Origin of the sequence: Actinoplanes hulinensis, from assembly GCF_019429605.1 — a bacterium.
Lineage (GTDB): Bacteria > Actinomycetota > Actinomycetes > Mycobacteriales > Micromonosporaceae > Actinoplanes > Actinoplanes campanulatus.
On record NZ_JAHXZI010000002.1, the window covers coordinates 111,718 to 222,624 of the forward strand.

The following is a 110,907-nucleotide window of genomic DNA, read 5'->3' on the forward strand; positions in this document are numbered from 1 at the left end:
AAACCCCCCGCAGTGTGAGCTTAGGGTGAGCGTCGTGACTGACACTTCCCTGGCGGCGTACACGACGCTACGCCTCGGCGGGCACGCCGGCACAGTGACCAACGCGGTCCATACGGACGAGGCGGTCGCCGCGGTCCGTAAGGCCACCGCGGAGGGGCGGCCGTTGCTGGTGCTGGCCGGCGGCAGCAACGTCGTGATCGGCGACTCCGGCTTCGACGGCGAGGTGCTGCTGCTGCGCGACCGAGGCGTCGAGGTGGTCGGTGAGGACGCCTCCGGTGTGCTGGTGCGGGTGTCGGCCGGCGAGCCCTGGGACGACTTCGTGGCGTACGCCGTGGCGAACGGATGGTCCGGCGTCGAGTGCCTGTCCGGGATCCCGGGCGCGGCCGGGTCGACCCCGATCCAGAACGTCGGGGCGTACGGCCAGGAGGTCGCGCACACCATCGAGGCGGTGCACGCGTACGACCGGATCGCCGACGAGACCCGCGTCATGTCCCCGGCCGACTGCGGTTTCGGCTACCGGTCCAGCGTGTTCAAGCACGACGACCGGCATCTGGTCACCGCCGTCGACTTCCGGCTCGCCCGCTCGGCGGAGTCGGCCCCGATCCGGTACGCGGAACTCGCCCGTACCCTCGGCGCCTCGGCAGGCGATCGGGTGCCGATGCGGCAGGCCCGCGACACGGTGCTCAAGCTGCGGGCCGGCAAGGGCATGGTGCTCGACCCGGAGGACCGGGACACCTGGTCGGTCGGGTCGTTCTTCACCAATCCGGTGGTGCCCGCGGATTTCTTCGCGACGCTGGGCGAGATGCCGCACTGGCCGGGCGCGGACGGGACCGTGAAGATCCCGGCGGCGTGGCTGATCGAGCAGTCCGGTTTTCCGAAGGGGTACGCCGGGGACGGCGTGGCGATCTCCGGCAAGCACACGCTGGCGCTGACCAACCGCGGTGACGGCAGCACGGCGGCCCTGCTCGACCTGGCTAGGACGATCCGCGACGGGGTCCGTGCCCGGTTCGGTGTCGAACTGCACCCGGAGCCGGTTCTGATCAACTGCGCCCTCTGACCGTCTAACGCCAGCCGAACACCTGCGTGTAGTACGGAGTGCCGTCGGCCGCGTAGGCCACGCCGGCCCCGACCGAGCGCGCCTTGCAGTTGAGGATGTTGCGCCGGTGGCCCGGGCTGGACATCCACGCGGCCATCACCTCGGGCACGGTGCGGTAGCCCCAGGCGATGTTCTCCCCGGCGGGCTGCTGGTATCCGGCTTCCGCGGTGCGGTCCACGAAGGTCGAGCCGTCCCGCCAGACGTGACTGAAGAGCCGGGTCCGGGCCATGTAGTTGCTCTGCCGCAGGGACGCGGCGACCAGGTGGTCGTCGACCGTGAGGCCGGGACAGCCGGCGTTGCGGCGGGTCTCGTTGGTGAGGCGGACCACCTGGGCCATCACGGCGCGGGCCCGGAGCGGGGTGCGGTTCGGCGCCGACCGGACGTTGACGGTGGCCGCCGGGGGCTCTTCTGCCGGGCTCGGCGTGACGGGTGCGGAAGTGGTGGTTCGTGGCGGGACGGCCTGCGGTCGTTCCGGGACGGTCGGCCCCTGGGCCAGGGCCGGTGCGGTGAGAGCGAACAGCACGGGTGCTGCCACGAGCGTGCCGACGCGTCGAACTACCAGGTCGAACACGAATGCCTCCCGGATGCAGGTATGGGCGCGGATCGCCCGTTACTGCTAATCGCACCCCGTTACGCGCGGCGTGTCACCTCTTTCGGGGAATGGGCGGTAAGCCGTACGAGAAATGTCAGGCTGTAGGGATGTCCCGATCGGACATAGGGGCTACCCCGTTCAGGTCCACCGGCCGGATCCGCGCGGACCGGCTCCGCCCCCGCCCCTCGGCGCTAAACTGTCACTGTCCGTAAATAGGTGAACACATCACGCTATGGTGTGTTTGCGCCGGACTTTTCTTCCCGCTCTGCGTTTGCGCGGCGGGGATCGGCCGTGCCTGTACGAGGCACGAGCGCGAGTTGGGGGCAGGGTGAGCAAACGATGAGTCGCCTTCTCGTGGTCGAGGACGACCCGGACATCGCACTCGCTCTCCGGATGCTGTTCAGCCGGGCCGGATACGAGGTGGCGCACGCCGCCGACGGCCGCTCCGGGCTGAAGGAGGCCTACGCCGAACACCCCGACCTGGTGGTGCTCGACGTCGGCCTGCCGGAGATGGACGGCTGGCAGGTGCTGGAGCGGCTGCGTGACGTCTCGGACGTGCCGGTGCTGGTCCTCACGGCGCACGGCCAGGAGGCGGAGAAGGTGCGCGGCCTGCGCGGCGGCGCCGACGACTACCTGACCAAGCCGTTCGCCAACAACGAGTTGCTGGCCCGGGTCGAGGCGCTGCTGCGGCGTTCCAACTCCGGACAGAACACCTGGGCCAGCCAGATCTACGACGACGGCCTCGTGCACCTGGACCCGACCAAGCGCCGGGTCTACGTCAAAGGCGACGAGAAGCGTCTCACGCCCACCGAGTTCCGCCTGCTCAACGCGCTGGTCCGGCATGCCGGCGCGGTCCTCAGCCCGAACCAGCTGCTCACCCAGGCGTGGGACGACCCGACCGGCATCGGCCAGGAGCGCGTCAAGTTCGCGGTGCTCCGTCTGCGCCGGAAGCTGGGCTGGTCCGATCCCGACGACTCTCCCATCGAGTCCGTCCGGGGTTTCGGCTACCGCTACCGGCGTCCGGGCGGCGAGGGCTGATTCTCGCCGTACCGGTCGAGTCTTCTCAGTTGGCGTCCGCTGGAGTCGATGAGGGCAGTGAAGCCGAGCAGGAGGGTAGTGAGTCGTGGAAGACCTTGGCGAGATCGTTGGCGAATTCCTGATGGAGAGCCACGAGAACCTGGACCAGATCGACCGGGACCTCGTTAGCCTCGAGCAGGAACCGGGCTCGCGTGACCTGATCTCCCGCATCTTCCGGGCGATCCACACGATCAAGGGCACCAGTGGGTTCCTGGCGTTCTCTCGTCTGGAGAAGCTGGCGCATGCGGGTGAGTCCCTGCTGTCGCGGCTCCGTGACGGAGTGCAGCCGGTCAGCCCGGAGACCATCACGGTCCTGCTGCTGTGCATCGACGGTGTCCGGTCCATCCTCGCCTCCATCGAGGAGAACGGTTCCGAGGCCGAGGTCGACATCGAGAGCGTGATCGTCAAGATCCAGGCGCAGATGAACGCGCCCTCGGACGGCGCTCCCGCGGCCGTCCCCGCCCCCGCCCCCGCCCCCGCCCCCGCGCCGGTCGCCGAGGCCGAGTCGCCGGTGAGCGTCGAGCAGGAGTCCGCGGAGACCGCCCGGCCGGCCCCCGAGCCGGTCACCGATCAGCGGCAGCCGCTCGGCCAGATCCTGGTCGACGCCGGCGCGGCGCAGGCCTCCGACGTGAGCTCGGCGCTCCAGCAGCAGATCGAGGGCGACGAGCGCAAACTCGGCACCATCCTGCTCGAGGAGGGCAAGGCCCAGCCGGCCGCGGTCAGCGAGGCGCTGCAGTCCCAGACCCCGAAGCGGAGCATCGCGGACAGTGCGATCCGGGTCGATGTCGACCTGCTCGACACCCTGATGAACATGGTCGGTGAGCTGGTGCTCGCCCGGAACCAGCTGGTCCGCGGCGTGATGGAGACCGGTGACTCCGGCCTGGTCCGTAGCGCCCAGCGGCTCGGCATGATCACCAGCGAGCTGCAAGAGGGCATCATGAAGACCCGGATGCAGCCCATCGAGCACATCTGGTCCAAGCTGCCCCGAGTCATCCGGGACCTGAGCAACTCGATGGGCAAGCAGGTCGCGCTGGTCATGGAGGGCAAGGAGACCGAGCTCGACCGGAGCCTGCTGGAGGCGGTCAAGGACCCGCTGACCCACCTCGTGCGCAACGCGGTGGACCACGGCATCGAGGAGCCGGAGCGGCGGATCGCCAGCGGCAAGGGGCCGGAGGGCACGCTCACGCTCCGCGCGTACCACGAGGGTGGTCACGTGGCGGTCGAGGTCGCCGACGACGGCGCCGGTCTGAACGTCGAGCGGATCGCGCAGAAGGCCGTGGAGAACGGCCTGCTCCGCCCGGAGCAGATCCCGAACATGGACAAGCGCGACATCATGGCGATGGTCTTCCAGCCCGGCTTCTCCACCGCCTCCAAGGTCACCAACGTGTCCGGGCGTGGCGTCGGCATGGACGTCGTGAAGACCAACATCGAGAACATCGGCGGCGCGGTCAGCGTCGACTCGACACCCGGCGAGGGTACGGTCTGGCGGCTCACCATCCCGCTGACGCTCGCGATCATCCAGGCGCTCACCGTCGACTGCGGCGACCAGCGTTACGTCGTGCCCCAGGTCGCGGTGCTGGAGCTGGTCTTCATCGACGGCAACACCACCAAGGTCGAGTACGCCTCCGGCGCGCCCGTCTACCGGTTGCGCGGCAAGCTGCTCCCGCTGGTCCGTCTGGACCGCGCGCTCGGCCTCGAGGTCGGCGGCGACCAGGGCGTCTACATCATGGTGCTGCAGGCCGACGGCCGACGGTTCGGCCTGGTCGTGGACCGGGTGCTGAACACCGAAGAGGTCGTCGTCAAAGCCCTCAACACCAGATTCAAGGACATCGGACTGTACGCCGGGGCGACGATCCTGGGCGACGGGAAGGTGGGCCTCATCCTGGACGTCTCCTCGCTGGCCCGGCGCTCGCACCTCGCGGTCGACTCGGAGCGGGAGAACGTCACCGAGAAGCGCGGCCAGCAAGCCGCCGGCACCGAGCGCCTGCTGGTCACCGCGGTCGGCGAACGCCGCGTGGCGATCCCGCTGGACACGGTCACGCGACTGGAGGAGTTCCCGCGCGACCGCATCGAGCACGCCGGATCCCGCGAGGTGGTCCAGTACCGGGGGCAGATCCTGCCTCTGGTGCGCCTGTCCCACCTGCTCGGGGCGTACGGCGAGGAGTTGGAGGGCGACACCGTCTCGGTGGTCGTCTACAGCGAGGGCGGAAAGAGCGTGGCACTGGTCGTGGACCGGATCGTGGACATCGCCGAGAACTCGACCACCGCACGACGGGACGCGGAGGAGGACGGCCTGGTCGGCACCGCGGTGATCCAGCAGCGGGTCACCGAGCTGCTCGACGTGCGCCGGGCCATTCTCGCCGCGGATCCGAACTTCTACAGCGATTCCATGGACGAGATGATGGTGGAGGTCTGACATGGCGAGCCGTCAGTTCGCCACCTTCGAGGTGGACGGCCAGCTCTTCGGGGTCGAGGTGCACACGGTGCAGGAGGTGCTCTCGTACAACGAGTACACCCCGGTGCCGCTCGCCCCGCCGGCCGTGGGCGGACTCTTCAACCTGCGCGGCCAGGTGATCGCCGCGGTGGACCTGCGGGTGCAGCTCGGGCTGGCCCGCCAGGCCCTGCAGGGCCCGGTCATGAACGTCATCCTGCGCGGTGACGGTGAACCGGTCTCCCTGCTGGTGGACAAGATCGGCGAGGTGGTGGATCTCGACGACGACACGTTCGAGCCGCCACCGGACACGCTGAGCGGTCCCACCCGGGAGCTCGTGGTCGGCACGTTCAAGCTGGACGGGCGGCTGATGCTGGCTCTCGACGTCAATCAGGCCGTCGACACATACCGCGCCACCCACTGATGTACAGCCTGGTCAGCGCCCCCGTCCTGGGCTTCGATCTGACCCGCCTCGAGGGCGGGCCGGCCGCGGCCGAGGTCCTGCTGCGCGCGTTGCGCCTGCAGGCCGGGGACCTGCCGGTGCTCGCCGAGCGGCTGCCCGACGAGGAGGCCCGCGGACCGCTCTGGGTGGAGGTGGAGAGCGCCGCCCGCCGTATGCCGTCGCTCAAGGCGATGTCGAAAGACGACCCGGCCGGAAACCTCGCATTGGTCGAGCGCGCGCCGATCGGTACGGTCGACGCCCTGCTGACCTGCCTGCGCTACGACGTGATGTCGTGGACCTGGGAGGGCGCCGGCCGGGCCGCCCGGCAGAGTGAGGACGCGGCCGCGGCGACCGCCCTGCTGTGTGACGCGGCGGTCGCCAGCTACCTGCGTGAGGTGCTGGACGAAGACACCCGGCGACGGCTGGGCGCGGGCTGGGTGGCGGCGGTGCGGAAGCTGCCGACCGGTGCGCCGATCGACCTGGGCCCGCACCACTACACGGTGTCGTCCCTGCTCGACCGGTTGCGCACGCTGCGGACCGAGGACCGGCAACGGGTCTCGACCGCGGCCGACGACGCCCGGCGGAACACCGCCGGCTGGTCGCCCGCCGTGCATTCGGCGTCGTGGGCGGCGTACCTCTCCGATCGGGTCCGAACCGCCGCCGCGGCACAGATGCTGCTGGTCCAGGCGGTGGATACGGCCGGGATTCCGCTGGCCGACCGGGCCGGCGGGGTCTGGAACATGCTCAGCGGCGCCGTTCAGGCGCTCGTTGTCCGCGATCTGCTGGACACCGCAACGGCACACCGGCTGCTCGCACCGGTCGTGGCGGCGCTCGGTCCGGCCTGGCTCGGTTGAAGGGAGTGGTCGAATGATCTCGGTTCTCGTCGTCGATGATTCCGTCGTGGTTCGTCGGCTGATCGTCGACGCTCTCGGGGAAGCACCGGGCATCCAGGTCGTCGGCACGGCCGCGAACGGTCTGCTCGCCCAGGCGAAGATCGATCAGCTCAAACCCGACGTGATCACCATGGATATCGAGATGCCGCAGATGGACGGCATCGAGGCGGTCCGTGAGCTGCGCAAACGGCACAGCACGCCGGTGATCATGTTCAGTACGCTCTCCGCCGCGGGCGCGAACGCCACCCTGGAGGCGCTGGCCGCCGGTGCGACCGACTACGTCACCAAGCCCAGCAACGTGGGCTCGGTGGCGGAGTCCATCGCGGCGGTGCGCCAGCAGCTCGTACCCAAGATCCAGGTGCTGGGCGGGCGCCGCCGCCCGCCGGCCGGGCCACCCCTGCGAGGCACGTCGCCGGCGGGCCTCCGTCCCGGCGCCGCGCCGATGCGGCCCGGTGGCCTACCGGCCGCGGCCGGGCGACCCGCTGCCAACGGACCCGTGCCGGTCCGGCCGGCCGTCCGTCGTGCCCCGGGCGGGAAGATCGACATCCTGGCGATCGGCTCCTCGACCGGTGGGCCGGACGCACTCACCAAGGTCCTTCTCGGGTTGCCGACCGATCTGCCGGTCCCGATCGTGATCACGCAGCACATGCCGCCGGTCTTCACCAAGATGTTCGCCGAACGCCTGGACCGGAGCACCCCGCTCCGGGTGCTGGAGGCGGGCGAGGGCATGGAGCTCGCGGCCGGCACGGTCTACATCGCCCCGGGCGATCGTCATCTGGTCTTCGAGCGCCGCGGCACCGCCACCGTCACCCAGCTCAGCGGCGCGCCGCCGGAGAACTCCTGCCGCCCGGCCGTGGACGTGATGTTTCGTTCGGTGGCGGCGCTGTACGGCGGCTTGGCGTATGCGGCCGTGCTCACCGGAATGGGACAAGACGGACGGAGTGGTGCGAAGGTGCTACGCGACTCGGGTGCCGAGGTGCTGGCGCAGGACGAGGCGAGTTCGGTGGTCTGGGGCATGCCCGGCGCCGTGGTCGGTGCGGGGCTGGCGGACGAGATCCTGCCCCTGGACCGGATCGCGAGCGCGCTGCTCAACCGGGTACGGGTGGGCCGGACGGCGGCGGTGGCCCGATGACACTTTCCCAAGCGGAGTTCGCCTTCGTCTCCAACCTGGTGCGCAAGGAGGCATCGATCGTCCTGGCGCCGGGCAAGGAGTATCTGGTCGAGGCCCGGCTCATCCCGGTGGCCCGGGCGGTCGGGGCGGCGAACGTCAACGACTTCATCGGCGACCTGCAGAAGCGGCCCGACCCGGCCCATCAGATCAGGATCATCGATGCGCTGACCACCAACGAGACGTCGTTCTTCCGGGACCGGGAGCCGTTCTCGGCGCTCACCGACGTGGTGCTGCCCGAGCTGATCAAGTCCCGGTCAGCGGTGCGCAAACTCCGCTTCTGGTCGGCCGCCAGCTCCAGTGGGCAGGAGGCGTACAGCCTGGCCATCACGCTCCAGGAGACGCTGCCGACCGGCTGGACCTACGAGATCCTCGGGACCGACATCTCCACCGCGATGGTGGAACGCGCCAACAAGGCCGAGTACAGCCAGGTCGAGGTGAACCGCGGCTTGGCGGCCACCCAGTTGGTGCAGTACTTCGAACGGGCCGGCGCGCACTGGCGGGTCATTCCTGCGCTGCGCAAGAACGTCTCGTTCAAGCACATGAGTCTCACCGCGCCGTTCCCGCCGATGCAGCCGTTCGACGTGATCTTTCTGCGCAATGTCCTCATCTACTTCGATGTGGCCACCAAGCGCCAGGTCCTGCGGAACGCCGCGAAGATCCTGCGCCCGGACGGTCTGCTCTTCCTCGGCGCGGCCGAGACCACGATCGGAATCGACGACAACTACGAGCGAGTGGCCGCCGGCCGCACCTCTGCCTACCGGACTCGTACTGCGGCGCCCGTCGGTGCCGCGAGAAGGGGATGACGCCGATGCGCGCCATGGTTATCGACGACTCACGCGCAATGCGCATGATTCTCAAGCGCATCGTCACGAAGCTCAACTTCGAGGCGGTGGAGGCCGGGGACGGCAAGGAGGCGCTGGACCTTCTGGCCGACATGACCGAGGTGCCGGATCTGGCCCTCATCGACTGGAACATGCCCAACATGAACGGGCTGGAGTTCGTCACCAAGGTCCGGGCCGATCCGCGGCTCCGGGAGATGACCCTCGTGATGGTCACCACCGAGAGCGAGCAGAGCCAGATCGTCCGTGCTCTCGCGGCGGGCGCCCATGAATACGTGATCAAGCCCTTCACCGAAGGTGCAATGATCGAAAAGCTGGCCCTGCTGGGCCTCGTCCCGACCGGAGCGAACTCATGAGCATCGAAGTCGAGGTCGATGAGAGTGACCTCGCCGAGATGGTGGAACAGGTCTGGGAGTCGTACCTGGATCCGGAGGGCGTCAGTCCCCTGATTCCGACGTACGACGAGAACCAGCCGTCCGAGGTGCACTCCTCGGTCTCGATCACCGGGTCCTGGACCGGGCATGTCGTCTACGCGTCTTCCCGCGCGGCCGCCCAGCGTGCCGCGGCCGCCTTCCTCGCCATGGATCTCGACGAGGTGAGCGAGGACGACATGTCCGACACGCTCGGCGAGTTGGCCAACATCGTCGGTGGCAATGTCAAGGCGATGTTGCCGCCGGGGTCGCAGTTGTCGCTTCCACAGGTGAACCTCACGCCGGAATCGTCGGCGCGGTTCCCGAACACCCAGCGCATCGGGGGTGTCTACGGGGTGTGGGAAGGCGAACCCGTGTCCATTTCGATGTGGCAGAGCCGCATCGACAACAAGGAGGAGGGCGCATGAAGATCCTTGTCGCTGATGACAGCCGGGTCATGCGGCAGATCGTCGTCCGGACCCTGCGCCAGGCCGGGTTCGGCGATCACGACCTGATCGAGGCGGCCGACGGCCAGCAGGCGCTCGAGATGGCCACCAAGGAGCAGCCCGATCTGATCATCTCCGATTGGAACATGCCGCACCTGACCGGCATCGACGTGCTGCGTCGCCTCCGTGGGGCCGGCAACAAGGTCAAGTTCGGCTTCGTCACCTCGGAGTCGACCGCTGAGATGAAGACGGCTGCCGAGGAAGCGGGCGCGGACTTCTTCATCATCAAACCCTTTACGGCTGAGCGATTCGACGAAGTGTTCGCTCCTATCCTGGGATAATCACGACATGTCAGACGTATACGTTCTTCCCGGCTCTCTAGCCGTACGCAATCTGTTCGAGGATCTTCTCGGGCGAGAGGTGATCGTCGGTCCCGGTGAACCGATCGGCGCTGAGGAGGTGCCGACATCGTCGGTGGCGGTCTTCACCGACAACCGTCAGCAGATGTACGCGGCGCTCGCACTGGATCTCAGCCTCGCCGCCAACGCCGGTGCCGCACTCGGCCTGCTGCCGGCCGGCGCCGCCGAGGACGCGATCGACGAGAAGGAACTCTTCCCCAACCTCGCGGAGAACGTCTTCGAGCTGTGCAACATCTTCACCAGCCTCCTCAACAAGGAGGGCGCCAAGCACATCAAGCTCTACCAGGTGATCTACCCGAAGCAGGATCTCCCGGCCGACGTCCGTGCGATCCTCCTGTCCCTCGGGCGCCGGCTGGATCTCACGGTCGAGGTCACCCGCTACGGGAAGGGCAAGCTCAGCCTGGCTCTCGCACCCTGATCCACAAGGCGTACAGAATTGAAGAACCTGACATTGCGGGCCCGCCGATCGGCGGGCCCGCAAATTTGTTCCCGGGACCCGATTTGCAACTAAGCAAAGCCGGGGCCGGGCCGAAGCTTAGGTTGAGCCAGCTACGGGACAGGAGAAGTCGATGACCTCACCGATGTCCGGACCCACCGGCGCCGATGCCTATCAGGGAGTGGCCGCGGCCAACGCGGCCTCGGCCAAGAGCAAGACGCTCGCCGACAAGGACACGTTCATGAAGCTCCTCGTCGCGCAGTTGAAGTACCAGGATCCCACCAAGCCCGCCGACTCGACCGCCTTCATGGCGCAGACCGCCCAGTTCACTCAGGTCGAAAAGCTTGAGGACATGGTCGAGATGCTGCAGTCGCAGCGCATGATCGGTGCCAGTTCACTGGTCGGCAAGACGGTGAACTATCAGGACGAGTTCGGTATGCCACAGACCGGTGTGATCACCTCAGCGAAGCTGAACGGAGACAGCGAACCGACGCTCCGGGTCGGGAACACGGATGTACAGCTGTCCAGGGTCACGGAAATCATGACCGACGCCAAGCCCGCCTAGTCCGTCTTCTTTCCAGCTCTCCCAAAGGACTTCTTCATGCTGCGTTCCCTCTACTCCGGCATCAGCGGCCTCAACGCCCACCAGCGAATGATCGACGTGACCGGCAACAACATCGCGAACGTGAACACGGCCGGCTACAAGTCGTCCCAGATCCAGTTCACCGACACGCTGAGCCAGATGATGTACGCGGCCGGCTCCCCGCAGGGCGGTCAGGGCGGCACCAACCCCGCCCAGGTCGGTCTCGGCGTCAAGGTCAGCGCCATCAACACGAACTTCGCCCAGGGTTCGACACAGACCACCGGCCGATCCGGCGACATGCTGATCCAGGGTGACGGCTTCTTCGTCACCCGTAGTGGCAACGAGATGCTCTACACCCGGGCGGGTTCGTTCTCCGTCGACGCGAACGGAACGCTTGTCACCAGCAGCGGTGAGCCGATCCAGGGTTGGACCGGGGTGAACGGCACGGTCAACTCGGCGGGGCAGCCGGGCGACATCCGGATGCCGGTGGGTGCCTCCATCCCGCCGGCGAGGACCTCCCAGATGGGTCTCAAGGGCAATCTGAGCAGTGACGTGCCGCCTCCCCCGGCGGTCGACGATGTCGTGACCATCCCGGTCAGGGTCTACGACAACAGTGGTGCGACCAGCACCGCCACCGTCGAGTTCAGGCGGGACACCACCGCCGTCCCGGCATCGACGGACTGGACGGTGACCCTCACCAAGGCGGACGGCACCGTAGTGGGCGCGCCGGTGACCCTCGACATGGCGTCCGGCAGACCCGGCGCGGGCACCGTGCCGCCCATGGACGCCGAGGGCAACATCGTCTTCGATCTCGGCGGCCCTGACGAGTACAAAGTCAACGTCGCCGACATGACCATGTATTCGGGCCAGTCCGACGCCCGGGTGTTCAGCACCGACGGCCAGACGGCCGGCACGCTGACGTCGACAGGGTTCACGGTCTCCAACACCGGTGAGATCGTCGGTGTCTTCAGCAACGGCCTCAAGCAGGTGCTCGGTCAGGTCGCCGTGGCCACCTTCACCAACCCCAACGGTCTGGAGAAGGTCGGCAACTCGCAATTCCGGAGCACGGTCAACTCCGGGTACGCCCAGGTCGGCGAGGCTGGTTCCGGCGGCATGGGCCAACTCGTCGGCGGCGCGCTGGAGATGTCGAACGTCGACCTCGCCCAGGAGTTCACCAACCTGGTCGTCGCCCAGCGCGGTTTCCAGGCGAACTCCCGCATCATCACCACCTCCGACGAACTCCTTCAGGAACTCGTCAGCATGAAGCGTTAAACCAGCACCCGAGCCAGGCCGGCCGGGATGGGCATTCGTGCCCGTCCCGGCCGTTTCCGTGCGCGCATCCGGGCCGCTGTTCGCACCCGGATAGCGACCGCCTTTAACTCATAGGCAACCGGCAGTCAGCCGAATTGACATGTGTCAGGCACGGACGGTCCAACCAGCCGAAGACGTACCAAGGACGGATGTCGTGATCCTCGTAACCCGCATCAATGGCGCCGTGTTCGCATTGAACCCGGACCTGGTCGAGCGCGTCGACTGCACGCCCGACACGGTCGTCACCCTGGTGGACGGCACCAAGTACATCGTCGCGGAGTCCGTGCCCGAATTCATCGACTCAGTGCGTCACTACCGCGCTTCCCTGATCGCCCAGGCCAGCCGCCTGGAGCCCGAACCCGCAATCAGCTCCTCGTCTGCCCTGGACAGCGAACTCGAAGCCAAGGTGCTCCCGATGCACCGGAAGGAACGCTGATGGATCTCGCTAGCATTGTCGGTATCGTCGCCGGATTGGCGATCGTCTTCACCGTCCAGATCCTGGAGGGCGGCTCGCCCGTCTCCATCCTGCTGTTCCCGGCGATGCTGCTGGTCTTCGGCGGCGCCTTCGCGGCAGCCATGGCCGGCGGCGTCATGAAGGACGCCGGCGGTTTCATCAACCAGCTCAAGAAGGCTTTCACCAGCAAGGTCACCCCGCCCGCCGAGCTGCTCGACAGCGTGGTGAAGCTGGCCGAGCGGGCCCGCCGTGAGGGCCTGCTGGCTCTCGAGGACGCGGTCAAGACGGTCAAGCACCCGTTCCTCAAGCGGGGTCTGCAGCTGGCCATCGACGGCACCGACCCGGACGAACTGCACGACATCCTGCACGCCGAGGTCGCCGCCAAGAAGAAGGCCGACAAGGCCGGGGTGAAGTTCTTCGAGGGCATGGGTGGCTACGCCCCGACCATCGGCATCATCGGAACGGTGATGGGCCTGGTCCACGTCCTCGAGAACCTGGACAAGCCGGAGACCCTCGGCCACTCGATCGCCGCCGCGTTCGTCGCGACCCTCTGGGGCGTGCTGAGCTCCAACATCATCTTCCTTCCGCTGGCCTCCCGCCTCGGCCGGCTCAGCACGATCGAGGCCGAGGAGATGGAGCTGGTGATCGACGGTGTCCTGGCCATCCAGTCCGGCTCGAACCCGCGTCTGGTCGCCCAGAAGCTGCGCAGCCTGCTGCCGCCGGACGAGATGAAGAAGGCCGAAGCCGCATCGAGCAGGAAGGCGGCCTGATCCAGATGAGTTCCGGCGGGGGGCGTAAGCGTAAACAGAGGCACGAGGAACACGAGGAGCACGTCAATCACGAGCGCTGGCTCGTGTCGTACGCGGACATGCTGACCCTGCTGTTCGTCCTCTTCGTGGTGCTCTTCTCGATGAGCAGCGTGGACCAGAAGAAGTTCGCCCAGCTGGCGTCCGGTCTGTCGGCCGGGTTCGGTGCCCCGACCGTCGCCTTCCAGGGCGCCAAGGCTCCGCTCGACGGTTCGGCCAACAGCGCGCAGCTGGTGCAGATCGAGCCGGGTTCCAACCCGGACGACGGCACCTCCGGCACCGATGGCATGACCCAGAAGCAGAAGGAAGCGGTCGAGCGGGCCATCAAGGCCGAGGATCGCAAGCGGGCCACGGTCGACGCCAAGAAGGCGGCCGGGGAGGCCGAGAACCTGAAGGCGATCGAGCGGAAGATCGCCGACGCGCTCGCCGGGCAGAAGCTGCTCAACAGCGCGAAGTTCACCATCGACCAGCGCGGCCTGGTGGTCACCATCGTCACCAACGAGGTGGTCTTCGCCGGCAACCGTGCCGAGCTGCAGAAGGGCGGCGAGAAGATCCTGAACGCGATCGCCCCGACGCTGGTGAAGCTGCCGAACAACATCGAGGTGGACGGCCACACCAACCAGCTCAGGTCGAAGACCACCTTCTACCCGAGCGGCTGGGAGCTCTCCGCGGCCCGCGCCTCGACCACGGTCCGGTTCCTCACCGACCACGGCCTGCCGAAGAAGCGGCTCACCGCGGTGGGCTTCTCCGACACCAAGCCGCTCATCGACCCGAAGGACCCTCGCTCGATCACCCAGAACCGCCGGGTGGACGTCGTCGTCCTGACCCAGCTCACGGCCGCGCAGGCGGCGCTACTGCCCTCCGCGGCCGGCGCCGACGGCAAGCTGCACACCGGGCAGACCACGGCCGAGTACCAGGCGAAGCTCAACGCCGAGAAGGCCGCGAGCCTCACCCCGACCACCAGCACCCCTGCTGTCCACGACTGATTCCGAGGGATTCTTCTGATGTCTGACGAGAACGAAGCGGCCCAGGCGCCGAAGTCGAACAAGATGCTGATGATCATCATCGCCCTCGCGATGGTCCTGCTGGGTGGCGGTGGAGTAGGGGCGTTCTTCATGCTCCGTAGCGACTCGGCCTCGGCGGCCGAGGAGAAGCCGGAAAAGGGCGTGGTGGTCACGATCGAGAACCCCCTCACGGTGAACCTCGCCGACGGGCACTACCTGAAGGTCGGGTTCGCCCTCCAGATGACCAAGAAGGCCGGCGAGGAGGAGATCGACACCAGCGAGGCGCTGAACCTCGCGATCGAGGCGTACACCGGCCGTACCGTCGCCGAGCTCTCCACCGAGGCGGGGCGCGTCAAGCTCAAGGGCGAGCTGCTGGAGAAGATCGAGAAGGCCTACGAGGAGGACGGGAAGCAGATGGTCATGGACCTCTACTTCACCTCCTTCGTGACCCAGTAACGCCCCGGACCGATGGGCGGGCCGCCGTGTGCGACCCGCCCATCGGTCCGAAGAATGGCGGAAAGCGCCGCCACGGCTCAGCGGATCGGTAAGTGAGCCGATGAGGACGACGTGACCACCGCTTCCCGTACCCCCGGCAGGATGTCACGTCGCGGCCAGGGCGGAGGCCCGACCGCGTACGACTTCCGGCGCCCGATCAAGCTCTCCCGTGACCACGTCCGCACGCTGCAGATCGCCTTCGAGACGTACGCGCGCAGTTGTGGCACCCTGCTGACCACCCGGCTCCGGGCGGTCAGCAATGTCTCGTTGATCTCCATTGAGCAGCTCACCTACGACGAGTACGTCGCCTCGCTCGTCACCCCGACGATCATCGCGGTGGTCGCCCTCGACCCGCTGCCCGGCACCGGGCTGCTGGAGATGGCACAGCCCACGATCATGACCGCGATCGACCACATGCTCGGCGGCCCCGGTGGTTCCCAGCCGGAGCGGCCGCTGACCGAGGTGGAGATGCCGCTGCTGCGCGGCCTGCTCGACCGGATGCTGGGCGAGTTGCGGTACGGCTTCGAGAGCATGGTCGACCTCCGGCCGAAGCTCAAGGAGATCGAGTACAACGCGCAGTTCCTGCGTGCCCATGCGCCCGGTGACGCCGTGGTGGTGGCGTCGTTCGAGACCAAGATCGGTGCGGAGGAGTGCCTCTCCACCATCTGCCTGCCGTTCAACGCCATGTTGTCGGTGCTGGAACGGACCGAGGCGGTGGTGCTCAGCGCCACCGAGCGGGAAGTGCGGGATCGGGCCCGGCGCAACCTGACCGCCGGACTTTCCGCCGCTCCGATCGACGTAGCAGTGCGATTCCACCCCATCCGGATGCGTACCGATGACATCGTGGATCTACGTCCCGGTGACGTCGTCCCGCTGGGACACCCGACCAGCCGGCCGCTCGAGGTGACCACCGCCGACATCGTCTTCGCTCATGCGGTTCCCGGTAACCAGGGCACCCGGCTCGCCTGTCTCGTCGTGCCGTCGTCCAACGAGAGCCCGTCCAAGGAGTCTGGCCGCCCATGACAGCGCCCACCATGACTGTTTCCCAGCTCGGTCTTGCCCGGAACGCCGCCGAAGCCGCGCTGGCCGTCCTGCCCACCAGCTACACCCTGACGGCCGCCGACCCGGTGGCGCCGGGCGCGGGGACGGCGATCGAGGGGCAGGCGATCACGGCCCGGTTCACCGGCGCGACCTCAGGTGAGGTCGTGGTGGTGGTCGGCCAGGATCTGGCGAACGCGCTGCGGGAGAGTCCGCTCGGCGAGCTGGACCTGACCGCGGCGGTCCGCCCGGCCCTGGAGGCGGCGGCCCGGGTGTTCGGCCCGGTGGTGCTGGATCCCGGTCAGCTGATGGAGCCCGAGGTCGCGCTCAGCGCACTCGCCGTGAAGGAGGGCGCCGTCGCGGTGCCGTTGCGCGACGAGTCCGAGGTACGCGCGGTCGTCGCTCTCGCCCTGAACCAGTGGCCGGGCGACGACCCCGGCGCGGTGGACGTCGCCCAGCGTGCGGCACCGGCCCAGGAAGCCGGCGGCCGGCGCGGGCTGGACATGCTCTACGACGTCGAGATGGAGGTCTCGGCCGAGCTGGGCCGGACCCGGATGAGTGTGCGGGAGCTCCTGTCGCTCACCCCGGGCGCGATCGTCGAACTGGACCGGGCCGCCGGAAGTCCGGCCGACCTGCTGGTCAACGGCCGGCTGATCGCCCGCGGTGAGGTCGTCGTGGTGGACGAGAACTTCGGTATCCGGATCACCGAGATCGTCTCCCCCGGTACGGAGTAGCCGTCTTGATCCCCTCCGCCCTCCGGATGATCCTGGCCCTGCTGGTCGTCCTGCTGCTGATGTGGCTGCTGGCCAGGATGATGCGCAGGCCGTACACCGCCCGCCGCGCCGGCTCGCTGGCAGTGCTCCACCGCCAGCCGCTCAGCCGGGGCGCGGCGGTGGCGGTGATCCGGGTGGCGGATCGGGCGCTGGTGGTGGGGATCACCGAGCAGCGGGTGAGTCTCCTCGGCGAAACCGACATACACGCCTTCGAGGCCGAGCCGGGCGAGGAGCACCAGGACGTTCTCAAGGTGGCGCCGGACGAGCTGCCCGGCCGGCATCCGGCGGGCCACCACGGCCGGCTGGAGGGTTCGGTGCTCTCCCGGCGGACCTGGGGTTCGGCGATCGAGTTCCTGCGCGATCGAACGACGAGGCGATGATCCGATGAGCCGGCGCGCGATCCCGTTGCTGCTGATGGTGGCCACCCTGGTGCTGCTGCCGGAGGTCGCCGCGGCGGCTCCCGCGCCGACTCCGTCGCCACCGAGCGTCGACATCCAGATCAACGGTACGAATCCCGACGGCGGCCCACCCGCGTCCCTGGTGATCGTCCTCGCGCTGACTGTGCTCTCGGTGGCGCCGGCCCTCCTGCTGCTCTGCACGTCGTTCACCAAGATCTTCATGGTGCTCGGCATCACCCGCAACGCGCTCGGCCTGACCAGCATGCCGCCGAACCAGGTACTCGCCGGCCTGGCGCTGTTCCTGAGCATGTTCATCATGGGACCGACCCTCTCGGCCATCAACCAGGAGGGCATCCAGCCCTACCTCAACGGTGAGAAGACCCAGTCCGAGGCGTTCGAGGACGGGGTTCAGCCGCTGCGGGAGTTCATGTACCAGGTGACCCGCCCGGACGAGATCGCCCTGCTGACCAAGGCGGCCGGTCAGGAGAAGCCGGAGAACATCGACGACGTTCCGCTGGTCACCCTGATCCCGGCCTTCGTGCTGTCCGAGCTGCGTGCCGCGTTCATCATCGGGTTCGTCATCTTCATCCCGTTTCTGATCATCGACCTCGTGATATCGGCGTCCCTGATGTCGCTGGGCATGATGATGCTGCCCCCTGTCACGGTGGCGCTGCCGTTCAAGCTTCTGCTGTTCGTGCTGGTCAACGGGTGGGCCCTGATCATCACGGCGCTGGTGGGGTCGTATTGAGGCGATGAACTTCAACATCCCGATCGGGGAGTTCATGGCCTTCATGCTGGGGGTCGTGCGAACCAGCGCGTGGTTGATGGTGTGCCCACCGTTCAACTCGCGGTTCATCCCGGGACCGGTGAAGGCGCTGCTCTCCGTCGGCCTGACCCTGCCGATGGCGCCGTACCTGCGGCAGACCGTCCCGTCGCTGGAGACGATGGATCTGATCGCCAGCGCGCTCCTCCAGGTCTTCATCGGCGCCGCGCTCGGCTTCATCACCGCGCTGCTCTTCGCCGCCCTCCAGGCCGCCGGTGACCTGCTCGACCTCTTCTCCGGCTTCACCCTGGCGTCGAGCTACGACCCGTTCTCGCAGAGCAGCAGCTCGATCTTCGGCCGGTTGTACAACCTGGTGGCGCTCACCCTCCTGTTCGCCAGCGACGCGCACCAGATCATCCTGCGTGGCTTCCTGCAGAGCTTCGAGACCCTGCCGCTGGACACCGTCTTCTCGATGGAGACGTTCAGCCAGGTGCTGATCCGGGGGATCGATGAGATGTTCCTGGCCGCGGTCCAGATCGCCGGGCCGCTGATCGCGGTGCTGTTCCTGGCCGACGTCGCGCTGGGCCTGCTGAACCGGGTGGCGCCCGCGCTGAACGTGTTCCAGCTCGGATTCCCGATCAAGATCTTCCTGGTCGTCACCCTCTCCGGCATCGCCATCATGATGCTGCCGGGGGTGCTGGACAAACTGATCGACCAGGCGGTCACGATGGTGGTGCGGCTCAGTGGCGGCTGAGGTGCGCCGAAAAGGCCTTTGACAGGCGCGCGGCGCCCCGGGGCCGAGGAGGTGAGACGTGTCCGGCGAGAAGACCGAGCAACCCACTGCCCAAAAGCTCAAGAAGGCCAAGCAGGAGGGGCAGATCGGCCGCACCCAGGACCTCGGCGCCTGGGCCGGCATGTTCGCCGCCAGCATCATCCTCCCGCGCACCCTGAGCAAGGCCATGGAGCACGCCCAGGAGGTGATGGCGAAGGTCCCGGAGACGATCGCCGATCCGGACCCCGCCACGGCCCTCGGCATCCTGAAGGACGGACTGATGGGCGCGGCCTGGACGGTGCTGCCGCTGGCGCTGACCATGATGGCGGTCGGCATCGTGGCGGCCGGCGCGCAGGGCGGCATCCGGGTCGCCACCAAGCTGTTCAAACCCAAGTTCAACCGGCTCAACCCGTTCACCGGCATCAAGCGGATGGTCGGCCCGCAGGGGCTCTGGGAGGGCGTCAAGGCGCTGGTCAAGACGACGGTGCTCGCGGTCGTCCTCTACCTGATCATGCAGGACATCGTCCCGACGCTGATGACCGCCGGCCAGCTGCCGCTGCGGTCCCTGATCGGCTTCAACACGGCCGCCGCGACCCAGCTCAGCGGGGCGGCCGGGGCGCCCGGCCTGGTGATGGCCGCGGCCGACTACTTCGTGGTGCGGCGCCGCACCAACAAGCAGCTGCGGATGAGCAAGGAAGAGGTCAAGCAGGAGCACAAGAACACCGAGGGCGACCCGCTGATCAAGGCCCAGATCCGGGCCAAGCAGCACGCCATGGCCCGGAACCGGCAGATGGCCGACGTGCCGACCGCGGATGTGGTGGTGGTCAACCCGGTGCACATCGCGGTGGCGCTGCGGTACGAGCCGGAGAAGGGCGCACCGCGGGTGGTGGCGAAGGGGCAGGGCCCGCTGGCCGCGAAGATCCGCGACCTCGCGACCGAGAACCGGATCCCGATGGTGCAGGACGTCCCGCTGGCCCGGGCGCTGAACAAGGACTGCGAGATCGGTCAGGAGATCCCGGCGGAGTTCTACGGCGCGGTGGCGAAGGTGCTGGCGTTCGTGATGAGCCTGAAGGCGCGTGGGGCGGCCGCTGGTTTCCACCGCAACCCGAACCCCACCCCAGCTGCGGCATAACTACCAAATCCGGAGATTTCCTCACAACGCGGTGCAAGAGCAGGGAAGATCGGTGCGTGGCGGTGCCACAGCGGCCTCAGTGACGGCGCCGAAACGCCGGTCGGACCAATGCCAGGACGGCGTCGGCGGGGCTCGGACGATCACCGGACTGCCCACGCTCGGAAGGTGCCGTGAAGACGAAGCAGCTTGGCAGGCTCGCCGTACCCGTGGGGGTCGTCGGCATCATCATCATGATGGTCGTCCCGCTGCCGACCTTCCTGCTGGACCTGCTGATCGCCGTGAACATCACGACCGCGCTGCTGGTGCTGCTGATCTCGATGTTCGTGCAGAAACCGCTCGACTTCGCCATCTTCCCCGCGCTGCTGCTCGTCCTGACCCTGTTCCGGCTCGCCCTCAACATCAGCGCGACCCGCCTGGTGCTGCGCGACGGCGACGCCGGCAAGGTGATCCACGCGTTCGGCAGCTTCGTCGTCGGCGGCAACCTGGTCATCGGCCTGGTCATCTTCTCGATCCTGGTGATCGTCCAGATGATCGTGGTCACCAAGGGGGCCGAGCGGGTCGCCGAGGTCGGCGCCCGGTTCACCCTCGACGCCATGCCCGGCAAGCAGATGGCCATCGACGCCGACCTCAACGCCGGTCTGATCGACGACGCCGAGGCCAAGAAGCGCCGCGCCGAGGTGGCCGCCGAGGCCGACTTCTACGGCGCCATGGACGGTGGGTCCAAGTTCGTCAAGGGCGACGCGATCGCGGCCATCATCATCACGGTGATCAACCTGGTCGGCGGCTTCGCGGTCGGCATCATGCAGGCCGGCATGTCCCCGGCCGACGCGATGAACCACTACAGCATGCTGAGCATCGGCGACGGCCTGGTCTCGCAGATCCCGGCACTGCTGCTGTCGGTCGCCACCGGTCTGATCGTGACCCGCTCGGCCACCACCGGGGACATGGGGCAGAGCGTCACCACCCAGCTCAGCCAGAACAAGCTCGCGCTGCGCATCGGCGGCGGCGCCGCGATCGCCCTGTGCATCATCCCGGGCCTGCCGAAACTTCCCTTTCTGCTGGTCGGCGGGGCGGTGCTGTTGATCGCCCAGCGGGTGAAGGACCCGGAGCCGGAGGTGGTCGACACCCACGGCGTCGCGGCGGAGGGCTCCGACCTGCCCGCACCCGACAGCCCGGAACAGCTGCTCGGCGAGATGCGGATCGACCCGCTGGAGCTGGCGCTCGCCCCGGATCTGGTCGACCTCGTCGACGTCAACAGCGGCGACCTGCTCGACCGGGTCCGCGCCCTGCGCCGCAAGATGGCCATGGAACTCGGCGTGATCATGCCGCCGGTCCGCACCCGGGACGACCTGGACCTGCCCCTCTCCTCGTACGCGATCCGGATCTCCGGGGTGGACGCCGGAGCCGGCCAGGCGCCGCCGGGCACCGTGCTCGCCATCGGCGAGGGCCTCCAGGCGCTGCCCGGCCGTGCCGGGGTCGAACCGGTCTTCGGGCTGGCCGGCAAGTGGGTCCCCGCCGAACTGCACTACCAGGCCGAGATCTCCGGGGCGACCGTGGTGGACCGGGCCTCGGTGATCATCACGCATCTCGCCGAGATCGTCCGGACCAACGCCAGCCGCCTGCTCGGCCGGGAGGACGTCCGCGCGCTCAGCGACATGGTCAAGCGCACCCACCCGGTCGTGGTGGAGGAACTGACCCCGGCGCTGCTCAGCCTCGGCCAGATCCAGAAGGTGTTGCAGGCGCTGCTCGACGAGGGCGTGCCGATCCGCGACCTGGTGCGCATCTTCGAGGCGCTCTCGCTGCGGGCCAAGGTCTCCGTCGACCACGACGGCCTGATCGAGGCGGCGCGCGCGGCCCTCGGCCCGGCCATCGCCGCCCAGTACGTGGCCGCCGGCCGGCTCACCGTGATCACACTCGACCCGATGCTCGAGCAGAGCCTGCTCGAATCACTGCGGCCCAGCGACACCGGCGCCTTCATGGCGATCGACGGCATGCGTGCCGAGGCGATCGTCAGCGAGGCGGGCCGGCTCACCGAGGCCGCCGAGCAGCAGGGCCTGAATCCGGTCCTGGCGTGCTCACCACAGCTGAGGCTGCCGCTGATGCGACTGCTGCGGGCCGGCTCACGCCGGGTCCAGGTGCTGTCGTACAGCGAAATCTCTGGTTCCACCGCACAGATCGAGACGATAGGGGTGGTGAACGGTGCCTACGCGGGTGCTTCTTGAGGGGCCGGCCATCGAGCCACTGCTGGCTCAGATTCGTGACGAGTACGGCTCAGGCGTACGGATCATCTCCGCCGACAAGGTACGAAGTGGTGGTATCGGGGGCTTCTTCGCGAAACAGCACTTCGAACTCTCCGTCGAGGTACCGGATCCGAACGAGGACAGTGAGGACATGGCGCAACAGTCCGTTGCCGAGAGCAGCACACCCAGCTTCGAGCGCCTGCTCGAACAGGCCGAAGCCCAGGACCGGGTGAACACCGAGAGGGCGGCCGTCCCCGACCGGCCCGCGCGCCAGGAAGGCCGGCAGGCCGGAATGGGTGACACCGGTGCGGCGTTCGCCGAGCTGATGGCCGGTCTGGACGTCGCCGGTCACCTGGGCGAGGGCCGGGCGCCCGGCAGCCCCCGGTCGGCCAAGCCCCGGCATGCCGAGGCCGGCGAGGACAAACCCACGGTGCGGCCGTTCCGGCCGGCGCCGGCCGAGCTGCCCGCCATGCCGAATTTCGGGGAATGGCCCACCGGCCGGGACCGGGAGGCCGCCGAGCCGCGCGGGACCATGACACCGATCCGGGCGGCCGCCGCGACTCCGCGCGCCGCGGCGCCCGTGTCGGCGCAGCCGGCGCCTCCGCGTACGTTCGGTGGGGTTCCGGCCCCGATGCGGTCGGCCGCCGAGGTGTACGGCCTGGAGGAGTCGATGCCGCTCTCCCCGGTTCCGGCGTCATCGGCCCCGGTCGAGGCCCCGGTTCCGGTCGAGGCCCCGGTCCCGGTTGCGGCTCCGGTCGCGGTCGGCCAGGGCGAGCTGGATGCGGTCCAGCGCAACCTGATGTCGGTCGGGATGCCGGAGTCGATGGCTCGCAAGATCACGGGCGGGGACACGTACGCCGGTGTGCTCAGCGTCCTGGCCGCCCGTCCGGCCGCACCCGGTATCCCGGACGGCGGCGGCGAGATCCTGGTGCTGGCCGGTGAGGTGCACGCCGCGGTGCCGATCGCCAAGCAGCTCCTCGACCAGGTGCACGTGGACCAGACCCATCTGCTGCTGGCGGCGCCCTCCACGGCGGGGACCGGGCTGCACTCGTCCCGGCTCATCTCCAGCTGCAGCGCGGCCGAGTCGCGGGCCGAGAAGCTCCAGAGCTCCGACAATCCGTGGGTGGTGGTGATCGACGCCCCGGTCGGCGGGACCGACGCGTTCTGGGTCAACGACATGTGCGAGGCGCTCGGGGCCACCGCGCTCTGGGCCGTCGTCGACGCCACCCGCAAGACCGCGGACACCGCCCGTCACCTGCTCGGTCTCGGCGACGTCGAGGCCCTCGTGGTGCACGGCGTGGAGCTCACATCGGATCCGGGTTCGGTGCTGGGCCTGGACGTGCCGATCTTCTCGCTGGACGGCAAGCCGGCCACCCCGCACGCCTGGGCCGCGATGCTCTGCGCCCGGATCGCGGCCGAGGTGATGCCGTCCGCGGTCGCCCAGCGCCGGCTGACCCGTTCCGGCCGCCGTTGAGCGGGCGCCGCGATGATCAGGCCGTCGGTTCTGCTGTTCGCGCTGCTGATCAGCGCGCCGGCCTGGTACCGCCTGCTCCTCGACGAGCTGGAGCTCCGCCAGGTGCTGATCCGGTTCCTGATCGCGGTGCCGGTCGCCGCGGTGCTGCTCGCCGGGCTCCGGTTCCTCCTCGCCGGTTACCGGAAGGTCGAGGAGGAAGAGGCGCCCGCATCCGTCGTGGTGACACCCGAGCGGTACGACTCCGCGCCCGATGAGTCACGCTGACCACCCGCGGTGAACCAACCGGCGCCGGCCCGCGAATCCGCGGGCCGGCGCCGGTCACATCGCTAGACGTGGGTGTCCAGCCGTCCACTGCCCAGGTCGACCCGGCGCGTGGTGGCCGGGGCCGGTTGTTCGGCGCCGGTGTCCGGGCCACCCCGGGATCCGCCGTCGGTGCGCCGGCCGAGGTGCTCGGCGAACTGCTGCCGGGCCTGCTGCTCGGCGCTGCCCTGCCGCAGGTCGAGTGAGCAGTTGTTGAAGCCGGCCTCGTTCAGTTGGCGGCGCAGGTCGTCGAGGGACTGCCGCAGCGCCTCGGTGCCGGCTTCGGTCCCGCCGGTCAACCGCACGCTGATGTCGCCGTTGCGGATCTCCGCCACCACCTGCACCGGTCCGAGGTCGGCGGGGTGCAGGTGCACGGTCAGCCGGTGCACGCCGTCCGCGTCCAGTCGCAGCGGGATGATCCGGGTGGCGACCTGTGCCGCGTAGGGGGACGGGGTGGCCGGTGGCGGCGCCGGTGGGGCCGGGGCCTGGGCGGTCGGCGCGGTGGCCTGCGGCCCGGTCGTCCCCGGCAGCCCGGCGACGCTCGGATGAGCTGGACCGGCTTCGACCGGTCCGGCGGCCTGGGGAAGAACCGTGGAGAACGCGGTGGCGGACTCCGCCGCGGCACGTCCGGTGGCGGGCGCGCCGGCCCCGCCGCCCGCTTCGGGCTGCTGGTCACCCTGTCCGGCGGAACCCTGCTCGGGCGTGGTGTCAGCGGTGGGCGCCGTCGGGACGGAGGCGTCCGCGGTGGTGCCGAGATCGGTGCCGGCGGATTCCGTGCCGTCCGCGGTCGCCTGGATGGCGGCCTCGCCGGCGCGCAAGCTCTCCGGCCGCAGCGGGGCGGGTGCCACGGCGCCGGTGGCCGTCCCGGTGAGGCCGTTCGCCGGAACGGCGGCCGCCTCGACGGTCGTCCGGCCCGGAACGGCGACCTGGTCGGCGTCGGCGGTGGTTGCGGGCACGGTCGGGCCGTCCTGGCCCGGAACGGCGACCTGGTCGGGCTCGACGGTGGCGGCGGTGGTTGCGGGCACGGTCGGGCCGCCCTGGCCCGCCGGAGCCGGTCCGGTCGGTGCCGTCACCTGGTCCGTGCCGGCCGAGGTCGGGTCGGCCTGCGGCGGCTCGGTGGTCATGGCCTGGATCGCGACCGGCACCGGAACGACGGCCGTCGCCGCGACGGAACCGGTCTCAGCGGCGTTCGGCTCCTGCTCGGTGCTGGTCTGGTCCGGCTCGGAGGACGCCGTGGCACGCTGCTTGGTCGCCCGCTCGGTGGTGTTCCGGTCATCGGCGGTGCGGTTCGGCGAGGTACGTTCCGACGTGGTGCGGCCGGGCGAGTTCCGGCCCGCGACCGACCGCCGGTCGGCGGCCCTGTCCGCCGCCCGCATGGCGGCGGCCCGCTCAGCAGCGGCTTCCCGGCTGTCGGCGGTGCGGTCGGCGGCCCGCTGAGCGGCTTCCCGGCTGTCGGCTGTACGCGCGGCGGCCCGCTCGGCCGCTCGCGCGACGGCGGCCCGCTGGGCGGTTTCCCGGCTGTCGGCTGTACGGGCGGCGGCCGCCCGGGTGGCGGCGGCGGCCCGTTCGGTGGCCGCCCGTGACATCGCGGCCCGGGACATGAGGGACTGGTAATCAGCCGAGCCGGCACCGGCCCGGCTGCCGCCGCGATCCTGGTCGTTCGCATCGGTCGATCGGCCCATCTCGTTCGAGAGCGCCGACCCGAAGTCCGATCCGTCACCACTGCGGCGCCCAGTCGGCGGGCGGCCGATCTCGGTACCCGGTCGGCGGTCGGGGCCGGTCACTGAACTCGGCGTGGTCATCGGATCTCCCTACTCTTCGATATCTGCCCGGGTCGATCTCAGCGATCGAGTGCGGCCAGGGCGTTCTGCACCTTCGGGACGTATGCCTGGGTCTCCGCGTACGGAGGGATGCCGTTGTGCTTGTGAACCGCTCCGCCGCCCGCGTTGTACGCGGCCAGGGCCAGCGGTACGGACTTGAACTCGCGCAGGTGCTGGGCCAGGAGCTTGGCGGCCCCGTTCACGGCCTGGGCCGGGTCGAAGGCGTCGTGCACCCCGAGGCCGCGGGCGGTGGACGGCATGAGCTGCATGAGGCCCTGGGCGCCGGCTTTGCTGACCGCCCTCGGGTCGTACCCGGATTCCACCTTGGCAACCGCTGCCAGCAGCTTCGGTGAGACGTCATACTTCGCGCCGGCCTTCAGGAACAGGTCGGCGTACGGCACTCCGCCGAGTTCGCCGCCGGTCCGCAGCCCGGCCGGGCGCAGCGACGACATGTCCTGCACCGCGGCGGTGGGGACGGTGTCGAGGACCCGGCGGATGGCGCTGGGCGTCTCGTACACATTCTGGATCTTGACGCGGTCACCGGGCTTCGGCGCCGCGATCATCCGGTTGTCGCCCAGGTAGATCGCCACATGGTCGACCGGCGAGTTGAACGCCAGGATGTCGCCCGGCTTCGCCTCGGACAGGCTCGCCACCGGGCGCCCGGCGCGGGCCTGCTGCCACGAGTTTCGCGGCAGTTCGACGCCGAGGTCCCGGTAGGCCCGCTGAACCAGGCCGGAGCAGTCCAGGCCCTTGTCCGGGTCGGTGCCGCCGAAGACGTACGGCGTACCCAGATATCTCTTGGCCGCCGCGACGATGTCGTCACCGCTCGGTCCGCCGGTGACGGCCGGCCCGCCGAGGGTGCCGGTGGCTCCGGCCAGCGCCGATGCGAACTTCGTGCCGGAGGCGCCGCCGGCGGTGACCGGTGCCGGGTTCAGGCCCAGCTGGTTCTGCAGTTCCGTGACACGGGAGAGGATCCCGCTGACACCCAGCATCGTCACGCTTCGCTCCGGTTCGGGTCGTTGACGTCTCCGGCGGCGCTGCGCGCCTTGGCGGTCACCGCGAGTTCGTCCAGAACGGCCTGATCGGTCCGCAGGTCGTGGGCCTTGACCATGGCCGCGTGGCGGTCGCCCATCATCTCCACCGCCCGGCGCCGCTTGGCGGCGTCCGCGAGGGCGGCGAGTCTCTCCTGCTCGATCTCTTCGGCGGCGGTCACCATCCGCTGTGCGTCGAAGAGGCCGGCGGCGAGGGACTGCCGGGCGACCAGCGCCGCCACCATGGCACGGGCGGAGCCCTCGGACGGAGCGTCCGCCCCGACGAGTTCGAGCTTGCGGCGCCGGACCATGGCCTCGGCGTCCCGGACATCGGCCCGGGACTGGATCACGGCGCCGCGAGCGGCGTCCTCCTGTGCCTTGCGGGCACGCAGTACGGGCGCCAGCCGGAACAGACGATTCAACGTTGGCCTCCTAGCGGGGCGGGTGGGCCTTCACATGCCGGTTCGGTCAGACAGCCGTTCCGCTGAGGTCCTGCACCCGCTTCGCTCCCGACCTGCCCCGCTCGCCCACCTCAACTCCGCGACCCGCCCGGATGTCCGGATCCGTGACCGCCTCAGGTGGTGGCGATCAGGGCGCGCAGTTCGTCCCAGGCGGACTCGGCGGTGGTGCGGTCGTCGAGGTTCTGGCGGAGGAACGCGCCGATCTGCGGCCAGGCCGCGTTGGCCCGGTCCGCGTCCGGATTGGTGCCGGGTACGTAGGCGCCGATCTCGACGAGTTCGCGGACGTCCCGGTGCGCGGCCATCAGCCGGCGCAGCTCGGTGGCGTCGGACCGCTGCTGCGGTGTCGTGATCCGGTTGGCGACCCGGGAGATCGAGTCCAGCGCCTGGATCGCCGGGAAGTGCCCGGCGGTGGCGAGCTTACGGTCCAGCACGATGTGCCCGTCCAGGATCGAGCGGGCGGCGTCGGCGATCGGCTCGTTGTGGTCGTCGCCTTCTACCAGCACCGTGTAGAGGCCGGTGATGCTGCCCCGGGCGCCCGGCCCGGCCCGTTCCAGCAGGGAGGCGAGCATCGCGAAGACGGACGGCGGATATCCGCGGGTGGCCGGCGGCTCGCCGACCGAGAGGCCGACCTCACGCTGCGCCATCGCCGCACGGGTCACGCTGTCCATCATCAGCAGCACGTCGGCGCCGTCGTCCCGGTAGTACTCGGCGATCCGGGTGGCCACCGCGCCGGCCCGGAGCCGGACCAGCGGCGGGGTGTCCGAGGTGGCGATCACCAGCACCGAGCGGGCCAGCCCTTCCGGGCCGAGGTCGTGTTCGATGAACTCGCGTACCTCGCGGCCGCGCTCGCCGACCAGGGCGACCACGTTCAGTTCCGCCGAGGTGCCCCGCGTGATCATGCTCATCAGGGTGGACTTGCCGACCCCGGAGCCGGCGAAGATGCCGATGCGCTGGCCCCGCCCGCACGGGACGAGGGTGTCCAGGACGCGTACCCCGAGGGACATCGGCGCGTCGACGAGCTGCCTTTCCATGGCCGAGGGCGGCGCCGAGTCGATCGGCACCAGGTGCCCGCGCAGCGGTGGACCACCGTCCATCGGCCGGCCCAGCCCGTCCAGGATCCGGCCGCGCAGGTCGGGCCCGACCGCGACGCGCAGTGGCCCGCCGGTGCTCACCGCCGGGGTGCCCGCGCCGATCCCGGTGATCGGGCCGAGCGGCATGCAGGAGAGCCGTTCCCCGTCCAGCGCGGCCACCTCGGCCAGCACGATGTCCTTGCCGACGCCGAGCCGCAGCAAATCACCGACGTTCGCCTCGAGCCCGCTGACCGTGACGCGCAACCCGACCGCTCCGGTCACCCGCCCACTGACCAGGGGGCGGGCCGCCTCGATGGCGCTGTGCAGCCGGTGCTGGAACAGATCGGTCATTGCCGGATCCTCTACATCCGCAGGGCCTCCCGGGCGCGGTCCATCGCGGTGGCGACGGTCGCGTCGACGGTTGCGGTACCCGTCTCGGCGACGGCGTCACCGGGTCGGAGCCCGGGATCGGGGCGCAGCACGATCCGCCGCCCCTGATAGTCGAAATCGCCCCCGGAGCCCTCGCCGACCAGGCTCTGGAGGTCGTCCGGATGCAGGCTGACGACCACGTCGGCGTGTTGCGGGGCGGCGGTCATGGCCCGTCGCAGGGCGTCCGCCCCGCGTTCCGGGTCCTCCCGCAGGGCCCGGCCGATGATCCCCTCGGCCAGCTCCCAGGCGCTCGCCATGATCAATTCCTGCATATCGGTGTAGGTCGGCCTGAGCTGGTCCTCCAGGTCGGTGACCGCACGGCCGAGGGCGTTCACCGCCTGGGCCAGGGCCATGGCGCGGCGATGCTCGTGCTCCTCCTCGGCGACCACGGCGCGAGCCGCGGCGGCCTCGTTGGCCACCGCGGCGTCACGTTTGCCCGCCGCCCACCCTTCGGCGTAACCGGTGGTCCGGGCCTGCTGTTTGGCCTTCTCGACGGCTTCGCTGTCGACCGGGGTGTCGGGCCGCAGATCGACGGCGAACCGCGCGGCGGCGGCGTTCTCGGCCATCGCCCCGCGGATCACCCGGTCAGGCGATGAGCTCATCGGCCTCGCCACCACGCTGGATCTCGATCTGGCCGGAGTCCTCCAGCGAGCGGATGACGCCGACGATCTTGGCCTGGGACTCCTCGACCATCTTGACCTTGACCGGGCCCAGCAGGTCCATCTCCTCCAGCAGGTTCTCCCGCCCGCGCTCGGACAGGTTGCCGGTGACCTTGTCCCGCACGCTCACCGGCACACCCTTGAGGGCGGTGGCCAGGTCGGCCGGCTCCACCTGCCGCAGGATCAGCTGCACCGCGCGGTCGTCCAGGTTCACGATGTCCTCGAACATGAACATCCGCCGGCGGATCTCCTCGGCCAGCTCCGGGCTGCGCGTCTCGAGGGCCTCCAGGATGAGCCGCTCGGTCGTGCGGTCGGCGCGGTTGATGATGTCGACGAGCGGTTGCAGACCACCGACCGTGGAGAGCTCGTCCGGCTGCAGCACGCTGGAGAGCTTGCGCTGGAGGGCGCTCTCCACCTGCCGGATGATGTCCGGCGAGGTCCGGTCCATGATCGCGATGCGGTGCGCGACCTCGGTCTGCACCTCCAACGGCAGGTTGGCCAGGATCGACGAGGCCAGCGCCGACGGGATGTGCGCCAGCACCAGGGCGATCGTCTGCGGGTGCTCGTACTGAACATAGGACAGCAGTTGCCGTGGGTCCGCGTTGCTGAGGAAGTTGAACGGGATGTCGTCCATCGACGCCTCGAGCCGGTCCAGGATCAGCGCCGCCCGCTCCGAACCGAGCGACGCCTCCAGAAGCTCCCGGGCGTAATCCATGCCACCCGCTCCGGCGTACCGGGTGGTCGCCATGACGTAGAACTCGTCCATCACGTCGTCGACCTGCGCGGGTTGGAGCTTGCCCAGCCGAGCCACCTCGGCGGACACCATCTCGACCTCCTTCTCGGTCAGGTTCGCCATCACCTGGGAGGCGTGTTCCTTGCCGAACTGGACGAGCATGATCGCGGCCTTGCGGGCGCCCGTCATGGACATCGTGGCTAGCTGCGGTGTAGTCAACGGGGTACTCCTGCCGTTCAGTGCTAGACCGGGTCAGAGGACATCCAGCTGCGGATCAGCGCCGCCGTCTCGTCGGGCTTCTCCCGGACCAGCTCCTCGATCTCCCGGCGACGTTCCTCCCGGGCCTCGTCGATCTGGTTGGTCGTGTCCGGCAGCTCCAGCGGCTGCGGCGCGTCGATCTCCAGCTCCGCCCGCTGAGCCTCCAGCGCGGCCTGCATGTCCTCGAGAAGACGACGCTCCTCGTCGGTCAGCTGCTGCTGGCGCTTCTTGGCACGCCGGTGGGCCCGCCAGGCCAGGAAGATCAGGGCCAGCACCACGAGCAGCAGGACCGCCGTCTGGATCAGCTTGGTCCGCTTGGCCGACTCCTCGTCCGCGGCCGCTGCCGCGAGCTCGTCCTGGGCCGCCTTCGCCTGGGTGTCGTCGAACGGCATGGCGGCCACCGCGATGGTGTCGCCCCGGGTCGGGTCGATGCCGGCCGCCGCGCTGAGCAGCTGCTGCACCTCTTCCTTGTTGACCGCACCGGCGGCCGCGCTGTCCAGCAGAACCGACACGTTGAGCCGCTCGATGCTGCCCGGAGCGTTCCGGCGCACCTCCTCCACCTCGTTGAAGCGGCGGGTACGGGTCTCGTCCTTCTGCTGGTACTGGCCGGCGCCCCCGGCGCCGCTGGGCACCTGGATGTTGTCCGGGCCGAGCACGCCACCCGTACCGGTGCCGGTCCCGGCGTAGGTCTCGCTCTTGATGTTCTCCTGCTCGGCGGGCATCGACGGATCGGTGCTGTAGTTCTTGCTGCGCGTCTCGGTCTGGTCGAAGTCCAGGATCGGGCTGGTGGTGACCACCGCGTTGCCGGGGCCGACCAGGTTGTCGAGCATCCGCTGCAGAGACGTGTTCATGCGGTTCTGGAAGGCGACCGTCTGCTGCTCGGTGCCGCTGTCGGCGCCGGCGGAACCGACCGTGTTGCCACCGCCGGTGGAGAGCATCTGCCCGTCCGAGCCGGCGACCGTGACCTGGGTGGGGTCGAGTCCCTCGACGCTCGACGCGACCAGGTGCACGATCGACTGCACCTGCTGCTGGTCGAGCTCCTCGTTCGGCTTCGAGGCGACCAGCACCGACGCCGTCGGCTTCTTCTCGTCGTCGGAGAAGATGTCCTCCTGCGGCATCACGAGGTGAACCGTCGCGGCCTCGACACCGTCGATGGATTTGATCGTGCTGGCCAGCTCACCCTCGAGCGCCCGCTGGTAGTTGGCGTGCTGCATGAAGTCGCTGGTGGTGATGCCCTGCTGGTCCAGCAGCGAGTAACCGGTGCCCTCGTCGCCGGGCAGGCCCTCGCTGGAGAGCTGGAGCCGCAGCTCGTTCACCTGGTCCTTCGGCACCATGATGGTCTGGCCGTCGTTCGCCAGCTCGTAGGAGGTGCCGGACTTCTCCAGCGATTCCACGATCGCAGCGGCGTCCTTGGACGACAGATTGTTGAAGAGGGTCTGGTACGACGGCTTGGCCGCCCAGGTGGCGAAGAAGTAGCCACCGACGAGGATGGCGAGAACCGCGAAAATTGTGACTGCCTTCTGTCCCGGTGTAAAGGACTTGAAGGTGTCCGTAACGCGGCGAACGGGAGCGGGAAGGCGGTCGGTCATATCAGGCCTGCATCCTCATGATCTCTTGGAAGGCCTCGACGGCCTTGTTGCGAACGGCCATGGTCAGCTGCAGTCCGAGAGCCGCCTCGGTGGAGGCCATCGTGTACTGCGCCGGGTCCTGCAGCCGGCCGTCGGCCACCTGCACGGCCAGGTCGCTGGCCTTGGTCTGGGCGGCCTGCACGTTCTCCAGGCCCTTGGCGACCATGCTGGCGAAGTCGCTGTTCGGGCCGACCGCGGAGGGCGTGGACCCGGTCTCCGAGGAACCGCCGAGGCCGCCGAGTTTGAAGCCGCCGGTGACACCGCTGAGACCGCTGAGGCCGGAGACGGAGGAGAAGCCGCCGATGGGGCTGATCGGTGAGGTCAAGACAATCACTTCCCGAGGTTGATCGCGGCGGTGTACGTCTCGCGCGCCCGGTCGACGACCGCAAGGTTCGCCTGGTAGGAGCGCTGGGCCATCATCATCTGGGCCATCTGGTCGCCCATGTTGATGTCCGGCCGGCGGACGTAACCCTCGGCGTCGGCGAGCGGGTTGTCCGGTTCGTGGACCAGGACCCCCTCCGGGCTGCCGAAGTGGGCGCCGGCGACCTCGACCCCGTTCCCGTCCTGTGCGGCGCGGGCCGCGACGTACCGGGCCTGGAAGGCGTTCTCGCTGGTCCGGGTCGTGGTGTTGGCGTTGGCGAGGTTGTCGGCCACGGCGTCCAGCCACTTCCGGTAGACCGTGACACCAGTACCGGCGATCCCGATGGCGTTGAAGGTACTCATCGTCAGGCCCCCTTGATGGCTTCACGCAGCAGGCTGTACTTGCCGTCCAGCGCCCGGATGGCGAGGTTGTAACGCATCGTGGTGTCGATGTGCGACAACGTCTCCTCGTCGAGGTTGACGTTGTTCCCGTTCAGCCGGGTGGGCTCCAGCGACCTCAGCACGCTCGGGGTCACCTCGGCCGGTGACCGGCCCTGGGTGACGGCGCTCTGCAGCGCCTCCTCGAATTTGACCTTACGGGCCTGGTAGCCGGGGGTCTCGATGTTGGCGATGTTGTTGGCGATGGCCTGCTGGCGCACGGCCAGTCCGGTCACCGCGACCCGCAGCGCGGACGACGAGCGGTCGTCGAACAAGGTGGCTCCCTCCGTCGATCCGTTCCTGTCGCCGATCCTTGGCTTCTCGTTCGAGCGATCCGTCGCTCGTACCCTGCACTTCGGCGCACTCGCCGATCCGCTGAGTCCCAACCGGTTGCCGGTAGGTTGCACACGAAAAGGTCCCGTCCCCCGTGTCGGGGGACGGGACCTTCATCAGCCGTTGTCACATGGCGCAGTCGAGGTAGACCGGGCGCTTGACCGCCTCCCCGGTCTCGATCCGGGCGGTCATCGCCGCCTGCTGCCGGTTCGCGGTGATCCGCCGGGCGATCTCCTCGGCCACCGCCAGCTGCCGGGTGAGGATCTCGTCCGCCCGCGGCCTGAGTTCGAGCGGCAGCGCACCCAGCTCGGTCGGCGGACGCCACAGGTTCGCCGGCGGCGTCTCGAGGAGGCGCCGCTCGTCGGCGAGCAGCGTCTCGACCGTCAGCACGTCCAGCTCGAGCTCGTCCAGCGCCGCGCTCCAGGCGCCCCGCCAATCGGTCGACGACGTCATGGTCGTCATGCCGGGGCCAGAGCGGCCTCGCGCCACGCGTCACGCAGCGGCTCCACCAGTTTCCGGCAACCGACCACCCGGTCGGCGTCCTGCTTGACGTTCGCGCCGATCAGCTCGGTGAGCAGGTAGCCGTAGAGGTTCGCCAGACCCGGCGCGCCGTCCCACGCGTCCATCTTGAGACTGGCGTGCAGCTCCAGGACGATCTCCTGCGCGTGGCCGATCCGGTTGTTCGCCGCCTCCCGGTCACCGCCGCGGAGGGCCTCCTCGCCGTGCATCAGGTCCAGCACGAGCCGGTCGTAGAGCATCATCAGCAGCTTCGCCGGCGAAGCCGTGTTGATCGAGTCCTGCAGGTAGCGGTCACGGAGGTTGGTCACGGTTATCGGTCCCCTAGGTCAGGTGTGGGCGGGAGTCGGTGTCGCGGATCCGTTACATCAGGCCCGCCAGCTGCCCGGACAGCCAGCTCGACTGGTTCTGGAGCTTGCCGAGCGCGACCTCCAGGCCTGAGTACTGCTTCTGCAGCGCCTCACGCTTGCTCACCAGCCGGACGTCCCAGCTGCTGATCTGGTCGTTCAGCGAGTCGATCTCGTTCTTGCGGCCGGTGACGGCATTCGTGATCACCGTGGACTGCTTGTCGGCGAGAGCCTCCACCTGGCCGGCGTACGCGCTGCTGACCTGCTGGATCTTCTGCGGGTCCTTGTTGTATTCGGCGGTGAACTTGGCCGCGTCGAAGGTCACCTTGCCGTCGCGGTCCAGCCCGACGCCGAACTGGCTGAGGCTGCCGAAGTCGACCGTCTCGGTGGTCTGGTCGGGCAGGGTCCGGTCGTAGGTCAGCCCCCGGCTCACCGTGCCCAGAATGGCCTGGCTCATCTCCCGCACGGTGGAGTCGCCGGTGAGCGGCGAGCCCTTCTTCGTCCCCACGTTGTACGCGGTCTGCGTCTTGACCTCGGTGAGCGCCGCGTTCATGGCGTCCACCATCGCCTGCATCTTCGCGGTGACGGCCCCGGCGTCCGAGGTGGCCGTGACGGTGACGCCGGCCTCCTTCTTGGTGGCCGTGATCGCCAGGCCCGGCATCAGCCCGCTGAACGTGTTCGTGTCGCTGCTGACCGCGTATTCCGCTGCGGTGCCCGGGTTCACCCTGAGGAGGGCGCTCTGCGAGGGCGTGTCCTCGGCGGTGAGGCCACCCGCACTGAGATCCACCTGGAATCCGTTGCCGGCGCCGGTCTTCGTGCCGGAGAACTGGAGCACGCCGTTGGCGCCGTCGGTGTTGACCACGGTCGCGCGGACATCGAGTCCGGCCGCGTTGACAGCGGCGGCGATGTTGGCGGCCGTGGGCTCCTGATCGGCGGGAATCGTGATCGTGGTGGCGGCGCCGGCGGCGGTGAACAGGTCGTTCGTACCGTCCGCGTCGCTGTCCGACCACGATCCGTTCGTGATCGTGAACGAGCGGGGATAGGTGTTCGCGGTGGTGTCGATGTTCTTGACGACGCTGACCTGTGCCCGGGCCACCTGATCCACGTCGAAGGTGAGGCTGCCGGACATGCCGGACATGCCACCGGTGGCCGCGGCGGTGACGCTCGTCGAGGTGGACTCGGTCTTGAGCGATCGCCAGGTGGCGAGCGACTGCATCGCGTCCGCGGCCGTCTTGATGGCCTTCAGCTTGGTGTTGACCGACTGGTAGGCGTTCTGCGCGCTCTGCGCGGTCTGCGCCTTCGCTTTGAGCTTGTCCTGCGGGGCGGCCTCGACCTGCATCAACTGCGAGATCATCGAGGACGTGCTGAGCCCGCTGACGAGACCGTCGATGGAACTGACCACGGGAACCTGCCTTCAGGGGTCTAGCCGGGTGAATGCGGATGGGGGTGGCCGTTGCCGGTCCACCCCCATCTTCGGTATCGCGCCTTGCTAATTCAGTTGTTGTCGGTTGCCGTCCGGTTAGAACGTCAGCGGAGCAGCGACAGCACACCCTGCGAGGACTGGTTGGCCTGCGAGAGCATGGCCGTGCCGGCCTGGGTCAGGATCTGGCTACGGGTGAACGAGACCATCTCGGTGGCCATGTCGGCGTCCCGGATCCGGGACTCCGACGCGGACAGGTTCTCGACGGTCGTGTTGAGGTTGTTGATGGTGTGCTCGAAGCGGTTCTGGGACGCACCGAGCGAGGCCCGCTGGTCGGTGACCGTCTTGAGGGCAGCGTCCAGCGCATCGATGGCGGCCGTCGCGCCGGCGCTGCTGCTCAGGTCGAGAGAGTCGATGGCGAGAGTGGTCGCGTCCATGGCACCGATCGAGATGCTGAGGACATCCTCCGCACCCGTGTTCGCGCCGACCTGGAAGTCCTTGGCGGTGAAGGAACCGTCGAGCAGCTTCGACTTGCCGAACGAGGTGGTGTCGCTGACCCGGGTGATCTCGAGGGCGAGCTCGTCGACCTCCTTCTGTGACGCCGCCTTGGCATCGGTGTCCAGGGCGGCACTGTTCGCCTGCACGGCCAGGTCACGCATGCGCTGCACCATGCTGGTGACCTCGCTCAGGGCGCCCTCAGCGGTCTGCACGACGCTGATCGCGTCCTGGGCGTTGCGGGTGGCGACCTTGAGGCCACCGACCTGGGAGCGCAGACCCTCGGAGATCGAGAGGCCGGCCGCGTCGTCCGCCGCGCGGTTGATGCGGAAACCGCTGGACAGCTTCTCCAGCTGCTTCGACATCTGGTTGTCGCTGACGGAGAGGTTGCGGTAGGCGTTCTGCGCCGCGATGTTCTGGTTGATGCGAAGACCCATGAGAAATTCCTCCTTGAGTGGGGTCTTGAACCGGCCCGTCCGTGGACCGTGGTGTTGTGCCCTACCCATCGGCGGGCCGGCGGGAGGCCATGAGGATTATCGGAAAATTCTTCGGGCCTATCGGGCGAAACGGAGAAGTACCGATCGGCGGCGAAACTGCTCAGTGTCACGGCGGATGTGCCGATCTGCCCGGATGAACGGTCCGCCCGGAGGGTGGCCCGACCATCGACACGACGGAGGACCACGTGAGCCTGACCGATCTGGCCAGTGTCCTGTGGCGCTCACGTGAGCTGCTGGAGATGCTGCTCTTCAAGCTGGAGGAGGAGCAGTTGCTGCTCGCCGCCAACCGTTCACGCTGGCTCAGCCACGCCACCCGCGAGGTGGAGCTGGTGCTCGATCAGATCCGGCAGACCGAGGTCATCCGGGCGACGTACGCGCAGGCGGTGGCCGCCGAGATGGGTCTGGACCCGGAGGCCTCCCTCGGCGAGCTTGCGGATGCGGCCCCCGACCCCTGGTCCGACCTCCTGCACCAGCACCGCAAGGCGTTCCTGCTGCTGACCTCGGAGATCCGGACGCTGGCCGACGTCAACCGGGACCTGCTCACGGCCGGGCAGCGCGCGGCCCGCGAAACCATGCTCGCGTTCGCCGAGACCGTGGAAACGTATGGACCACAGGGACAGACAGTCACCGGCGGCGTGCGCCGCCCCACCCTGGTAGATGAGGCGATCTGATGGGCAGCACCTTCGGCGGCATCAACACCGCGCTCACGTCGCTCTACGCGCAGCGTCGCGGCCTGGACGTGACCGGCCAGAACATCGCGAACGCGAATACCGAGGGATACAGCCGGCAGCGGGTGACGATGCGCTCGCTGAACTCCAACACGGTGCCCGGCATGTACTCCATGTCGGCGGAGGCCGGCGCCGGTGTCGCGGTCTCGTCGGTCGATCGGCTGCGCAGCGCGGGGCTGGACCAGCGCAGCTACATCGAACACGGGACCTCGGCCTATCACACCGAGCGGGCCGGATCGTACGGGCTCATCGAGGAGGTCTTCGCCGAGCCGAGCGACACCGCACTCCAGGCTCGCCTCCAGGACCTGTGGGACGGCTGGAACGCCGTCGCGATGAACCCCACCCAGAGCGCGCCCAAGGCGGCACTGCTCGAACAGGCCACGACCGCGGCGGCGTCGCTCAACGACGCGGCCACCTCGCTGAACAACCAGTACACGACCAACCGGACCGGGCTGGACATCCGTACCGCTGAGGTGAACAAGACCGCCGCGGAGATCGCGAAGCTGAACAAGGAGATCGTGGTGGCCACCGGGGCCGGCCTCCAGCCGAACGAACTGGCCGACCAGCGGGGGCAGCTGATGCTGAAACTGTCCGACATGATCGGTGCGACGGCGCAGACCCTGCCGAACGGCTCGATGAACGTCTACGTCGGTAACGCCGCTCTGGTCAGCGAGTTCACCTCCCAGACGATCGAGGTCGCGCCCGGTAGCGCGACGCGGCTCGAGGATCTCGCCACCACCGGGGTCAACCTGCGATGGGCGGACACCGGACTTCCGGTGAACGCCGGCGGGACCATGGGCGCCCAGATGGAGTTGCTCGGCAAGGGCGGCACGCTGGACGAGATCGCCGGGCGGCTGGACAAGGTGGCCGCCGCCCTGGCGAAGACCGTCAACGACCTGCACAGCACCGGGTACAGCATCGACGGCACGACCGGGCAGAACCTCTTCATCGCGGGCGGCGGTGTCCCGGCCGGCACCCCGATCACCGCGGCCAACATCGCGGTCGGCATCACCGACACGAGGAAGCTGGCGGTCTCCGGGGGGGATCCCACCGGGACACCGCCGGTGCTCGACGGATCGATCGCGGACAGCCTCTCCGACCTGGGCGCCTCGACGAGCGGAGCCGACGCCGAATATCAGTCGATGATCGGCGACCTCGGTGTGGTCGCCCAGTCCTCGATGCGGCGGCGGGACATCCAGGTCTCGGTGACCGAGCAGGTGGACGCGGCACGCGACGCGGAGTCCGGGGTCAACCTCGACGAGGAGATGACCAACCTGCTGACCTACCAGCGGGGGTACGAGGCGGCCTCACGCGTCCTCACCACGATCGACTCGATGCTCGACCAATTGATCAACCGTACCGGCCTCGTCGGTAGGTAAGGGGAGCCATTTCATGAGCATGAGCCCGCGTGTCACCGAGAACAGCGTCCGTACCCGGGTGATGGGGAACCTGCAGCGCAGCCTCGGCCGGACCCACACGACCATGGAGCAGATCTCCAGCGGCAAGCAGTTGCACCGGCCCTCCGACTCCCCGACCGGGGCGGTCACGGCCCTCCAGTTGCGCGGCGAGGTACGTGCGAACCAGAAGTACTCGCTCAACGCGGACGACGCCTTCGGCCGCCTCGGCATGCTGCAGGACAACCTGCAGTCGATGACCGGCCTGATGTCCAGGGTCCGCGAGCTCGCTCTCGAAGGGGCCAGCACGGGCGCCACCTCACCCGAGGCGAACGCGGCCAGGGCTGCCGAGATCGACCAGATCAAGGGCACGCTGCTCCAACAGGCGAACAGCAAGTATCTGGACCGGCCGGTCTTCGGCGGCGCCACCGTGGGCGTCGAGGCCTATGACACGTCCGGCGCCTACGTCGGCGAGTCGACGGTTCAGACGCTCCGGGCGGTCGGCCCGAACGCCAAGGTCCGGGTGGATCTGGGGGGTCCTGAGGTCTTCGGGGCCGAGGGTTCCCCGACCCAGCTCTTCAAGGTCCTGGACGACCTCTCGACGGCGATCCGAGCGAGTGACCACACCGCCATCAACGCCGGCATGAAGAATCTCGATCAAGCGTCTGACCTCGTGAAATCCACCCTTTCGGAGGTAGGCGCTCGATACAATCGGGTTACCCAGATGAAGCAGTCCGCCGAGGATCGCTTGATGTCCGTGTCGTCGCAGCTGTCCGGTATCGAGGACATCGACCTGCCGAAGGCGATCATGGATTTGCAGCTTCAGCAGAACTCCTATCAGGCCGCTTTGGCCGCCACGGCCAAGGTGGTCCAGCCCTCGCTCATCGATTTCCTGAGGTGACCATGACTACCCGTACCACATCCCGTCCGATTGAGGCCACGATGACCGACCCGTCGCTGGGGCTGCCGACCATCATGATGGCGGCGTCCATGCCCGGCTTCCCGGCGCACCGGGAATTCGTCCTGGTGCGGATCAACGACGACGGCCTGCTCTACGCGCTGACGTCCATCGAGGACCCCGAGCTCCGGTTCCTCGTGGCTCCGCCCGAGCCGTTCTTCCCGGACTACGCCCCGGAGATCGACAACTCGGTGTTCTCCGCGCTGAACTGCAAGGACCCGGATCGGCTGCTGCTGCTCACCGTCATCACCGCGGGGGAGAACGAGACCACGGCGAACCTGCTCGCCCCCATCGTGCTGGACCGGGACAGCATGCGAGCGATGCAGGTCGTCCTCACCGGCTCGAACTACCCGGTTCGGGCGATCATGAACAAGAAATACTAGACCTCGAAGTGTGGGCGCGGTCGCGTTTCGTCGCGGCCGCGCCTTTGCCATGCTGTCCGTTCCATGGATGGAGGAGGGCACCGATGCTTGTGCTGACCCGGCGGGCCGGGGAGAGCGTCATGATCGGCGACGACGTCGTCGTCACGGTTCTCGAAGCCCGCGGTGACGTCATCCGGCTGGGCATCCAGGCACCCCGCGACGTGCAGGTGCACCGCGAGGAGGTCTACCGCGAACTGCAGGAAGCCAACCAGGCGGCCGCCTCGCCCACCGACGGCGCCGTCAAGGCGCTCGCCAAGATATTCGAGAAGCCGGAATCGGCCGGATGAGGAACACCCGGGAACGCCCGCCGCGATCACGCGGCGGGCGTTTCCCGCATCACCGGCTCGGCCGCTCCTGACCTGCACCGGTCCGCTGACCCCGGGGACAACGCCGGACCCGCACTCTCATCTGGTCGGGAGAATCCCGTTCGTCGAGCCGGGAGGCGAGTGGTGGGCGCAGAGCGCGAGTCAGTCATCGAAGGCGGTGTGGTCGGTACGGCCCGCGCGCTGAATCTGGCGGTGGACGCGCACGTGCACACCGGATTCGCGGCCGGCCGGGACGCGGTGGGTGTGGTGGTGTCGGCCGCCGATCAGGCCGGCCTGACCGCGATCACCTTCGCCGATCAGGCCGGGCCGGACACCACCTGGCTCCCGGCGTACGCGGCCGCGGTCCGGCGGGCCCGGCACCGTACCGAGATGACCCTGCGGGTCGCGGTCGAGGTCGAGGTGGTCAGCGCGGACGGGTGGCTGGCCCTGCCGGCCGACCTCGCCCCGCTGGACGCCCTGTCGGTGGCGGTCTCCGCTCTCCCGATCGGCGACGACGTGCTCGGTCCGCGCGAGGTCCGCGCCCGGCTGGACGGCGGCCTGATGGTCCCCGGTCAGGTGGCGGAGCTGCTGGTGGCGGCGGCCGTGAAGGGCATGGAGCGGGCCTCCCGGTACGTGCCCACCCAGCTGGCCCGCCCGCTCGCACTGCTCGGGCAGGTCGGCCTCGACGACTCCGTGGTCACGCCGGCGCTGGTCGCCGAGCTGGCGACGGCCTGCCGGGCCGCCGGCGCCGTGGTGGAGGTCAGCGAGGCATGGCGCAGCCCGTCCCCGCGGGTGGTGCAGATGCTGCTGGACGCCGCCGTGATGGTGATGCCGGCCAGCGACGCCCGGTACGCCGCCGAGGTGGGTCACTGGCAATACCTGCGCCGCGTGTGAGCGCGACGAGGAACCGCCAAATCGAACACGTTTCGCAGTAGTCTCCGTACTCTCTGTGATGCCAGCACTTCAGCATGGGAGAGTTGCGATGAGCATGGTTCAGCAGGCTATCGAGGTGAGCGCACCGCTTCACACGGTGTACGAGCAGCTCGCGGCGTTCGAGAACTACCCCCGTTTCATGACCGGCGTGCGACAGGTGACCGCGGTCGGGTCCGACCAGACCCACTGGATCATGGATGTCGACGGGAAGCGCCGCGAGTTCGACGCCCAGATCATCGAGCGGTCGCCGGACGAGCGGGTCTCCTGGTCCACCATGGAGGGCCCACTGCTCGCCGAGACCATCACGCTGCGCCCGATGGGGGAGACCAAGACGCAGATCGTCGCCCAGTTGGAGGCTGACATCGCCTTCCTCATGCCCAGTGACCGGCACGGGCAGGAGTCGCTGAACCGGCGGCTCAAGGACGACCTCACCACCTTCAAGGGCCTGGTGGAGAGCGGTGTGCTCGGCGGTAGCCCGATCCCGCCGAGCGGCGCCGGCTCCAAGCGGATGGCCACCCACTCGCACACCCTGCTGCCCGGCGTCGCCGCCGATCCGGCCTCACCGGCCTCGGTCGCCGCCCGCATCCGCAACCGCAACGCCGCCGCGAAAGCGGCCATGGCCGACGCCGCCAGCGCCGGGGCGGAGAACTCGGGGGGCGTCGCCGGATCCGCCCGGATGGGCGGCCGCACCGGTCAGAGCGACATGTGGGGCACCGGCATGATCAATGAAGAGGAACGCGGTTAGGGATTCCCGGCCTGAGCGGCCCGGAGACGCCGAGCGTCTCCGGGCCTTCCCTTTTCCGGGGTACGCCTAGAGCGCCGGCGCCGCTTCCAGGGTGACCAGCAGACGGGCGCCACGTGGCTCGGCGTGCTCGTAGCGGACCGACCCGCCGTTCGCCTCGACCAGGTGCCGGACGATGAAGAGACCGAGTCCCGCGCCGCGGATGAACCGGCCGAACAGGCTGGGCAGCACGTCCTCCGGGATGCCGGTGCCGCTGTCCTGCACGCTCAGGAGCAGGGTCCCGCCCGGCTCCCGTTCGGCCCGGATGCGGACCGGCGGCGCCCCGTGCGTGAGCGCGTTCTTCAGCAGGTTCTCCACGATGACGATGAGGTGCCCGCGGTCGGCCAGCGCGGCCAGGTCCTCGTCGATGGTGATCTCCACATCGCCGGAGCCGGACGTCGCCGCGCTGACCGTCTCGACCACCTCGAGCAGCGGCACCGGCACCCGGCGGGCGGTGACCGTGCCGGTGTCCAGCCGGAACAGCAGCTGTAGGTCGTTCATCATCTTGATCAGCCGCCGGGTGTTCTTGTCGATCTTGGTGGCCAGTTCCAGCCGGATGTCCTCCGGTAGATCGGCCCAGTCGGCGCAGAGCAGTTCGGCGAGGCTCGCGATGGAGCTGATCGGCTGCGCCACGTCATGCGTCAGCATGGAGGTGAGGTCGTTCTTGAAGGCGAGGGCGGAGGCGAGTTCGGCATTGCCGCGCTCCAGTTCGGCGGCGTGCTGGGTGAGTTCCTCCTCGGCCTGCTTGCGCTCCGCGATGTCGACGTAGGTGGCGACGTAGCCGCGGGTCGCGCCGGCCGCGTCCGGGATGGCCGCCATGGTGGCGAGCACCGGCACGTCGGTGCCGTCGGCGCGGGGCAGCAGCCAGTCGCCGCCGGTGCCGGGCGGGGGCAGCGGCGGCGATTCCGGCAGGGTGTCGTCGTGCCCGGTGAGTTCCCGCCAGCGCCGGTTCACGTCGATCACCCGGTAGTTGGCGTCCATCACCATGACCGCCTCGTTCATCGACTGCAACAGCGTCTGCGCGAAGTCCTGCCGTTCGCGCAGATCGTCGACCATGTGCCGGTGGCTCCGGCCGGCGCCGAGGGTGCGCACCAGGTAGGCGAGCAGGGCCAGCAGGGCGAGCGCCGCGAGGATCACGGCGATGCTCACCGCCGCGGCGACGAGGCCGATCCCGAGGTTCGCGACCATCACGGTGACCAGGACGGCGGCGATCGGCGTGGCGATCAGGGCGGGGGCGTGGTCGCGTACGCCGGCGCGCGTCCCGGAGTCCGGGGGGCGGTGTTCCGGTGCGGTCTCGGGGCGAGCCAGGATGGCGCCGACGACCAGCATGAGCAGGGCGACGGCCAGGTGGGTGGCCATGACTCCGGGCGGGCCGGCCGGCTCGACCAGCCGGGGGACCAGGGCGACCAGCGTGATGATCGCGGCGCCCAGCAGGAGCGGGTCGGCGACCCGGAACGCGATCCCACCGGTAGGCCGGGGCACGCGCAGATCGAGGCAGGCGATCGCCAGCCCGGTGAGGGTGGTGGCGACGCCCTCGGCCGGGTGCCCGCCCAGGGAGGCGACGCCCACGCCGGTCGCGATCAGGGCGAACGACACCGCCGCGGCCACGCGGAAACGGCCCGTCCCCGGATCGGGAACGGGCATCACCTGGAGCAGGAGGGCGATTCCGGCCGGAATCAGGGCGGCCGCCGGAGTGCCGATGAGGCCCTCCGGCGGAACGCCCGCATCGAATGTGTGCAGTGCACCGATGACGGCGACCACCACTCCGGCGCATGCGGCTGTCAGATGGGAAAGCCTGCCCACGCCGTGCGCCGCGATATGCACAAATACCCACAATACGTGAGGGAAAGAGCATAACGCGGACTACCCCCGGGAGTGGTTACCTACCGGCCCACTCGAAGCCCTCCTCCAGGCGGATCTTGCTCGCCACACGAGTGATGTCGGCCTTGTGCCGGTTGGCGTGGTGGCCACAGAACGCCAGATCCCCACCACTGGCCAGGACGACCTCCAGCTTGGCGGCCGAACCGCAACGATCGCAGCGCTCGGTCAGCTCGCCGACGGTGTCGATCGCGGGCGACAGCAGAGTGTTCATATCGCTCTCCTTGCTTCGGTGGCGGTGCAGCGGTCCCGACAGCGAGAAGTTCGGCCTGCCGCACGGTCGGCTTAGTGGTTCGCGGTGTGACACGTCCGATCGGACGTCTCCGATCCGTACAACCGGGACGCAACCCGGAGGAACCCGGGGGCGCACTCTCCCCTCCCCACCATTTCCCTCAGCTTCTTTCGGCATTCCCCCGGGCCGGAACTTCATCGACCTGTGATGACGACCGAGAGGGACACACACCTTATGTTCGGTAACGACGCCCGCCTGGCCATCCGACTGACCGTTGCCGCGAGCGCCGCCACCGCAGTCGTCTGGGGCCTGACCGGACCGGCCGCCGCCGCTCCGGCCGCGCCCGCGATGGGCACCATCTCCGGGGCCGGCGTGGAGGGCGCCATCCCGGGCAGCTTCATCGTCGTCATGAAGGCCGGCGCCGAGGCGGCCGGCCGGGCCGCCGCCGCGCACGACCTGACCCAGCGGTACGGCGGCCGGGTCGAGGGTGACTACCTCGCCTCGGTCCGCGGCTTCCACCTGCGGGCCACCGCGGATGAGGCGCGCCGTCTGGCCGCCGACCCGTCCGTCGAGTTCGTCGAACAGGACGCCGAGATCAGCACCGCTGGCCGTACCGCGGCCGCGCGCACCCAGACCGGCAAGGCGACGGCCTGGGGCCTCGACCGGCTCGACCAGCGGAAGCTGCCGCTGTCGAAGAGCTACACCTACAAGCCGGCCGCGAACGTCACCGCCTACGTGATCGACACCGGCGTCCGCGTCGGGCACAAGGAGTTCGGCGGCCGGGCGAGCTACGGCTGGGACTTCGTCAACGACGACAAGATCGCCGACGACTGCAACGGCCACGGCACGCACGTCGCCGGCACGGTCGGCGGCACCACGTACGGCGTCGCGAAGGACGTCAAGCTGGTCGCGCTCAAGGTGCTCAGCTGCGACGGCTCCGGCTCGTACGCCGACTTCATCGCGGCCGTCGACTGGGTGACCGAGAACGCGAAGCTCCCGGCCGTGGCCAACATGAGCCTCGGCGGCCCGCTGAGCAAGGCGCTGGACACGGCGGTCAAGCGCTCCATCGACCGCGGGGTGACCTACGCGATCGCCGGTGGCAACGACGGCAAGAACGCCTGCAAGGCCTCGCCGGCCGCCACCCCGGAGGCGATCACGGTCGGCGCCGTGGACAGCCGTGACGCCCGCGCCTCGTTCTCCAACTTCGGCACCTGCCTGGACCTCTTCGCGCCGGGCGTGAACATCAAGTCGGCCGGCAAGGCGTCCAACACCGCCGCCGCGACGATGAGCGGCACCTCGATGGCGGCGCCGCACGTGGCCGGCGCGGCCGCACTGGTGCTCGGCGCCCACCCGGACTGGACGCCCCGCCAGGTGCGCGACGACCTGGTCGCCCACGCCGGATCCGGCCTGGTCCGCAATCCGGGCAAGGGTTCGCCGAACCGCCTGCTCTACACCGGTCACCTGAACACGGCCCGCTGACCGGCGGTGCCCCGAACGCCGCGCGACGCCCTTCCGGTGCGTCGCGCGGCGTTCGTTTTCCCAGACACCGGGGCCCGGGGCGATTAGCGTGGGGAACGACCCCAGCCCGAGGAGGATCCGATGCCCGAGGCGCCGGTCGCCGAGCAGCCGACAGTGCTGGTCGTCGACGACGAGGAGGATCTGCGCGACATCATGCAGCGCATGCTGGAACGGCGTGGCTCCTACGCGACACTGGCGGCCGGCGATCCGGACGAGGCCATCGCGATCTGCCGGGAACACCCCAGTGAGATCGACGTGCTGATCACCGACCTCACCCTGCCCGGCGTGTCCGGCGGCGAGCTGGCCAAGACCATCCGTGACATGCGCCCCGGCATCGGCGTGGTGTTCGTCTCCGGGCTGCCCAAGGACATCGCGGTCGGCAAGGGCGAGATCGACGAGGGCGACGTGCTGGTGAAGAAGCCCTTCACCGCCGACCCCCTGCTCGAAGCCGTCCGCGAGGCGCTGCGGAAGGACTAGGGCCAGGGAAGCGTCAGCTCGCCGAGCCGCCAGCGGGCCGGGCCGTCGAGCACCGGCCAGCCCTCGGCCCGCATCCGTCGGACCGTCGCCAGCCAGCGCTGCCGCGGCCCGAACGGGGTGGCCTCGGTCTCCCAGGCCCGGCTCAGCGCGCGCAGCAGCTCGTGCACCGGGTGACCGGGAACGTTGTGGTGGATCAGGGCCTTCGGCAGCCGCTCCGCGAAGACCGCCGGGTGCTCCAGCACCGGCAGCCGGGCCGAGAGGGTCAGCGTCCGCGGTACGCCCTCCTCGACGACCGTCCAGGTGGCGATCCGGCCCAGCTCGTCGCAGGTGCCCTCGACCAGCAGCGCGCCGGTGGCGGTCATCGTCCGCCAGGCGGCCGCCACCTCGTCCTCGGAGTACTGGCGCAGCACGTTGAACGCGCGCACCACCACCGGCGCGAGCCCGGCCAGCTCGAACCCGCCGCGCCGGAAGGCGAGCCACGGCGGGTCCGCGAACGGCTGCGCGTCGCTCACCCGTACCGGATCGATCTCCAGACCGACCACCGTGACGTCCGCACGGACCGCGACCGCCAGCCGGCCCCGCAACTCCACCGCGGTCACCGGCGACGCGCCGTAGCCCAGGTCGACGACGAGCGGCTTCGCCGCGTCTTTCAAGAGCCCACCACAGCGGTACGCGATGAAGTTGTCGACGCGTCGCAACCGGTTGGGATTGGTGGTCCCCCGGGTGATCGCGCCGACCGGTTTGAGCACTACCGCTCCCGGTGCACCTTGTGCTGGGCGGCCTGGGCGACCGGCCGGACCACGAGGAGGTCGACGTTGACGTGCTGCGGGCGGGTGGCGGCCCAGGCGATGCAGTCGGCGATGTCGTCGGCGACCAGCGGCTCCCGCACCCCGTCGTAGACCGAGTCGGCGCGGTCCTGGTCGCCGCCGAAGCGGTTGAGCGCGAACTCGTCGGTGCGCACCATGCCGGGGTCGACCTCGATCACCCGGACCGGCTTCCCGCACAGTTCCAGCCGCAGTGTGCCGACCAGGGCGGTCTCGGCGTGCTTGGCCGCGACGTAACCACCACCGCCCTCGTAGGGGGTGAAGGCCGCGGTGGAGCCGACCGTCACGATCGTGCCGCGGCCGCTCGCCTCGAGCGCCGGGAGCAGCGCCTTGGTGACCCGCAGCGTGCCGAGGACGTTCACGTCGTACATCCACTGCCAGTCGTCGACGGACCCGGTGGCGACCGGATCCACGCCGCGGGCCCCGCCCGCGTTGTTCACCAGCAGGGTGACCGGGGCGCCGAGCGCGGCCACCGCCGCGGCCAGCGCGGCCACCGAGTCGTCCGAGGTGACGTCGCACTCGACGGCGGTGGCGTTCGGGCCGATCTCCTTGACCAGTGCGTCCAGCCGGTCCGCGCGGCGCGCCGCCACGACGACGTGAAAACCCTCACCGGCCAGCCGGCGGGCGGTCGCCGCGCCGATCCCGCTCGAAGCCCCCGTGACCACTGCGATGTTCTGCATGTCCTGATTCTTGTCCATGACCCGGATCGGGCCGCGCGCTCAATGACCTGGATCACCCCGCGCCGTCTGCATGCTGGTTCGTGGAGCGGCGATGGGGAAGATGAACGTCGGCGCGACAAGTTTTGCGTATTCGTAACGGATGGGAGTCAGCGTGGCCCAGCCTCGAGGCGTCGGCGGATGGCCCGCCCTCCGCAGGATCGCCACCCTCTCCGTGCACACCTCACCCCTGGAGCAACCGGGCACCGGGGACGCGGGCGGCATGAACGTCTACATCGTCGAGATCGCGAAGCGGCTCGCCGAGCGGGGCGTCGAGGTGGAGATCTTCACCCGGGCCACCGCCAGGGACCTGCCACCGGTCGTCGAGATGTCGCCCGGCGTGCACGTGCGCCACATCACCGCAGGCCCGTTCGAGGGGCTGTCGAAGGAGGAGCTGCCCTCCCAGCTCTGCGCCTTCACGCACGGCGTGCTGCGGGCCGAGGCGGCGCACCCGCCCGGCCACTACGACCTGGTCCACTCCCACTACTGGCTCTCCGGGCAGGTCGGCTGGCTGGCCAGGGAGCGCTGGGGAGTGCCGCACGTGCACACCGCGCACACCCTCGCCAAGGTCAAGAACAGGTTCATCGCGGCCGGTGACCGGCCCGAGCCGAAGGCCCGGGTGATCGGCGAGGAACAGGTCATCGCCGAATCGGACCGGCTGGTGGCGAACACCGACTTCGAGTCCCGGGACCTGATCACCCACTACGACGCCGATCCGTCCCGGGTGAGCGTGGTGCAGCCCGGCGTCGACCTGCGGCGGTTCCGCCCCGGTACGAGGGACCGCGCCCGGTTCGGCCTCCCGGAGGACGGCCGGATCGTCGCCTTCGTCGGCCGGATCCAGCCGCTCAAGGCGCCCGACGTGCTGATCGCCGCGCTCGCCGAGATGCGCGCCGCCGGTTCCCAGGACGTGACCCTGGTGATCTGCGGCGGCCCCAGCGGCAGCGGCCTGGACCGGCCCACCGCCCTGATCGAGCTGGCCGCCTCCCTCGGCGTCGCCGACTCGGTGGTGTTCCTGCCCCCGCAGACCGGCACCGACCTGGCTGCCCTCTACCGGGCCGCCGACCTGGTCGCGGTGCCCTCCTACAACGAGTCGTTCGGACTGGTCGCCCTGGAGGCCCAGGCGTGCGGCACCCCGGTGGTCGCGGCCGCGGTCGGCGGCCTGGTCACCGCGGTCCGGGACGGGATCAGCGGGGTGCTGGTCGACGGGCACGATCCGGCGGACTGGGCCAAGGTCCTGGACCGGCTGCTCGACGCCCCTGGCTTCCGGCGCCGGCTGGCCGCCGGCGCGGTCGCGCACGCGGCCCAGTTCTCCTGGGATCGCACCGCCGAGACGCTGCTGCGGGTCTACCGTGACGCGGTGAGCGAGCATCGGGCGCTGATCAGAGCGCGACTCGAGGGGGCGTCCTGCGCATGGTGACCGAGTTGATCGAGCGGGTCCTGACCGACCGCGAGCTGGACTGGGAGTCGACCGGGGCGGGATCGTACGTGGTCGGCCTGCCCGGCACCCACAAGCTCAAGACCGCCTGCAACCTGATCGTCGGCGAGCACTCGCTGCGGATCGAGGCGTTCGTGATGCGCCGCCCCGACGAGTGCCACGAGGAGCTCTGGGCCTGGCTGCTGCGCCGCAACGCCCGGATGTACGGCGTCGCCTTCTCCATCGACGCGGCCGGCGACGTCTACCTGACCGGCCGGGTCTCGCTCAAGGGCCTCGACGAGGACGAGCTGGACCGTCTGCTCGGCTCGGTGCTGACCTATGCCGACGAGTCCTTCGACACGATGCTGGAGATCGGCTTCAGCTCGTCGATTCGTCGCGAATGGGACTGGCGGGTCAAACGTGGCGAATCGACGGCCAACCTGAGCGCGTTCAAGCACCTGGTGGAACGGGCCGACTGACCTTTCCGATCTACCGCAGTCCAATGTGGTTGCTCCCGTGGGAATCGCGATCGATTCGCGGGGTATAGCTCGTGAATTCTTCCGGCGCGCGAACCCATACGAGTGATTGGCGGATCATCCGATCGGCTGGTTGTTGGTGAATGTGACGGTTGGAACAGAGGTCGACACGAAATCGGGTTGTCGAGCTTGACTGCCCCAACTAGCGTGGTCGATGGACGCCGAGCCGTCAGTTCGGGGAACGGGTCGATCAGCAATGATCGCCGCGGATCGGCGTTTGGGGACGGGTGGCATGAGCCGTTGGGGGACGGCGCGACCCGAGACCGGCGGTTAGTGCGGGCGGCGCCTATGGGGATGGGTGTCGTCCGCCGCCGCCGGCGCTTTGTTTCCGGCAGATCACTTTCTTCACACATGTTCCAGCGAATGGCGCTGTGAATTCCCTGATTCCCGCGGCCTCCGGATTCACGACACGTTGACCGCGTCGGCCGACCGCCGCTCCCGCAGCCACGCCGCCCGCCGGGCCCGCGCCGGAGCCGCCAGCCACTGGCCCACCGCCACCAGCGCGCAGAGCGCGAAGCATCCGCCCCACAGCGCCGCGCCACCCGCCTTCTGCAGCGTCAGGCCGCCGGCGATCGGGGCCAGCGCCAGGCCGGCCTGCCAGGAGAGCGAGTTCAGCCCCTGGTAGCGGCCACGCAGCTCGGCCGGGGAGAGCGCCGCGATGGTGGCCGCGTTGCTCGGCGACTGGATCATCTCGCCCAGCGTCCAGACCACCACGGTCAGCGCGTAGGCGACCGCCGACCCGGCCAGGCCGACCAGACCGAACCCGGCGCCGATCACCAGCGTGCCGACGGCCAGCACCCGGGCGCTGTCCCGGCCCTCGATCAGCCGCGGGACGAAGAGCTGGCCGAACACGATGAGCACCCCGTTCACCGCGACGACCAGCCCGTACGTGGCCGCGGACAGCCCGTCGGCGAGCATCGTGATCGGCAGCGTCGACTGGTGCTGGAACATCACCAGCACGACGCAGAAGTTGAGGCTCACGAAGATCAGGAAGGTCCGGTCCCGCAGGACCGTGCCGAGCCCGCCGGACGGCGCCGCCGCGTGCGTGCGCGGCCCGACCCGGGCCGGCCGGGTCTCGGCCAGGAAGATCAGGCTGATCACGGCGGTGAGCAGGGTGGTGGCCGAGTCCACGACGAAGAGCAGCAGATAGTCGGCCTGGGCGGCCAGCCCGGCGCAGACCGCGGCGAGCGCGAAGCCCAGGTTGATCGCCCAGTAGTTCAGGGAGAAGGCGCGGACCCGGTCCGCCTCCGGGACGATGTCGACCATCATGGCGCTGAACGCCGGGCGCACGCCCTCCGCGAACAGGCCCAGAGCGAACGCCGCCGCCAGGATCCGCGGGTACGAGTGGGCGAACCCGAGCGCCAGCATCAGGGCGGACGCGCCGAACTGGGCGGTCAGCATGGTGGGCCGGCGTCCCCAGCGGTCGGCCAGCACGCCGCCGGTCATCGTGCCGATCGCGCCGCCCACCCCGTACAGGCCGAGGACCAGGCCGGCCTGACTCTGGCTGAAGCCGCGCTCCCCGGTCAGGTAGATGCTCAGGAACAGCACCACGAAGGAGCCGAGCCGGTTGATCAGGGTTCCCGTCCACAGGAACCAGAACTGCCGCGGCAGCCCGCCCGCGGCCTCTCGTAACCAACCGTGCACAGAGTCTCCTCAGTAAGCTGTGATCATCGTTTATTCCCTTACATTCGGCGGGCCGGCGCAACCGGGTTTCGGTGTGGTGGCGGACACGTGCCGGGTGGCGGTACACGCACTCCGGCGACGAGGGAAGATGTGCTCATGACTGGAACCCTGGTGCTGCTGCGACACGGCAACAGCGAGTGGAACGCCAAGAACCTCTTCACCGGCTGGGTCGACGTGGACCTCGACGCCAAGGGGGAGGCCGAGGCCCGGCGCGGCGGCGAGCTTCTCAAGGAGCAGGGGGTGCTGCCCGACGTGGTGCACACCAGCCTTCTGCGCCGTGCCATCCGGACCAGCTGGATCGCCCTGCACCTCACCGACCGGCACTGGATCCCGGTCAAGCGCCACTGGCGGCTCAACGAGCGCCACTACGGCGCCCTGCAGGGCAAGGACAAGAAGCAGACCCTCGAGACGTACGGCGAGGAGCAGTTCATGCTCTGGCGCCGGTCGTACGACGTCCCGCCGCCCCCCATCGAGGACGACTCCGAGTTCTCCGCGGTCGGCGACGCCCGGTATGCGGATCTCGCCCCGGAGGTCCTGCCGAAGGCGGAGTGCCTGAAGGACGTGCTGGAGCGGGCCCTGCCGTACTGGTACGACGCCATCGTCCCGGACCTGCGCGCCGGCAAGACCGTGCTCGTCGCGGCGCACGGCAACTCGCTGCGCGCCATCGTCAAGCACCTGGACGACATCTCCGACGAGGCGATCGCCTCGGTGAACATCCCGACCGGCATCCCGCTGCGCTACGACCTGGACGAGAACCTGCGCCCGATCACCAAGGGCGGCACCTACCTTGACCCGGTCGCCGCGAAGGAGGCCGCCGAGGCGGTCGCCAACCAGGGCAAGAAGTAAAGAACGACGAAGGCCGGGACACCCCCCGTGGCGTCCCGGCCCCCATCACCCCATAGCCGCCCCGTAGTCGCCGCAAGGGCGTAGCCACGGAGCGACCCGCAAAACGCCGCCGGTGACGAGGCAGACGATTTGCCGACGCCGCGGGGTTTGCGGCGGCGGGAAATCGACTGCCTCGTCACCGGTTACAAGGCGTTTTGCCGCGGAGCGAAGCGAAGCCATTGAGCACAGCGGAGCAATCAGACTCAGTTTTCGCCGGTCACCAGGTAGATCAGGTGCTCGCCGATGTTCACGGCGTGGTCGGCGTAACGCTCGTAGAAGCGGCCCAGCAGGGCGCCGTCGATCGCGGTCTCGGCGCCGTAGGGCCAGTCGTCGGCCAGCATGATCTTGAACAGGGCGCGCTCGAGGTCGTCGATCGCGTCGTCGTCCTTCTCCAGTTGGGCCGCGCCCTCGGCGTTCGGCTTGGCGATCAGAGCGGTGATCTTCTCGGCCATCTGGTCGGCGACCTCGGCCATGCCCTTGAAGGTGGGCCGCAGCTCGGCCGGAACCGCCGGCGACGGGTGCCGCCGGGCCGCCGTCTTCGCGACGTGCTCGGCCAGGTCACCCATCCGCTCCAGGTCGGCGCCGATGTGCAGGGCGGTGATGACCCGCCGCAGGTCGGACGCGACCGGCGCCTGCCGGGCGATGGTGTCGGCCACCTTCAGCTCGATCTGGTCGTAGACGGCGTCGACCTCGGCGTCCCGGTTGATCACCGCCTGGGCGGCGTTCAGGTCGGCGGTCAGCAGGGCGGTGGTCGCCTTGCGCAGTGCGGCGCGGACCGACTCGGCCATCGTCACCAGTAGGCGGCTCACCTCGACGAGATCGGCCTGGTACTCCTCGCGCATCTCTCAAGTCCTCTTTCGCTGGGTGACACCCCGTGTGCCCTGCTCACGCTAGGTCGGTGGGGCGGCCTCAACATGAACACCGGTGAACGACGCCGGGCCTGGTGGTGAACATTGTTCGACGCCCGCCCGATTTGCCGTAATGGCCCTGTGGCTCAGGTGAACAATGACCCTACGATCGCAGCGTGGAGTGGGAATACGCCGCCGGCCTGGTTTCAGCCGCGCTCGCCGTCGGTGTGGGAGCGGGACTTGTCCTCGCCCGGTTGCGCCGGTCGGGTGGATCGGCCCGGCCCGGCGCACCGGAGGGGAGAGCCGACATCGAACCGGACGACGATCGCCCGGCGGGCAAGCACGGCCTCAAGGGGCTCGGCCGCAAGAGCCTCGACTCGCTACGGGTCGGGGTCGTGGTGCTCGACGCGGAGGACCATCCGGTCCTGGTCAACCCCGCGGCGCGGGCCATGGGGCTGTTGCGGTCCGGCGGGGCGCCCGGGACCATCGCGGCTCATCCGATCCTGCGGACGCTGGCCGGGCAGGTGCGGCGCACTGGCGTACGCCGGGAGGTTGAACTTGATCTTCCGCGGGGTCGTGCCGGAGGCGGGCACGCACCGCTCGGCCTGCACCTGCGGGCCGTCGCGCTGAACTCGACGCACGTCGCGGTCGAGGCCGCCGACGTGACCGAGTCGCACCGTCTCGCCCGGGTCCGCCGCGACTTCGTGGCCAACGTCAGTCACGAGCTCAAGACGCCCATCGGGGCCCTTCAGCTCCTGGCCGAGGCGCTGCTCGACGCCACCCAGATGCCGGAGGCGGCACCGGAGGCCCAGTCCGAGGACCTGCTGGCGGCGCGCCGGTTCGCCGAGCGCATCCACCACGAGTCCGCCCGGATGGGCCGTCTGGTGAACGAGTTGCTCGAACTCACCCGGTTGCAGGGCGCCGAGCCGCTGCCCGACCCCGAGCCGGTCTCGCTGGACTGGGTGATCGCCGAGGTGATCGACCGGACCCGGACCACGTCCTCGGCCAAGGGCATCGAGATCACCTACGACGGCCCCAAGGGCGTCATGGCGTACGGCAACGACAGCCAGATCGCCACCGCGGTCTCCAACCTGGTGGAGAACGCGATCGCGTACTCGGGCGAGGACACCAAGGTCTCGATCACCCTGCGTCACAGTGACGACTGGCTCGAGATCGACGTCGCGGATCAGGGCATCGGCATCGCCCCGCAGGACGTCGAGCGGGTCTTCGAGCGGTTCTACCGTGCCGACCAGGCCCGATCCAGGTCTACCGGCGGAACCGGCCTGGGCCTGGCCATCGTCAAGCACATCGCCACCAACCACGGGGGCCGCGTCGACGTGACCAGTTCACTCGGCGACGGCTCTACGTTCACCTTGCGCCTACCCGCGCGACCCCCTGAGTCCCCCTCGTCGTCACCGACGGCGATTGAGATCGAGTCCGGTGTGGCCGGGCGCTGAGTCTTCCGGGCGGCTCCGCCGTCAAACCCGGAAACCCGCGTTTGACCCTGTCACCGACGACGGAAGGAACTTCATTGGCACGCGTGCTCGTGGTCGAGGACGAGGAGTCGTTCTCCGACGCCCTGTCGTACATGCTGCGTAAGGAGGGTTTCGAGGTCTCGGTCGCCGCGACCGGAACCTCCGCGCTCACGCAGTTCGACCGGACCGGTGCCGACATCGTGCTCCTCGACCTCATGTTGCCGGAGATGTCCGGCACCGAGGTCTGCCGTCAGCTACGGCAGCGCTCGGCGGTCCCGATCATCATGGTCACCGCCCGGGACAGTGAGATCGACAAGGTGGTCGGCCTGGAGATCGGTGCGGACGACTACGTCACCAAGCCGTACTCACCGCGGGAGCTGGTCGCCCGCATCCGTGCGGTGCTGCGCCGCCAGGGGGCCGAGGCCGCCGAGGTGAGCACCCCGACGCTCGCCGCCGGCCCGGTCCGGATGGACGTCGAACGGCACGTGGTGACCGTCGACGGCGCCGGCGTCCAGCTGCCGCTGAAGGAGTTCGAGCTGCTCGAACTGCTGCTGCGCAACGCCGGCCGGGTGCTCACCCGGGGCCAGCTGATCGACCGGGTCTGGGGCGCCGACTACGTGGGCGACACCAAGACGCTGGACGTGCACGTGAAGCGGCTGCGTTCCAAGGTGGAGCCGGAGCCGTCCGCGCCGCGCTACATCGTCACCGTGCGAGGCCTGGGCTACAAATTCGAGCCCTGATTTTCACCCTTGCGCGATGACAACATGCTCCGTGACAATGGAGTCATCGGGAGGCCGTCCGTGAGCGGCCAACCGACCCCCCTGGAAAAGGCGGCGAGGCCGGCTCACGCCCGCCTCGCCGCTGGGGGGAGGCCGCCTCGGCCGTGGCCGGGTGCACCGCGATCAGGCCGCTCTTGATCCGGGCCGCGCAGACGGTGGCCAGTTTCTCGTAGGCGGCCGTGCCGATCAGCGCGGTCAGCTCCGGGGCGTAGGTGAGGTACATCGGCTCGGTCCCGACGTGGGCCTCCGAGGACGAGGTGCACCACCATGCGAGGTCGTGGCCGCCCGGTCCCCAGCCGCGGCGGTCGAATTCGGTCAAAGTGGACTGGAGCAGCTTCGTCCCGTCCGGGCGGGTGATCCAGTCCTGTTCCCGGCGGACCGGCAGCTGCCAGCAGACGTCCGGCTTGTAGGCGAGCGGGTGCACCCCGTCCCGCAGGGCCTGGGCGTGCAGCGCGCAGCCGCCACCGCCGGCGAAATCCGCGTCGTTGAGGAAGACACAGGGGCCGTCCGCGGATCGCGTCGCCGTCCGCCGGGCGGGCTTGGTCCCGTCGACGGTGTCCACCTCGGTGTAATTCTTGAACCCGCGCCGGTGGTGCTGCCAGGTCTGCGGAGTGAGTTTCGCGGCCGCCGCCTTCACCCGGTTCTCGTCGTCGGCGTCGGTGAAGAACGCGCCGTGCGAGCAGCAGCCGTCCTCGGCGCGGCCGGGCAGGATGCCCCGGCAGGCGGAGCCGAAGACGCAGGTCCACCGGGAGAGCAGCCAGGTCAGGTCGGCCCGGACCAGATGCTGTTCGTCGGCGGGGTCGAGGAATTCGATCCATTCCCGAGGGAAGTCGAGGGGTACTTCCCGGGTGGGCGGCGTGCGGCTCATCCGGCTCAGGGTACGCGCACCGGTGGATCATGACCGTTTAGAGCGGATATATCCGAGCCTGTTGCGCGCCGCTACGCTGAAGAGCGTGACTTCCCGCGTACCCGTGCTTCTCTCCAGCTCCTCGGTCTTCCCCGAGCCGACGGCGGCGGCGTTCGAGATGGCGGCCACGGTCGGCTACGACGGTCTCGAGGTCATGGTGTGGACCGACGCCGTCAGCCAGGACGCCGGCGCCCTCAAGGGCCTCGCCGACCACTACGGCGTGCCGGTCCTCTCGGTCCACGCGCCCTGCCTGCTGGTCACCCAGCGGGTGTGGAGCTCCGATCCGTGGGAGCGGCTGACCCGGGCCGCCCAGCTCGCCGAGACGCTCGGCGCGCCGACCGTGGTGGTGCACCCGCCGTTCCGCTGGCAGGGCGACTACGCGCGCAACTTCGCCGAGGGGCTCACCAAGGTCCGCGGCCGCCATCCGGATCTGACCTTCGCGGTGGAGAACATGTTCCCGGTCAAGATGGCCGGCCGCTGGGTGGTGCCGTACAACCCGGGTTGGGATCCGACCGAGACCGGCTTCAACGCGTACACGCTGGACCTGTCGCACTGCGCCGCGTCCCGCGTCGACGCGCTGGAGATGGCCGACCGGATGGGCGCCGGCCTGCGTCACGTCCACCTCGGCGACGGCACCGGCGAGGGCCGCGACGAGCACCTGGTGCCGGGCCGCGGCAACCAGCCGTGTGCCGAGCTGTTGCGCTCGCTGGCCGGCCGTGGCTTCACCGGCTCGGTGGCGCTGGAGATCAACACCCGCAAGGCGGCGAGCCGTCCGGCCCGTGAGGCCGACCTGCGCGAGGCGCTTGCCTTCGCCCGCCGCCACCTGGAACCCAGTCCCGCTATAAAGCGGGGGTGAGCGACGTGTTCGCGGCCCGCTTGCGGGCCCGGTGCGCGGCCACGTGCGAGCGGGTGGCACAGCGCTCCGAGCAGAACCGGCGGCAGTTGTTCGACGACGTGTCCAGGTAGACGTTGCCGCACCGCTCGTCGGCGCAGATCCCGAAGCGGGCGCTGCCGAACTCGCAGAGCCAGACGGCGAGGCCCCACACGGCGCCGGCCAGGTATTCGGCGCTCACCGAGGAGCCGCGGCTGGTGACGTGCATGTGCCAGTCGCTGGCGTCGTGACCGGAGATGCGTGGCTGCACCGGGTAGGCCTCGAGCAGACTGTTCAGCTCCCGCACCGCGTCGGTGTCCTGACCGGTGGTGCCGTGTTCGAAGACCTCGCGCAGCCGGCGCTGGGCACGGCGGAACGCGACGAGGTCCTTCTCCGCGACCTGATCGCGCATGTAGGCCTGATCGCCGGAGAACAGGGCACGCAACCCGGCGAGGTCGTCCAGACCGGCGTTGACGAGGTCGATCGCCGTCCGGGCGTACGCATCGAAGTTCACTCGACAACGGTAGCGGCACCGGGGGCGATGAAGCACACATGTGCTGTCTCCATCGGTGCGAATCGGCGGCGCACCGGGGCGTCCGGAACACGCCCGGAGGTTACGCTCGGCCCATGCTCCGTTCCCTGTTTCTCGCCGCGGCCGGGTCCGCCCGGCTCGAGCGGCTGGTCGAGTCCGCCCCTGTCAGCAAGGGCATCGTGCAGCGTTTCGTCGCCGGCCGTGGCACCGACGAGGTCCTGCGGGTCACCCGGGAGCTGGTCGACGACGGCCTCGCCGTGAGCCTCGATCACCTGGGCGATGACACCCGGACGGTGGAACAGGCGGTCGCCGCCCGCGACGAGTACGTCGCGATGCTGACCGGCCTGCACGGCGCCGGGCTGACGCCGGCCGCCGAGGTCAGCGTGAAACTCTCGGCGCTGGGCCAGGGGATCGACGAGAAACTGGCGTATGAGCACGCGCGCGCCATCTGTGCCGCGGCGGCCGAGGCGGGCACCACGGTGACGCTGGACGCCGAGGACCACAGCACCACCGACGCGACCCTCGAGACGCTGATGGAGCTGCGGCGGGACTTCCCCTCGACCGGGGCGGTGCTGCAGGCGCACCTGCGGCGTACCGAGGGGGACTGCCGGGAGCTCGCCACGGCCGGGTCGCGGGTCCGGCTGTGCAAGGGCGCCTACGCCGAGCCCGAGTCGGTGGCCTTCCAGTCGGCGCTGGACGTGGACAAGTCGTTCGTCCGCTGCCTCAACATCCTGATGTCCGGGGAGGGCTACCCGATGGTCGCCACTCACGACCCGCGGCTCATCGCGATCGCCGAGGACCGGGCCCGCTGGTTCGACCGGTCCTCCGGGGAGTTCGAGTTCCAGCTCCTCTACGGGGTCCGGTCCGAGGAGCAGGGCCGTCTGGCCGCGGGCGGCAACACGGTGCGGGTCTACCTGCCCTACGGCGACCAGTGGTACGGCTATCTGATGCGCCGCCTGGCCGAGCGCCCGGCGAACGTGGGTTTCTTGGCCCGTGCCGTGGCATCTCGCAAATAACGGCATCAACCGGGCGATACCGCCATACATCCGGCGTGTCAGGCTTGACTTTTTCTGGGCATTTCACGGAACGTATCGCGTTGGTCACAGCCGTATCGATACCGTTCTGATGACACGCACGTCGTCCCCGCGGCGTCCGGGAGCCTCCGGCCGCGGCGGATCGTGCCTGGGAAAGGATCGGTGCGACGAGATGACGGGTCCAGCCCAAACCGAGGAACGGCTTGCCGAAGTGCGGTTCCTGACGGTGGCCGAGGTGGCCGCGCTCATGCGCGTTTCCAAGATGACCGTCTATCGGCTCGTGCACGGTGGTGACCTCACCGCGGTACGGGTCGGCCGCTCGTTCCGGGTGCCCGAGCATGCGGTACACGAGTATCTTCGCGGCGCCTTCTCGCAAAGCGCCTGACGACCCGGGGCCGTGTTGGCCCGGCTGGGACGGGCCGGTACGCTGGACCGGTTGGTTCCCGGATCGGTGCTACCGCTCCGGGCGCCCTCCAGTCGGCTTCCGGCCGTGCCTCCGGGCACTCCCGGTTCCATTCATCAGTGTTTCGAGAGGCTTTTCGTATGGGCTCCGTGGTCAAGAAGCGCCGCAAGCGTATGGCGAAGAAGAAGCACCGCAAGCTGCTGCGCAAGACCCGCGTCCAGCGTCGCCGTCTCGGCAAGTGACCCCGGGCCGGGCCGATGGCCCGGCTCCCGGCGGCACTTGCCTCCTGTTCGAGGCCGCGCATCGAAAGGTGCACCCTTGGTGACCTCACCACCCAGCGTTGTCGTGGTCACCGGAGTCAGCCGTTATCTCGGCGCTCGGGTGGCCGCTCGCCTCGCCGCAGATCCGAAGATCGACCGTGTCGTCGGTCTGGATCCGCATGACCCGCCGGCAGGCCTTCTCGGCCTGCTCGACGGTGTGGAGCGGATCCGGGCCGACGCGCGCGCGGCCACCGAGGCCATCGCCGACCTCGGCGCCGAAGCCGTCGTGCACCTGGCCGTGACCAGCGTGCCCGACGCGCAGCACGGTGGCCGTGCCGCGATGAAGGAACACAACGTCATCGGCACCATGCAGGTGCTGGCGGCCGCCCAGGGCGCGCCGCGGCTGCGCAAGCTGGTGGTGCGTTCCTCCACCGCGGCGTACGGCGCCTCCTTCCGCGACCCGGCCGTGTTCACCGAGGACACCGAGCCGCGCGCGGTTCCGCGTGGCGCGTTCGCCCGGGACATTTTGGACATCGAGGGTTATGTCCGCGGTTTCCGTCGGCGCCGCCCCGAGGTCGCCGCGACTGTCCTGCGGTTCGCCCCGATGATCAGCGAGTCCGCCGAGACGTCGCTGACCCGCTACTTCGCCCAGCCGGTGGTGCCCACCGTGCTCGGCCGTGACGCCCGGCTCCAGTTCGTCCACGTCGAGGACGCGCTGGAAATCCTGCACCGCTCGGTGACCGAGGACCATCCGGGCACCTTCAACGTCGCCGGTTCCGGCGTGCTGATGCTCAGCCAGGCCGTCCGCCGGGCCGGCCGGATCTCCCTGCCGGTGCCCGAGCCGGCGCTCTCCACCGGCGCGGCCCTGCTGCGCAACCTCGGTGTCGAGCAGATCGGGCTGGACCAGATCGACCTCTTCGTGCACGGTCGAGTGGTGGACACCACCCGGCTGATCAACGAGTTCGGCTTCACCCCGCGCACCACCGTGGCCGCGTTCGAGGAGTTCATCCAGGCGCACGCGGCCGGCTCGACGCTCACCGCGGACCGTCTGGCCGCCGCTGAGAGCGCGATCCTGGACGGCATCCGCCGGGTCCGGGCCGCCGCCGCCGAGCCCGCGCCGGCGGGAAGCGACCGAGCATGAGCCAGGATGAATATCGGGACATGTTTCCCGGCCACACCGAGTTCCGGTTGCCCGAGCCGGCGCCGGTGCGGCGGGTGAACGGCCGCCGCCCCATCCCGGAGAGCCCCGAGCCGGCGCCCGCGGCCGGCGTGGCGGACAGCCTGGACGTCTGGGACCAGCGGGTGGCCGGCGGCCTGGCGTTCCTGCGCCGTCGCCTGGCCGGATCGTACGAGGTGGACGAGTTCGGGTTCGACCCCGAGCTGTCCGAGGCGGTCTTCCACCCGATGCTGAAGATCCTGTACAGGGACTGGTTCCGGACCGAGGTGCTCGGTATCGAGAACGTCCCGCTGGACGGCAGCGGCCTCGTGGTGGGCAACCACTCCGGCACGATCGCCCTGGACGCCCTGATGCTGACCGTCGCGCTGCACGACAAGCACCCTCGTCAGCGGCACCTCCGGCTGCTCGGCGCCGACCTGGTCTTCCGGATGCCGGTGATGAGCGAGCTGGCCCGTGCGGCCGGCGCCACGGTGGCCTGCAACCCGGACGCCGAGCGCCTGATGAACTCCAGCCAGTTGGTCGGTGTCTTCCCGGAGGGCTTCAAGGGCATCGGGAAGCGGTTCTCCGAACGCTACAAGCTGCAACGGTTCGGCCGGGGCGGGTTCGTGTCGGCGGCGCTGCGCACCGGCACCCCGATCGTCCCGGTGGCGATCGTCGGCGCCGAGGAGATCTATCCGATCCTGGCCGACCTGAAGCCGCTGGCCCGGCTGCTCGGCGTGCCGTACTTCCCGGTCACCCCGACCTTCCCGCTGCTGGGCCCGCTGGGGCTGGTGCCGCTGCCGAGCAAGTGGCTGATCCAGTTCTGCCCGCCGATCCCGACCGCCCACCTGCGGGAGTACGCGGACGATCCGCTGGTCGTCTACAACCTCGCCGATCAGGTCCGGGAGACGATCCAGGCCACGCTGCACGAGCTGCTGGAGAAGCGGCCGGACCCGTTCGGGCCGTGACCTCGGCGAGTGCCAAATTCCTGGAGTGATCCGTCCGGTCCGTCCTATAGTGACGGTTGAGGGGCGGCCCCGGAGTGATGATCTCCGGCACCGCCCCTCGCCAGTTCCGTCGTTCTAGAAGAGATCGCCGAGCAGGCCGCCCAGCACACCGTCGGCTTCCTCGTTCGCGGTGCCCGCCGGGCCGGTGGTCGCGGTCGGCGTCGGCGTGATCCCGGCCGTGCTGGTCGGCGTCACTCCCGGCTGACTCGCCTTGCCGGTGCCCGGCACGGTCACCTGCCCGGTGCTTCCCGGGTCGGCGGCGCCGCTCTTGCCGGGCTTGGACGTGGCGGTCTGACCCGGCTGCTTACCGGTCGTCCTACCGGTGCCGTTCTGCTGCGAAGTGGCATCCGGCCCGCTGTCGTCGCTGCCCTCGCAGCGGTGCAGCTTCGGGCCGAGCGCGTCGGACCCGGACGGGTCCACCTTGTCGCAGGCGAGGCCGGCACGCAGGTCGTCGGTGCGGTCGGCGACGTCCTCCAACAGGCCCAGCGAGACCGAGGCGCGCTCCCGGTTGGCCGGGGAGAGCTTCTCCAGCGCCGGGGTGAAGGTGCGGCGCTGCCCGGTGGCGAAGCCGTCCAGCGTGGTCAGCGGCGTGGTGTCCTTCTGCGACACGGCCGATGTGGTCAGCAGCCGTACGCCCTTGCGGGTGTCGGCGTCCATGTCGTCCAGCACCAGCGCGAACTCGGGCTCGTCACCCCGCATGGCGATCGCCTCGGTGAGCCGGGTCCGGGCGAAGTCCAGGGACAGCTCGCCCCGGGTCACATCGGATCCGGCGATCGCCAGCTGGGCCCGTTCGGTCTGCCGCTTCACGCTGTACAGGGCGTCACCCGGTGAGGCGCTCTCGCTGGCCGCGGAGATCCCGGAGACGGCCATCGCGCCGGCGGCCACGCCGATCACGATCGCCCCGCGGGCACGTATCCGGCGGCCGATCCGCCGGACGTTGCGGGTCTCGACGACCGGATCCGGATCGATCTCGACGGCGGTGCGGCCGATGCCGTCCCGCTCGGCCGTGGCGACCAGCATGGCGCGCAGGCCGACGCGGAACTCGGAGTCGACCGGTGCGCCGGGCCGGGCCGCGGAGAGCCGGTTGCCGATGGCGACCAGCTGGTGGAGCTCCTCGTCGGCCTGGCCACGGCTGTGGTGGTGACGGGCGCCGCCGGCGTCGTCGATCAGTTCCGCGAAGTGCTCGGCACTCCGGGAGTTCGGAAAGGCGAATCTCACCGTGGGCACCTCCCCTCGCTCGTGACTGTCTCGCCGGCCTGCGGGCCGGCGTCGGCGACCGGACCGTGGGTCACGGCCCCGGGTCGCATCCGGACAAACGCGCGACACGCGGCCCCGGTTACGGGTGCGAGGCGGTGCCATCGGGTATCGGAGATCGACATCTGAGAACGCCGGATCAAGATTGGAACCCATCCGGCAGGAGCCTGTTCAATGCCCGGACCGCCCGGTACTGGAGGGCCTTGATGGCGCCCTCGTTCTTGCCCATGGTCTGCGCGGTCTCGGCCACCGAGAAGCCCTGGAGGAACCGGAGCACGATGCACTCCTGCTGCTCCGGGTTGAGCTGCTTGACCGCGGTGAGCAGGGCCACGTTGGTGATGTGGTCGACCACCGCGGACTCCGGGCTGCCCTCCGGGCCCCGGTCCTCGCGGTCGGCGTCGAGCACGTCCCCGGTGGTGACCTCGAGGCGGTAGCGGCCGGACTTGAAGTGGTCGGCGACCAGGTTCCGGGCGATGGTGACCAGCCAGGCGCCGAGGTCACGGCCCTGCCAGGTGAAGCTGCCGATGCGCTTGAGGGCACGCAGGAACGTGTCCGAGGTGAGGTCCTCGGCGAGCTGACGGTTGCCGACCCGGAAGTAGACGAACCGGAAGACGGTGTCCACGTACCGGTCGTAGATCAGCCCGAACGCCTCGGCCTCGCCGGCCTGGGCGCGCTCGACCAGCGCCCACACCTCGGCCGCCGGATCGCCGCGGTCGGGCCGGGCCGGATGCTTGGGCGGGGCCGTCTCGGTCGGCGGTCCGGTGGTGCTCTGCGTCGGCAGGACCACGGTGTGGTCACCGGTGACGGTGTCGCTCTCGCCGGTGTTCGAGTGCTGCCCGGTGGACTGGGCCGGGGGCCGGTTGGCGCCGGGGCGGCCGAACCTGCTGCCGTTGCCGGAGTTCGGCGTCGCCACGGCGGGCGGGCTGTTCGGCGGACGGCGGCTGCCGGCCTGCTTCGGACTGTCGCCCCGTAGGGCGTTCACGATCGACGACCCGCGCAGGGCGTTCAGCCCCTCGGAGAGCGCGTGCCGGGCCGCGAGCACTTCGCGGTGGTACGGGTCCTCGGCGTACACATGAGTCACTGCGCCTCCTCAACCCGGCGGGCCTGCGACGACAGTGGATCCGTCCCGCCAGACGTGGATTCACTGCGGTTCCGTGCTTTGTGGGGCACAGCGGCCTCCTCGGGATGAGGGTGGTCACTTCACAACAAAAGGGGCGGGGCAACCCGCTGAAAAGCCGGTCGACCTCACCCGTTGGTGTGGATTCGTTACACAGTGCGGAAGTATCGCCGAGTTCGGACACGGGGAGTCGCACACCGTGTGCGCTACGCGCAAAGCCGCGAATAACGCAAAACTGGCAATGGCCGTCAAGGTCAACCTTTGCCGAACAAGCCGCGTACACGGCACGCCCGCTGTCCGCTGTCCCGGTCGGGCGTGCTTTGTGCCAGACTCGGGCCTCGTGGAGGAACCCGCCCGAGACCCGGTCGCCGAGGCCGCCGGCCGCCGTCCGGACCGGCCCGCGCTGATCGCCGGGGACATTGTCATCACATGGGCGGAATTGGACAGCCGCGTCTCCGTGGCCGCCGCCTCGATCACCGCACGCACCGCGCCCGGCGACCGGGTGGCGCTGCTGCTCGGCAACACCGTCGACTTCGCGGCCGCCTACTTCGGGACGCTGCGGGCCGGCCGGGTCGCGGTGCCGCTCAGCCCGCAATACACCGCGGACGAGCGGGAGTACGCGATCGCCGACTCGGCGGCCGCCCTGGTCGTCGAGGAGCCGTTGCCCGGCAAGGTCCAGGAATTCGCGCGGGACGTCGTACCCGGAAAAGATGATCTTGCGGTCCTGCTCTACACCTCGGGCACGAGCGGGCGGCCGAAGGGCGCGATGCTGACCCACGCCGCACTCGCCGCGAACCACGAGCAGCTCGACCGGATCGAGCCGCCGGTGGTCGGGCCGGACGACGTGGTGCTGCTGGCGGTGCCGTTCTTCCACGCCTACGGGCTGAACACCGGGCTCGGCACGGTGGCGCACCACGCGGCGACCGGAGTGCTGGCCGAGCGCTTCGACGCGGCCGCCTCGCTGGAGCTGATCACCCGTCACCGGGTGACCGTCACGGTCGGCGTGCCCGGTATGTACCAGGCCTGGACCCGCCTGCCGGCTCTCGCCACGGCGCTGCGTGCGGTGCGCACCGCGGTGTGCGGCGCGGCGCCGCTGGAGGACAGCGTGGCGGCGCGGTTCCGTGAGCTGACCGGCCGGGCCGTCCTGATCGGGTACGGGCTGACCGAGACCGCCCCGGTGCTGACCACCACGGCGGTGAGCCACCGGGACAAGAGCGGTTCGATCGGCCGCCCGTTGCCCGGTGTCGAGCTGCTCCTGCGTACCCCCTCGGGTCTTGAACTGTGGCGCGACGGCACCGCCTCGGTCGACGCGGATCTCGAGATCGCGGAGTCGGCCGGCACCGACCCGGGCGAGATCGTGGTCCGCGGGCCGAACCTGTTCTCCGGCTACTGGCCGGACGGGCGCGGCGGCCCCGGCCCGGACGGCTGGTGGCCCACCGGTGACATCGCCTACGCCGACGGCGACGGTGACCTGGTCCTGGTCGACCGGATCGGCGAGCTGATCCTGGTGAACGGCTTCAACGTCTATCCGGCCGAGATCGAGCGGGTGCTGATCACGCACCCGGCGGTGGCCGCCGTGGCCGTGGTCGGGCTGCCCGACCCGGACACCGGGCAGCGCCCGCACGCCTACGTGGTGCCGGCCGGGGAGCCGGCGCCGGGCCCGGACGAGCTGCGGGCGCACTGCGCCGCCCGGCTGGCCCGGTTCAAGCTGCCCGGCATCGAGCTGGTGGCCACGCTGCCGCGCTCGCCGATCGGGAAGATCCGGAAGGCCGACCTGTGAGACTCACCCTGATCAGCCGGGACGGCTGTCACCTGTGCGAGGTGGCCGAGCAGACGCTGGACCGGATCGCCCCCGGCCAGTGGACGAAGGTCGACGTGGACTCGTCCATCGAGCTGGAGCGCGACTACGGCGACCGGGTGCCGGTGCTGCTGCTGGACGGGAAGGAGCACGGCTACTGGCGCATCGAGGAGGAGCGCCTGCTGCGTGATCTGGCCCGGCAGCCGGGCGAGCCGCGACTGTAGCCTCGCTTCCCGTGACGTCAAAGCACCTGGTCTGGGACTGGAACGGAACCCTGCTCGACGACCTCCACCTGGTGGTCTCGTCGACCAATACGGCCTTCGCCGCGGTGGGCGGCCGCGACGTGGACGCCGACGAGCATCGGCGGGCCTTTCGGCGACCGGTCGCCGAGTTCTACGCCGAGATGCTGGGCCGGGCGGTCGGCCACGAGGAGTTCGGCCGGCTGGACCGGATCTTCCACGACGCGTACCGCCTGGGGCTGACCGACGTGTCGCTGGCCGCCGACGCGATGACCGCGATCAAGACGTGGCCGGGCAGCCAGTCGTTGCTGTCCATGTGGTTCCACAGCGAGCTGATCCCGGCCGTCGAGGGGTACGGGCTGGCCGGCCTCTTCGCCCGCGTCGACGGGCTGCGGGCCGAGCTCGGTGGCGGGTTCAAAGCCGCCCATCTCGCCGCTCACCTGGACGAACTCGGCGTAGCCGGGCGGGACGTGGTGCTGATCGGCGACTCGCTGGACGACGCGGACGCGGCCGAGGCGGTCGGTGGGTGCGCGGTCCTCTACACCGGCGGGTTCACCCACCCGGCCCGGCTGCGGGAATCCGGCCGTCCGGTCGCCGACACGCTGGTGGAGGCGGTAAAGATGGCCATGTCACTCTGAGTCAGGTGGCCCTGGTGGGGGTCGAGCGGTAATACTCGACGGGTCGGCCCGACTAACACAGCCGGGTCGATCTTGTCCAATTGTCCCGACAAGATCGCGATTTGTGCACGCCTTCACAAGCGCCTACTCTGTGACTCCGACGAGCCCCGCTACCACAGCCACCCCGCGAGGGTTTCACCGGTATCGCACAGACAGGGCTCACCGCAGGTTCGCCTCGTCGGCACGGAGTCAGATGAGTCAGCAGCGTCACGGAAGCACGCCCGGCGAGGCCGGTGGCGTCCCGGCCTTCCCGGATCTACCGGAGGCGACCATCGCGCGACTGCCGGAGTACCTTCGCGCCCTCCATCACCTCGCCGAGACCGGCGCGGAGACGGTATCGAGTGAGGGTCTGGCGGCCGCCGCCGGGGTCAACTCCGCCAAACTCCGCAAGGACCTGTCGCACCTCGGGTCCTACGGCACCCGCGGCGTCGGCTACGACGTCTCCCTGCTCGTCGCCCAGATCGAGTACATCCTGGGCCTCGACGAGAACCGGGCGGTCTGCCTGGTCGGCGTCGGCAACCTCGGGCACGCCCTGGCCGGGTACGCGGGCTTCGCCAGCCGCGGCTTCCGGGTGGTGGCCCTCTTCGACACCGACCCGAAGAAGGTCGGCGAGCAGATCAACGGCCTCACCGTGCGGCACCTCGACGAGCTGGAGCGGATCGCGGTTGAGGAGTCCATCGCCATCGGTGTGATAGCCACCCCGCCCGGCACCGCCCAGACGGTCGCCGACGCGCTGGTCGCCGCGGGTGTGACGAGCATCCTCAACTTCGCGCCGGGCGTTCTGTCGGTGCCTTCCAACGTCGATGTCCGTAAGGTGGATCTCGCCATCGAGCTGCAGATCCTTTCGTTCCACGAGCACCGCAAGGCGTCTCTGACCGCCCTCCCGGGCGGCCGGGCCGCCGCCGCGAGCCCGGATAACCAGGAGGCGGTCGGTTCGTGAACCTGCTGAGCATCGGAGCCTCGTACCGCACGGCCGACGTCGCCGTCCTCGAGCGCCTCGCCATCGGAGAGCCGTCCGTCCCCGGTCTGCTGCAACGCCTGGTCGCCCAGCCGTACGTGGGTGAGGCGGTGGTCGTCTCCACCTGCAACCGCGTCGAGGTGTACGCGGCGGTCAGCGGCTTCCACGGCGGCCTCGGCGACATCTGCAACGTGCTGTCCGAGCACTCCGGCATCCCGGCCAGCGAGCTCGCCGGCCATCTCTACGTGCACTACGGCGAGGCGGCGGTCCGCCACTCGTTCCGGGTCTCCGCCGGCCTCGACTCGATGGTCGTCGGCGAGGCGCAGATCCTCGGCCAGCTGCGCGACGCGTACCACGCGGCCACCGAGGTCGACTCGGCCGGCCGCCTGCTGCACGAGCTGATGCAGCAGACGCTGCGGGTCGGCAAGCGGGCGCACGCCGAGACCGGCATCGACCGGGCCGGGCAGAGCGTCGTGACCGCCGCCCTCGACCTGGCCGCCGAGCACCTCGGCGCCGACCTGGCCGGGCGTTCCGCGCTGGTCATCGGTGCCGGGGCGATGGGCGCGCTGTCGGTGGCCACGCTCACCCGGGCCGGTGTGGGGCCGCTGCGGATCACCAACCGCAGCCACGAGCGCGCCGACCGGCTCGCCGAGGCGTACGGGGCGATCGCCGTCCGGTTCGATGAGCTCGACGCGGTGCTGAAAGAGGTGGACCTCGTGGTGTGCGCCACCGCCTCCACCGTGCCCGTGCTCACCCGGCAGCGCCTGGAGCGGGTCGGCAGGGAGCTGGTGGTGCTCGACCTGGCCGTTCCCCGCGACGTCGCACCGGACGCCGCCGGTCTGCCCGGCGTGCACATCATCGACATCGACAGCCTCGCCACCAGCCGGCGCGCCCACCCGGTCGCCGCCGAGACCGCGGCCGTCGAGCAGATCGTCGCCACCGAGGTGGAGAACTTCCTCGGCTGGCTGCGTGGCGCCGAGATCGCGCCCACGGTGGCCGCCCTGCGGACCCGGGCCGAGGAGGTCGTCTCGGCCGAGATGCGCAAGCTGATCGCCCGGCGGCCGGAGTTCACCGAGGAGCAGCGGGGCGACGTCTCCCGTACCCTGCACCGGGTCGTCCAGCAGCTGCTGCACTCGCCGACCGTGCGGGTCCGGCAGCTCGCCGCCGAACCCGGCGGCGACCAGTACGCGGCCCTGCTCCGTGAGTTGTTCGACCTGGACGTCCCGCTGGCCACACAGGCGAACGCGGTACCGGAGATCGGGGGGAAACCGTGACGCTTCGACTCGGCACCCGGGGCAGCGCCCTGGCGCTCACCCAGTCACAGATGGTCGCCGACGCGCTGACCGCCGCCACCGGCCGCCCGGTCGAACTGGTCCGGATCGTCACCCCCGGTGACCGGTCCGACGCTCCGGTGGCCCGGCTCGGCGTCGGGGTCTTCGTCTCCGCGCTCCGGGACGCGCTGCTGGCCGGCGAGATCGACTTCGCCGTGCACTCGTACAAGGACCTCCCCACCGCCGAGCACCCACGGCTGCACATCGCCGCCGTACCGCTGCGTGAGGACCCGCGTGACGCCCTGATCGCCCGCGACGGACTGACGCTGGCGGAGCTGCCGCCGGGCTCGTCCATCGGCACCGGTGCGGTGCGCCGTATCGCGCAACTCCACGCTTTGGGGCTAGATTTGCAGGTCACGCCGATTCGGGGGAATGTCGACTCGCGCATCGCCCGGGTTCTCGGACCCGAGGCCGACCTCGATGCCGTCGTTCTGGCCCGGGCCGGTGTGGCACGCCTCGGCCGGTCCGCGGAGATCACCGAGACGCTCGACCCGATGCTCATGCTGCCCGCCCCCGCCCAGGGCGCGCTGGCGGTGGAGTGCCGGGCCGACGACACCGACCTGATCGAGCTGCTGTCCGCTCTCGATCACGCACCGACCCGGGCCGCCGTGCTGGCGGAGCGGTCGATGCTTGCCACGCTCGAGGCCGGGTGCTCCGCACCGGTCGCGGCACACGCCGAAATCGCCGAAGGCGACGACGGTGACGAGATCTACCTGCGCGGTGCGGTGATCAGCCCGGATGGGGTCCGAGCCATCCGACTGTCGCGCACCGGAACGCCCGCCGGCGCGGCGGAGATCGGCAAGGCGCTTGCCATCGATCTCCTCGACGCCGGAGCCGATACCCTGATGGGGAGCACAGAATGACCACCCGCACCGCCCGTAAGCCAGCCGGACGCATCGCGTTCATCGGCGCCGGACCCGGCGACCCGGAGTTGCTGACCCGCCGCGCGTATGCGGCGTTGACCGATGCCGACCAGGTGGTCTACGACCGCGGCGTGCCCGAGACCCTGCTCAGCGCGATCCGCTCCGACGCCAAGGAGGACGCGCAGTTCAGCCCGGCCGAGGGCGCGCCCGGAGACGTCGCCAAGGTGCTGCTGTCGGCCGCCAAGTCCGGGCTCTCCGCCGTGCACCTCGTCGCCGGTGACCCGTTCGGCCACGACACGGTGGTCAAGGAGGTGCAGGCGGTCGCGCGTACCGCGGTGCACTTCGAGGTGATCCCCGGTATCGGCCAGGCCGAGGGCGTCGCCGCCTATGCCGGCGTGCCGTTGCCCGGCGTCCGGATCGCCGCCGACGTCGACGACGTCACCACCCTGGACTTCGACGCCCTCGCCGGCGCCGCGCAGAAGGGCTCCTTCGCCGTCGCGGTGGACGCCGGTGACCTGGCCGCCGTCCGTGACGGCCTGCTCGCCGCCGGTGTCGAGCCGGGCGTCCCGGTCGCGGTGACCGGCGACGGCACCGGTGAGACGCAGTACACCACCACCTCGACCGTGGACAGCTTCGTCGCCGCGGCGCTCGGTTTCACCGGCCGGGTCGTGCTCACCGTCGGCGCCGACGTGGCCGAGCGCGACACCCTCAGCTGGTGGGAGAACCGTCCGCTGTACGGCTGGAAGGTGCTCGTCCCGCGGACCAAGGAGCAGGCCGGCGCCATGTCCGCCCGGCTGCGTGCCTACGGCGCCATCCCGTGCGAGGTGCCGACCATCGCGGTCGAGCCGCCCCGTACCCCGGCGCAGATGGAGCGCGCGGTCAAGGGCCTGGTCGACGGCCGGTACGCGTGGGTCATCTTCACCTCGGTGAACGCGGTCCGCGCCGTCTGGGAGAAGTTCGGCGAGCACGGCCTCGACGCCCGCCACTTCGGTGGTGTGAAGATCGCCTGCATCGGTGAGGCCACCGCCGACGCGGTCCGCGCCTTCGGCATCCAGCCCGAGCTGATCCCGGCCGGGGAGCAGTCCAGCGACGGCCTGCTGGCCGAGTTCTCGCCGCACGACGAGATCCTCGACCCGGTCGGCCGGGTGCTGCTGCCGCGCGCCGACATCGCCACCGAGACCCTGGCGGCCGGGCTCATCGAGCGCGGCTGGGAGGTGGACGACGTGACCGCGTACCGGACGGTCCGGGCCGCCCCGCCGCCCGCCGAGATCCGGGACGCGATCAAGTCCGGCGGGTTCGACGCGGTGCTCTTCACCTCGTCCTCGACCGTGCGGAACCTGGTCGGCATCGCCGGTAAGCCGCACGCCCGTACCGTGGTCGCGGTGATCGGCCCGAAGACCGCCGAGACCGCGGTGGAGTTCGGCCTCCGGGTCGACACCCAGCCGCAGAACGCCTCGGTGCCCGACCTGGTCGAGGCCCTCGCGGACTACGCGCTGGAGCTGCGCGAGAAGCTGGCCGCGATGCCGGCCAAGCAGCGCCGCGGCTCCAAGGTGCAGGGCCCGACCGCCCTCCGATTCCGCTGATCCTCTGAACGAAGCGCGCCGTTTGCGAAAGCGGCGCGCTTCTTCGTTTCCCGTCGCTGTCGCTTAGGAGCGCCTGATGTCCTTCCCTGACATCCGCCCGCGCCGTCTCCGGCGCACGCCCGCCATCCGCCGTCTGGTCGAGGAGACCAGGATCGCCCCGTCCGAGCTGGTCCTGCCGCTCTTCCTGAGAGAGGGCCTGACCGAGCCGAAGCCGATCAGCTCCCTCCCCGGAGTCGTCCAGCACAGCCGCGAGTCGCTGCGCAAGGCCGCGACCGAGGCGGTCAGCGCGGGCGTCGGCGGGCTCATGCTCTTCGGCGTGCCGGACAACGCCAACAAGGACGAGACCGGTTCGGGCGGCCTCGACCCGGACGGCATCCTCAACGTCGGCCTCCGCGACCTGAGGTCCGAGCTGGGCGACAGCACGGTGATCATGGGCGACCTGTGCCTGGACGAGTTCACCTCGCACGGCCACTGCGGTGTCCTGGCCGCCGACGGCACGGTCGACAACGACGCCACCCTCGCGATCTACGCGGACATGGCGGTCGCGCAGGCCGAAGCCGGCGCCCACATGGTCGGCCCGTCCGGCATGATGGATGGCCAGATCGGCGTCATCCGCAAGGCCCTGGACACGGCCGGCCACCAGGACGTGGCGATCCTCGCCTACTCGGCGAAGTACGCGGGCGCCTTCTACGGCCCGTTCCGCGAGGCCGTCGAGTCGACCCTCCAGGGCGACCGCCGCCAGTACCAGCAGGACCCGCCGAACGTCCGCGAGGCCCTGCGCGAGGTCGACCTGGACGTCGCCGAGGGCGCCGACATCGTCATGGTCAAGCCGGCGCTGCCCTACCTGGACATCATCGCCGCGATCCGCGAACGGGTCACCGTGCCGGTCGCCGCCTATCAGGTGTCCGGCGAATACGCGATGGTCGAGGCCGCCGCCGCCAACGGCTGGATCGACCGCGAACGCGTCATCCTCGAAACCCTCACGTCGATCAAGCGGGCCGGCGCCCAGATCACCCTCACCTACTGGGCCACCGAGGTCGCCCAGCTGCTCCGCTCCCGCTTCTAAAGATCAAAACCCGTTTCCGGTACGGCGTTCCCCGCCCCAAACGCAGGGCCCGCCGTCCCGCCAGCTCCCGCGAGCACCCGCCGGGTCAAGCCCGTGCCGCGCCCGCCGGGCTCAGATCGGTGGGCACGCCACAAGACAACCACCCTCACCCGCACAGCGGTGCACTCAACACCCCGGCGTTTTGCCGCGGAGCGAAGCGGAGCAAAGCTAGCTCAGTTCCAGGCTTTGGACCAGTTGAGTCACGTCGGCTATGTACTCGTACCAGTCGCGGTCGGACTGGTAGCCCAGCTCGGCGTTGACCTTGAGCATCGACTCGTTGTGCTGTGCGTTCCACGTCTGGACCTGGCGCAGCGTCGGCTCGGCGGACCGCAGCTCGAACAGCATCCGCGCCTTGATCGCCCGGTCGATGCCGTAGCCGCGGTGCTCCCGGACGACGATCGTGTCGTACTGGTCGGCCCGCTCCGGATGCTGCGCCGGAACGACCACCTCGGTCAGCCCGGCCACCGCACCGGTCGCCTCATGGATGGCCAGCACGATGAACGGCTTCAGGCCACGCCGGTGGAGCGTTTCGATGGAGTCGCGAAGCCGCTGCGGATCGGACGAGCGGGGCGCCAGCTCCAGGTCGTCATCGTCGTGCTGCGCCTCCGCCTTGGCCTGTGCGTAGGCCTCCAGCAGATGATCCGGTGGCCCGCCCGGGTGGTACTCGATCCGGTAGCCGGGGCTGATCCCGCTGGCCATGCCACCCAGGGCCAGCCAGTCCACCGAGTCCAGGTTGAGCACGCCGCGGGTCTCCACATACTCCCGTTCGAAGCCGAGCGACTCGTAGAACGGGATTGCCGTGGTGCCGCCGATCGCCTCCACCCCGATCGAGGAGAAGCCCTCCAGATAGGCCCGGCGGGCCGCCACCGCCACCAGCTGCCGGCCCAGGCCACGGCGCCGCAACTCGGGCCGGACCAGCACCTCGAGCACCCCGATGTCGCCGAGCAACAGGATGCTGACATGCGCAAAAATCTTGCTCTCCCCCTCGGGGAGCCGGTCGTCCTCGGCCACCCAGGTGATCCGGCGCTCGCCCGGCATGGTCTCGGCCAGATAGTCCCGGACCTGCACGTCGCGCCAGGGTGGATCGTCCGGGAGGTCGGCCGCCAGGACCGCGTTCACCGTCTCCACGAGCGAGCAGACCTCGGCCGCGGACGCGGAGCGGGGATCCCATTCACGCACCCTCACGGGTACATCGTGCCGTTTGTGAGACCTTGAGGGAAGTGCTCACCACGCAAAAGTGCAGCTACGCTCACGCTGAGTCGCGAAATTCGTGTGGTCACACCTTGCTGCGGCGTCCGTAGTCGTCGGCGATCCGGAACACCTTCTCCGCGTACGGCCGGACCGCGTTGTACGACAGGATCGCGTCCCACCAGGAGTCGGCGTTGGACATGTCGCGGCCACCCTTGCAGAGGTACACGGCCGCGGTCAGGCTGGCGTCATCGACGTCGTTCGGGTTCACCACACCGTCCCGGTCGGCGTCGATCGCCGTCTCCTTCCAGGTGGACGGGATGAACTGCATCGGACCCATCGCCCGGTCGTAGGTCTTGTCCAGATCCATCACGCCCTGGTCGGTGTCCGGGATCAGCTGCCGCCCACCCTGGCCGTCCAGTGGAAGCCCGATGATCGCCGGAAGCGCCACCCCGTCGGCGCCCAGCACCGCCCCGTTGACACTGCCGTGCGACGACTCCACCTCCCCGATGGCGGCGAGCGTCGTCCAGTTCAGATGGCAGCCGGGCGTGGTCTGCGCGGTGACCAGCTCGGCATAGACGTAGGCCTGCACCGCCACCACCGGAATGCTCACCCGGGTGCCGATCTCCGACGCCCAGCCCGCCAGCGCATCCGCGGGCCGGGTGTTGCCCACCGTCGGCTGCGGCAGCCCGCCGATCCCGGTCGCCGGCACCGGAAAACTCGGCGGCGCGCTGACCACCCCACCGCCCGACACGTCACCCGGCGAGGCCCAGACGGGCGGCGGCACCGAGGCACCGTCCGCCCCGAACGCAGGCGTCGCGCTCGGTGCGGGCACCGCTTCGAGCGCCTTGGGCACGAGATAGGCCCCCGAAGTCACCGCCAGCGCGACGAGCGCCGCCAGCAACACCCCGGGAAGAACCACCCGCCCACTGGGCCCCTTGGCCCAGGCCGCGGTCCCGCGTGCGGCCCGCTTGGCGGCAGGCCCCGGCCGGAACCGCCGCCGGCGAGCGTCCTTTCCGGTCCCGGCACCCTTCGCCGCAGCCCCACCGGCATCCGGCCCGCCACTCGCGGCGCCCTCCACCGTCCCGCCCGAGGCCTCCACAGCCCCAGCGCTCCCAGCTTCGGCACCCTTCGTCGTGGCCGTGTTCCCGGCTTCGGTGCCCTTGGCCGCTCCGTCCGAGGCCGTAGCTGCCTCGGCGCCCTTGGCCGCTCCGTCCGGGGCCGCTTCCAGCGCGGCGCTCGCGGCCGCGGTCGATTCCGCGGGGTTGCCCGGTTTCGCGGCTCCGTCTGAGGCTTTCCCGGTCTCGGAGGCCCTCTTCTCCCCGTCGCCGGCCACGACCGCATCGCTCTCGGTGGACTTCTCTCCAACAGCCGACGGCTCCCCCGGGCCGGACGACCCGGAAGGGGCGTGGACCGAGTCCGGCGAGGCGGAGGTAGCGGCCGCCGGAGTCGCGGCGTCGGCCGTCACCGCCGCGTCGGCCGGTGTGGCGGCCGGATCGATCTTCGGGCCGTCGGTCGTCTGCGGGGTGTCAGCCGGTGCGGCGGTCGGATCGGTGGACGGCCGGCGAGCGGACGCGGCAGTCCCCTCCGGGGCCGCACCGGAACCGCTCAGCGGCCCGCCCTGATGCGGTGCCGCGGGTCGCAGCTCCGGACGCTCTGCTGGGTTCTTCCGCACCTCCGCCACGCGTCGACCCTACCCGCCGGAAACCTTTCCCGGGGAGGCCGCCGAAGCCCTGTGGACAACTCCTCCTACCCGCCTCGGGACAGGGGCCTACGCTGGTCGGATGCCGCGTTATGAATACCGTTGCCGCGCCTGCGGCGCCACCTTCGAAGTCAGTCGCCCGATGCGGGAGGCCGCCGCCGCGGCGACCTGCCCGGAGGGCCACGGCGACACCGTCAAGTTGCTCTCCACCGTTGCCGTGACCGGTCGCGGTGGAGCGGCCCCGTCCGCCGGTGGCGGTGGGGGATGCTGCGGTGGCGGCTGCGGCTGCTGACCCCGTCGACCACCGCGCGTCCGCTCCGTGCCGGCCGCGCGGTGGTCGATCCCGGAATCCCCGCGGTCACCGCCCGTTCCCGCCGAGCCCAACCGACCCCGGATCTCCCCGGAGAGCCGTCCCGGGAGATCCGGCTGATGTGCGGGCGGTTCGACCGTGTGCGGCTGAGTGGAACGCCGGACACGCCGATGTGGAGGACGACGCGACGCGTGGCGCGGGTGACACCCCGGTGAATATTCAGCGAACGTACGAAGATCCGGCGAGGCTTACCGCGGAAGAGCATCATGACGGCGGCACCGTGAGGGGATGGCGTCGCAAGGGAATGACCATGGTCAGTGTCGACTTCGGCCGGTGACGTCTCGCTCGCGCGCGGTGGCGAAAGTGTGACCCGTTCGGGTACACCCGAACGGCCTGCCGCTTTTGCCCGCCAGCCGCGTTTCCGCGTTCGATCTCTTTCGTTACGAGACGCGTAGTCCCGTATGCCTCCGGTCGATCCCACGATCAGGACGTCCTCCGTAAGGGGTCGGCCATGGCGGGCAAACGATTACCGTCCGTTTCTACGATGGGCGGTGACGCAGAGATACGGCAGCATGAGTCGCGACTTCCCAAAGGGGGCGGAGGTTCCACCGTGTCGGGACGGATCGAGCTACCCAGTGGCCTGGTGACCTTTATGTTCACCGACATCGAGGGCTCGACGCGACTCGCTCGGATGCTCGGTGAGGCGTATCGGAGCGTCCTCGGCGCGCACCGAGCTGTGCTACGCGCTGTGTTTAAGGATTTTGATGGTGTCGAACTCCTTACGGAGGGTGACTCCTTTTTCGTGGCGTTCTCCAATGCCGACGCGGCGGTCGCGGCCTGTGTCGAGGCGCAGCGGCGACTGTCCGCGTACGACTGGCCACGCCGTGATGCGATTCCTAAAGTGCGCATGGGCCTGCACACCGGGCGGGCCGTTCCGATCGGCCAGGAGTACGCGAGCGCCGAGGTCCACCGTGCCGCCCGGGTGTCGGCGGCCGCGCACGGCGGTCAGGTGCTCTGCTCGGAGGCGACCGCTCTCGCCGTGACCGCCACGTTCGCCGCGACCTCCGGTGGGGGTGCCGCGGCCGCCGCCACGCTGGCCACCGTGGACCTGCTGGACATCGGGGCCTTCCGGTTGCGCGGGTTCGACGACGACGAGCGGATCTTCCAGGTGTGCGCGCCCGGCCTGGAGCGGGACTTTCCGCGCCCGCGGACCGCCGAGGCGCCCCGGCACAATCTGCCCGCCGAGCACAGCCCGTTCGTCGGGCGGCGTACCGAGATCACCGAGCTGTCCGAGCTGATCAGCCACAACCGCCTGGTGACGGTGGTCGGGCCGGGCGGTTCCGGTAAGACCCGGCTGACCCTGGCGGTGGCCGAGCGGCTGCTTCCGGCGTACCCGGGCGGGGTTTGGACGATCGATGCCGCGACCGCGGCGCAGGGCCTGCCCAACGCCCTGGCCACCGCCCTGGGCCTGCGCCCGGAACCGGGCCGTCCGATGATCGACACGGTGGTCGAGCAGTGCGCCGAGCGCCGGATGCTGGTGCTGTTGCAGACCTGCGACGCGGCGCCCGCCCTGACCGCGACGCTGGCGCACCGCCTGCTCGGCCGGTGCCGCCGGCTGGACGTGGTGGCGACCGGCCGGGCGCCGCTGGCGCTCGCCGGGGAGACCGTGTGGCGGATCCCGCCGCTCGCTCCGGCGGACGCGTTCGCGCTGCTGCGGGACCGTGCGGCGGCCGCACAGGGTGGCCGCCCGGGTGACGGTGACGCGCAGCTGGCCCGGCTGGCCGCGCGGCTGGAGGGTTCGCCGCTGGCGATCCAGCTGGCCGCCTCCCGGCTGCGGCTGCTGCCGGCCGAGCATCTGGCCCGGCGGCTCGACGATCCGCTGGGCGCGCTGGACAACGACGCGGCCGGGGACGGCCGGCACGCCAGCCTGGCCAACAACCTGGCCTGGTCGTACCGGACGCTGGGCAGCCGGGCCGCGGATCTGCTGCGCCGGCTCGCGGTCTTCGCCGGGCCGGTGGATCTCACGACGGTGGAGTGGTGCGACGCGGAGGGGTTCAGCGCGCTGTCCGAGCTCGCCGACAAGTCGCTGGTCGAGGTGATCCCCGGCCCGCGGTACCGGATGTCCGACCAGGTGCGGGCGTACGCGCTGCGCCGGCTCGCGGCCACCGGCGACGAACCGTCCGTCCGCGGCCGGCATCTCACCTGGTCGCTGCACACCCTGGACCGGGTCGCGGTGGTCGCCGAGGATCCGGGCCGTACCGTCTCGCTCACCGAGTTCGCCCCCTTCGTGACCGAGTGGGAGGGCGCGCTGCGCTGGGCCGCCGCGATCGGTGACGTGGTTGCCGGGCTGCGCCTGGCGGCCGCGCTGGATCCGTGGTGGCGTGAGCACGGCGGTGGACGGAAGGGCCGTGAGCTGCTCTCCGCCCTCTACCGCGCGCTGCCCGGCGACGACTCGGTGGCGCCCGCGGACCTGGCCGGCGCCTATCTGACGCACGCCGGCCTGACCGGCGACCGGACGGAACGCGACCGGTTCCTGACCCGGGCCGAGGAGGCGGCCGGGCGGTCCGGCGACCCGGCGCTGCCGATCCGGGTCCAGGCCGCCCGGGTGGCGCTGCCGGAGGGCGATCCGTCCGCCGCTGAGCAGAGCTGTCGCGAGGTGATCGCCCAGGCCGAGCGGGCCGGCGTTCCGAACGCCGCGCTGCCCGCCGTGCTGACCCTGGCCGAACTGCTGTGGCGACGGGACGCGCTCACCGACGCGGCCGACCTGCTCGGCGCGGCCCGGCACCTGGAGGCGATCTGCCCGGAGGCGCGTGGCCGCCGGGCCGTCGACTGGCTTCTCGGCATGGTGGCGCTGCGCCGGGGCGACCTGGTGGCCGCACACGATCACCTGGTGGTGGCGTTGCGGTCGAGGCTGCGGCACGGTTTTCGGGGCGCGGCCGCGGACGCGGTGGCGGCGATCGCGGTCCGCTGCGCGCTCGGCGGCGACCCGGCGACCGCCACGGTGCTCTTCGGCGGTGCGGAGGTGGCGCGCGGCGCGCGGCGTACCGAGTCGTTCGGCGCGTTCTGGTCGGCCCAGCAGATGTCGCTGCGGACGGCGCTCGGCGACGCCGCCTTCGACGCGGCCTATGCCGACGGCGCCGGCCTCGGCTTCGACCGGATAGTCGCCATGGCCCTGGCCGTCGAACACCCCGACCTGGAGGACGGCGCGGCCCGTTTCGCGCAGATCATCCGATAAGAGCCTGACCACCGATCTTCGCCCGGAACGGGCGGCACAGGCTGGGGACGGCAGCTGGATCGCGGGAGCCGACGGGACGGCCATTGTCGCGGGGGACGGGGAACGCCGTACCGGATCAGGTTTTCGGTAGGGAACGCACGGCCCGGTGGTAGGCGAAGGCGATGGCGTTGCAGGGACGCCGGGCCGCGGGGCGGTGTGCGTCGCAGACGCGGCGCAGGTCGGCGCGGAAGACCTCGTCGACGCGCTCCTTGTGCCTGGGGAAGGTGCCCTCGGCGCGGTAGTTGCGGTAGCCGAAGTCGTGGTGCCGGCAGGCGTCGGAGAAGTCGAAGCCGAACGGCACCTCCAGCGCCCGCGTGCACAGATCGGTGGACCAGTCGAAGCGGTAGGACGCCCAGCGGGCCCGTTGGCGCCGCGCGGTGTTCCAGGCGGTGTAGCTGGCGTCGGTCGGCTGCGTCCAGCGGGCGAGCACCTGGGCGCGGCTCATCGACGCCTGTGCCGGTACGGCCGGGGTCAGGACGGCGATCAGCAGCGCGACCACCGCGATGTGGCGCATAGGGGACCTCCAGCGCGCGGCCGGTGACGGATGTGGTGTCCTTCAGCTAGGACCTCAAGCTTGACCGTTAGGGTGATCGCGTGCGGGCGGTTCCATGATTCATCTACCTCTGGTCCGGCAGGGACCGTTGCGGGCGCTGGGTTTCCGCCTGGTGATGGCGTGCGTCCTGGTGCTGCTGGCGGTCGGCATCATCTATGTCGACCGGGACGGGTACCGCGATGTCAACGAGGACGGGCTTACCCTCCTCGACTGCTTCTACTACGCGGTCGTCTCGCTCTCCACCACCGGCTACGGCGACATCACTCCGGCGACCCAGGGGGCCCGCCTGGTGAACGTCCTGTTCATCACCCCGGCCCGGGTCCTCTTCCTGATCATTTTGGTCGGTACCACACTCGAGGTGCTGACCGACCAGTACCGCAAGGGCCTGCGGGTCACCCGGTGGAGGCGCAAGTTGAAGGACCACGTGATCATCTGTGGTTACGGCACCAAGGGCCGGGCCGCGGTCGCCGCGCTGCTGGAGACGGGCTACGACAAGTCCCGGATCGTCATCGTGGAGAACCGTGAGGCCGGCGTCCGGCAGGCCACCCAGGGCGGGTTCGTCGTCATCGAGGGCGACGCCACCCGCTCGGTGGTGCTCAACGACGCGGACGTGAAGAACGCCAAGTCGGTCATCATCGCCACCGACCGGGACGAGGCCTCGGTCCTGATCACGCTGACCGTCCGGCAGTTGACCGCCGGGCAGGTCCGGATCATCGCGGCGGTCCGGGAGCAGGAGAACGCCGCACTGCTCAAGCAGAGCGGCGCCCACCACGTGATCGTGTCGTCCGCGACGGCCGGCCGGCTGCTCGGCCTGACCACCACCGCGCCGCCGCTGATCGACGTGGTGGAGGACCTGCTCACCCCGGGGCAGGGCATGGCGCTGGCGATGCGCTCGGCGGAGCGGGCCGAGGTCGGCCGCAATCCACGTGAGCTGGTCACCCTGGTGGTGGCGCTGATCCGCCGGGGCAAGGTGCTGCCGCTCGGCGGTGAGCAGGCCGTCAGCATCGAGACCGGCGACCTGCTCGTCTACATCCGCGACGAGGCGACCGCCACCAACGGGGTGTCGGTCTAGCTAGAGGATGGTCCAGGTGTCACCGGCGTTGAGGAGACCGTCGAGCATCTCCTCGGGGGTGCCGGTGGCCTGCGCCTTGGCGTCGAGCACCTGCTTGCGGACGATCTCGTCGTAGGACGGGCGCCGCACGTTCCGGAACACGCCGATCGGGGTGGTGTTCAGGTCGGAGCCGGAGAGCCGGGTCAGCGCGAAGGCGTACGCCGGATCGCTCACGGTCGCGTCGTGGACGATCGGGGTGCCGCCCTCCTGCACCTTCAGGCCGAAGCTGCCCTCGGGATGAACCACGTTGTATTTCCCGACCGTGATCGGCTGGCCCTGTTCCAGCCGGATCAGGTGTTCGTCCCGGGTGGCCGGGTCCTTGATCAGGTCGAAGGCGCCGTCGTTGAAGATGTTGCAGTTCTGGTAGATCTCGACGAACGCGGAGCCCTCGTGCTCGGCCGCCGCCCGCAGCACCGATTGCAGATGCTTGCGGTCGGAGTCGATGGTCCGGGCCACGAAGGTCGCCTCCGCGCCGAGGGCCAGCGACAGCGGGTTGAACGGCGAGTCCGCCGACCCGGCCGGCGTCGATTTGGTGATCTTGCCGATCTCCGAGGTGGGGGAGTACTGCCCCTTGGTGAGCCCGTAGATCCGGTTGTTGAACAGCAGGATCTTGAGGTTCACGTTCCGCCGGAGCGCGTGGATCAGGTGGTTGCCGCCGATCGACAGGGCGTCGCCGTCGCCGGTCACCACCCAGACGCTCAGATCGGGCCGGGAGGCGGACAGGCCGGTCGCGATCGCCGGGGCGCGCCCGTGGATCGAGTGCATCCCGTACGTGTTCATGTAGTAGGGGAACCGCGACGAGCAGCCGATCCCGGAGACGAACACGATGTTCTCCCGGGGGATCTCCAGCTCCGGCATGAACTGCTGCACCGCGGCGAGGATGGCGTAGTCCCCGCAGCCGGGGCACCAGCGGACCTCCTGGTCGGACTTGAAATCCTTGGCGGTCAGTTTCAGCGCGATTGTCTCAGCCATTCTTGACCACGTCCTCGAGCATGCTCTCCAGCGTCGCGGCGGTGAACGGCAGGCCGCTGACCTGGTTGAACGGAACCGCATCGACCAAATATCTCGCCCGGATCACCGCGGCCAGCTGACCCAGGTTCATCTCCGGGACGACCACCTTCTCGTACCCGGCGAGCACCTCGCCCAGGTTGGCCGGCAGCGGCGAGACGTGCCGCAGGTGCGCCTGGGCGATCGTCAGGCCGCGCTGGCGCAGGGCCCGGCAGGCGGCGCCGATCGGCCCGTAGGTCGAGCCCCAGCCGAGCACCAGCACCTGCGCGTTCTCGTCCGGGTCCTCGACGTCCACATCGGGTACCGGAATGGCCTCGATGCGGGCCTGCCGGGTGCGGACCATGAACTCGTGGTTCGCCGGGTCGTAGGAGATGTCACCGGTCTTGTCGGCCTTCTCCAGGCCGCCGATGCGGTGCTCCAGGCCCGGCGTGCCGGGCACGGCCCACGGCCGTGCCATCGTCTCCGGATCACGGAGGTACGGCAGGAAGCGCCCGTCCTCGGTGTTCGGCGCCGTGGCGAACTCGACCCGCAGATCCGGCAGTTCGTCGACGGACGGCAGCAGCCACGGCTCGGAGCCGTTGGCCACGTAGTTGTCGGACAGCAGGATGACCGGGGTGCGGTAGGTCAGCGCGATCCGGGCGGCCTCCAGCGCCGCGTGGAAGCAGTCCGACGGCGACTTCGGCGCGATCACCGCGAGCGGCGCCTCGCCGTGCCGGCCGAACAGCGCCATGTTCAGGTCGGCCTGCTCGGTCTTGGTGGGCATGCCGGTCGACGGGCCGGCCCGCTGCACGTCCACGATCACCAGCGGCAGCTCCAGGGCGATCGCGAGCGAGATGGTCTCGCCCTTGAGCGCCACACCCGGCCCGGAGGTGGTGGTGACGCCGAGCGCCCCGCCGTAGGCCGCGCCGAGCGCCGCCCCGATCGCGGCGATCTCGTCCTCAGCCTGCATCGTGGTCACACCGAACCGCTTGTGCTTGGACAACTCGTGCAGGATGTCCGAGGCCGGGGTGATCGGGTAGGCGCCGAGGAACAGCGGCAGCCTCGACCGCACGGCGGCGGCCACCAGCCCGAGCGCGAGCGCCTGGTTGCCGGTGATGTTGCGGTAGGTGCCGGGCCGCATCTTGGCCGGCTTGATCTCGTAGCGCACCGAGAACGCCTCGGTGGTCTCGCCGTAGTTCCAGCCGGCCTGGAAGGCGGTCTTGTTCGCGGCGACCAGATCCGGCCGTTTGGCGAACTTGTGCTCCAGGAACCGTAGGGTGGACTCGAACGGCCGCGAGTACATCCAACTGAGCAGTCCCAGCGCGAACATGTTCTTGGCGCGCTCGCCGTCCTTCTTCGAGACGCCGCTCTCGGCCAGGGCGCCTAGGGTCAGGGACGTGAGCGCGACCGGATGGACGGCGAACTCGGCGAGCGAGCCGTCCTCCAGTGGGCTCTCGGCGTAGCCCACCTTGGCCAGGTTGCGCCGGGTGAACTCGTCGGTGTTGACGATGATGTCGGCGCCGGCCGGCAGGTCGGCCAGGTTCGCCTTGAGTGCGGCCGGGTTCATCGCGACGAGGACGTTCGGCGCGTCGCCCGGGGTGAGAATGTCGTAGTCGGCGAAGTGCACCTGGAAACTGGAGACCCCGGGAAGGGTGCCCGCTGGTGCACGGATCTCTGCAGGGAAGTTCGGAAGTGTCGAGATGTCGTTGCCCAACTGGGCGGTCTCCGACGTGAACCGGTCTCCGGTGAGCTGCATTCCGTCACCGGAGTCGCCGGCGAATCGGATTACCACCCGGTCCAGCTGCTCGACTCGCTTCGCGGGAGCGGCCACGATTCAACCTCCATAAGGCGCGGTCCGGCGGCTTCAAGACTGTCGATGAGCCGGCCCGCAGATCGTCAGTTCCACACTACGTCGCCGCTCCTTACGAAGCGGCCGCGGACCGTTGCCCACGGTAGCCGTGACGATGAACAACCAGCTAGCAGATCTCACTGGTTGCGTCAGATAGGCTCCCCGATCGTGGACGGTTACCTCGGTTCGTACGCCACCCTGGGGCTGCTGCTGGTCGCCGGAGTGCTGCTGTTCGTGGCCGCTTTCGGCGCGAACCGGCTGCTGCGCCCGGCCCACCCGGCCGAGCCGCCGGGCAAGCGGATCGCCTACGAGAGCGGCATCGACCCGGTCGGCGGCGACTGGGCGCAGGCACAGATCCGGTATTACGTCTATGCGTACCTCTATGTGCTTTTCGCCGTGGAAGCCGTATTTCTCTTCCCGTGGGCGGTGATCTTCGACCGGCCGGGTTTCGGCGGCATGGCCATCGCCGAGATGGGCATCTTCGTAGCCGTGCTGGCCCTGGGCATCCTGTACGCCTGGCGCAAGAAGATCCTCACCTGGACCTGAGCGTCCGGATGGGTGGTGGGCTCGCCTACGGAATGCGGACATGTCAACATCGTGCGCATGGGTCAGCTTCTGCTCTTCATTGTCGTGGCTCTGGTCGTCGCGACGATCGTCTTCGGCGTGACCGTTCTGTTGAGCGGGAGCGACCCCGGCCTGACCCCGGTCGAGCCGGACGGTCGCGCGGTTCCGCTGCCCAGCGACCGTCCCCTCGGTGAGGACGACATCTCCCGGACCAGGTTCGACTCCGTCTGGCGCGGCTACCGGATGGAGCAGGTGGACCAGGCGTTGCAGCGGGCGGCGTACGACATCGGCTACAAGGGTGAGCTGATCGGCGTGCTCGAGGCCGAGGTGGCCGCGTTGCGCGAGGGCCGCACCGAGGACGCCGACGCGCTGCGCAAGGCCCGGGAGGCCGCGATGGCCCCGGTCGCCGGACTGCCGCCGATCCCGGAGCCGCCGGTCATCCCGATGGACACCGGCCAGGAGCCGGTGGAGAAGCTGTGAGCGACGCGGGGGCCGGCCCAGGTAGCGGGCTGGGTGACGCCGCTCGGGCGGGTTCCGGCGAGTTCACCGCCAAGGTGATCGTCAACGCGCCCGCGTCCCGGGTCTTCGCCGCGTTCATGAACTGGGAGAAGCAGTCCGAGTGGATCCCGTTCACCCGGGTGCGGGTGGTCGAGGGCGACGGCGGTGAGGGCAGCCTGGTCGAGGCGGTCACCGCGCTGGGCCCGGCGGTCCTGCGTGACGAGCTGCGGGTGGTCAAGGTCAACGAGCCGTACGAGGTCCGTGTCGTGCACTGCGGCAAGGTGCTGCGCGGCCCAGGCTCGATGCGGTGCACCGCGATGTCCGGCGACCGGACCCAGATCGTGCTGCACGAGTGGTTCCACCTGCCGCCCGGCGCGGTTGGCAAGATCGCCTGGCCGGTCCTCTGGCCGGGCTCCAAGATCGGCTTCACCGGGGCGCTCAAACGCTTCGCACGGCTCGTCGAGCAGGGGCGGCTGCCGTGACCGACATCGGGCTGGTGATCGGCGCCGACGGGCAGCCTCGGTGCTTCTGGGCGGGCGGCTCACCGGACTACACGGCGTACCACGACGACGAGTGGGGCCGGCCGATCCGCGGCGACGACGCCCTCTTCGAGCGGCTCACGCTGGAGGCCTTCCAGTCCGGCCTGTCCTGGATCACCATCCTGCGCAAGCGCCCGGCGTTCCGGGCCGCCTTCGACGGCTTCTCGATCGCCAAGGTGGCCGGCTACACCGGGGCCGACGCCGAGCGCCTGATGGCCGACGCCGGGATCGTCCGCAACCGGATGAAAATCGACGCGGCGTTGCACAACGCCCGGGTGGCGGCCGAGGTCGACCTGACGGAGCTGCTCTGGTCCTTCGCGCCCGCGGGACGGGACCGGCCGCGTACCCGCGCTGACGTCCCGGCGGTCACGCCCGAGTCCACCGCCATGGCCAAGGCGCTCAAGAAGCGCGGTTTCAAGTTCGTCGGGCCCACCACGGCGTACGCGTTGATGCAGGCCACGGGCATGGTCGACGACCACCTCACGGACTGCTGGGTGCCCGTGATGAGATGAAGCCATGGCGCGATGGTCGGTAGTTCTTCCGGATGAGCAGTGGGCGACCGAGCGGTTGTTCCAGCACGATGTGGTGACCGTGGCCGGCGGCCCGGCCGGAGCCGCGGTCGGCGACGAGGTGCTGGTGGTCGCCGAACAGCAGGTCGTGGCGCTGGCCCGGGTGGAGAAGACCGACGGCGGTCTCGCGTTGTGGTATCTGCGGCGGGCCTTCGACGAGCCGATTCCGGCCGCTCTTTCGGAGGGCCCGGTCGAGGAGGCGACGTTCCGGCGGTTCGCCGAGCGCCTGGGCGGCCCGTCCGACAGGAAGCCGTGGCTGGTGAGCGTGGCCATGCCGATCGAGGCGGTGAACCCGGCCGAGGCGGTGCGCCAGTTCTGGTCGCACGTGCTGGAGCTGGGCCCGGCCGAGCTGCCCACCTACGTCTGGCCCTCCGGTGACGAGCTGGCCATGCAGGCCTTCGTCCTCGGGGCCGAGGCGAACCAGGACCCCGAGGAAGAAGACGAAGAGGACTAGCGTCCCTGGTATTCCGGGCGCTGCTTGTTCAGGAAGGCGTTAACCGCGGCCGAGTGGTCCGCGGTCGCGCCGCAGATCGCCTGGGCCTGGGCCTCGGCCGCCAGGGCGTCGGACAGCGTGCCGGCCGTGGCGATGGACAGCTCACGCTTGATCGCGCCGTAGGCCACCGTGGGGCCCGCCGCCAGCCGTGCGGCCAGCTCCTGGGCCGCCGGCAGCACCTTCTCGTCGTCGTCCAGCAGTTGGGTCAGCATCCCGATCCGGGACGCCTCCTCGGCCTTCACCGGCCTCGCGAGCAGTAGCAGCTCCACCGCCTTGGCGTGCCCCACGATCCGCGGCAGCGACCAGGAGATGCCGCTGTCCCCGGCCAGGCCCACGTTGGCGAAGGCCATCAGGAAGCTGGTGCGGGGGCCGCCGATGCGGAAGTCGGCGAGCAGGGCCAGCGAGGCGCCGGCCCCGGCGGCCATCCCGCCCACCGCGGCGATCACCGGCTTCGGCATGTTGGCCAGCCGCTGCGCGATCGGGTTGTAGTGCACCTGCACGGTGTTCAGATCGGTCGCGCCCGACTGCAGCAGCGACGCGTGCTCCCGCAGGTCCTGGCCGCCGCAGAAGGCGCCGCCCGCGCCGGTCAGCACGATCGCCCGGCAGGACCGGTCGCCCTCCAGCTCGGCGAGGGTGTCCCGCAACGCCTCCTTGAGGTCGACGGTGAAGGAGTTCATCGCGTCGGGGCGGTTGAGGGTCAGGGTGACTACCGCGTCAGTGCGGTCGACGAGGAGCGAGTCGGTCATGGGTTCGAGAATCCCACACGCGTTCCACGGCTGGCCGACTGCAGGCAACGTTCCACGTGCCGGTCGGCGGCCGGGCGCAGCCGGGTGGCGTGCTTGTCGAAGAATCCGGCGGCCTTGACGCCCGGCCAGCCCGCGGGCAGCAGCGCCGACGGCAGCTGCGGGTCCTGGAAGAGGAACGACCGCCAGGCGTGCACCAGACGGAACCGGGCCGCGTACGCCTCCTCGTCGGTGCTACGTGGAGTGATCGACTTCACCACGGGCAGTAGTGATTCGACGAACTCCCGATACGACTGTCCGATGCGGGTGAGGTCCCAGGCCCGGTCCACGATCCCGGTGGCGTCCGCCGTGGGGCTCGCGCTGAACCGCTCGTAGCCGGCACCCGCCTCGGCCAGCAGCGCTTCGACCTCTTCGGAGGCCCGGGGCGCCACCCAGACCTGTTCGCTGAGCGGCCCGTAGCCCAGATAGGTGAGCCGGAGCGCGTCCCGCCGCGTGACCGGCTCGTGGAGCAGGATCATGTCGAAGCGACCGTCCCAGCCACCGCGACCGGTTCGGTACACCCTGGCGGCTGCCTCGTCGAGCCGGCGCGCGGCCTTCGGGGTGAGCAGATAACCCGGTCCGGCGGCCAGCCGGAGCGGATGCAACCAGCCCTGTCGCACCATTCGCGACACTGCGGTGCGGACCGCCGGAGCCGCGATGTCGAGCGGTGCCAGTAGCCGGACCAGCGCCGAGACCGGGGCTCGGGAGCCGCGATCGCGCAGGTAGTCGCCGTACAGGTCGAAGAGTGCGGACCGCGCCTGCATGACCGCACATTGTGACAGTCCAAAAGACGATATGCTAGATGCTGTCACATCCGCCCGGGCTGGGTTTGGGTTCGCCGGTGTTCATCAGGGAAAATGTTTGATCGGCACGGTGGGCCGCAACGCGTGGAAACGTGAAACGGCCTGTTTGGCCGCCGGTCGGAAACGAGCACCGCGTCGCGTGGGGCTGAGCACGTGACGGGGCTGCTGGCATTCCAGGAGCAAGTGGCTGTGGGGCAACCCACCGACCCTGACGTAGGTCTGAGGGGAGACAAGATGGCGGCGATGAAGCCGCGGACGGGCGATGGTCCGCTGGAGGTCACCAAGGAGGGTCGTGGCATCGTCATGCGCGTCCCGCTGGAAGGTGGTGGCCGTCTCGTCGTTGAGATGACTCCGGACGAGGCCAACGCGCTGGGTGACGCGTTGAAGTCGATCGCCGGCTGACGTTTCACGCGAGCCCGCCGGTACGGTACCGCCCGTACCGGCGGGCTTTCCACGTCTCAGGGAAAGGTCATCCTCCCGTGTTCACGATCCGATTGACCGACGTCTCCGACGACACTTTCACCCGGGTCCTCCCGGTCGGCCCCGGCCTGGATCCGGAGATGTCCGCGCTGGTCGCCGCGACCGAGGGCGCCGATACGGCGGGCCGGATCACGGTGTTCCCGCGCCCGCTGCGGCAGCCGTCCCGCGTCCTGCTGGCCGGCGTCGGCGTCGGCGCCGGGGACGAGACGGCCTGGCGTGCGGCCGGCGCCGCGATCGTGCGGGAGGCCGGCGACGACGAGATCCTGGAGGCGCTGCTTCCGGCGGACCTCGCCCCGGGAGCGCTGCGCGGCCTGGCCGAGGGCCTCTGGCTGGGCGGCTATCGCTATCGCGATGCCGTCAAGGCGCCCCGGTCCGGCGAGGTGCGGCTCGTTCTCGACAACCCTTCGGCGTACGCGGAGAGCCTGGCGGCCGCGACCGTGACCGCCGAGGCCACCTGGCTCGCCCGGGACCTGACCAACGCACCGTCGTCGGTGAAGAACCCGGCATGGTTCGCCGGCCAGATCGTGGCCGAGGCCGCCCGCCGTCCCGGCCTGACCGTGACCGTCCGGGCCGGCGACGACCTGGAGCGGTTCGGCGGTCTGCTGGCCGTCGGCGGCGGTTCGGTGTCGCCGCCGCGCTTCGTCGAGATGTCCTGGCAGCCGCCCGGCGCCACCACCCACGTGGTCCTGGTCGGCAAGGGCATCACCTTCGACACCGGCGGCATCTCGATCAAGCCGCGGGACAGCATGAAGCTGATGAAGAAGGACATGGGCGGCGCGGCCGCGGTGGTCGCCGCCACCCTGGGGGCCGCCGACCTGAACCTGCCGGTGCGGATCACCACGCTGGTGCCGCTCGCCGAGAACGCGATCGGCGGTGCCGCCTTCCGCCCCGGCGACGTGATCACCCACTACGACGGCTCGACCACCGAGAACACGAACTCCGACGCCGAGGGCCGTCTCGTGCTGGCCGACGCCCTGGCGTACGCGGCCGCCGAACTCAGCCCGGACCTGGTGATCGACCTGGCCACCCTGACCGGGGCGAACGCCGTGGCGCTCGGCAAGCGCACGGCCGCCCTGATCAGCCCGGACGAGGAACTGGTCACGGCGCTGACCGCGGCCGGCGAGGCGGCCGGCGAGCGGATGTGGCGGCTGCCGCTCGCCGACGACTACGTCGAGCACCAGAGCAGCGACATCGCCGACCGGATCAACGCGGGCCCCGGGCCCGGCGTGATCATGGCCGCGCTGTTCCTGCGCGACTTCTACGGCCCGGTCCGCTGGGCGCACTTCGACATGTCCGCGCCGAGCTGGGCCGAGGCCGCCGACGCGGAGCTGACCAAGGGCGCCACCGGTTGGGGCGCCCGCATGCTGCTGCGCTACCTCTCAGCGCTTGACGGCGGTCAGCAGACCGGCGCCTGACGGGATCACCGCGGGGATCCAGTCCTCGGACTCACGGATCGCCTTGACCGTCTCCCGGATGGTCAGGGTGTCCACGTCCCGGGCGGACGGGTCGCTGATCCGCCCGCCCGCGTGCGCCCCGTTCACGATCAGCACCCCGCCCGGCCGGAGCAGGCGCAGGGCGGCCTCGGTGCAGGCGGCGAACTCGGTGGTGTCGGCGTCCACGAAGATCAGGTCGTAGACGCCGTCGGCCAGCCGGGGCAGCACGTTCAGGGCACGGCCGCTGATGATCCGGGTACGGGAGGACGCGAACCCCGCCTCCAGGAAGATCCGCCGGGCGATCCGCTGGTGCTCGTGCTCGACGTCGATGGTGGTGAGCACCCCGTCCGGGCGCATGCCACGGAGCAGCCAGATGCCGCTCACGCCCGTACCGGTGCCGATCTCGACCACGGCCTTGGCGCTGCCCGCCGCGGCCAGCAGGCGCAGCACGGAGCCGGCGCCGGGGGAGACACAGGGCAGGCCGAGCTCGTGTGCCAGGGCACGCGCGGTCTGCAGGACCGGGTCCTCGGTGGCGTAGGTCTCGGCGAACGGCGTCGATTGTGCCGCCGGCTGACCGAATGAACGAGCGGGACCGATGATGACGACCTCCGTACGAGCGTTTGTGATGCCCGCGGCGGAACCACGCACATCGGATAAGAGAGTAGAGCGATGTTCTCCGGTGACGCACTGCGCCGTCGATGGATAAAGGGGGTCACCCGGCTCGGGCGGACCCGTGGCAAGGTGGGTACCGGCGGATCCGTGTCATCCTGGAGAGCGCGGGTCCGGGCGAGCGGATGGAGGCACCGACGTGACCGACGGCTGGAACTGGCGCCGGCCACCGACGCCGCCTGCCCACGGCACCCCGCAGTCCACGACTCCCGGCCGGTCCTCCGGGCCGGAGCCAGACTCGCCCTGGTGGTCCGGCACGACGACCGACCCGTGGCGTGATCCGTACGCTCCGTCAGCGGTGATGCTGCCCACCCCATTGGCCGGCGGAGGGGCCCCGGAGCCGGTCACCGACCCCGACGCGCCACGCCGGTCGTGGGCGCCGATCATCGTGATCTGCCTGGTCACCGCACTGTTGGCCGGTGGCATCGGCGGCACGCTCGGGTTCGTCTTCGCGGTTCGCGGCGGGTATGCCGCGAACGGCGGGACCCAGCTCGGCGCGTCCGGCGGGCAGATCCCGGAAAATACGCAGCGTGCACCCGAGTCCCTCGCCGGAGTGGCCGAGCGGGTCATGCCGAGCGTCGTCACGGTCCGGGTCAGCGGGGCGATCGGCTCCGGTTTCGTGGTGTCCACGGACGGTTACGTGATCACCAACGACCATGTGGTCGAGGGTGCCGACGAGAGCCTGTCGGTCGCCTTCCACGACGGCTCCACGGCTACCGCGAAACTGATCGGCCGCGACCCGGAGTCCGATGTCGCAGTGATCAAAGTCGCAAAGAGCGGGCTGACGCCGGTCTCGCTCGGCAACTCCGACGACATCGCGGTCGGGGACCCGGTGCTCGCCTTCGGTTCGCCTCTCGCGCTCGTCAACACGGTCACCCAGGGCATCGTGAGCGCCCTGGACCGGCCCATCCAGGCCGGCGAGGAGGGCGGCACCACCCGCTACTACGCGGCCATCCAGACCGACGCCGCGGTCAACCAGGGCAACTCCGGCGGGCCTCTGGTCGACGCGGGCGGCCAGGTGGTCGGGGTCAACTCGGTGATCCGCTCGGTCGGTGGCGCCGACACCGAAGCCGGCAACATCGGCCTCGCCTTCGCCATCCCGATCAATCAGGCCAAACGGGTGGCCGAGGACATCATCGACACCGGGAAGGCCCGGCGGACGGTCATCGGCGCCGAGGTGATCACCGGCGAGACGGTGGCCGGCGCCCGGCTGCGCGGGGTGGAGCCGGCCGGCCCGGCGGCGACGGCCGGTCTGCGTGCCGGCGACGTCATCACCAAGCTCGACGGGCATCCGCTCGAGGAGGGCACCGACCTGATCGCGCTGGTCCGCAAGTACGCTCCCGGTTCCACGGTCGCGGTCGAGTACCGCCGCGGCACCAAGACCGCGTCGGTCTCGGTGACCCTCGCCGCGGACACCAATTAGGGCCTCGGGTGGGCTGCGTTCACACAGCGAGCGTGCGTAGTCTTGGCGCTGGACGCTGGGGAGGCCGGACGTGTTCGAGAATCTGAACTGGTGGGAGATCGGCGCGCTGCTCATGCTCGCGCTGTTGATCTTCGGTGAGCGGCTGCCCAAGGTTCTCGGGGACGGGCTGAGGATGCTGCGCGGGCTGCGCAACATGGCTCAGGGCGCGACCGCTGACCTGAGCCGCGAGCTGGGCACCGACATCCAGCTCGAGGACCTGCACCCGAAGGCGTTCATCCGCAAGCACCTGCTCAGCGAGGAGGACGAGCAGGCGCTGCGCAAGCCGTTGCAGAGCCTCTTCGACGACGTGAAGCAGGACCTCAACGGGGTCAAGTCGGAGCTCTCCGACGTCGCCTCGGCGGCCGACTTCAAGAGCACCCCGAAAACGACCGCGCCGGCCGAGACTCCCCGACCGGCGCAGCAGCGTTACGACTTGGACGCTACGTAAATGGCTCCGCTTCGCATCGCGACCTGAGGCCTAGCCCCGCTTGGCGTTGACCATCAGGCCCAAGGGCTTGCCGACCAGGGACTCGCGGCGGACGGCCAGCTTGTCGGCCACGCCGTCGAGGGCCTTGGCGGCCGGGGCGTCCGGCTCGGCCAGCACGATCGGGGTGCCGCCGTCGCCGGCCTCACGGACCCGGGTGTCCAGCGGGATCTGACCGAGCAGCTCGACCCGGGCGCCGATGGTGGTGCTCAGCGAATCGGCCACGGTCTGGCCGCCGCCCGCGCCGAAGACCTCCATGCGGGAGCCGTCCGGCAGCTCCAGCCACGACATGTTCTCCACCACGCCGACCAGGCGCTGATGGGTCTGCAGGGCGATCGCCCCGGCCCGCTCGGCCACCTCGGCGGCGGCCATCTGCGGGGTGGTGACGACCAGGATCTCCGCGTTCGGCAGGAGCTGGGCCAGCGAGATGGCCACGTCACCGGTGCCCGGCGGCAGGTCGAGCAGCAGCACGTCCAGGTCGCCCCAGTAGACGTCGGCGAGGAACTGCTGCAGGGCGCGGTGCAGCATCGGGCCACGCCAGACCACCGCGGCGTTGCCGGAAGTGAACATGCCGATCGAGATGACCTTCACACCGTGCGACTGCGGCGGCATGATCATTTCCTCGACCCGGGTCGGACGGCTCTCCACGCCGAGCATCCGCGGCACCGAGTGGCCGTAGATGTCCGCGTCGATCACGCCGACCGACAGGCCCCGCTTGGCCAGGGCCGCGGCCAGGTTCACGGTGACGCTCGACTTGCCGACGCCGCCCTTTCCACTGGCGACCGCGTACACCCTGGTCCGGGAGCCCGGCTGAGCGAAGGGAATGACCGGCTCCTCCGAAGCGCCACCACCGCGCAGCGTGGTCTGCAGCGCCTTGCGCTGCTCGTCGGTCATCACCCCGAAATTGATCTCGACCCGGTCGATGCCGGGGATCTTCGTGAGGGCGGCGGTGATGTCGTTGTTCAGCTTGTCCCGCAGCGGGCAGCCGGCGACGGTGAGCAGCAGATCGACCTTGACCAGGCCGTCGCTCACGGTGAAGCCCGAGACCATGCCGAGGTCGGTGATCGGGCGGCGGATCTCGGGGTCGTCCACGGTCGCCAGAGCGGCCTGGATGGCGTCCTCGAGCGTGGGTGCAGGAGCGGACATGCAGCCCATGCTACGTCGCGGTCAGGGGTGCTCCTCTTCCCACTCCATACGGGCCCGCTTCTCCCGCCGCAGGGCGGCTTCATCGAGCTCATCGGCCAGCCGGGACAGCTCCGAACGGAGGAAATCCCTGGTGGCGACCTCGCCGAGGGCGATCCGCAGCGCGGCGATCTCGCGGGCCAGGAACTCGGTGTCCGCCTTCTGCATCGCCGCCCGCCGCCGGTCCTCCTCCATGATGAGCCGGTCGCGGTCGGCCTGCCGGTTCTGCGCCAGGAGGATCAACGGCGCGGCGTACGACGCCTGGAGCGACAGGATCAGGGTGAGGAAGGTGAACGTGTACGGGTCGAAGCGCAGATTCTCCGGCGCCAGCGTGTTCCACGCGAACCAGGCGGCGATCACCACCGTCATGTAGACGATGAACTTCGCCGTGCCCATGTACCGCGCGATGCTCTCCGACCAGCGGCCGAACGCCTCCGGGTCGAACCGGGGCAACTGCATCCGCCCCGGGTCGCGCGGCCGGTCCAGCCCCCGCCTGTTGTCGGTCACGGGATCACCTGCTCGTCCACGTGCACGTCATGTTCCCGCCAGTCGCGCGGCAGCAGGTGGTCCAGCACGTCGTCGACGGTCACCGCGCCGAGCAGCCGGTACGTCGAGTCCACCACCGGCATGGCCACCAGGTCGTACGTCGCCATCCGCCGGGTGATCTCGGCCAGCCCGGTCTCGGTCCGTAACGGCTCGATGTCGCTGTCCACCAGCCCGCCCACGATCGCGGCCGGCGGTTCCCGCAGCAGTCGCTGGAAATGCACCACACCCAGGTACTTACCCGTCGGCGTGGCCATCGGCGCCCGGGCCACGAAGACCTGCGCGGCGACCACCGGCGACAGGTCGGCGTTGCGGATCCGGGCGAGCGCCTCGGCGACCGTGGCGTCCGGGGTGAGGATCACCGGCTCCGAGGTCATCACACTGCCCGCCGTGCCCGCCTGGTAGCTCATCAGCTGCCGGACCGGTGCGGCCTCCTCCGGCTCCATGAGGTCGAGCAGCACCGCCTGCTCGGTGTGCGGCAGTTCGGCGAGCAGGTCGGCCGCGTCGTCCGGGTCCATCCGCTCGAGCACGTCGGCGGCTCGTTCCCGCTCCAGCCCGACCAGGATCTCCACCTGGTCGTGCTCGGGCAGCTCCTCCAGCACGTCGGCCAGCCGCCGGTCGTCCAGTGCGGCGGCCACCTCGTTGCGGCGGGCGTCCGGCAGGTGTTGCAGCGCGTTCGCCATGTCGGCGGGGCGCATCTGGTCCAGCACGGCCATCAGGTTCGCGGTCCCCTGGGTGTCGGTGGGGCCGACCAGGCCGCGGACCCGGTCGTACTCGGCCTGGTAGACGTGCCCACGCCGCGCCAGCCGCCCGGTCAGCTCCCGGACCGCGATCCGCGTGACGATCCACTCGGTGTTCCGGTTCAGGTCCATGCCGACGTCGACCACGAACCCGTGGTGGACGGGGCCCTCACCGTGCTCCGGCACCACGGTCACCCGGCGGTCCAGCAGATCCTCCAGGATCAGCAGCTCGTTCGGCCGCTTCTCGAACCGGCGCAGGTTGAGGGTGCCCGTGCTGAGCACGACCGCCTCCGCGTCCATGCTGGTGACCCGGCCGATCGGCAGGAAGATGCGCCGCCGCAGCGCCATCTCGGCGACCAGGCCGACGATCTGCGGCGGGCGGTTGGTGGTGCGCAGGCGGACGACCGCGTCGCGGACCCGCCCCACCCGGTCGCCGTTGGGGTCGAACACCGGCAGGCCGGCGAGGCGAGCCAGATAAATCCTCGTCCCCATGGTCACGACCCCAGCCTAGGTTAGGGTCCGGACATGTCCACCTTGGCGTACGAGATCGTCGACGTGTTCACTGATCGGCCGTTCTCCGGAAATCCACTTGCCGTGGTGTTCGGTGGCGCGCGGCTCGCGACCGCCCAGATGCAGGCCCTGGCCCGGGAGTTCAACCTCTCCGAGACGGTGTTCCCGCTGCCCCCGTCGGCGCCCGGGGCCACGTACCAGGCCCGCATCTTCACCCCGGAGGGCGAGATCCCGTTCGCCGGACATCCCTCCGTCGGGGTGGCGGTCACCGCGATGCGCCGGGGCATGTTCCGGGCCGGTGCGGTGATCCAGGAGTGCGGCGCGGGCCTGCTGCCGATCACCGTGACGGCCGCGGGCACGGCCACGCTCACCGGCGCCGAACCCCGGCTCGGGGCGCCTCTCGATCCGGGGCCGCTGCTCGCGGCGGTCGGCCTGACGGCCTCCGACTACGCCGGTGACGATCTCGCTGCCCCACGTTCCGCCGGGTGCGGCCTGGACTGGGTGCTTCTTCCGGTACGCCGGGAAGCACTCGCCCGTGCCCGGGTCGACGTGGCGGCGGCGGAACGGGCCGGGGTCACCGACATCAGCGTCTTCTCCTGGGCGGACGGCGAGGCGCACGCCCGCGTCTTCGTGGCCGGCGGCGCCGTACCCGAGGACCCGGCGACCGGCTCGGCGGCGCTGGCCCTCGGCGTGTGGCTGGTGGCGGCGGGCCGGGTGCCCGGCGAGGGCGTCTCGTCCTACCGCATCCACCAGGGCGTGGAGATGAAGCGCCCGTCCCGCCTGGAGTGCACGGTGACGGCCTCCGGCGGCGCCGCGGTCTCCGCCACGGTCACCGGCCACGTCTGGCCGGTCGCCTCAGGCGAGATAGCCGTCCCACCCTTCATCGGCTGACCCCGATCAGCGTTTCTTGACCCGGTGCAGGCGGAAGGGGCGGCGGGTCTCGACCCGGGCCGGGGTCTCGCGGGGCGGCGCGGCCTGCGATTCGGCCGGGAGATCGGCGGCCCCGGTCGTCGCGTCGGCGGCCGGGGTGAGGCGGACCAGCGCGCAGCCGTCGGCCGCCCAGCGGGCCACCACCTCCTCGGCCGTGCCGGAGGCGTTGAGGCGTTTCCCGGCCAGTTGCGGGGCGATCTCGTCCCACTCCGCGGAGCCCGGGTCCAGCCGGGACACGTCGGCCTCGGCCTGCACGATCAGCCCGCCGTGGTCGCCGCGGAGCCGGACCGTCGCCCGCTGGGCCTCGGCCAGCCCCGGCGCGAACTGCTCACCCGGCCCGCTCACCACGGCCAGCGAGGACTCCACCGGCATGCACCAGAGCGCGTAGGCCGGCCCGTCACCCACCGAGATCCAGGCGATCGCGGCCTTCTTGATCGCCTCTTCCAGCACGCCAGAGCTCACCGGGCCATCCTCCCACGCCGCGTCAGACCAGTACGGGCACCGAGTCGAGCAGTGTCAGCACCTCGGTGAGCGACCGGACCGTACGCCCCGCGAAGTTGGTGTCCGCGTCGAAGACCAGATGGTTGGCGAGGTCGGGGGCGGCCAGCCGGACCGGTGTCATGCCGACCGCCGCCGCCCCGGTCAGCTCGTGGCTTCCGCCGTCGCCGACGTACAGGCAGTCCTCCGGGGCGACTCCGAGGGCGCCGCAGGCGGCCAGGTAGATCTCCGGGTCGGGCTTGCACACGCCGATCTCGACCGAGTAGATCTGGGCGTCCAGCAGCGGCGCGACCGGCAGGCCGGGCAGGAAGGCGGGGAGTTCGTGGGTGCAGTCGCTGACCAGCGCGGTGCGTACCCCGCGCCGGCGGACGGCCTCGAGGGCGCTCACCGCGTCCGGCCGCAGTTGGGTGTCGGCGCGCAGCGCGTCGACCCGGGCCGGCACTCCGGCGCGGATGGCGCCCGGGTGCGGATGGCCACCGGCCTGCTCGATCACCCAGCGGAGGGTGGCTTCGGCGGACCCGTAACGGCCGCAGGCCCGCGCCCGGAAGGTGCGGTTCAGGACGCCGACCACGGCATCCGGGTCGGCGCCGAGCGACCGGGCGATGGCGGCGTGCTGGGGGCCGCGCTGGACAGACCGGGTCAAAGTGCCGAAGAAGTCAAACACGACCGCACGGTAGGCGGGCATGCGAATCGGCCTCCAGGACATGGGGGGCGGAAACAGGGAGTGAACCGCCGGTGACTGTATCGACTCCGTCACTGTCCGCCAATAGACAGTGGCAAACTCGCCAGGACGACCGCGCAAGAAGCGACGGCCGGGGATGAATATGCGCTCACCAGGTCAACCGGCGAGCCTGATCTTGGCACTGACCGTGGCGGTGCTGGCCGTTTCCTCGTCGGCCCCGTTGATCGCCTTCGCGGCCGCGCCGGCCCTCGCCATCGCGTTCTGGCGCAACAGCCTCGCGGCGCTCGTGCTCACTCCGATCACGCTCGGCCCGCGCCGGGCCGAGGTGCGCCGGGCCGCCGGTGGCCCGGCCGGGATCCTCTGCGTGCTAGCCGGTCTGGCGCTGGCCCTGCACTTCGCGACCTGGATGCCGAGCGTGCAGCTCGGCTCGGTGGCCACCGCGACCGCGCTGGTCGCCACCCAGCCGGTCTGGCAGGGCCTGATCGCGGCGGCGCAGGGCCGGCGGCCGTCGGCGGCCGGGTGGACCGGTATCGGGCTGGCGGTGGCCGGCGCCGCCTGGGCCACCGGAGCCGACGTCGGGGTGTCCGGGCAGGCCGTCCTCGCCGACGTGCTGGCACTGCTCGGGGCGGTCATGGCGGCCGTCTACACGGCCCTCGGCGAGCGGGCCCGGATCCGGCTGAGCACCACCACGTACACCTGGATCTGTTACGGCACGTGCGCCGTCGTGCTGCTCGCCGTCTGCCTGCTCTTCGGTGTCGACCTGACCGGGTACGACGGCCGCACCTGGGCGGCGATCCTGGCCATCGTGGCCGGCGCCCAGTTGCTGGGGCACTCGATGTTCAACTACGCGCTCCAGCACACGTCGGCCACCACGGTCAGCGTCCTGATCCTGCTGGAGGTGCCGGGCGCGGCCCTCATCGCCTGGTGGTGGCTCGGGCAGGTGCCGCGGGCGGGCTCCCTGCCGGGGCTGGCGCTGCTGCTGGCCGGGGTCGCGGTGTTCCTCGTGGGCGCGGCCCGGGTGGTCCGTACCGAACCTCTTTCCAGCTAAATATGGGTTGATTGCAACCTTCATCCGATTCAGTACTTGAAGCTCGGTCGTTGGCCCCGCCGAAGCCCCTCCTCCCTCGGCGGCCGCGGCCGCCCGCTGGCGGATGGTGGCCGGAACGCGATAGTGAAGGGGGATGCGATGCATTGCGATCGGCTGGTCCGGCTCCTGCTCGCCGGGGCGCTCCTCATGACCGCGCCCGGCTGCGGCGAGATCGATGGCGGTGACCCGCGGGAGCAGTCCGGGCCGACCGGGGGCTGGCGCACGGCGGGTTGCCAGTTCAGCCGTCCGGCCCAGTTCAGCACGGTCGGCGGGCGGAGCATGCCGGTCACTCCGCAGCGGCTCGCCGCCGCCATCGAGCGGATCGACCGCGGCGGGCGTGAGCGGTTCGCCGACAGCTTCGCGGGGCTCGAGGTCGATCAGCCTCGGGTACGGGCGATCGTGTACCGCGTACCGTCGGAGGGTTTCGACGACTTCATCCGGGAGAGCGCCGAGGACGCCTGCGTCGTGGTGCGCGACGCGGCGCACGCCGTCGCCGAGCTCACCCACTGGCACGACCGCGTGGTGGCCGAGCTGTCGTACTGGGAATCCCGCGGCATCCGGATCGTGACCGTCGGCAGCCGGCACGACGGCATGGGCGTGGAGATCGGCACCCGCGACATCGACCGGATCCGCCGGGAGTTCCCGGCCCGCTACGGAGCGGACGCGCCCCTGGTGTTCGTCGAGGAGAACCCGGTGCGCCCGCTCTCCCCCGGAATCGGGGACTGATCTTTTCGGGTCCTGTCGGAAAGCCGTCACTACCAGGGCGGATGCGATGCTGGGGCGGTCGTCCCGGGGGACGCCACAGTGACACGATGTTTGCCCCGGCCTGCCGGAGCAGGCAGGATCGCCGCATGGTCTTCGACGCCCGTTCCACCGGGGGCAGCCCGTCCCGGCGCGACACCACACGCCCGGCCGACGGCCGACCACCGAACTCCGGCGCACCCGGCGAAACCCTCGACCGCCCGACCGGAACCGACATGCAGGAGCTCGTCGAGGCGGAGATCGAAGCCTCCGGCGACGCCCCGGTGACGCTCCGCCTGGACGGGAAGGTCGCCCTGGTCACGGGCGCCGGCAGCCCGGACGGGATCGGGTACGCGACGGCTCGTCGCCTGCGTGACCTCGGCGCCCGGGTGGCGATCGTGTCCACCACCCGCCGCATCCACGACCGCGCCACCGAGCTCGGCGTGACCGGCTTCGTGGCCGACCTCACCGACGAGTCCGAGGTCGGCGCCCTGGCCGACGCGATCGCCGACCAGCTCGGCGACGTCGAGGTGCTGGTCAACAACGCCGGCCTGGCGAGCCGGGCCAGCCCCGAGGTGCTGCGGCCGGTCGCCCAGCTCACCTACGACGAGTGGAAGGCCGAGATCGACCGGAACCTCAGCACCGCCTTCCTGTGCAGCCGGGCGTTCGTCGGCGGCATGTCGGAGCGCGGCTGGGGCCGGATCGTCAATCTGGCCGCCACCGCCGGCCCGGTGAACGCGCTGCCCACCGAGGCGGCGTACGCGGCCGCCAAGGCCGGTGTGGTGGGCCTGACCCGGGCTCTGGCCATGGAGCTGGTCGCCGACGGGGTCAACGTCAACTGCGTGGCTCCCGGCACGATCTACACGGCCGCCTCGACGGTGACCGAGATCAAGCAGGGTCTGGGCACCCCGATCGGCCGCCCGGGCACCCCGGACGAGGTCGCCGCGGCGGTCAGCTTCCTCTGCTCGCCGGCCGCGTCCTACATCACCGGCCAGATGCTGGTGGTCGACGGCGGCAACAGCGTCCGCGAGGCGCAGTTCCGCTGACCCGTACGCCACGGTGGACCGGTCCGCCGGACCGGTCCACCGTGGCGTACCGGATCAGAACGTCGTGTTGCCCGCGGCACCCTCGCTGATCGCCCAGACGGCCACGACCACGTAGAAGATGATCACGATCAGGCTCAGCACGCTGAGGATGTAGCCGACCCACAGGCCGGCGGTGGCCATCCCGTCGCCGGCCTCGCCGGTCTGCCGGATCTGCTTTTTCGCGATGTGCCCGAGCACCACGCCGACCGGCGCGCTGATGCACGTCACGAGACCGGCGAGCGAGCAGATCAGTGACGCGATGGCCAGGCCGTTGGTGGGCCGCTGAGCGCCGTAGTGCGGGTAGGGCGCGCCGTAGCCGGGCGCGCCGGGCGGCCCGTAGCCGGGCGGAGGACCGTACCCGGCCGACGGCGGCGGATACCCGGCCCCCGCGGGCGGATATCCCGTCCCGTCCGTCGCCGACTTGTAGCCCGGCGTCGGCGAGTAACCGGGCCCGCTGGACGGCGCGGGACTCGTCGGAGGTGTGTACGGCGGCGGGTACTGCAAAGTCGGGTCGTTGGCCGGAGGCTGCGGCGGCTGGTATGGATCCGGGCTGCCGTCAGCCGGGGGATAGGTCATCTGAGGTCCTCCTTGAGTCCTCGCACCGTACCTGCCGGGGAGGAGGCGTGTGAGACCGGCTTCCATCCGCGCGGAACCCGATGGCCTCCCATTTTGGCCTGTCACGCCAAGTCCGGAAGGACTCCGGCGGTGTCCGTTCAGGGACGTCTGGTGAGTTGGCCCAGCGCCCGCTCGACGGCCAGACAGCGGTCCTCGACATACTCGAGCCCCGCCTCCTCGGCGATCCGTCGTGCCTCGGCCGAGACGATGCCGCTCTGCAACCAGACGGCGGGCGCCTTCACGGCCACGGCCTGCCGGACCACGTCCACGGCGTCCCGGGCGGGACGAAACACGTTCACCAGGTCGATCGGCTCGTCGATCTCGGCCAGGGTGGGCACGGTCGGCACGCCGAACAGCTCGTCGACGAACGGGTTGACGGGGATGATCCGCCACCCGTGCCGGAGCATCTGCAGCGGAATGGTGTGCGCCGGTTTGTAGGGATCACGGGAGGCTCCCACCACCGCGATGACACTCGCCCCGGCCAGGATCTGCTGAGCGCTCCGCATACCCGAACTCTATCCACGTCCGGTAGGGCGAGGTCGGGTGGTTTCCCCGGCCCCGCACCGCGGCCATGGCCGGGCGTCACAGCAGGGTGAGCTGGTCGTGAACCGGGCGGGCCGCGGGTGCGTCACCGGCCGGGCGGTGATCGCCGACCGGAGCCGCCGGCCGGTGCAGGCCGTGCCGTCTGGTCGCCATCCGCACCCGGGCCGCGATCTCGTCCTGGTAGGCCCGGGGCAGGTAGCTTCCGTTGCCGTACAGCTCCCGGTAGCGCGGCCGCAGGTGCGGGTGCTCACGGCCGATCCAGGACGCGAACCACTCGCGGGCGCCCGGGCGCAGATGCAGCGCCAGCGGCGTCACACCGACGGCCCCGGCCGCTGCGATCGCGGCCACGGTCTCGTCGATCGACTCGTCGGTGTCGGTGAGCCCGGGCAGGATCGGGGCCATCAGGACGTTGACCGCGAAGCCGGCGTCGGTCAGCCGCCGGACCACCTGCAGCCGGCGGCCCGGGCTCGGCGTGCCCGGTTCGGCGGAGCGCCAGACCGTCTCGTCCACGAAGCCGACCGAGACCGCCAGCCCCACCCGGGTCACCTCGGCAGCCTGCCGGAGCAGGTCGAGGTCGCGCAGGATCAGGGTGCCCTTGGTGAGGATCGAGAACGGGTTGGCGTGGTCGCGCAGCGCCGCCAGAATCTCCGGCATGAGCCGGTAGCGGCCCTCGGCCCGCTGGTAGACGTCGACGTTGGTGCCCATCGCGATCGGCGCCCCGGCCCAGCGCGGGTCGGCCAGCTCCCGGCGGATCAGCTCACCGGCGTTCACCTTCACCAGGACCCGGCTGTCGAAGTCGTGGCCGGCGTCGAGATCCAGATAGGTGTGGGTCTTCCGGGCGAAGCAGTTGTGACTGACCACCCCGTCGGCGATGAAGTCGCCGGTCCCGGTGGAGATGTCGAAGAGCGGCAGGGTGAGCCCGAGCTCCTCGATGTCGGCGACGGCCAGCCGCCGCTCCCCGCGGACCCCGACCCCGGAGGCGTCCAGCGGGCCCATCGAGGCGCCGGTCAGGTGCCGGAAGCGCAGCGCCGCGTCGAGGTGGCGCTCGGTCTCCACCCGGCCGGTCGCGCCCGGCCGCACCGGCCCCGGGCCCCGGGCCACCAGGCCGAGATGGGTCAGGGCGTGCACGATCCACCGCAGATAACCGACGTCGGTGCTCTCCAGGACCACGGCCAGCCGATCCGTCCGCCCGACCGCACCGAAGGCGCCGGCCAGAAAGCCGCGGAACCAGTCGCTGCTGGGCAGCTCGGGCCAGCGCACCGCCTCGGTGAGGGAGACGTCGTCCAGATAGGCGTCGGCCCGCACCCAGGCGTCGCCCTCGACCGCCACCCCGGACCCGGACGCGTCACCCCGGATCAGGCCGCAGACGAACCCGGACTGGTAGTCGGGCGACTCCTTGGGCGGCTCGGCGAAGTGGCCCACCCCGAACATCAGGTCCCCGACGGCGAGCGCCGGCTGGTGCGGCTCGGCCGGGCTGACGTGCCGCCAGCCGCGGTCGGTGAGGAAGCGGTGGTCGCCGCTCGCCACCAGACGGGTCCCGTCGGCCAGCGTCACCCGGAACGCCGGCTTGCTGGTCTCCCAGTGGTCGAGGACCGTGGTGGGCACACATCGCCGGTGTGCCCCGGCGCCCATCGTGCCCATCACCGCGTCGCCGGGCCGGATCTGTGCCAGCGGCCGGGTGGAGCCGTCGGCGAGCAGGATCGGGGTGTCACCGGCCAGGCAGTACGTGCAAGCGTGCGAGCAGCCGCGATAGGGGTTGACGGTCCACTCGAACGGCACCCGCGAGGCGCCGGGAACCCGGTTGATCAGGGATTTCGCGTGGATCTCGTAGAACGTCATCCCGGCGAACCCGGGAGTGTCGAACCGGCGCACGGTGGCGCCGGGCAGCGCCAGCGGCAGGGGTGGAGCCGCCGGCGCCGCCCTGTCCGGGAGCGAGCCGTCACCGGGCTGAGCCGACAGGTGGGACCATCGCATGGCAGGTATTCGAACACACGTTCTATGGCCTGTCCATGACCTTGCTCGAACGAGCGTACGAAAAAAGGCCCGCGAACCGAACCGGTTCGCGGGCCTTTCTCGTCGGGCCGGGTCAGCCGCGTGCGGCGGCCGTCGGGTCCTTGGCCTTGCGCTGCGCGGCCAGCTGCTCGCGCACCTCGTCCATGTCCAGCTCCGCGACCTTCTCGATCAGGCTCTCCAGGGCTGACGCGGGGAGCGCGCCGGGCTGGGAGAAGACGACGATGCCGTCGCGCACCGCCATGATCGTGGGGATGGACCGGATGTCGAACTTCTGCGCCAGAGCCGGCTCGGCCTCGGTGTCGATCTTGCCGAAGGTGATCTCCGGGTGCTTCTCCGAGGAGCGCTCGTAGGTGGGCGCGAAGCTTACGCAGGGCCCGCACCAGCTGGCCCAGAAGTCGACCAGGACGATGCCGTCCTTGCTGGTGACCTCGTCGAAGTTCGCTGCGGTCAGCGCAACCGTCGCCATGATGCCTCCGTCTGCGGGAATTCGCTTTCGTCGGGTGGAACTCCTGGCACCCATCCATCATTCCCGTGTTGTGCGCCGCCACACGTGGCGTACGGCACCCTCGGGTTTCGGACCGTCAAACGACCATGGGCGCCCCATCGTAACCGAAAGTAGGCGCTCGGTGTCTGGTTGCTGACACGATTGTGTTGACGTTTCCGTACCTGATCAAGTCTGGATGGGCGGTTTGTCCAGCCCGTGGAAGCGCGGTGGGAGCGATGCCATGGCGGCCGTAAACTGTTAAGTTACTTAAATGTGAGCTGCCTCACATTTGAAAGTCCTTCACATGGATACGGACGGTGAGGCAAACTCTTTCCCAACAGAGCGTGGGCGGCGGGTGCCGGGGAGGGCCCCGCCGCTCATTGCGTCTCCTGCCGGGTGAGTCGCCCCCGGCGGAATCGGTAGCCTATCGCCCCATGACGGCGGGCGAGGACATATCCACCGAGGTCGGAGTCGGTCCCTGGGTGGGTGAGCGGCCGGCCGGTGAGCACTGGGATCCGGAGTTGCTCGATCAGGGCGACCGCCGCAACGTGGTGGACCGGTACCGGTACTGGAGCCGGGAGGCCGTGGTCGCGGACCTGGACACCCGGCGCCACGACTTCCATGTCGCGATCGAGAACTGGCAGCACGACTTCAACATCGGCACCGTGGTGCGCAACGCCAACGCGTTCCTGGCCGCCGAGGTCCACATCGTCGGGCAGCGCCGGTGGAACCGGCGGGGCGCCATGGTGACCGACCGCTACCAGCACGTCCGGCACCACCCGGCGATCGAGGACTTCGTGGCGTGGGCGGCGGGCGAGGACCTGCCGGTGATCGGCATCGACAACCTGCCCGGCTCGCGGCCGATGGAGACGGTCACCCTGCCGCGCCGCTGCGTCCTGCTGTTCGGCCAGGAGGGTCCCGGCCTGTCCGAGCCGGCGCGGGCGGCCTGCACGCAGCTCTTCTCGATCGCCCAGTACGGCTCGACCCGCTCGATCAACGCCGGTGTGGCCAGCGGCATCGCCATGCACGCGTGGATCCGGGCGCATGCCGGCCCGCCTCCGGCCTGACCCTGATCAGCCCGTCTTCTGCCGATTCGCTTGACGGGGGCTCCCCAGGGCAGCACGGTATGGAGTGTGGGTGTCACGGTGAGTTGCCCCAGATGTGGTGCACAGGTTCGGAAGCCGGACCTGATGCACAGCAACTGGCGGTGCGACAACTGTGGCGACGTTCCGCCGTTCCATGTGGCCGAGCACATCAGTGCGGAGATCGTCGGAACGGTGCTGCGGGAGTCCGCGTCGAGCGCCGAGCGGATTCCGCTCTGGTGCCCCTGGCCGCTGCCCTCCGGGTGGATGGTCACCGGGGTGGGCTGGTCCGGCGACGACCGCTTCGGGGTGCGGGCGACCGTGCTCACGTGCAGCGGTCCCGAGCCGCTCGGCGGCGGGCCCGCGGACCTCGCCCTGATCGCCGAGCAGCCCGGTGTCGGACTGGGCACCAGGTTCGCCGGCATACCCGGTCTCGACCCCGGTCACCTGCTCTCCGAGGCGCTGGCCGACCGGGGTGGACACGCCGGTCCACATGCGAAGATCAAGGCGGCCGGGCATCCCACTCCACTGTGGTGTGTCAAGTCACCGGAAGATCGAAGCGCCTACGTGAGTGAGGCCAAAGGAATGTGGCTCTATGCGGTAGCGTGGCCCGCGAGTGCGGGCTATCTACTCGCGGAGCATGTCGTGTTGCACGACCTCTCCGAGGGGGTGCCGTCCGAGCTCGTGTTCGGAGCGCCGTCGCCGTTCCTGCACGGTCGTGCCTGACTCTTAGGTGTGACCTGCGGCTATGGCAATCGACTTTCTGGCCACTTTGTTCACACGAAGCGACGAAGCTGATACCGTCAGTACTGCCGCGGCGCAGAACGTATCCCGCACCGGAGGAGAAGGCCCCCATGGTCAAGAAGGTCCTCACCTGGCTTGGTATTGCATTCTTGATCTTCTTCATCGCCTTCAACCCGAGTTCGGCCGCGGCGGTGTTCGAGTCACTCGGAGGCACGATCGCGGACATCGCGCGTGGTTTCGGCACTTTCTTCACGGACCTCGTCGCATAGCATCTCTCCATGGATCCTGGTGAGCCGCGCGACCCGCGAGGCGAGGGCGCGCGTCGCCCTCGGGATGACGATGAGAGCTACGGGTACCGCGACCCGGCCTTCGACGACGACTCCGGCTACGCCGAGGGCGACCTCTATGAGGACGATCCGGCGTACGGGCGCCGCCGCTCACCCTCCGACGTCTACGACGAGCCGGAGGAGTACGAGGCTCCCAGCTTCACCGCCGAGGAGCTGGAAGGGCTCGACCGTGGTGGCGGACCGCGCCGCTTCCTCCCCCTGGAGGACGAGCCGACCACATTGGTCGCCCGCTACCTGTTCCCCACCGAGCGGTACCGCGGCGAGTGGAAACGACACTGGATCCACCTCTCCAAGCCGCTCGGCATCGGCGTCGCCGCCACGCTCGCACTCGGCTACCTGGCCGGCTTCCTGACCCGCCAGGAGGACCTCGACGGTCTGGTCACCGTCGCCGTGCTGATCTGGCTCGGCGTGATCAGCTGGGTGGCCTGGAAGGTCTTCGACTGGTATTTCGACAGGTTCATCCTCACCAACAAGCGGGTGATGGTGGTCAACGGCATCGTCACCCGGAAGGTGGCGATGATGCCCCTCCTGCGGGTGACCGACATGAAGTACGAACAGTCGGCTCTCGGGCGCATGCTCAGCTACGGCACGTTCGTCCTCGAGTCGGCCGGCCAGGACCAGGCGTTGCGCGAGGTCAAGCACCTGCCCAACCCCAACGAGCTGTACCTGCGGGTGGTCGAGGAGATGTACGAGCCGCAGGCCGTGGAGGCCCGTCTCGGCAAGGACGACGAGGGAGAGGACGCCTGAGCGGCCGCCCGGCGGTAGCGTGACAGCGGTGACCGGAATCGACCTGCACTGTCATTCGACCGCCAGCGACGGCACGTTCACCCCGGCCGAGCTGGTCCGGGCCGGAGCCGCCGCCAAACTCGACGTCATGGCGATCACCGACCACGACACCACCGGCGGCTGGGACGAGGCCGCCGCCGCCCGGCCCGCCGGCCTGCGCCTGGTGCGTGGCGCCGAACTGTCCTGCCGGTGGCACGGAGCCGAGCCGGCCATCCCGTTGCACCTGCTCGCCTACCTGTTCGACCCGGCCGAGCCGGTTCTCGCCGGCGAGCTGGCCCGGCTCCGCGAGGACCGGGAGCAGCGGGCCGAGAAGATCGTCGGGAAACTGCGGGCGGACGGTGTGCCGATCTCGTGGGCCGAGGTGAGCGGATACGCGGCCGGCGGTTCGATCGGGCGGCCGCACATCGCCCAGGCGCTGATCAGAGCCGGTCTCGTGCGGACCACCACCGAGGCGTTCGCCTCCGCGTGGCTGGGCGCGCGCTACTTCGTACCAAAGTCTGATCTTGATGTTTTCGATGCCGTGCGGTCGGTGCGTGAGGCCGGTGGGGTGGCCGTCTTCGCTCATCCGCGGGCGACCAAGCGCGGGCGGGTGGTGCCCGACGAACTGATCGCCGAACTGGCCCGGGCCGGCCTCTTCGGCCTGGAGGCCGATCACGAGGACCACACGCCCGCCGAGCGGGCCCAGATGCGGGCTCTGGCGGACCGGCTCGGCCTGGTCGTCACCGGATCATCCGACTTTCACGGTACGCACAAGGCGGTCCAGTTGGGAGCGTTCAAGACCGACCCCGAGGCGTACGAGAAGATCGTCTCGGCGGCGGCCGGAGTACCGGTCCTGGGGTGACACTCGACGCACCGGCCAGCGCCGGAGCATCCCGGCACCTACCTTGATCGGGTGAATGTCAAGCTGTTCGGCGAGTTCTTCGTGACGCTGCTGGTGATCGTCGACCCGCCCGGCATGGTCCCGGTCTTCCTCGCGCTCACCGGCTCCATGCAGGCGAAATCCCGGAACCGGGCCGGCACCCAGGCAGTGCTGCTCGCCCTCGGCGTGATCGTCGGGTTCGCGGTCGCCGGACAGACCCTCCTCGACTACCTGCACGTGCAGCTCCCGGCCCTCCAGGCGGCCGGCGGCCTGCTGCTGGTGCTGGTCGCGCTGCAACTGCTCACCGGCAAGACCGACGAGCCCGCCGAACAGGCCGGCACCAGCAACGTCGCACTCGTGCCGATCGGCACCCCACTTCTCGCCGGACCCGGCGCCATCGTCGCCACCATGCTGTTCGTCCAGCGTGCCGAAAGCGGCGACGAATACCTCATCCTGGCCGCCGCCATCCTGGCCGTGATGGCCTGCGTGTGGCTGGTCCTGCGGTTCTCCGGGCTGATCGTCCGGCTGCTGCGCCCGGCCGGCATCGAGGTGCTCACCCGGATCGCCGGCCTCCTGCTGGCCGCCATCGCCGTACAGCTGATCGCCGACGCGGTGTTCGCCTTCGTGCAGTCCTACACGGCCATGGTCTGAGTTTTGCCGGGGGATGCTGGCAGGATTGTTCCGTGCCCCCCACCCGATCACGTGCCACCAGGTCCGCGGTCCCCGAGCAGCTCGGCTTCGCCGGCATGCCCGAGCGACTCTTCGTCTGCACGCCGAGCAAGCTCGGGGCCTATGCCGACTGCCCACGCCGGTATCGGTATTCCTACGTCGACCGGCCCAGCCCGCCCAAAGGCCCGCCGTGGGCGCACAACTCCCTCGGCGCCAGCGTGCACACGGCGCTGAAGAACTGGTTCGCCCTCGCCCCGGAGCGGCGCGAGCCCGAGGCGCTGCCCACCCTGCTCAAGGCCACCTGGGTGCGGGAGGGCTATCGCGACGTCGAGCAGGAGCGGGTCGTCTACCGCCGGGCTCTCGACTGGCTGGAGAGCTATGTGGCGACCCTCGACCCCGAGGAGGAGCCACTCGGCGTCGAGCGGGTGGTCGCCACCAAGACCTCGGTGCTGGCCCTGAACGGGCGGGCCGACCGCATCGACTCCCGGGGGCCCGAGGCGGTCATCGTCGACTACAAGACCGGGCGGTCCGGGCTCAGCTCCGACGACGCCCGGGGCTCGCAGGCGCTCGCGCTGTACGCGTACGCCGCCGAGCGGGTCTTCCGGAGGCCGTGCCGCCGTGTCGAGCTGCACCACCTGCCCACCGGCACGGTGGCCACCCACGAGCACACCGAGGAGTCACTGGCCCGGCAGGTGCGCCGGGCCGAGGAGACCGCCCTCGACATCATGGCGGCCGAGAAGGCGGTGGCGGCGGGCGCCGACCCGGACGAGCAGTTCCCGGTCAATCCGGGGTCACTGTGCGGGTGGTGCGACTTCCGCAAGGTGTGCCCGGCCGGAGCCGACGCCGTGGCGAAGGAGCCGTGGACAGCGGTCGAGCACCTGAACAGTTAGGCCACCTTCGGCCGTCCCGGCCCGGTCCCGCCTGGCTGTCCGGTCCCGCTCGGCCCGGCTGCCCGGCCTCGCTCGGCTGCCTGGCCGGGCTGCTTGGCTGCTCGGGCCGAGCCCGCCTGGCTGGGGGTCAGACCAGGCCGGCTCGTTCCATGGCGGCTCGGCGTAGTGGGGCCATGCGGTACTGCTCGGGCAGGGTGGCCAGGACACCGGCGATCAGGGCGCGCAGGCCTCGGACCGAGAGGGCGGCGGCCAGGTCGGTGGTGGGCCAGCCGAGGCCGCCGTACATCTTGCGGGCCCAGGCGGGCAGGAGGCCGAGCGCCGTCCCGGCGATGCCGAAGTAGGCCCACCGGGCCGGGCCCAGCGTCAGGCCGAGCCGGAACGGCAGCCCACCCCAGTGGCCGGGGATCGGCGGCACGGTGAGGAAGACGGCGGCCTCCGCGCCGTCCCTGGTCAGGCCGAGCTCCGGGCGCATCGCCGTGAAGTAGGCCGCCACCTCGGCCGCGGTCGCCGGGACGGTCGCCGGGTCGAGGCCCACCAGCTCGGCGGACCGGAGCTGCTCGGTGTAGTAGCCGTCGATCTCCTCCGGCGTGAGGTCCACCCCGGCACGCACGGCGGTGGTCAGGAACGACTCGACCTCGGCCACGTGCACCCAGCGCAGGAGATCCGGCTCGTCGATCCTGAAGCGCTCCCCGGTCCGCGGATCGGTCGCCGACATCCGGGCGTGCAGCCGCCGGAGCCGGCTCGCCGCCTGCCGGACCTCGTCGGTCGTGCCGTAGACGACCGTCCCGACATAGTCCGAGGTGCGCATGAGCCGACCCCACGGGTCGGCCCGATAGCCGGAATTCTGTGCCACACCGGCCACCGCTCGCGGATGCAGCGCCTGGAGATAGAGCGAGCGCAGGCCGCCGAGCATCAGAATGGGTTCGCGGTGCAGTTTCCAGGTGACCGAGTCCGGTCCGAACAGCCCGACGTCTCCCGTCATGCCCTCCAGCCTGCCACGGCGTCGCGGTTTTCCCCGGCCATCGCCGCCATCGATCTGGTACGGCACGGGCTCAAGCCAGGTCGGGTTCATGCCAGTCGGGCTCATGCCAGTCGGGCTCAGGCGCGGTCGGGCTCAGGCGCGGTCGGGCTCATGCCAGGTCGGACTCAAGCTTGGTCCGGATCGGTCGGCTTCGCGCCGGGTCCGGCAGGCGGGGCACAGGCCCCAGAAGGTGATCTCGGCTTCGTCCAGGTCGAAGCCGTGGGTCTCGCTCGGCGTCAGGCATGGGCGGCGGCCGACGGAACAGTCGACGTCGGCGATCGCGCCGCAACCCCGGCAGACGATGTGATGGTGGTTGTCGCCGACCCGGGCCTCGTAACGGGCGGGGCTGCCGGCCGGCTCGATCCGGCGCGCCAGACCGGCCCGGGACAGGGCGCCCAGCACGTCGTAGACGGCCTGGGTGGAGACCGAGTCCAGCCTGGCGCGAACCTGCTGGGCGATCTCGTCGACCTCGAGGTGGCCGCCGTCGGTGAGGATGTCCAGCACGGCCAGCCGGGGGCGAGTGACACGCAACCCGTGCGCACGCAGGAGTTCCGCACCTGTGGACATCCGTCCATGACAACACGGGTACGCGGATTCACCAACAGGTGATGATCACACTGGTTCGGTCACGCTTCGCTGGCAATCGCCGTCAAGGGATGTTTGCGGCGTCACGCAACTCCTAAGCTAGCCACACCCCGGATCGAGGAGGAATTGGTGTTAGACCAGGTCAACGGCTTGCCGGTACATGTCCTCGTGCTCCACGCCGCCGTCATCTTCGTGCCCCTGCTGGCTCTCGGCGCGGTCGTCTACGCCCTCGCCGCACCATTGCGCTCCCGCATCGGCTGGGCCGTGGGCCTGCTGGCCGTCACGGCGCCGGTCGCCGCCCTGATCACCATGCTCTCCGGTACCGAGTTCTACAACCGGCTGCTCAGCGA

Annotated in this window: 123 protein-coding genes (1 of these 123 only partly in view); 79 read left to right on the forward strand and 44 right to left on the reverse strand. The window is 70.2% G+C overall.

What is annotated here, in order from left to right; translation table 11 throughout:
• Positions 1-34: 34 nt before the first annotated feature.
• Positions 35-1,057 (forward strand): UDP-N-acetylmuramate dehydrogenase, encoded by a 1,023-nt coding sequence (locus KZ829_RS04200; RefSeq protein ID WP_308285329.1) that lies wholly within the window; start codon positions 35-37, stop codon positions 1,055-1,057.
• A gap of 4 nt (positions 1,058-1,061) precedes the next feature.
• Here KZ829_RS04200 and KZ829_RS04205 read toward each other — a convergent pair whose 3' ends face one another.
• Positions 1,062-1,667, reverse strand: coding sequence for a CAP domain-containing protein (locus tag KZ829_RS04205; protein WP_220142528.1), 606 nt, complete (start codon positions 1,665-1,667; stop codon positions 1,062-1,064).
• Between the two features lie 360 nt (positions 1,668-2,027).
• On the opposite strand from KZ829_RS04205, the gene KZ829_RS04210 reads away from it, so the two are divergent.
• The 25 genes from KZ829_RS04210 (at position 2,028) to KZ829_RS04330 (ending at position 23,759) form a co-directional block, all read left to right on the forward strand.
• Positions 2,028-2,726 (forward strand): response regulator transcription factor, encoded by a 699-nt coding sequence (locus tag KZ829_RS04210; RefSeq protein WP_183222466.1) that lies wholly within the window; start codon positions 2,028-2,030, stop codon positions 2,724-2,726.
• 85 nt (positions 2,727-2,811) lie between these two features.
• A complete protein-coding gene (locus tag KZ829_RS44385) occupies positions 2,812-5,181 on the forward strand; it encodes a chemotaxis protein CheA (RefSeq protein ID WP_220142529.1) in 2,370 nt (789 codons plus the stop codon).
• A 1-nt stretch (position 5,182) separates the two neighbouring features.
• Positions 5,183-5,620 (forward strand): chemotaxis protein CheW, encoded by a 438-nt coding sequence (locus KZ829_RS04220; RefSeq protein WP_208469775.1) that lies wholly within the window; start codon positions 5,183-5,185, stop codon positions 5,618-5,620.
• A complete protein-coding gene (locus KZ829_RS04225) occupies positions 5,620-6,492 on the forward strand; it encodes a hypothetical protein (RefSeq protein ID WP_220142530.1) in 873 nt (290 codons plus the stop codon). Before KZ829_RS04220 ends, KZ829_RS04225 begins: the two co-directional genes overlap by 1 nt.
• A 13-nt stretch (positions 6,493-6,505) precedes the next feature.
• Positions 6,506-7,663, forward strand: coding sequence for a protein-glutamate methylesterase/protein-glutamine glutaminase (locus KZ829_RS04230; protein WP_220142531.1), 1,158 nt, complete (start codon positions 6,506-6,508; stop codon positions 7,661-7,663).
• Positions 7,660-8,505, forward strand: a complete 846-nt coding sequence (locus tag KZ829_RS04235; protein ID WP_220142532.1) for a CheR family methyltransferase — start codon at positions 7,660-7,662, stop codon at positions 8,503-8,505. The genes KZ829_RS04230 and KZ829_RS04235 overlap by 4 nt, the downstream gene beginning before the upstream one ends.
• Positions 8,506-8,510: 5 nt before the next feature.
• Entirely contained in the window at positions 8,511-8,897 is a 387-nt protein-coding gene (locus KZ829_RS04240; protein WP_183222472.1) for a response regulator, read from the forward strand.
• On the forward strand, positions 8,894-9,379 hold the full coding sequence (locus tag KZ829_RS04245; RefSeq protein WP_220142533.1) for a chemotaxis protein CheX: 486 nt from the start codon (positions 8,894-8,896) through the stop codon (positions 9,377-9,379). The genes KZ829_RS04240 and KZ829_RS04245 overlap by 4 nt, the downstream gene beginning before the upstream one ends.
• Positions 9,376-9,738 carry a response regulator gene (locus KZ829_RS04250; protein ID WP_183222474.1) on the forward strand — a complete coding sequence of 121 codons (363 nt, stop codon included), beginning with the start codon at positions 9,376-9,378 and terminating at the stop codon, positions 9,736-9,738. The genes KZ829_RS04245 and KZ829_RS04250 overlap by 4 nt, the downstream gene beginning before the upstream one ends.
• 7 nt (positions 9,739-9,745) lie before the next feature.
• Complete coding sequence (locus KZ829_RS04255) at positions 9,746-10,234, forward strand: hypothetical protein (protein ID WP_220142534.1); 489 nt, start codon at positions 9,746-9,748, stop codon at positions 10,232-10,234.
• Between the two features lie 151 nt (positions 10,235-10,385).
• Positions 10,386-10,817 carry a flagellar hook assembly protein FlgD gene (locus KZ829_RS04260; RefSeq protein WP_220142535.1) on the forward strand — a complete coding sequence of 144 codons (432 nt, stop codon included), beginning with the start codon at positions 10,386-10,388 and terminating at the stop codon, positions 10,815-10,817.
• 36 nt (positions 10,818-10,853) lie between these two features.
• The gene (locus tag KZ829_RS04265) at positions 10,854-12,107 is read left to right on the forward strand and encodes a flagellar hook protein FlgE (RefSeq protein WP_220142536.1); all 1,254 of its coding nucleotides are present in this window, start codon (positions 10,854-10,856) and stop codon (positions 12,105-12,107) included.
• Positions 12,108-12,300: 193 nt separating this feature from the next.
• Positions 12,301-12,582 (forward strand): flagellar FlbD family protein, encoded by a 282-nt coding sequence (locus tag KZ829_RS04270; RefSeq protein WP_183222478.1) that lies wholly within the window; start codon positions 12,301-12,303, stop codon positions 12,580-12,582.
• Positions 12,582-13,370 carry a flagellar motor protein gene (locus KZ829_RS04275; protein WP_220142537.1) on the forward strand — a complete coding sequence of 263 codons (789 nt, stop codon included), beginning with the start codon at positions 12,582-12,584 and terminating at the stop codon, positions 13,368-13,370. Before KZ829_RS04270 ends, KZ829_RS04275 begins: the two co-directional genes overlap by 1 nt.
• A gap of 5 nt (positions 13,371-13,375) precedes the next feature.
• Positions 13,376-14,392 (forward strand): flagellar motor protein MotB, encoded by a 1,017-nt coding sequence (locus tag KZ829_RS04280; protein WP_220142538.1) that lies wholly within the window; start codon positions 13,376-13,378, stop codon positions 14,390-14,392.
• 18 nt (positions 14,393-14,410) lie between these two features.
• Positions 14,411-14,866: a flagellar basal body-associated FliL family protein gene (locus tag KZ829_RS04285; RefSeq protein ID WP_220142539.1), complete on the forward strand. Its 456-nt coding sequence runs from the start codon at positions 14,411-14,413 to the stop codon at positions 14,864-14,866.
• A 111-nt stretch (positions 14,867-14,977) separates the two neighbouring features.
• Positions 14,978-15,928 (forward strand): flagellar motor switch protein FliM, encoded by a 951-nt coding sequence (locus tag KZ829_RS04290; protein ID WP_308285330.1) that lies wholly within the window; start codon positions 14,978-14,980, stop codon positions 15,926-15,928.
• Positions 15,925-16,677, forward strand: a complete 753-nt coding sequence (gene fliN, locus KZ829_RS04295; RefSeq protein WP_220142540.1) for a flagellar motor switch protein FliN — start codon at positions 15,925-15,927, stop codon at positions 16,675-16,677. Before KZ829_RS04290 ends, fliN begins: the two co-directional genes overlap by 4 nt.
• Positions 16,678-16,682: 5 nt before the next feature.
• The gene (locus KZ829_RS04300) at positions 16,683-17,096 is read left to right on the forward strand and encodes a flagellar biosynthetic protein FliO (RefSeq protein ID WP_246635060.1); all 414 of its coding nucleotides are present in this window, start codon (positions 16,683-16,685) and stop codon (positions 17,094-17,096) included.
• Positions 17,097-17,100: 4 nt separating this feature from the next.
• Entirely contained in the window at positions 17,101-17,862 is a 762-nt protein-coding gene (gene fliP / locus KZ829_RS04305) for a flagellar type III secretion system pore protein FliP (protein WP_220142541.1), read from the forward strand.
• A gap of 4 nt (positions 17,863-17,866) precedes the next feature.
• Positions 17,867-18,631: a flagellar biosynthetic protein FliR gene (gene fliR, locus KZ829_RS04310; protein ID WP_220142542.1), complete on the forward strand. Its 765-nt coding sequence runs from the start codon at positions 17,867-17,869 to the stop codon at positions 18,629-18,631.
• A 58-nt stretch (positions 18,632-18,689) separates the two neighbouring features.
• A complete protein-coding gene (locus KZ829_RS04315; protein ID WP_220142543.1) occupies positions 18,690-19,781 on the forward strand; it encodes an EscU/YscU/HrcU family type III secretion system export apparatus switch protein in 1,092 nt (363 codons plus the stop codon).
• Between the two features lie 170 nt (positions 19,782-19,951).
• Entirely contained in the window at positions 19,952-22,003 is a 2,052-nt protein-coding gene (locus KZ829_RS04320) for a flagellar biosynthesis protein FlhA (RefSeq protein ID WP_220142544.1), read from the forward strand.
• The gene (locus KZ829_RS04325) at positions 21,993-23,495 is read left to right on the forward strand and encodes a hypothetical protein (RefSeq protein WP_308285331.1); all 1,503 of its coding nucleotides are present in this window, start codon (positions 21,993-21,995) and stop codon (positions 23,493-23,495) included. The genes KZ829_RS04320 and KZ829_RS04325 overlap by 11 nt, the downstream gene beginning before the upstream one ends.
• Before the next feature lie 12 nt (positions 23,496-23,507).
• Positions 23,508-23,759 carry a hypothetical protein gene (locus KZ829_RS04330; RefSeq protein WP_220142546.1) on the forward strand — a complete coding sequence of 84 codons (252 nt, stop codon included), beginning with the start codon at positions 23,508-23,510 and terminating at the stop codon, positions 23,757-23,759.
• Between the two features lie 62 nt (positions 23,760-23,821).
• Here the strand turns inward: KZ829_RS04330 and KZ829_RS43790 are convergent, their stop codons facing one another.
• The 14 genes from KZ829_RS43790 to KZ829_RS04400 form a co-directional block, all read right to left on the reverse strand.
• A complete protein-coding gene (locus KZ829_RS43790) occupies positions 23,822-25,597 on the reverse strand; it encodes a flagellar hook-length control protein FliK (RefSeq protein ID WP_220142547.1) in 1,776 nt (591 codons plus the stop codon).
• A gap of 38 nt (positions 25,598-25,635) precedes the next feature.
• Positions 25,636-26,607 (reverse strand): transglycosylase SLT domain-containing protein, encoded by a 972-nt coding sequence (locus tag KZ829_RS04340; protein ID WP_220142874.1) that lies wholly within the window; start codon positions 26,605-26,607, stop codon positions 25,636-25,638.
• A gap of 2 nt (positions 26,608-26,609) precedes the next feature.
• Positions 26,610-27,068, reverse strand: coding sequence for a flagellar FliJ family protein (locus tag KZ829_RS04345; protein WP_220142548.1), 459 nt, complete (start codon positions 27,066-27,068; stop codon positions 26,610-26,612).
• Positions 27,069-27,220: 152 nt separating this feature from the next.
• Positions 27,221-28,528 carry a FliI/YscN family ATPase gene (locus KZ829_RS04350; protein WP_220142549.1) on the reverse strand — a complete coding sequence of 436 codons (1,308 nt, stop codon included), beginning with the start codon at positions 28,526-28,528 and terminating at the stop codon, positions 27,221-27,223.
• An 11-nt stretch (positions 28,529-28,539) separates the two neighbouring features.
• Positions 28,540-29,208: a FliH/SctL family protein gene (locus KZ829_RS04355; RefSeq protein WP_246635062.1), complete on the reverse strand. Its 669-nt coding sequence runs from the start codon at positions 29,206-29,208 to the stop codon at positions 28,540-28,542.
• A complete protein-coding gene (fliG, locus tag KZ829_RS04360) occupies positions 29,192-30,193 on the reverse strand; it encodes a flagellar motor switch protein FliG (RefSeq protein ID WP_246635063.1) in 1,002 nt (333 codons plus the stop codon). Before fliG ends, KZ829_RS04355 begins: the two co-directional genes overlap by 17 nt.
• Before the next feature lie 47 nt (positions 30,194-30,240).
• Entirely contained in the window at positions 30,241-31,845 is a 1,605-nt protein-coding gene (fliF, locus tag KZ829_RS04365; RefSeq protein ID WP_220142551.1) for a flagellar basal-body MS-ring/collar protein FliF, read from the reverse strand.
• Position 31,846: 1 nt separating this feature from the next.
• On the reverse strand, positions 31,847-32,218 hold the full coding sequence (gene fliE, locus KZ829_RS04370) for a flagellar hook-basal body complex protein FliE (RefSeq protein WP_308285332.1): 372 nt from the start codon (positions 32,216-32,218) through the stop codon (positions 31,847-31,849).
• Positions 32,215-32,607 (reverse strand): flagellar basal body rod protein FlgC, encoded by a 393-nt coding sequence (locus KZ829_RS04375; RefSeq protein ID WP_220142553.1) that lies wholly within the window; start codon positions 32,605-32,607, stop codon positions 32,215-32,217. The genes fliE and KZ829_RS04375 overlap by 4 nt, the downstream gene beginning before the upstream one ends.
• A 2-nt stretch (positions 32,608-32,609) precedes the next feature.
• Positions 32,610-32,957, reverse strand: a complete 348-nt coding sequence (gene flgB / locus KZ829_RS04380; protein ID WP_220142554.1) for a flagellar basal body rod protein FlgB — start codon at positions 32,955-32,957, stop codon at positions 32,610-32,612.
• A gap of 184 nt (positions 32,958-33,141) precedes the next feature.
• Positions 33,142-33,468: a hypothetical protein gene (locus tag KZ829_RS04385; RefSeq protein WP_246635064.1), complete on the reverse strand. Its 327-nt coding sequence runs from the start codon at positions 33,466-33,468 to the stop codon at positions 33,142-33,144.
• A gap of 5 nt (positions 33,469-33,473) precedes the next feature.
• Positions 33,474-33,842 carry a flagellar export chaperone FliS gene (fliS, locus tag KZ829_RS04390; protein WP_308285333.1) on the reverse strand — a complete coding sequence of 123 codons (369 nt, stop codon included), beginning with the start codon at positions 33,840-33,842 and terminating at the stop codon, positions 33,474-33,476.
• 52 nt (positions 33,843-33,894) lie between these two features.
• A complete protein-coding gene (gene fliD, locus KZ829_RS04395; protein ID WP_220142556.1) occupies positions 33,895-35,280 on the reverse strand; it encodes a flagellar filament capping protein FliD in 1,386 nt (461 codons plus the stop codon).
• 125 nt (positions 35,281-35,405) lie between these two features.
• Entirely contained in the window at positions 35,406-36,230 is an 825-nt protein-coding gene (locus KZ829_RS04400) for a flagellin N-terminal helical domain-containing protein (RefSeq protein ID WP_220142557.1), read from the reverse strand.
• 245 nt (positions 36,231-36,475) lie between these two features.
• Between KZ829_RS04400 and KZ829_RS04405 the strand changes: the two genes are divergently transcribed.
• The 7 genes from KZ829_RS04405 (at position 36,476) to KZ829_RS04435 (ending at position 41,775) form a co-directional block, all read left to right on the forward strand.
• On the forward strand, positions 36,476-36,961 hold the full coding sequence (locus KZ829_RS04405) for a flagellar protein FlgN (RefSeq protein WP_220142558.1): 486 nt from the start codon (positions 36,476-36,478) through the stop codon (positions 36,959-36,961).
• Complete coding sequence (gene flgK / locus KZ829_RS04410) at positions 36,961-38,397, forward strand: flagellar hook-associated protein FlgK (RefSeq protein WP_220142559.1); 1,437 nt, start codon at positions 36,961-36,963, stop codon at positions 38,395-38,397. The genes KZ829_RS04405 and flgK overlap by 1 nt, the downstream gene beginning before the upstream one ends.
• A gap of 13 nt (positions 38,398-38,410) precedes the next feature.
• Positions 38,411-39,313: a flagellin N-terminal helical domain-containing protein gene (locus tag KZ829_RS04415; RefSeq protein ID WP_220142560.1), complete on the forward strand. Its 903-nt coding sequence runs from the start codon at positions 38,411-38,413 to the stop codon at positions 39,311-39,313.
• A gap of 41 nt (positions 39,314-39,354) precedes the next feature.
• Complete coding sequence (gene fliW, locus KZ829_RS04420) at positions 39,355-39,753, forward strand: flagellar assembly protein FliW (protein WP_229794668.1); 399 nt, start codon at positions 39,355-39,357, stop codon at positions 39,751-39,753.
• A gap of 83 nt (positions 39,754-39,836) precedes the next feature.
• Positions 39,837-40,079 (forward strand): carbon storage regulator CsrA, encoded by a 243-nt coding sequence (gene csrA, locus KZ829_RS43800; RefSeq protein ID WP_183222505.1) that lies wholly within the window; start codon positions 39,837-39,839, stop codon positions 40,077-40,079.
• A 162-nt stretch (positions 40,080-40,241) separates the two neighbouring features.
• On the forward strand, positions 40,242-40,991 hold the full coding sequence (locus KZ829_RS04430) for a hydrolase (protein WP_220142561.1): 750 nt from the start codon (positions 40,242-40,244) through the stop codon (positions 40,989-40,991).
• Positions 40,992-41,085: 94 nt separating this feature from the next.
• Entirely contained in the window at positions 41,086-41,775 is a 690-nt protein-coding gene (locus KZ829_RS04435; RefSeq protein ID WP_220142877.1) for an SRPBCC family protein, read from the forward strand.
• 66 nt (positions 41,776-41,841) lie between these two features.
• Here KZ829_RS04435 and KZ829_RS04440 read toward each other — a convergent pair whose 3' ends face one another.
• Together KZ829_RS04440 and KZ829_RS04445 are read right to left on the reverse strand one after the other, a co-directional pair.
• Positions 41,842-43,614: a sensor histidine kinase gene (locus KZ829_RS04440; protein ID WP_308285334.1), complete on the reverse strand. Its 1,773-nt coding sequence runs from the start codon at positions 43,612-43,614 to the stop codon at positions 41,842-41,844.
• 76 nt (positions 43,615-43,690) lie between these two features.
• The gene (locus KZ829_RS04445; RefSeq protein WP_220142562.1) at positions 43,691-43,903 is read right to left on the reverse strand and encodes a DUF7455 domain-containing protein; all 213 of its coding nucleotides are present in this window, start codon (positions 43,901-43,903) and stop codon (positions 43,691-43,693) included.
• A gap of 252 nt (positions 43,904-44,155) precedes the next feature.
• Between KZ829_RS04445 and KZ829_RS04450 the strand changes: the two genes are divergently transcribed.
• Positions 44,156-45,400 (forward strand): S8 family peptidase, encoded by a 1,245-nt coding sequence (locus KZ829_RS04450; RefSeq protein WP_220142563.1) that lies wholly within the window; start codon positions 44,156-44,158, stop codon positions 45,398-45,400.
• A 120-nt stretch (positions 45,401-45,520) separates the two neighbouring features.
• Positions 45,521-45,916: a response regulator gene (locus KZ829_RS04455; protein ID WP_220142564.1), complete on the forward strand. Its 396-nt coding sequence runs from the start codon at positions 45,521-45,523 to the stop codon at positions 45,914-45,916.
• Here KZ829_RS04455 and KZ829_RS04460 read toward each other — a convergent pair.
• Together KZ829_RS04460 and KZ829_RS04465 are read right to left on the reverse strand one after the other, a co-directional pair.
• The gene (locus tag KZ829_RS04460; protein WP_220142565.1) at positions 45,913-46,665 is read right to left on the reverse strand and encodes a class I SAM-dependent methyltransferase; all 753 of its coding nucleotides are present in this window, start codon (positions 46,663-46,665) and stop codon (positions 45,913-45,915) included. The two genes, KZ829_RS04455 and KZ829_RS04460, sit on opposite strands and share 4 nt — an antisense overlap.
• The gene (locus KZ829_RS04465; RefSeq protein ID WP_220142566.1) at positions 46,665-47,420 is read right to left on the reverse strand and encodes an SDR family oxidoreductase; all 756 of its coding nucleotides are present in this window, start codon (positions 47,418-47,420) and stop codon (positions 46,665-46,667) included. The genes KZ829_RS04460 and KZ829_RS04465 overlap by 1 nt, the downstream gene beginning before the upstream one ends.
• A 139-nt stretch (positions 47,421-47,559) precedes the next feature.
• Between KZ829_RS04465 and mshA the strand changes: the two genes are divergently transcribed.
• Positions 47,560-48,873 (forward strand): D-inositol-3-phosphate glycosyltransferase, encoded by a 1,314-nt coding sequence (gene mshA / locus KZ829_RS04470; RefSeq protein ID WP_220142567.1) that lies wholly within the window; start codon positions 47,560-47,562, stop codon positions 48,871-48,873.
• Positions 48,867-49,349 (forward strand): type III secretion system chaperone family protein, encoded by a 483-nt coding sequence (locus KZ829_RS04475; protein ID WP_220142568.1) that lies wholly within the window; start codon positions 48,867-48,869, stop codon positions 49,347-49,349. Before mshA ends, KZ829_RS04475 begins: the two co-directional genes overlap by 7 nt.
• 459 nt (positions 49,350-49,808) lie before the next feature.
• Here the strand turns inward: KZ829_RS04475 and KZ829_RS04480 are convergent, their stop codons facing one another.
• Positions 49,809-51,050, reverse strand: a complete 1,242-nt coding sequence (locus KZ829_RS04480; protein WP_220142569.1) for an MDR family MFS transporter — start codon at positions 51,048-51,050, stop codon at positions 49,809-49,811.
• A gap of 135 nt (positions 51,051-51,185) precedes the next feature.
• On the opposite strand from KZ829_RS04480, the gene KZ829_RS04485 reads away from it, so the two are divergent.
• Positions 51,186-51,935 (forward strand): phosphoglyceromutase, encoded by a 750-nt coding sequence (locus KZ829_RS04485; RefSeq protein ID WP_220142570.1) that lies wholly within the window; start codon positions 51,186-51,188, stop codon positions 51,933-51,935.
• A 242-nt stretch (positions 51,936-52,177) separates the two neighbouring features.
• On the opposite strand, the gene phoU is transcribed toward KZ829_RS04485, so the two are convergent.
• Complete coding sequence (gene phoU / locus KZ829_RS04490) at positions 52,178-52,816, reverse strand: phosphate signaling complex protein PhoU (protein ID WP_220142571.1); 639 nt, start codon at positions 52,814-52,816, stop codon at positions 52,178-52,180.
• A gap of 182 nt (positions 52,817-52,998) precedes the next feature.
• Between phoU and KZ829_RS04495 the strand changes: the two genes are divergently transcribed.
• Both KZ829_RS04495 and KZ829_RS04500 read left to right on the forward strand, forming a co-directional pair.
• Positions 52,999-54,279, forward strand: a complete 1,281-nt coding sequence (locus tag KZ829_RS04495) for a sensor histidine kinase (protein ID WP_220142572.1) — start codon at positions 52,999-53,001, stop codon at positions 54,277-54,279.
• Positions 54,280-54,353: 74 nt separating this feature from the next.
• On the forward strand, positions 54,354-55,037 hold the full coding sequence (locus tag KZ829_RS04500) for a response regulator (protein ID WP_183222518.1): 684 nt from the start codon (positions 54,354-54,356) through the stop codon (positions 55,035-55,037).
• A gap of 43 nt (positions 55,038-55,080) precedes the next feature.
• Here KZ829_RS04500 and KZ829_RS04505 read toward each other — a convergent pair whose 3' ends face one another.
• Positions 55,081-55,944 carry a DUF3109 family protein gene (locus KZ829_RS04505; RefSeq protein WP_220142573.1) on the reverse strand — a complete coding sequence of 288 codons (864 nt, stop codon included), beginning with the start codon at positions 55,942-55,944 and terminating at the stop codon, positions 55,081-55,083.
• An 85-nt stretch (positions 55,945-56,029) separates the two neighbouring features.
• Between KZ829_RS04505 and KZ829_RS04510 the strand changes: the two genes are divergently transcribed.
• The gene (locus tag KZ829_RS04510; RefSeq protein ID WP_188119982.1) at positions 56,030-56,839 is read left to right on the forward strand and encodes a sugar phosphate isomerase/epimerase family protein; all 810 of its coding nucleotides are present in this window, start codon (positions 56,030-56,032) and stop codon (positions 56,837-56,839) included.
• Here the strand turns inward: KZ829_RS04510 and KZ829_RS04515 are convergent.
• Entirely contained in the window at positions 56,823-57,368 is a 546-nt protein-coding gene (locus KZ829_RS04515) for a CGNR zinc finger domain-containing protein (protein ID WP_220142574.1), read from the reverse strand. The genes KZ829_RS04510 and KZ829_RS04515 overlap by 17 nt on opposite strands.
• A gap of 113 nt (positions 57,369-57,481) precedes the next feature.
• Here KZ829_RS04515 and KZ829_RS04520 point away from each other — a divergent pair, with 113 nt between their 5' ends.
• The 5 genes from KZ829_RS04520 (at position 57,482) to KZ829_RS04540 (ending at position 61,207) form a co-directional block, all read left to right on the forward strand.
• Entirely contained in the window at positions 57,482-58,402 is a 921-nt protein-coding gene (locus KZ829_RS04520; protein WP_220142575.1) for a proline dehydrogenase family protein, read from the forward strand.
• A 190-nt stretch (positions 58,403-58,592) separates the two neighbouring features.
• On the forward strand, positions 58,593-58,805 hold the full coding sequence (locus KZ829_RS04525; protein WP_183222523.1) for a helix-turn-helix domain-containing protein: 213 nt from the start codon (positions 58,593-58,595) through the stop codon (positions 58,803-58,805).
• Positions 58,806-58,963: 158 nt separating this feature from the next.
• On the forward strand, positions 58,964-59,065 hold the full coding sequence (locus KZ829_RS04530) for a 30S ribosomal protein bS22 (RefSeq protein ID WP_007465623.1): 102 nt from the start codon (positions 58,964-58,966) through the stop codon (positions 59,063-59,065).
• Positions 59,066-59,141: 76 nt separating this feature from the next.
• Positions 59,142-60,224: an NAD-dependent epimerase/dehydratase family protein gene (locus KZ829_RS04535; protein ID WP_220142576.1), complete on the forward strand. Its 1,083-nt coding sequence runs from the start codon at positions 59,142-59,144 to the stop codon at positions 60,222-60,224.
• Entirely contained in the window at positions 60,221-61,207 is a 987-nt protein-coding gene (locus KZ829_RS04540; RefSeq protein ID WP_220142577.1) for a lysophospholipid acyltransferase family protein, read from the forward strand. Before KZ829_RS04535 ends, KZ829_RS04540 begins: the two co-directional genes overlap by 4 nt.
• Before the next feature lie 114 nt (positions 61,208-61,321).
• Here KZ829_RS04540 and KZ829_RS04545 read toward each other — a convergent pair whose 3' ends face one another.
• Positions 61,322-62,464, reverse strand: coding sequence for a DUF5667 domain-containing protein (locus tag KZ829_RS04545; protein ID WP_308285336.1), 1,143 nt, complete (start codon positions 62,462-62,464; stop codon positions 61,322-61,324).
• Positions 62,465-62,639: 175 nt separating this feature from the next.
• A complete protein-coding gene (locus KZ829_RS04550; protein WP_220142579.1) occupies positions 62,640-63,581 on the reverse strand; it encodes an ECF subfamily RNA polymerase sigma factor, BldN family in 942 nt (313 codons plus the stop codon).
• Positions 63,582-63,957: 376 nt separating this feature from the next.
• Between KZ829_RS04550 and KZ829_RS04555 the strand changes: the two genes are divergently transcribed.
• From KZ829_RS04555 to hemB, 8 genes are all read left to right on the forward strand, one after another.
• Positions 63,958-65,397 carry a class I adenylate-forming enzyme family protein gene (locus tag KZ829_RS04555; protein WP_308285337.1) on the forward strand — a complete coding sequence of 480 codons (1,440 nt, stop codon included), beginning with the start codon at positions 63,958-63,960 and terminating at the stop codon, positions 65,395-65,397.
• Positions 65,394-65,639: a glutaredoxin family protein gene (locus KZ829_RS04560; protein ID WP_183222529.1), complete on the forward strand. Its 246-nt coding sequence runs from the start codon at positions 65,394-65,396 to the stop codon at positions 65,637-65,639. The genes KZ829_RS04555 and KZ829_RS04560 overlap by 4 nt, the downstream gene beginning before the upstream one ends.
• Before the next feature lie 11 nt (positions 65,640-65,650).
• The gene (locus tag KZ829_RS04565; protein WP_220142581.1) at positions 65,651-66,292 is read left to right on the forward strand and encodes an HAD family hydrolase; all 642 of its coding nucleotides are present in this window, start codon (positions 65,651-65,653) and stop codon (positions 66,290-66,292) included.
• A 232-nt stretch (positions 66,293-66,524) separates the two neighbouring features.
• The gene (locus KZ829_RS04570) at positions 66,525-67,271 is read left to right on the forward strand and encodes a redox-sensing transcriptional repressor Rex (protein ID WP_220142582.1); all 747 of its coding nucleotides are present in this window, start codon (positions 66,525-66,527) and stop codon (positions 67,269-67,271) included.
• On the forward strand, positions 67,268-68,563 hold the full coding sequence (locus KZ829_RS04575) for a glutamyl-tRNA reductase (RefSeq protein ID WP_183222532.1): 1,296 nt from the start codon (positions 67,268-67,270) through the stop codon (positions 68,561-68,563). Before KZ829_RS04570 ends, KZ829_RS04575 begins: the two co-directional genes overlap by 4 nt.
• Positions 68,560-69,483, forward strand: coding sequence for a hydroxymethylbilane synthase (gene hemC, locus KZ829_RS04580; RefSeq protein WP_220142583.1), 924 nt, complete (start codon positions 68,560-68,562; stop codon positions 69,481-69,483). The genes KZ829_RS04575 and hemC overlap by 4 nt, the downstream gene beginning before the upstream one ends.
• A complete protein-coding gene (locus KZ829_RS04585) occupies positions 69,480-71,066 on the forward strand; it encodes a bifunctional uroporphyrinogen-III C-methyltransferase/uroporphyrinogen-III synthase (protein ID WP_220142584.1) in 1,587 nt (528 codons plus the stop codon). The genes hemC and KZ829_RS04585 overlap by 4 nt, the downstream gene beginning before the upstream one ends.
• Before the next feature lie 76 nt (positions 71,067-71,142).
• Positions 71,143-72,132, forward strand: a complete 990-nt coding sequence (hemB, locus tag KZ829_RS04590) for a porphobilinogen synthase (RefSeq protein ID WP_220142585.1) — start codon at positions 71,143-71,145, stop codon at positions 72,130-72,132.
• Positions 72,133-72,339: 207 nt separating this feature from the next.
• Here the strand turns inward: hemB and KZ829_RS04595 are convergent, their stop codons facing one another.
• Together KZ829_RS04595 and KZ829_RS44390 are read right to left on the reverse strand one after the other, a co-directional pair.
• Positions 72,340-73,356, reverse strand: coding sequence for a GNAT family N-acetyltransferase (locus KZ829_RS04595; RefSeq protein ID WP_220142586.1), 1,017 nt, complete (start codon positions 73,354-73,356; stop codon positions 72,340-72,342).
• 91 nt (positions 73,357-73,447) lie between these two features.
• Positions 73,448-74,281 (reverse strand): lytic transglycosylase domain-containing protein, encoded by an 834-nt coding sequence (locus KZ829_RS44390; protein ID WP_220142587.1) that lies wholly within the window; start codon positions 74,279-74,281, stop codon positions 73,448-73,450.
• A gap of 430 nt (positions 74,282-74,711) precedes the next feature.
• On the opposite strand from KZ829_RS44390, the gene KZ829_RS04605 reads away from it, so the two are divergent.
• From KZ829_RS04605 to KZ829_RS04615, 3 genes are all read left to right on the forward strand, one after another.
• Positions 74,712-74,984 (forward strand): hypothetical protein, encoded by a 273-nt coding sequence (locus KZ829_RS04605; RefSeq protein WP_220142588.1) that lies wholly within the window; start codon positions 74,712-74,714, stop codon positions 74,982-74,984.
• 159 nt (positions 74,985-75,143) lie between these two features.
• Positions 75,144-75,353, forward strand: coding sequence for an FmdB family zinc ribbon protein (locus KZ829_RS04610; protein ID WP_220142589.1), 210 nt, complete (start codon positions 75,144-75,146; stop codon positions 75,351-75,353).
• Positions 75,354-75,981: 628 nt separating this feature from the next.
• On the forward strand, positions 75,982-78,606 hold the full coding sequence (locus tag KZ829_RS04615; protein WP_220142590.1) for an ATP-binding protein: 2,625 nt from the start codon (positions 75,982-75,984) through the stop codon (positions 78,604-78,606).
• 115 nt (positions 78,607-78,721) lie between these two features.
• Here KZ829_RS04615 and KZ829_RS04620 read toward each other — a convergent pair whose 3' ends face one another.
• Positions 78,722-79,159 carry a phospholipase gene (locus KZ829_RS04620; protein ID WP_220142591.1) on the reverse strand — a complete coding sequence of 146 codons (438 nt, stop codon included), beginning with the start codon at positions 79,157-79,159 and terminating at the stop codon, positions 78,722-78,724.
• Between the two features lie 94 nt (positions 79,160-79,253).
• Here KZ829_RS04620 and KZ829_RS04625 point away from each other — a divergent pair, with 94 nt between their 5' ends.
• The gene (locus KZ829_RS04625; protein ID WP_220142592.1) at positions 79,254-80,270 is read left to right on the forward strand and encodes a potassium channel family protein; all 1,017 of its coding nucleotides are present in this window, start codon (positions 79,254-79,256) and stop codon (positions 80,268-80,270) included.
• Here the strand turns inward: KZ829_RS04625 and KZ829_RS04630 are convergent, their stop codons facing one another.
• Together KZ829_RS04630 and KZ829_RS04635 are read right to left on the reverse strand one after the other, a co-directional pair.
• Complete coding sequence (locus KZ829_RS04630) at positions 80,271-81,281, reverse strand: 2-oxoacid:ferredoxin oxidoreductase subunit beta (RefSeq protein ID WP_220142593.1); 1,011 nt, start codon at positions 81,279-81,281, stop codon at positions 80,271-80,273. It abuts the gene before it with no gap.
• Complete coding sequence (locus KZ829_RS04635; protein WP_220142594.1) at positions 81,274-83,127, reverse strand: 2-oxoacid:acceptor oxidoreductase subunit alpha; 1,854 nt, start codon at positions 83,125-83,127, stop codon at positions 81,274-81,276. Before KZ829_RS04635 ends, KZ829_RS04630 begins: the two co-directional genes overlap by 8 nt.
• A gap of 186 nt (positions 83,128-83,313) precedes the next feature.
• Between KZ829_RS04635 and ndhC the strand changes: the two genes are divergently transcribed.
• From ndhC to KZ829_RS04660, 5 genes are read left to right on the forward strand one after another with little or no spacing between them, the layout of a single operon-like run.
• Complete coding sequence (gene ndhC, locus KZ829_RS04640; RefSeq protein ID WP_220142595.1) at positions 83,314-83,691, forward strand: NADH-quinone oxidoreductase subunit A; 378 nt, start codon at positions 83,314-83,316, stop codon at positions 83,689-83,691.
• A 57-nt stretch (positions 83,692-83,748) separates the two neighbouring features.
• Complete coding sequence (locus KZ829_RS04645) at positions 83,749-84,189, forward strand: DivIVA domain-containing protein (RefSeq protein WP_220142596.1); 441 nt, start codon at positions 83,749-83,751, stop codon at positions 84,187-84,189.
• Positions 84,186-84,689, forward strand: coding sequence for an SRPBCC family protein (locus KZ829_RS04650; RefSeq protein WP_220142597.1), 504 nt, complete (start codon positions 84,186-84,188; stop codon positions 84,687-84,689). Before KZ829_RS04645 ends, KZ829_RS04650 begins: the two co-directional genes overlap by 4 nt.
• A complete protein-coding gene (locus KZ829_RS04655; RefSeq protein WP_220142598.1) occupies positions 84,686-85,258 on the forward strand; it encodes a DNA-3-methyladenine glycosylase I in 573 nt (190 codons plus the stop codon). The genes KZ829_RS04650 and KZ829_RS04655 overlap by 4 nt, the downstream gene beginning before the upstream one ends.
• A 4-nt stretch (positions 85,259-85,262) precedes the next feature.
• On the forward strand, positions 85,263-85,769 hold the full coding sequence (locus KZ829_RS04660; RefSeq protein WP_220142599.1) for a hypothetical protein: 507 nt from the start codon (positions 85,263-85,265) through the stop codon (positions 85,767-85,769).
• Here KZ829_RS04660 and KZ829_RS04665 read toward each other — a convergent pair.
• Positions 85,766-86,554, reverse strand: coding sequence for an enoyl-CoA hydratase-related protein (locus tag KZ829_RS04665; RefSeq protein WP_220142600.1), 789 nt, complete (start codon positions 86,552-86,554; stop codon positions 85,766-85,768). The two genes, KZ829_RS04660 and KZ829_RS04665, sit on opposite strands and share 4 nt — an antisense overlap.
• Positions 86,551-87,354 carry a PaaX family transcriptional regulator gene (locus KZ829_RS04670; RefSeq protein ID WP_220142601.1) on the reverse strand — a complete coding sequence of 268 codons (804 nt, stop codon included), beginning with the start codon at positions 87,352-87,354 and terminating at the stop codon, positions 86,551-86,553. The genes KZ829_RS04665 and KZ829_RS04670 overlap by 4 nt, the downstream gene beginning before the upstream one ends.
• Before the next feature lie 273 nt (positions 87,355-87,627).
• Here KZ829_RS04670 and KZ829_RS04675 point away from each other — a divergent pair, with 273 nt between their 5' ends.
• Positions 87,628-87,795 carry a DUF3117 domain-containing protein gene (locus KZ829_RS04675; RefSeq protein WP_014447667.1) on the forward strand — a complete coding sequence of 56 codons (168 nt, stop codon included), beginning with the start codon at positions 87,628-87,630 and terminating at the stop codon, positions 87,793-87,795.
• A gap of 77 nt (positions 87,796-87,872) precedes the next feature.
• Entirely contained in the window at positions 87,873-89,288 is a 1,416-nt protein-coding gene (locus tag KZ829_RS04680; RefSeq protein WP_308285338.1) for a leucyl aminopeptidase family protein, read from the forward strand.
• Here KZ829_RS04680 and KZ829_RS04685 read toward each other — a convergent pair.
• Positions 89,253-89,822, reverse strand: coding sequence for an O-methyltransferase (locus KZ829_RS04685; RefSeq protein WP_220142879.1), 570 nt, complete (start codon positions 89,820-89,822; stop codon positions 89,253-89,255). The two genes, KZ829_RS04680 and KZ829_RS04685, sit on opposite strands and share 36 nt — an antisense overlap.
• A 292-nt stretch (positions 89,823-90,114) precedes the next feature.
• Here KZ829_RS04685 and KZ829_RS04690 point away from each other — a divergent pair, with 292 nt between their 5' ends.
• Together KZ829_RS04690 and KZ829_RS04695 are read left to right on the forward strand one after the other, a co-directional pair.
• A complete protein-coding gene (locus KZ829_RS04690; protein WP_220142602.1) occupies positions 90,115-91,398 on the forward strand; it encodes a S1C family serine protease in 1,284 nt (427 codons plus the stop codon).
• Between the two features lie 70 nt (positions 91,399-91,468).
• Positions 91,469-91,885 (forward strand): twin-arginine translocase TatA/TatE family subunit, encoded by a 417-nt coding sequence (locus KZ829_RS04695; protein ID WP_220142603.1) that lies wholly within the window; start codon positions 91,469-91,471, stop codon positions 91,883-91,885.
• A 30-nt stretch (positions 91,886-91,915) separates the two neighbouring features.
• On the opposite strand, the gene KZ829_RS04700 is transcribed toward KZ829_RS04695, so the two are convergent.
• From KZ829_RS04700 to KZ829_RS04710, 3 genes are read right to left on the reverse strand one after another with little or no spacing between them, the layout of a single operon-like run.
• Complete coding sequence (locus KZ829_RS04700) at positions 91,916-93,067, reverse strand: Mrp/NBP35 family ATP-binding protein (protein ID WP_220142604.1); 1,152 nt, start codon at positions 93,065-93,067, stop codon at positions 91,916-91,918.
• Between the two features lie 21 nt (positions 93,068-93,088).
• Positions 93,089-93,562, reverse strand: a complete 474-nt coding sequence (locus KZ829_RS04705; RefSeq protein ID WP_220142881.1) for a DUF1003 domain-containing protein — start codon at positions 93,560-93,562, stop codon at positions 93,089-93,091.
• Between the two features lie 44 nt (positions 93,563-93,606).
• Positions 93,607-94,878, reverse strand: a complete 1,272-nt coding sequence (locus tag KZ829_RS04710) for a magnesium transporter MgtE N-terminal domain-containing protein (protein WP_246635133.1) — start codon at positions 94,876-94,878, stop codon at positions 93,607-93,609.
• Positions 94,879-94,911: 33 nt separating this feature from the next.
• Here KZ829_RS04710 and KZ829_RS04715 point away from each other — a divergent pair, with 33 nt between their 5' ends.
• A complete protein-coding gene (locus tag KZ829_RS04715) occupies positions 94,912-95,787 on the forward strand; it encodes a PhzF family phenazine biosynthesis protein (protein ID WP_220142606.1) in 876 nt (291 codons plus the stop codon).
• Between the two features lie 6 nt (positions 95,788-95,793).
• Here the strand turns inward: KZ829_RS04715 and KZ829_RS04720 are convergent, their stop codons facing one another.
• Both KZ829_RS04720 and KZ829_RS04725 read right to left on the reverse strand, forming a co-directional pair.
• Entirely contained in the window at positions 95,794-96,288 is a 495-nt protein-coding gene (locus KZ829_RS04720) for a hypothetical protein (protein ID WP_220142607.1), read from the reverse strand.
• 22 nt (positions 96,289-96,310) lie between these two features.
• Positions 96,311-97,009, reverse strand: a complete 699-nt coding sequence (locus KZ829_RS04725; protein WP_220142608.1) for an HAD family hydrolase — start codon at positions 97,007-97,009, stop codon at positions 96,311-96,313.
• A 133-nt stretch (positions 97,010-97,142) separates the two neighbouring features.
• Here KZ829_RS04725 and KZ829_RS04730 point away from each other — a divergent pair, with 133 nt between their 5' ends.
• The 3 genes from KZ829_RS04730 (at position 97,143) to KZ829_RS04740 (ending at position 99,880) form a co-directional block, all read left to right on the forward strand.
• Positions 97,143-98,054 (forward strand): DMT family transporter, encoded by a 912-nt coding sequence (locus KZ829_RS04730; protein WP_220142609.1) that lies wholly within the window; start codon positions 97,143-97,145, stop codon positions 98,052-98,054.
• Positions 98,055-98,192: 138 nt separating this feature from the next.
• Positions 98,193-98,819: a hypothetical protein gene (locus KZ829_RS04735; RefSeq protein WP_220142610.1), complete on the forward strand. Its 627-nt coding sequence runs from the start codon at positions 98,193-98,195 to the stop codon at positions 98,817-98,819.
• A 125-nt stretch (positions 98,820-98,944) separates the two neighbouring features.
• A complete protein-coding gene (locus KZ829_RS04740; protein WP_220142611.1) occupies positions 98,945-99,880 on the forward strand; it encodes an SDR family NAD(P)-dependent oxidoreductase in 936 nt (311 codons plus the stop codon).
• 54 nt (positions 99,881-99,934) lie between these two features.
• Here the strand turns inward: KZ829_RS04740 and KZ829_RS04745 are convergent, their stop codons facing one another.
• The 4 genes from KZ829_RS04745 to trxA all read right to left on the reverse strand — a co-directional run bounded on the left by KZ829_RS04745 (position 99,935) and on the right by trxA (position 103,556).
• A complete protein-coding gene (locus KZ829_RS04745) occupies positions 99,935-100,495 on the reverse strand; it encodes a DUF4190 domain-containing protein (protein ID WP_220142612.1) in 561 nt (186 codons plus the stop codon).
• Positions 100,496-100,632: 137 nt separating this feature from the next.
• The gene (locus KZ829_RS04750) at positions 100,633-101,040 is read right to left on the reverse strand and encodes a CoA-binding protein (protein WP_204293966.1); all 408 of its coding nucleotides are present in this window, start codon (positions 101,038-101,040) and stop codon (positions 100,633-100,635) included.
• Positions 101,041-101,116: 76 nt separating this feature from the next.
• Positions 101,117-103,051, reverse strand: coding sequence for an intein-containing Rv2578c family radical SAM protein (locus tag KZ829_RS04755; protein WP_220142613.1), 1,935 nt, complete (start codon positions 103,049-103,051; stop codon positions 101,117-101,119).
• Between the two features lie 112 nt (positions 103,052-103,163).
• Positions 103,164-103,556 carry a thioredoxin gene (trxA, locus tag KZ829_RS04760; protein WP_220142614.1) on the reverse strand — a complete coding sequence of 131 codons (393 nt, stop codon included), beginning with the start codon at positions 103,554-103,556 and terminating at the stop codon, positions 103,164-103,166.
• Between the two features lie 452 nt (positions 103,557-104,008).
• Between trxA and KZ829_RS04765 the strand changes: the two genes are divergently transcribed.
• The 7 genes from KZ829_RS04765 (at position 104,009) to KZ829_RS04795 (ending at position 108,951) form a co-directional block, all read left to right on the forward strand.
• Complete coding sequence (locus KZ829_RS04765) at positions 104,009-104,641, forward strand: TrmH family RNA methyltransferase (protein ID WP_220142615.1); 633 nt, start codon at positions 104,009-104,011, stop codon at positions 104,639-104,641.
• Between the two features lie 78 nt (positions 104,642-104,719).
• Positions 104,720-105,382 (forward strand): DUF6758 family protein, encoded by a 663-nt coding sequence (locus KZ829_RS04770; RefSeq protein WP_311733675.1) that lies wholly within the window; start codon positions 104,720-104,722, stop codon positions 105,380-105,382.
• Between the two features lie 128 nt (positions 105,383-105,510).
• Positions 105,511-105,669 carry a hypothetical protein gene (locus KZ829_RS04775; RefSeq protein ID WP_173476757.1) on the forward strand — a complete coding sequence of 53 codons (159 nt, stop codon included), beginning with the start codon at positions 105,511-105,513 and terminating at the stop codon, positions 105,667-105,669.
• Positions 105,670-105,678: 9 nt separating this feature from the next.
• Positions 105,679-106,494, forward strand: coding sequence for a PH domain-containing protein (locus KZ829_RS04780; RefSeq protein WP_220142616.1), 816 nt, complete (start codon positions 105,679-105,681; stop codon positions 106,492-106,494).
• Between the two features lie 28 nt (positions 106,495-106,522).
• Positions 106,523-107,374 carry a PHP domain-containing protein gene (locus KZ829_RS04785; protein WP_220142617.1) on the forward strand — a complete coding sequence of 284 codons (852 nt, stop codon included), beginning with the start codon at positions 106,523-106,525 and terminating at the stop codon, positions 107,372-107,374.
• Positions 107,375-107,425: 51 nt separating this feature from the next.
• The gene (locus tag KZ829_RS04790) at positions 107,426-108,043 is read left to right on the forward strand and encodes a MarC family protein (RefSeq protein WP_220142618.1); all 618 of its coding nucleotides are present in this window, start codon (positions 107,426-107,428) and stop codon (positions 108,041-108,043) included.
• A 95-nt stretch (positions 108,044-108,138) separates the two neighbouring features.
• Positions 108,139-108,951, forward strand: coding sequence for a RecB family exonuclease (locus KZ829_RS04795; RefSeq protein WP_220142882.1), 813 nt, complete (start codon positions 108,139-108,141; stop codon positions 108,949-108,951).
• A gap of 127 nt (positions 108,952-109,078) precedes the next feature.
• On the opposite strand, the gene KZ829_RS04800 is transcribed toward KZ829_RS04795, so the two are convergent.
• A complete protein-coding gene (locus KZ829_RS04800) occupies positions 109,079-109,933 on the reverse strand; it encodes an oxygenase MpaB family protein (RefSeq protein WP_220142619.1) in 855 nt (284 codons plus the stop codon).
• Positions 109,934-110,065: 132 nt separating this feature from the next.
• Positions 110,066-110,539 (reverse strand): Fur family transcriptional regulator, encoded by a 474-nt coding sequence (locus KZ829_RS04805; protein WP_220142620.1) that lies wholly within the window; start codon positions 110,537-110,539, stop codon positions 110,066-110,068.
• Positions 110,540-110,686: 147 nt separating this feature from the next.
• Between KZ829_RS04805 and KZ829_RS04810 the strand changes: the two genes are divergently transcribed.
• Positions 110,687-110,907 carry the 5' portion of a DUF2231 domain-containing protein gene (locus KZ829_RS04810; protein ID WP_220142621.1) on the forward strand. It continues 256 nt past the right edge of the window, so 221 of the gene's 477 nt are visible here — the first part of the coding sequence; the start codon lies at positions 110,687-110,689; its stop codon lies beyond the right edge, outside the window.

Bases quoted from the DNA above. Each gene is read 5' to 3' on its own strand.
- KZ829_RS04210 (WP_183222466.1), top strand. From the start codon at position 2,028: ATGAGTCGCCTTCTCGTGGTCGAGGACGACCCGGACATCGCACTCGCT.
- KZ829_RS04220 (WP_208469775.1), top strand. From the start codon at position 5,183: ATGGCGAGCCGTCAGTTCGCCACCTTCGAGGTGGACGGCCAGCTCTTC.
- KZ829_RS04225 (WP_220142530.1), top strand. From the start codon at position 5,620: ATGTACAGCCTGGTCAGCGCCCCCGTCCTGGGCTTCGATCTGACCCGC.
- KZ829_RS04230 (WP_220142531.1), top strand. From the start codon at position 6,506: ATGATCTCGGTTCTCGTCGTCGATGATTCCGTCGTGGTTCGTCGGCTG.
- KZ829_RS04235 (WP_220142532.1), top strand. From the start codon at position 7,660: ATGACACTTTCCCAAGCGGAGTTCGCCTTCGTCTCCAACCTGGTGCGC.
- KZ829_RS04240 (WP_183222472.1), top strand. From the start codon at position 8,511: ATGCGCGCCATGGTTATCGACGACTCACGCGCAATGCGCATGATTCTC.
- KZ829_RS04245 (WP_220142533.1), top strand. From the start codon at position 8,894: ATGAGCATCGAAGTCGAGGTCGATGAGAGTGACCTCGCCGAGATGGTG.
- KZ829_RS04250 (WP_183222474.1), top strand. From the start codon at position 9,376: ATGAAGATCCTTGTCGCTGATGACAGCCGGGTCATGCGGCAGATCGTC.
- KZ829_RS04255 (WP_220142534.1), top strand. From the start codon at position 9,746: ATGTCAGACGTATACGTTCTTCCCGGCTCTCTAGCCGTACGCAATCTG.
- KZ829_RS04260 (WP_220142535.1), top strand. From the start codon at position 10,386: ATGACCTCACCGATGTCCGGACCCACCGGCGCCGATGCCTATCAGGGA.
- KZ829_RS04265 (WP_220142536.1), top strand. From the start codon at position 10,854: ATGCTGCGTTCCCTCTACTCCGGCATCAGCGGCCTCAACGCCCACCAG.
- KZ829_RS04275 (WP_220142537.1), top strand. From the start codon at position 12,582: ATGGATCTCGCTAGCATTGTCGGTATCGTCGCCGGATTGGCGATCGTC.
- KZ829_RS04280 (WP_220142538.1), top strand. From the start codon at position 13,376: ATGAGTTCCGGCGGGGGGCGTAAGCGTAAACAGAGGCACGAGGAACAC.
- KZ829_RS04285 (WP_220142539.1), top strand. From the start codon at position 14,411: ATGTCTGACGAGAACGAAGCGGCCCAGGCGCCGAAGTCGAACAAGATG.
- fliN (WP_220142540.1), top strand. From the start codon at position 15,925: ATGACAGCGCCCACCATGACTGTTTCCCAGCTCGGTCTTGCCCGGAAC.
- fliP (WP_220142541.1), top strand. From the start codon at position 17,101: ATGAGCCGGCGCGCGATCCCGTTGCTGCTGATGGTGGCCACCCTGGTG.
- fliR (WP_220142542.1), top strand. From the start codon at position 17,867: ATGAACTTCAACATCCCGATCGGGGAGTTCATGGCCTTCATGCTGGGG.
- KZ829_RS04330 (WP_220142546.1), top strand. From the start codon at position 23,508: ATGATCAGGCCGTCGGTTCTGCTGTTCGCGCTGCTGATCAGCGCGCCG.
- KZ829_RS43790 (WP_220142547.1), bottom strand. From the start codon at position 25,597: ATGACCACGCCGAGTTCAGTGACCGGCCCCGACCGCCGACCGGGTACC.
- KZ829_RS04340 (WP_220142874.1), bottom strand. From the start codon at position 26,607: ATGCTGGGTGTCAGCGGGATCCTCTCCCGTGTCACGGAACTGCAGAAC.
- KZ829_RS04350 (WP_220142549.1), bottom strand. From the start codon at position 28,528: ATGACCGATCTGTTCCAGCACCGGCTGCACAGCGCCATCGAGGCGGCC.
- KZ829_RS04355 (WP_246635062.1), bottom strand. From the start codon at position 29,208: ATGAGCTCATCGCCTGACCGGGTGATCCGCGGGGCGATGGCCGAGAAC.
- fliG (WP_246635063.1), bottom strand. From the start codon at position 30,193: ATGTCCATGACGGGCGCCCGCAAGGCCGCGATCATGCTCGTCCAGTTC.
- fliF (WP_220142551.1), bottom strand. From the start codon at position 31,845: ATGACCGACCGCCTTCCCGCTCCCGTTCGCCGCGTTACGGACACCTTC.
- KZ829_RS04375 (WP_220142553.1), bottom strand. From the start codon at position 32,607: ATGAGTACCTTCAACGCCATCGGGATCGCCGGTACTGGTGTCACGGTC.
- KZ829_RS04385 (WP_246635064.1), bottom strand. From the start codon at position 33,468: ATGACGTCGTCGACCGATTGGCGGGGCGCCTGGAGCGCGGCGCTGGAC.
- KZ829_RS04400 (WP_220142557.1), bottom strand. From the start codon at position 36,230: ATGGGTCTTCGCATCAACCAGAACATCGCGGCGCAGAACGCCTACCGC.
- flgK (WP_220142559.1), top strand. From the start codon at position 36,961: ATGGGCAGCACCTTCGGCGGCATCAACACCGCGCTCACGTCGCTCTAC.
- KZ829_RS04415 (WP_220142560.1), top strand. From the start codon at position 38,411: ATGAGCATGAGCCCGCGTGTCACCGAGAACAGCGTCCGTACCCGGGTG.
- fliW (WP_229794668.1), top strand. From the start codon at position 39,355: ATGACCGACCCGTCGCTGGGGCTGCCGACCATCATGATGGCGGCGTCC.
- csrA (WP_183222505.1), top strand. From the start codon at position 39,837: ATGCTTGTGCTGACCCGGCGGGCCGGGGAGAGCGTCATGATCGGCGAC.
- KZ829_RS04435 (WP_220142877.1), top strand. From the start codon at position 41,086: ATGGTTCAGCAGGCTATCGAGGTGAGCGCACCGCTTCACACGGTGTAC.
- KZ829_RS04445 (WP_220142562.1), bottom strand. From the start codon at position 43,903: ATGAACACTCTGCTGTCGCCCGCGATCGACACCGTCGGCGAGCTGACC.
- KZ829_RS04450 (WP_220142563.1), top strand. From the start codon at position 44,156: ATGTTCGGTAACGACGCCCGCCTGGCCATCCGACTGACCGTTGCCGCG.
- KZ829_RS04455 (WP_220142564.1), top strand. From the start codon at position 45,521: ATGCCCGAGGCGCCGGTCGCCGAGCAGCCGACAGTGCTGGTCGTCGAC.
- KZ829_RS04465 (WP_220142566.1), bottom strand. From the start codon at position 47,420: ATGCAGAACATCGCAGTGGTCACGGGGGCTTCGAGCGGGATCGGCGCG.
- mshA (WP_220142567.1), top strand. From the start codon at position 47,560: ATGGGAGTCAGCGTGGCCCAGCCTCGAGGCGTCGGCGGATGGCCCGCC.
- KZ829_RS04475 (WP_220142568.1), top strand. From the start codon at position 48,867: ATGGTGACCGAGTTGATCGAGCGGGTCCTGACCGACCGCGAGCTGGAC.
- KZ829_RS04485 (WP_220142570.1), top strand. From the start codon at position 51,186: ATGACTGGAACCCTGGTGCTGCTGCGACACGGCAACAGCGAGTGGAAC.
- phoU (WP_220142571.1), bottom strand. From the start codon at position 52,816: ATGCGCGAGGAGTACCAGGCCGATCTCGTCGAGGTGAGCCGCCTACTG.
- KZ829_RS04505 (WP_220142573.1), bottom strand. From the start codon at position 55,944: ATGAGCCGCACGCCGCCCACCCGGGAAGTACCCCTCGACTTCCCTCGG.
- KZ829_RS04520 (WP_220142575.1), top strand. From the start codon at position 57,482: ATGCTCCGTTCCCTGTTTCTCGCCGCGGCCGGGTCCGCCCGGCTCGAG.
- KZ829_RS04525 (WP_183222523.1), top strand. From the start codon at position 58,593: ATGACGGGTCCAGCCCAAACCGAGGAACGGCTTGCCGAAGTGCGGTTC.
- KZ829_RS04530 (WP_007465623.1), top strand. From the start codon at position 58,964: ATGGGCTCCGTGGTCAAGAAGCGCCGCAAGCGTATGGCGAAGAAGAAG.
- KZ829_RS04540 (WP_220142577.1), top strand. From the start codon at position 60,221: ATGAGCCAGGATGAATATCGGGACATGTTTCCCGGCCACACCGAGTTC.
- KZ829_RS04570 (WP_220142582.1), top strand. From the start codon at position 66,525: ATGAGTCAGCAGCGTCACGGAAGCACGCCCGGCGAGGCCGGTGGCGTC.
- KZ829_RS04585 (WP_220142584.1), top strand. From the start codon at position 69,480: ATGACCACCCGCACCGCCCGTAAGCCAGCCGGACGCATCGCGTTCATC.
- hemB (WP_220142585.1), top strand. From the start codon at position 71,143: ATGTCCTTCCCTGACATCCGCCCGCGCCGTCTCCGGCGCACGCCCGCC.
- KZ829_RS04610 (WP_220142589.1), top strand. From the start codon at position 75,144: ATGCCGCGTTATGAATACCGTTGCCGCGCCTGCGGCGCCACCTTCGAA.
- KZ829_RS04620 (WP_220142591.1), bottom strand. From the start codon at position 79,159: ATGCGCCACATCGCGGTGGTCGCGCTGCTGATCGCCGTCCTGACCCCG.
- KZ829_RS04625 (WP_220142592.1), top strand. From the start codon at position 79,254: ATGATTCATCTACCTCTGGTCCGGCAGGGACCGTTGCGGGCGCTGGGT.
- KZ829_RS04630 (WP_220142593.1), bottom strand. From the start codon at position 81,281: ATGGCTGAGACAATCGCGCTGAAACTGACCGCCAAGGATTTCAAGTCC.
- KZ829_RS04645 (WP_220142596.1), top strand. From the start codon at position 83,749: ATGGGTCAGCTTCTGCTCTTCATTGTCGTGGCTCTGGTCGTCGCGACG.
- KZ829_RS04660 (WP_220142599.1), top strand. From the start codon at position 85,263: ATGGCGCGATGGTCGGTAGTTCTTCCGGATGAGCAGTGGGCGACCGAG.
- KZ829_RS04665 (WP_220142600.1), bottom strand. From the start codon at position 86,554: ATGACCGACTCGCTCCTCGTCGACCGCACTGACGCGGTAGTCACCCTG.
- KZ829_RS04670 (WP_220142601.1), bottom strand. From the start codon at position 87,354: ATGCAGGCGCGGTCCGCACTCTTCGACCTGTACGGCGACTACCTGCGC.
- KZ829_RS04675 (WP_014447667.1), top strand. From the start codon at position 87,628: ATGGCGGCGATGAAGCCGCGGACGGGCGATGGTCCGCTGGAGGTCACC.
- KZ829_RS04700 (WP_220142604.1), bottom strand. From the start codon at position 93,067: ATGTCCGCTCCTGCACCCACGCTCGAGGACGCCATCCAGGCCGCTCTG.
- KZ829_RS04705 (WP_220142881.1), bottom strand. From the start codon at position 93,562: ATGCAGTTGCCCCGGTTCGACCCGGAGGCGTTCGGCCGCTGGTCGGAG.
- KZ829_RS04710 (WP_246635133.1), bottom strand. From the start codon at position 94,878: ATGGGGACGAGGATTTATCTGGCTCGCCTCGCCGGCCTGCCGGTGTTC.
- KZ829_RS04715 (WP_220142606.1), top strand. From the start codon at position 94,912: ATGTCCACCTTGGCGTACGAGATCGTCGACGTGTTCACTGATCGGCCG.
- KZ829_RS04725 (WP_220142608.1), bottom strand. From the start codon at position 97,009: ATGCCCGCCTACCGTGCGGTCGTGTTTGACTTCTTCGGCACTTTGACC.
- KZ829_RS04730 (WP_220142609.1), top strand. From the start codon at position 97,143: ATGAATATGCGCTCACCAGGTCAACCGGCGAGCCTGATCTTGGCACTG.
- KZ829_RS04735 (WP_220142610.1), top strand. From the start codon at position 98,193: ATGCATTGCGATCGGCTGGTCCGGCTCCTGCTCGCCGGGGCGCTCCTC.
- KZ829_RS04740 (WP_220142611.1), top strand. From the start codon at position 98,945: ATGGTCTTCGACGCCCGTTCCACCGGGGGCAGCCCGTCCCGGCGCGAC.
- KZ829_RS04745 (WP_220142612.1), bottom strand. From the start codon at position 100,495: ATGACCTATCCCCCGGCTGACGGCAGCCCGGATCCATACCAGCCGCCG.
- KZ829_RS04750 (WP_204293966.1), bottom strand. From the start codon at position 101,040: ATGCGGAGCGCTCAGCAGATCCTGGCCGGGGCGAGTGTCATCGCGGTG.
- KZ829_RS04755 (WP_220142613.1), bottom strand. From the start codon at position 103,051: ATGCGATGGTCCCACCTGTCGGCTCAGCCCGGTGACGGCTCGCTCCCG.
- trxA (WP_220142614.1), bottom strand. From the start codon at position 103,556: ATGGCGACGGTTGCGCTGACCGCAGCGAACTTCGACGAGGTCACCAGC.
- KZ829_RS04765 (WP_220142615.1), top strand. From the start codon at position 104,009: ATGACGGCGGGCGAGGACATATCCACCGAGGTCGGAGTCGGTCCCTGG.
- KZ829_RS04775 (WP_173476757.1), top strand. From the start codon at position 105,511: ATGGTCAAGAAGGTCCTCACCTGGCTTGGTATTGCATTCTTGATCTTC.
- KZ829_RS04780 (WP_220142616.1), top strand. From the start codon at position 105,679: ATGGATCCTGGTGAGCCGCGCGACCCGCGAGGCGAGGGCGCGCGTCGC.
- KZ829_RS04795 (WP_220142882.1), top strand. From the start codon at position 108,139: ATGCCCGAGCGACTCTTCGTCTGCACGCCGAGCAAGCTCGGGGCCTAT.
- KZ829_RS04800 (WP_220142619.1), bottom strand. From the start codon at position 109,933: ATGACGGGAGACGTCGGGCTGTTCGGACCGGACTCGGTCACCTGGAAA.
- KZ829_RS04805 (WP_220142620.1), bottom strand. From the start codon at position 110,539: ATGTCCACAGGTGCGGAACTCCTGCGTGCGCACGGGTTGCGTGTCACT.